This window comes from Caballeronia sp. BCC1704 (genome assembly GCF_902833455.1).
GTDB lineage: Bacteria > Pseudomonadota > Gammaproteobacteria > Burkholderiales > Burkholderiaceae > Caballeronia.
In genome coordinates, this window is sequence record NZ_CADFFT010000005.1 from 172030 (window position 1) to 287372 (window position 115343).

A 115343-nucleotide genomic window follows, 5' to 3' on the forward strand; every position below is an offset into this window, starting at 1 on the left:
AGCGTCGCGCGCCGACGCCCCGCGCGCTGAGGCCAGCAGCCGTGCGCGCTCCTTCGTCGATGCCGCGTTGCGCTGGACGCCGGATGCGGACCCGGCCGACGCCGCCGCGCTCGACGTCGCGAACCTCGATTCGCCGCTCGCGGAAGCCGCTGAAGCCGCCGCGCCATCGGATGCGCTGACGGGCCGCGTGCTCGTCGTGGACGACAACGCCGATCTTCGCGAATACATGCGCCGCCTGCTCGCCGCCGCGGGCCACGACGTGAGCGTCGCCGCCGATGGGCAGGCCGGGCTCGACGCCGCCGTCGCGCTGCGTCCGGACGTCATCGTTTCCGACGTGATGATGCCGCGCCTCGACGGCTTCGGCCTCTTGCGCGCGCTGCGCGACGACGAGACGCTGCGGGAAACGCCGGTCGTGCTGCTGTCGGCGCGGGCGGGCGAAGAAGCGCGCGTCGGCGGGCTCGAAGCGGGCGCGGACGACTATCTGACCAAGCCGTTCTCCGCGCGCGAACTGCTCGCGCGGGTGGCGAGCAACCTGCGGCTGTCGCGGCTGCGCCGCGAGACCGAGCAGCGCCTGCGCGAAGAGTCGCGCGTGCTCGAAGTGCTCAACCGCGTCGGCACCACGGTCGCCGCCGAACTCGACCTCTCGCGCGTCGTGCAGGTCGTGACCGATGCCGCCACGGAACTGACCGGCGCCGCGTTCGGTTCGTTCTTCTACAACGTGCTCGACGACGAAGGCGGCAGCTACACGCTGTACGCGCTGTCCGGCGCGCCGAAGGAGAGCTTCGACAAGTTTCCGATGCCGCGCAACACGGCCGTCTTCGCGCCGACATTCGGCGGCCACGGCATCGTGCGCTCCGACGACATTACCAAAGATCCGCGCTACGGCCACAACTCGCCGCACTTCGGCATGCCGAAGGGCCATCTTCCGGTGCGCAGCTATCTTGCCGCGCCGGTCGTCTCGCGCACGGGCGAAGTGCTCGGCGGCCTTTTCTTCGGTCACCCGGAGCCGGGCGTGTTCACGGATCGCGCCGAGCGCATCGTGAACGGCGTCGCGGCGCAGGCGGCCATCGCCATCGACAATGCGCGGCTCTTTCAGGCGGCGCAAAACGAAATCGCCGAGCGCGCCAAGGCGCAGGCCGCGCTGCGCGATCTGAACGAGACGCTGGAGCGCCGCGTGACCGAAGTCGTCGCGGACCGCGACCGGCTGTGGGAACTGAGCGAAGACCTGTTCGTGATCGCGAGCTTCGACGGCGCGCTGTTGCGCGTCAGCCCGTCATGGTCGTCGGTGCTGGGCATGGATACGGAGCGCCTGCACGCGCGCACGATGCTCGACATCGTGCATACGGACGACCGCGCCGCTGTCGCGCTGGAGCTCGACAAGCTGCGGGCGAGCGGCGCGCCAGTGCGCTACGAGTGCCGGCTCGGGCGCATTGACAGCGGCTGGCGCTGGATCGCATGGACGCTCTCGCTCGATCCGCGCACGCGGCGCATCCACGGCGTCGGACGCGACGTGACCGCGGACCGCGAAACGGCCGACGCGCTGCGGCACGCCGAAGAAGCGTTGCGCATGGCGCAGAAGATGGAAGCCATCGGCAAGCTGACGGGCGGCGTCGCGCACGACTTCAACAACCTGCTGCAAGTGATCGGCGGCAATCTGCAACTGCTCGCGAAAGACGTCGCCGGACAAGACAAGCCCGAGCAGCGCGTGAAAAGCGCGCTCGCCGGCGTGGCGCGCGGCGCGAATCTCGCCTCGCAACTGCTGGCGTTCGGGCGGCGCCAGCCGCTCGCGCCGAAGGTCGTCAATCTCGGCCGCTTCGTGCGCGGTCTCGACGACATGTTCCGCCGCGCGCTCGGCGACGGCATCGAAGTGGAGACGATCGTGTCGGGCGGCTTGTGGAACACGCTCGTCGATCCCTTCCAGGTCGAGAACGCGCTGCTCAATCTCGCGATCAACGCGCGCGACGCGATGAACGGGCACGGCAAGCTGACCATCGAGGCCGGCAATGCATCGCTCGACGAGACGTATGCGATGCGCAACGCCGACGTCGCGCCCGGCCAGTACGTGATGGTCGCCGTCACCGATACGGGCTCGGGCATGTCGGCCGAAGTACGGGAACGCGCGTTCGAGCCGTTCTTCACGACCAAGCGCGAAGGTCAGGGCACCGGCCTCGGCTTGTCGATGGTGTACGGCTTCGTCAAGCAATCGGGCGGGCACGTGAAGGTGTACAGCGAGGAAGGCCACGGCACGACAGTGCGCCTCTACTTGCCGCGCGCGCGGCAGGAAGAAGACCTCGAAACGAACGTGGACGCCGGACCGGCCAAAGGCGGCAACGAAACCATTCTCGTGGTCGAAGACGACGAGGAAGTGCGCGCGACGGTCGTCGATCTGCTCGCGGACCTGGGCTATCGCGTGTTGCGGGCGAAGGACGCGCAGAGCGCGCTCGCCATCGTCGAGAGCGGCGTGCCGATCGACATGCTGTTCACGGACGTGGTGATGCCCGGTCCGCTGCGCAGCACCGAGCTTGCGCGCAAGGCGCACGAGCGCGTGCCGGGCATCGCGGTGCTGTTCACGTCGGGTTACACGGACAACGCGATCGTTCACGCGGGGCGGCTCGACGAAGGCATCGACCTGTTGAGCAAGCCGTATACGCACGAGGCGCTGGCTCGCAAGATTCGGCATGTGCTCGGGCAACGCGCGCCCACTCCTGCCTCCTCTGCCGCGAATGCGACCGATGCCGCAACGCCCGAGTCCAGCGACGCCCTGCGCGTGCTGTTCGTCGAAGACAACGAGATGGTCCGCACGAGCAGCGCCGAGTTGCTGCGCACCATGGGCCTCGATCTCACGGAAGCCGCGAGCGTCGAAGAAGCCCGCGCGCTTTTTGGCGAGCAACGCTTCGACGTGCTGCTGACCGACGTGAATCTGGCGGGCGAATCCGGCGTCGCGCTGGCAAGAGAGGCATTGCGTCAGGCGCCGCGTCTGGGCGTCGTGTTCGTCACCGGCTACGACCTCGAACTGAGCGACGAGGAACGGCAGGCGCTCCCGCATGCGATCCGGCTGCGCAAGCCTTACGATCCGCTCGCGTTGATGGAGGCGCTGCGCGCGGCCGCGGCGCGCTGATTCATTCGGCTTCGCGCATGTCCATCACCACGAAGCCGCTCGCCTCTTCCTTTGCCGCGCGCTTCGCGACAGCGGCCGTCGCGCTGACGTGCGCGCTGCCGCGCGCCGTGCCCGGCGCCACGCGCACCGCGCCCGCCGAAAACCGCACGAAGCCGAAAAACGCGGGCCGCGCGAACCGGTCTTCGCCGTGAATGCCGCCGGCGAGCCGTTCTTCCGGCGAGTAGAAGCGCATCACGAGTTCGTCGAACGCGTGCATGGCGCGCGTGACGCGCTCGCGCCAGTCGTCGCTTTGAAACAGCAGCAAGAAGTCGTCGCCGCCGATATGGCCGAGAAAATCGCGCGTCGGCTCGCAGACCGAGGCGAGCGCGTTCGCGGCCGCCTTCAGCACTTCGTCGCCTTGCCAATAGCCGTAGCGGTCATTGAAGGGCTTGAAGTGGTCGAGATCGAAGTAACAGGCGACAAAGGCCGAGCCGTTCGCAATCAACCTGTCGATATGCGAATTGAGCGGCACGTTGCCCGGCAAGAACGTGAGCGGGTTCGCATAGCGCGCCGCTTCCACGCGCACTTCGGTGACGGCGCGCACCATGCTCGCGCCGGTCGCGAGCCCCGCATAACGCCCGTTCTCCGTGACGATGAAGCCGTCCGACAGATCGTGCGGATCATCGTTCGTGAAAAGCCGGGCGATCTCTTCGAGCGTGGAGCCGCGTTCGACGATCAGCGGCGCGAGATGCGCGAACTGCATGCACGGCCGCTTGCCGAACACTTCGCGGTGATACGGCAGCGCGTACTGATCCATGAAGGCGCGCCGATTGATGAGGCCGACCGGACGGCCGTCGTCAAGAATCGCCACCGCATGCAGCGACGGCCGCTCGTTGAAAAGGCGCGCGACGTCGTCGTTGCGCGACTTGACGGTAAGCGTCGGCGCTTCGACAAGCATGCGTTCGAGCAGCACGGCGTTCATGTCGGCGGTCGCGCCCGTGCGCGTGCGGGCCGGATAGACCGCAATTTGCGCCGAGCGCAACGCGCGCGCGACGGCATCCGGCACGCGCGCGCTCGGCGTCGCGGCGGGCTTGCCGAGCAGGAAACCCTGCGCGCAGGCAATGCCGAGATCGCGCACGATCTCCAGATCGGCTTCGCTTTCGATGCCTTCCGCGATCAGCAGCGCGCCGCTCGCGTTCGCGAACGCGACCATCGCCTTGACGGCTTCGAACTTGAGCGGGTCACGCGCGATGTCGGAGACGAAGAAGCGGTCGATCTTCACGTAGTGCGGGGCGAGCCGCACCCACAGATTCATCGAGGCATTGGCGCTGCCGTAGTCGTCGAGCGCGAACTGTGGACCCGACGCCCGCAGCGCGCGCACGGTCGCGCCGAAGCGCTCGGCGTCCGCAATCACGCTTTGTTCGGTCAGTTCGATGACGAGCCGCTTGGCATCCAGACCGCTGTCGCCGGCCAGATAGCCGGGCGTTTCGCGTTCGCCGAGCGCGGCCTCGATGGCCGCTGCGCTGAAGTTGATGAACAGCAGGCCGCTGCGCGCGAGTCGCGCGAACGCGGCGATGCAGACGCGCGCCGCCGCGTGCTCCAGCATGACGCCGCGCTGCTCGCGCGTCGCCTGCTCGAAGAGCACGGCGGGCGATTCCTGCGCGCTGCCGGCCGGCCCGCGAATGAGACCTTCATAGCCGATGACCTCGCCGTCCGCGAAGCGCACGATCGGCTGGAACACGGCCGTCAGCGCATTGGACGCGATGAGTTCTTCGATGCTGGGACACGATGCTTCATTGGCGCAGAGGCTGGCGGACATGGGCCTTTCGATGAGCGGGCTATCGTCCTTGGTAACGGTTCACGTTTCATCAACTTGAATGAAGCTTTCATGAAGCGATGCACCGCCCGGGTGCGCCCATGTCCTTACTGCGCTGCCTAGCGCGCGCGGCGGGCGCGCACGGCCGTGGCGAGCAGTTCGAGCACGGGCTCGGTTTGCGTCCAGCCGAGGCAAGCATCCGTGATCGAGACGCCGTGCCTGAGCGGCACGCCCGGCTTCAGGTCCTGCCGCCCTTCTTCAAGATGGCTCTCGATCATCACGCCCGTGATGCGCTTCTCGCCCGCCGACAGTTGACGCGCGATGTCCTGCGCCACATCCACCTGACGCAGATGCGACTTGTTCGAGTTCGCATGCGAGCAGTCGATCATCACCTGTTCGCGCTGGCCGAGCGCGGCGAGCGCGGCGCAACTCGCGGCCACGCTCTCGGCATCGTAATTCGGGCCTTTCTTGCCGCCGCGCAGAATCACATGGCAGTCGTCGTTGCCGCGCGTTTCGAAGATCGCGGCCATGCCCATCTTCGTCATGCCCATGAACGCATGGCTGGCCCGCGCCGCGACGATGGCATCCGCCGCGACCTGCACGCCGCCGTCGGTGCCGTTCTTAAAGCCGATCGGACACGACAGACCCGACGCAAGCTGCCGATGGCTCTGGCTTTCCGTCGTGCGCGCGCCGATAGCGCCCCACGCGATCAGGTCCGCGATGTATTGCGGACTCAGCAGGTCGAGGAACTCGGTCGCCGTGGGCAGGCCGAGGCCGCTCACTTCGAGCAGAAGCTCGCGCGCCCGTCGCAGTCCTTCGTTGATGCGAAAGCTGCCGTCCAGACGGGGATCGTTGATATAGCCTTTCCAGCCGACCGTCGTGCGCGGCTTCTCGAAGTACACGCGCATGACGATGCAGAGGTCGTCGGAAAGGCGCTCGGCGACGGTCTTGAGACGCCGCGCGTAGTCCATCGCCTGACCGTGGTCGTGAATCGAGCACGGGCCGACCACGACCACGAGGCGGTCATCGCGGCCGTGCAGGATGTCGGCAATCGCGGCGCGGCTCCCCTCGACGAGCGTCTGCACGGCGGGCGTGACCGGCAGTTCGTCGAGCAGGAGCGCGGGCGAGATCAGCGGACGCACCGCGCCGATGCGCGTGTCGTCGATGCGGGTAGTGTCGTGCGTGGAGTCGGCCACGCCGGCTTCCTGGTCGCGGGCGGGATTGTCGATGCGGCTCAATGTAGGCTCCGTCATGCGTTATCTAAGCGTGATATGCGTGCGCGATGCGGTATTCGCGCGCGATTGCAGTCTTTCGTTGCAAGGTTCGATTATCGCATTGATGACGACGCGCGCGAACGCGAGCCGCGATCGGTGCGTATGATGATGTTTCATCCAGGGAGAACACCATGCGAATCGAAACGTCGTTTCTCTTCGACCTCGACGGCACGCTCGTCGACAGCGTGTATCAGCACGTGCTGGCTTGGAAGGAAGCGCTGGATGCGGAAGGCATCGACCTGTCGGTGTGGCGCATCCATCGCAAGATCGGCATGAGCGGCGGGCTCTTCACCAACCAGTTGCTGCGCGAGACGCACGGCGAAATCAGCGCGGAACGGGTCGACCATCTGCGCCGGCTGCATGCCGAGGCGTATCAGCGCCTGCGCGCGCAGGTCTGCCCGCTGCCGGGCGCGCGCGAACTGCTCGCCGCGCTGACCGAAGCCGGCACGCGCTGGGCCATCGCGACGAGCGGCCGCATGGAAACCGCGGCGGTGAATCTGGAGGCGCTCGGCGTGGATGCGTCGAAGCAGGTCGTCGTCACGCGCGACGACGTGAAGTACGCGAAGCCCGATCCCGATCTGTTCATCGCCGCAGCGGAGCGGCTGAACGTGCCGATCGAGCATACGGTCGTCGTCGGCGACAGCATCTGGGACATGCTCGCCGCGCGCCGCTGCCGCTCGCTCAGCGTCGGGCTGCTGTCGGGCGGTTATGGCAGCGACGAGCTTGAACGCGCCGGCGCGCTGCGCGTCTACGAAGACCCGGCGGACCTGCTCGCCCATCTGGACGAGGTGGCCGCACGGCCGTAGGCATAGACATAGCCGCGTCGTCGAAAAACCGGGGAAGCCGTGCGAGAATCTTGCGGCCACAGGACCGTCTCGCCCATGCCTTCTTCGATTCGCAATTCGCTCGTCTGGGTCTTCGAACCGTTCGAGCGCGACGCCACGTATATCCGCAAACGCATGTTCGGATGCGACGCCGCTTATCTCGACGGCATGCTGTGTCTCGTCGCGGCGGACCGCGAGAAGCCGTGGAACGGCTTGCTGGTGTGCACGTCGCAGGAACGGCACGCCGCGCTCGTCGATGCCATCCCCGCGCTCAAACCGCATCCCGTGCTCGGCAAATGGCTCTACGTGGCGCAGGAACATCCGGACTTCGAGACGGTAGCGCAACACCTGACGGCACTCGTTCTCGCGCGCGATCCGCGCATCGGCGTGGAGCCGAAGCCGCGCAGGTCGCGCAGCAAGCGCAAGCCCTAAGACGTCGAACCGACATGACCACTTCTCTCGCCGCGCGCAGCGGCCACCTTCCGCTCGCGAGCATCGGCTGCATTCTTGCGTCGATGTTCTGCTTCGCCATCGTCGATGCGCTCGCGAAGATCGTCGCGCTACAGTATCCGGCCAACGAAGTGACGTTCTTCCGCATGCTGTTCGGCCTCATGCCCGCGTTCGCGATGTGCTGCACCGGCACGCGGTCTCTCGGCGAACGCATCCGGACGCTGGACCTCAAAGGCCAGACCGTGCGCGCGCTGACGCTGCTCGGCGCGTCGGCATTCTTCTTCGCGGGGCTGCCGTACATGCCGCTCGGCGAAGCCGTCGCGATTGCTTATTCGGAGACGTTGATCGTGGTCGTGCTCGCGCCTTTCCTGCTGCGCGAAAAGATGACGGCGCGCGGCGCCTGCGCCGCGTTCGCGGGCTTCGTCGGCGTGCTGCTCGTGGTGCGTCCCGGCGGCGGCGAAACGCACTGGCTCGGCCCGCTATTGCTGCTGTGCTGTGCTTTGTTCGGCGCGCTGTCGCTCATTCAGATCAAGCGGATTCGCGCCACGGACGATTCACGCACCACGGTCTTTTTCTTCTCGGCTGTCGGCACGGTCGTGACCGGCTGCACGCTCGCGTTCGAGTGGAAGACGCCGACGCTGCACGCGCTCGGCGTCATGGCGCTGATCGGCGTGTTCGCCACCGCGGGACAACTGCTGTGCACGGTCGCGTATCGCCGCGCGGATGCGGGCGCGCTGGCGCCGTTCAACTACACGAGCATCGTGTGGGCCGCGTTGTTCGGCTATGCGGTGTGGGGAGAAGTCATCGCGCCGCTGTCCCTCGCGGGCATCGTGTTGATCGTCGGCAGCGCGATCGTCGTCGCGTGGCAGCGCAAGTTGCCCGACGGCCCCAACGCATGAAGCGCCCTTCAAGACAAGCGCGGCGAAGCACGAACGGCCGGGCACGGGCAAATTCGCAACAGCGTCACATGGACATGGCACGCTGTCTTTTTGCGCAGGTACACTGCCGAGCGCAGTTCCGTAGTTCTCCATGTGACCTGTGACGTGCGATGCCGGCAAACGACCGTTCGCCGCTCCGCCGTCCACCACTTTTATTCTGCGAGCTTCCGATGAAAACTGCCGTTAAAAAAACTCTCGTTCTGTTCGTGCTCGCGGCGTTCGCTGCGCCTACGCTGTCGTTCGCTGCGGCCGAATACCCGGCCAACCAGAAGCGCCCCGCTTACAGCAAGACGCATAAGCATCACAAACATCACAAGAAATCGGCGGAGTAAGCCGGAGTCAAGCAAGCGCTGAGCGAGGCGGCCGCTGATCACGTAGATCAGCGGCCGCTTTCGTTTTTAGCCCGCATCGCCCGAACTGATCACCGACTGCATGCTCGTCAGAAGCCTGCGCAAATAGCGAAGCAGTCCGACCACATCGCCGAACGCGATAAAGCCTTCTTGCGCGCCTTCGTCCATCAAAGGCTTGCCGTCGAGTGTCTTGTCGATGATGAGACCGCCGTACGCCGCATGCGGCATGTACTCGTTCTCGGCGATATGAAAGCGGTTCCCGTTCACCGCCGCATCGCGCAGACGCATGAGGAACTGTACTTCGGCCGTACGCGAATTCGACAGCCGGTGTACGTCGAAGAAATCCGCCACCGCGAGAATCGCGTTCGTGCAGGGCACGTGCAGCGCGAAGGCCATGCGCGCTCGCGCGTCGTCGAATGTCGGCCACGCGGGAAGATCGTCGGACAGCTCGTGCTTCATCGACATGCCGTCTTCGCTGTGCGTGTGCGCTTCCGGCCGCGCATGGCGATGCGCGAGCACCCGCGCGACGGCGCTTAAGTCCGGCGCGCGCTCGCCATGATCTATCCAGTCGGCGAGCAGGCCGGCGTGCGTGTAGAGCGTCATCAATTGCGCGTCGATGAACGCGACACCGAGCCTGCAAGGGTCATGATGTGCCGTATCGGGCATGGTCGTCTCCGGTTTTTGATGCCGGAGACGCAAAATCCGCACCCGCGCCCGGCGCGTCAGAACAGGTTGCGCAGTCCGACCGATACGCCCGTCTGGTTCGACCGGCCTGGCAGTTCGACCACGCCCGCGCCCGTGACCTTGTTGAAGTCCACGGTGCCATACACTTCCGTGCGCTTGGAAAGCGCGTACTCCGCGAGCGCGACGCCCGTGTAGCGATTGCCGCTGCCCGTCGCGCCGCCGCCGATCGCCGCGTTCTTCATGTGGTCATAGTAGAACGCGCCGGTGAGCAAGAGCGCGGGCGTCACTTGCCACGTCACGCCGCCGAATGGGCCGTCGTCGCGGCGCCCGGACCCCTTGAGAATATCAACGCCCGCGACCAGATTGCGCTGCGCGAGCACGCTGTCCACGAAGCCGGTGTCATCGGTCGAATGCAGATAGCCGACGTACACCTTCGCCGGTCCGATGGCATAGACCACGTTGGCGTTCCAGATCTTCTGCTTGTTGCTGGCGTTGTCGCTGTTCTGCTGATAGCCGCCGTCGATGGAAAGCGGCCCGACCGTGTACGACGCCGTGAAGCCGTACATGTTGCCCGCGCCCATATGACCCGGCACCTGACCCGAGAAGCCGCCCGCGCCCGTCGCCGTGGAGTTGGTGCCGAACGAGTACATCGCGCCGAGCGTGAGGCCGCCGAACGTGCCGGTGTACTTCACGGCGTTGTCCGCATAGAGGCCCGCGCCGAGCGCCACCGGCAGCCATGCGTTCTCGAAGTAGTTGCCGACGGTGAGCGGGTCGTAGACATCGCCGAGCATGTCGAAGAGCGGCGTCTTCTGGCGGCCGAGCGTCACCGCGCCGTACTGGTTCGCAAGGCCCACGTAGGCCGCGCGGTTGAATTGGCGCTGGCTGTCCGAGTACTGACCGTTTTGCAGTTCCACGCCGCTTTCCAGCCGGAACACCGCCTTCAGGCCGCCGCCCAGTTCTTCGGTGCCTTTGAGGCCGAAGCGGCTATTGGTGACGGCGCCGTTGGTCATGAACACCTTGCCGTCGTTGTTGGCGTTGGCGTTCGTGAGATAGCGCACGCTGACGTCGGCGACGCCGTAGAGCGTGACCGAGCTTTGCGCGAAAGCGGACTGGCAGGCCAGTGCAATGGCCGATGCGGCGAACGCGCTTGCCGCGCGCGAGGTGATCGTCTTCATGGGTGTCTTCTGCGTCTATTTCTATCGATGTGATGCGCTCGTTTTCGGCGCATAGCCAGCGCGCGCTTCGAAAAAAAGCACGCGGACTTTTATCACACCAGATATCGCAGTGCACGTGGCCTCGCAAGCAAGCCCGGTCTTTGTGGTGTTTTACGCAACACTCGAGGCGCGGACTCAGGCTCGCACGGCTTGCGTCGTGCCCGACGGCGGAGCATCGAGGAAGCCTTCGCTCATCTCCTGCTCGAAGCGCGCGGGACTGCCCTCCCAGACGATGCGCGCATGCTCCAGCACATACACGCGGTCCGCATGCGGCAGCGCGAAGGTCACGTTCTGCTCGCCGAGCAGCACGGTAATGGGCGTGGTCTTTTGCAGCTTGTCGAGCGCCTTAGATAGCTGCTCCAGAATCACGGGCGCAAGACCGAGCGTCGGTTCGTCGAGAATGAGGAGCTTCGGCTGCATCATCAGCGCGCGTGCGATGGCGAGCATCTGCTGCTCGCCGCCGGACAGCGTGCGCGCCGTTTGCGCCTGTCGCGATTCGAGAATCGGAAAGAGCTCGAAGAGCCACGCGAGTTGCTCGTCGCGCGCCGTGTTCGCCAGATGATAGCCGCCGAGATCGAGGTTCTCGCGCACGGTCATGTCGCCGAAAAGCTCGCGCGTTTCCGGACATTGCACGATGCCCGCCCGCGCGATCGCCGCGCCGCTCATGCCTTTGAGCGGCTGTCCGCCGAAGCGGATGGTCCCGCTCGAAGGCACGAGCCCGCAGATCGCGTTGAAGAGCGTGGTCTTGCCCGCGCCGTTCAGGCCGACCACCGACACGAACTCGCCTTCGCGCACATGAAGACTCACGCCGTCGAGCGCGCGCGCCTTGCCGTAAAGCACGCCCACGTCCTCGACTTCGAGAATCGGCGCCTTCGTGCTCGATACGTCCGCCGTGCGTTCGCGCGCTTCGATCTTGCCGCCGAGGTAGACGCGCCGCACGGTCTCGTTGCGCATCACGTCGGCGGCCGAGCCTTCCGCGACGTACTCGCCGAGATACATGGCGAGCACGCGATCCGCGAGCGCCGCGAGACTCTTCACGTTGTGATCGACGAGCAGCACCGCGCGCCCTTCCGCGCGAAAACCGCGAATCAGCTCGGAAAACGCCTGCGATTCCGCTTGCGTGAGACCGGCGAAAGGCTCATCGACGAGCACGACTTTCGGATCGCGCGCAATCGCCTTCGCCATTTCCATGCGGCGCAGATCGGCAAACGGCAGCGTCGCGGGATGACGATGCATCACCGCGCCCAGGCCGACGCGCTCGGCAATCTCTCGCGCGCGCGTGTTGACGTGCGGGTCGGCCGCGAGCTTGAGCAGCGAATCCGGCAAGAGCGCGAGCTTGATGTGCTCCAGCACCGTCTGGCGATGCAGCGGCCGCGAATGCTGAAACACGATGCCGACGCCCGCCCTTGCGATGCGATGCGGCAGCCACCCGGCCATCTCGACGCCGCCGACTTTCACCGATCCCGCATTGGGACGCTCGATGCCCATGATGAGCTTCATCACGGTCGACTTGCCCGAGCCGTTCGGCCCGATCAGGCCGAGTATCTCGCCGGGACGGATGTCGAAGCCGATGTCTTTCACCGCTACCAATCCGCCGAAGCGCTTGGTAAGCCCGCGCACGGAAAGCAAAGGCGTGTCGTTCATTCGCGCTCCCTCACGCGCAGCAGGTTGCCAAGCAGTCCGTCCGGAAAGAACAGAATGACCGCGAGCGCCACGGCCGCGACCACGAACGTGTTGATCTGCCCGAGCGGACGCAGGAACTCACCCGCGACGATCAGGAAGATGGAGCCGAGCACCGCGCCGAGTATCGTGCGCCGGCCGCCCAGGACGGCCGCGATGATGATCTGCACGCCCACGCCGAGATCGACCACCGTGCTCACGGATGCCGTGCCCTGATAGAACACGAGCATCGCGCCCGCGACGCCCGAGAACACCGCGCTGATGCAAAACGCCGCGAGCTTATGCTTCGTCACGTTGAAGCCGAGCGCCTGCGCGCCGACGGTGTCCTGTCCGCTCGCTTGCAAGATCAAGCCGATCGCCGAACGCGACAAGCCGAACAAAAGAATCGCACACACGATGAGGAACGCGAGCGCGATCCAGTAGTTGTGGTTCGCATCGACGGACATTACATCGGGCACCATCATGCCGATCTCGCCGCCCGTGAGACCCGCGAAAATGACGATCGCGTTCTGCAGCAGCAACACGGCCACCAGCGTGACGAGCCCGAAGTAAGGACCGCGCAGGCGCAGCGCAGGCACCGCGAGCAGCAGCCCGCCGATCAGCGCGACGACGCCGCCCGCGATCACGCATACGGGAATCGGCGCGCTGAAGTGCGCGTTGAGCATCGCGGCGGAATACGCGCCGAGGCCGATCAGGAACGTCGGACCGAAGTTGACTTCGCCTGCGAAGCCGAACAGCAGATCCCACGACATCGCGAAGACGCCGAAGTAATACGCGACCGTCAGCACGCCGAGAATGTAGCCGGACAGCCACCACGGCAAAGTCGTCGCGATGACGGCGAGCAGCACCGCGGCCCATAGCACGGGCGAACGGAACAGGCGATTGACGTTGTTCATGTGCGTGGCTCCGGTCAACGCCGCCCGAGGAAGCCTTGCGGCCGCACATAGACGACCAGCACCAGCAGCAGCAACGCGGGCAAGGGCCGCAGCGTCGGCGCAATCAGATAAGCCGTGACCGTCTCCAGATAGCCGACGACATACGCCGCCATGAGCGACCCCGACACGCTGCCGAGCCCGCCCAGCACCACGATGGAAAACGCGCTCGCCGTGAGCTGCCCCGTGTTGTTCGTGCTCACGCCGAGAAACGACGCGAGCAGCACGCCCGCGATGCCCGCCAGCACGCCGTAGATGGTCCACGCGAGCAGATAGATGCGCGACAGTTCGAAGCCGAGCAGCGTGAGGCCGCGTGGGTTCATCGACGCGGCGAGCAGCGCCTTGCCCGCCCGCGTGCGATTGACGAAGAGCCACAGTAGACTGATCACGACCCAGCACACCACGGCGATCATGATCTCGTTGTAGGGCACGCGCACGCCCGCGATGCTCAGCACGCCGCCGATGAGCGGGCGCATGGTGATCGGGTTGTCGGTGAAGAGATACGCCATGCCCTGCTGAATCATGATGCCCCAGAGCAGCGTGCCGGTAAGCACGAAGATTTCCTTTTCTTCGCGCGGTATGGCGGCGGAACGCTGAATGGGCCGCACCACCATCAGATAGGTGATGTACGCGGCGACCATGCCGCATGCGACGCCGAGCAGCGTGCCGAGATAGGTGCCGAGGCCCGCCTCGCCGGCGAACATCCAGCCGAGCAGCGCGGCGACGAGCATCACGCCGCCGTGCGCGAGATTGAGCACGCCGGACACGCCGAAGATGAGCGTGAAGCCTATCGCGCCGAGCGCATAGAGCGAGCTGATGGCGAAACCGTCGATCAGAATCTGCAGTGGCAGCATATCCGGCCTTCGATGTGAACACGCGTATCGATGCGGGCGTTCGTCTCATGCGAAGCGCCCGCGCGCCATGCATCCGGCAATGCCCTACTTCGCCGCCTGCTGCACCTTGACGAAAGCCGGGAACTTGACCTTCGCGTTGGCGATGGACGCCGGCCAGATTGCCACTTGCTTGCCGTCCTGCCATTGCAGGTTGATGCCGGTGATATAGCCCGGACCGTACTTCAGCGCATGCGTGAACTGATCGTTCTTGCCGTAGAACTGCCAGCGCCCGATGGTGCCCACGTAGTCCGTCTTTTCGAGCGCATCGACCATCTTGTCGGGATCGGTGGAACCCTGATTGCGATGGATCGCATCCGCGAGGATGTACACGAGGTCGTAGCTTGTGAAGCCGTCATACGCGGGCGACACGCCGAACTTCTTCTGATACGCATCGACGAACGGCACCGTCTTCGGCGTCACGGCGACGCCCGGCGCGGCCGCCGATGCGGTGATCACGCCTTCGGTCGCGCCATTGGTGTCCTTCCAGAAGCTTGTCGTGGTGGCTTGCGAGCTTTGGCCCGTCATCGGAATGGGCACTTGCTGGTCGTGCCATTGCACGGTGGGCTGCACGCCGACGTGGCTGATGCCGGTCGTGATCGTATCGGGATGCTTCGCCTCGATCTGGTTGAAGATCGGCGTGAAGTCCGACGTATCCGGATTGAAGCGGATGTGGTCCAGCACCTGAAGCCCCGCCTTCGGCAGACACTCCAGATAGCGTTCGTCGAGCGGCTTGGTCCACGCGGCGTCCTCGCTCATCACGACAGTCGTCTTCATCTTGAACTGGCCGACGAGGATATCGTGCGAGAAGTCGCAGATGGACTGCGCGATGAACGCGGAGGTCATCCAGCCGTGGAACGTGTACTTGTAGTGCTCGTAGTCGTCGTGGACGTGCTTCGATATGTCGTTGCTCGCCGCGCCCGGCGTGATGAACGGCATCTTGAGGCGGGCGGACCACGGCTCCATCGCGAGCGCGACTTCGCTGATATAGCTGCCGATGATCGCCACCACCTTGTCCTGATTCGCCGCGCGCTGGAACGCGCGCACGCCATCCGACGCGGAAGAGTGGTCGTCATAGGCGACGATTTCGATCTTGCGGCCATCCACGCCGCCGTGCGCGTTGATCTCGTCGGCGGCCATCTGCGCGGACTTGCTGATGGACGCTCCCGCCACCGACGATTCCTCGCTGATCACGCCAATCTTCAGCGGCTCTCCCGCCGCATGAGCCGTGGCGATCAAGCCCAGGCTCGTCATCATGGCGCCGGTCGCCATGAAACCATGCAGTCGCCACGTCTTGCACCTGGACATGTCTCGTCTCCTTGTCGTCCAGAGCCGGCGCTCGAACGCGCTCTCTCTGGCCATGCAGGAACTGCGCTTTGATCGTTATGGACCGACGCCATCCGCCGACGTTTTCCGCATACGTGCAGCTGTTAAGGATGTGCGCACAACAGTAGCATTCGCTCAATAGGCGCTGAATCAGTAGTTACGATAGACAGGACTAGGGCATGTCATGCTGCAAAGCGGCAAAGCACAGCGCGTCATCGTTAGACGCTATGCTTGTCGATAACGAATACTTCGACGGAGGCAATGTCCGATGCTGACCATCTGGGGCCGAGCGAATTCGGTCAACGTGCAGAAGGTGCTGTGGTGCTGCGACGAGTTGAGTCTCGACTATGAGCGCATCGACGCGGGCATGCAGTTCGGCCGCAATCACGAGCCCGCCTATCTGGCGATGAACCCGACGGGCCGCATACCCACGCTCGTCGATGGCGACTTCGTGCTGTGGGAATCGAATTCGATCATCCGCTATCTGGTCATGCAATATGGCCGCGACGATGCGCTCTATCCCGCCGATCCCAAGGTCAGGGCGAGCGTGGACCGCTGGCTCGACTGGACGCTCTCCACGCTGCAACCCGCTGAACGCCCGGTTTTCTGGGGCTATGTTCGAACGCCCGAAGCCAAGCGCCACGTCAAGCAGCTCGAAGCCGACGCAATGGAAGTGGAAAAGCTCTGGCGCATGCTCGATGCGCATCTGAAAGGCCGCGACTACCTCGAAGGCGGCACCTTCACGCTGGCCGATCTCGTCGTCGCGGCGTATGCGCGGCGCTGGTACGGCATCGCGGAACTCGCGCGGCCGTCGCTGCCCGACCTCGAACGCTGGTATGCGCGGCAGTCGGCGCGCGCGGGCTTTCAGCGCTATGTCGCGCACGAATTGACCTGACTGCGAATTACACCCTTGGACCGTACCGCCATGACTATCGAACTGCATACGTGGAACACGCCGAACGGACGCAAGATCAGCGTCGCGCTCGAAGAAATGCAGCTGCCCTATACGGTCAGAACCGTGAACATCACGAAGGGCGAGCAGCATGCGCCCGACTTTCTGCGCATCAGCCCGAACAATCGCATTCCCGCCATCGTCGATCCCGAAGGTCCCGATGGTTCCGATCCTCAGCCTATCAGCGTGTTCGAATCGGGCGCGATCCTGCTGTATCTCGGCGAGAAGACCGGCAAGTTCCTGCCCGCGAGCCTCCGCGAACGCGTGCCCGTGCTCGAATGGCTGATGTGGCAGATGGGCGGCTTCGGCCCGATGCCGGGACAGGTGCATCACTTTCGCATGGTCGAAGCGGAAAGCGACCGGCGCTATGGGCTCAAACGCTATTCCGACGAAACGCGCCGCTTGTACGGCGTGCTCGACAAGCGGCTCGGCGAAGTGGAGTACGTCGCGGGCGCGCTGTCCGTAGCCGACTTCGCGATACTCGGCTGGGCGTGGCGGCACGAGCGGCATCAAGTCTCGCTCGACGATTACCCCAACGTGAAGCGTTGGTACGAAGCGCTGTTCGCACGTCCGGGCGTGCAGCGCGGCTTCGAAGTGAAGCTCGACGATCTGGCTTGATAACCGCCGTATCCGCACGAGGACGACGATCATGAACGCCGGCAAATTCGACGAAGGCCTTCCCAAGACCGCCGCCAACTATGCGGCGCTGACGCCGCTCACGTTCATCGAACGCGCGGCTTGCGTCTATCCGACGCGGCTCGCCGTCGTGCATGGCGACGTGCGTCGCACATGGGCCGAGACCTACGCGCGCACGCGACGTCTCGCGTCGGCGTTGGCTTCGCGCGGCATCGGCTTGGGCGATACGGTCGCGGCCATGCTGCCGAACACGCCCGAGATGGTCGAAGCGCACTTCGGCGTGCCGATGACGGGCGCCGTGCTCAACACGCTCAACACGCGCCTCGATGCCGCGACGCTCGCCTTCATGCTGACGCACGGCGAAGCGAAGGCGATCATCGTGGATCGCGAGTTTTCGGCGGTCGTGAAGAAGGCGCTCGCAAACGTACCGCAGCCGCTGATCGTGATCGATGTAGATGACCCGCAGTACACCGGCGAAGGCGAACGCATCGGCGAGATCGACTATGAGACGCTGCTCGCGAGCGGCGATCCGGCGTATCAATGGTCGCCGCCATCGGACGAGTGGAACGCCATCTGCCTGAACTACACGTCGGGAACGACGGGCAATCCGAAAGGCGTCGTTTATCACCATCGCGGCGCATACGCGAATGCGGTGAGCAATATCCTCGAATGGGACATGCCGAAGCATGCGGTGTATCTGTGGACCTTGCCGATGTTCCATTGCAACGGATGGTGCTTTCCGTGGACGGTCGCCGCACGCGCGGGCGTCAACGTGTGTCTGCGCAAGATCGACGCGAAGACGATCTTCGATCTGATCCGCAGCGAGCGCGTCACGCATTATTGCGGCGCGCCTATCGTGCAGAACCTGCTCGTCAATGCGCCGGACGACATGAAGGCCGGCATCGCGCACAAGGTTCACGCGATGGTCGCGGGCGCCGCGCCGCCTGCCGCGATGATCGAAGGCATGGAGCGGCTCGGCTTCGAACTGACGCATGTGTATGGCCTCACGGAAGTCTACGGACCCGCGACCGTCTGCGCGCAACAAGCCGAATGGAGCATGCTCGATATCGGCGAACGCGCGCGGCTCAATGCGCGCCAAGGCGTGCGCTATCACTTGCAGGACGCGGTCAGCGTGCGCGATCCGCTGACGATGGAGCCGGTTCCCGCTGACGGCGAAAGCATCGGCGAGATCATGTTTCGCGGCAACATCACGATGAAAGGCTATCTGAAGAACGCGAGCGCGACGGAAGAAGCCTTTCGCGGCGGCTGGTTTCATTCCGGCGATCTTGCGGTCATGTATCCGGACGGTTACGTGCGAATCAAGGATCGCAGCAAGGACATCATCATCTCGGGCGGCGAGAACATATCGAGCATCGAAGTGGAGGACGCGCTTTATCGGCATCCGGCGGTGCTCGCCGTCGCGGTCGTCGCGAAACCGGATGCGCGCTGGGGCGAGACGCCCTGCGCATTCGTCGAACTGAAGGCCGGCGCAGAGGCGAGCGCCGAAGAACTGATCGCGCATTGCAAGACGCTGCTTGCCGGGTTCAAAGTGCCGCGCGCGATCGAGTTCTGCGAGTTGCCGAAGACATCGACCGGCAAGATTCAAAAGTTCGAACTGCGCAAGCGCGCGGGCTCGGTCGCGGCAATCGACGTTTGATGGAGAACACGCCATGAGCGATACGGAAGCACTGGTCCACGTCGAACATGACGCATACGGCGTAGAAGGCGCGGTGTCGGTCACGATGAACCGCCCCGCCGCGTTCAATGCGCTCTCCGAGTCCATGCTGGATGCATTGGACACCGAACTAAATGCGATCGCTCGATCCGATGCACGCGTGGTCGTCATCGCGGGCGCGGGGCGCGCGTTCTGCGCGGGCCACGACCTGAAGGAAATGCGCGCGACGCCGGCGCTTGCCTACTATCGCGAACTCTTCGCACGCTGCTCGCGCATGATGATGACGATTCAGCGCATGCCGCAGCCGGTCATCGCGCGAGTGCATGGCATCGCGACGGCGGCGGGCTGTCAGCTCGTCGCGATGTGCGATCTCGCCATTGCATCCGATGAAGCGCGCTTCGCGGTATCCGGCGTGAATCTGGGCCTGTTCTGCGCGACGCCGAGCGTGCCGCTTTCGCGCAACGTCTCGCGCAAAGCGGCGTTCGAGATGCTCGTCACCGGCGACTTCATCGATGCGCGGACCGCATGCGAGCGTGGCCTCGTGAATCGCGTCGCATCGCCGAATGAACTCGATGAGGCCGTGCGCGCGCTTGCAGCGAGCATCGCACGCAAGCCGCGCGAAGCCGTCGCGGCGGGCAAGCGGCTCTTCTACCGGCAGCTCGAAACGGGCATCGAAGCCGCGTACGCGCTCGCTGCCGAGACGATGGCCTGCAACATGATGGACGAGTCCGCGCTCGAAGGCACGCAAGCGTTCATCGAGAAGCGCCCGCCGCGATGGTGACGTCTCACGCGTGTCCACATGCGGGTTGGGGCAAACGCTTATGGCCGCCCGGTTCATATTGCAAAGCGCATCGCTCTTGTCTAACGTCATGCGCAGCCGTGACGGAATGTCGCGCCTATATGTCGTTCCATCGCATGTTTGCCGGAATGCATAGCGGTGCGTCGTACCGCGCACAGCCCACGACAAAGCAAAGACGAGCGCGCCACGCCAGATGTCTCGCGAGCGGCGCGCCACGGAGACCACGATGAACAGCACCATCAAGCAGGGGGCCGCGCACGGCCCGCATGGCTTCTTTTCCAAGGAAGCGACTATCGCCCGGCCCGGCTTCTCGCGCTGGATGGTGCCGCCCGCGGCGCTCGCCGTGCATCTCTGTATCGGGCAGGCGTATGCGTTCTCCGTCTTCAATGCGCCGTTGACGCGCGTGGTCGGCATCACGCAGTCCGCGCCCGACGACTGGTCGCTCACGACGCTCGGCTGGATCTTCTCGCTCGCCATCGTGTTTCTCGGGTTGTCGGCGGCGTTCGCGGGCAAGTGGCTGGAGAAAGTCGGCCCTCGCCGCACCATGTTCACCGCGGCCTGCTGCTTCGGCGGCGGCTTTCTCGTATCCGCGCTCGGCGTGTACCTGCATCAGATCGTGCTCCTCTATCTCGGCTATGGCGTGATCGGCGGCATCGGGCTGGGGCTCGGCTATGTGTCGCCTGTCTCGACGCTCATTCGCTGGTTCCCGGACCGGCGCGGCATGGCCACGGGCATGGCGATCATGGGCTTCGGCGGCGGCGCGATGATCGCCGCGCCCGGCTCCGTCGCCCTCATGAACTACTTTAAGAGCGCGACGAGCGTCGGCGTGGCCGAGACCTTCGTGGTGCTGGGCGTGCTCTATTTCATCTCGATGACCATCGGCGCGCTCGCGATTCGCATCCCGCCAGCGGACTGGAAGCCGGCCGGCTGGACGCCGCCTGCCACCGCGAACAAGATGATCACGAAGAACCACGTGCACATCGACCAGGCGCTCAAGACGCCGCAGTTCTATCTGCTGTGGCTCGTGCTCTTTCTGAACGTGACGGCGGGCATCGGCGTGCTTGGTCAAGCCTCCGTCATGATCCAGGAGAGCTTCAAGTCGTCGATCACGGCGGGCGCGGCGGCCGGCTTCGTCGGCCTGCTGTCGCTCTTCAACATGGGCGGACGCTTCGTGTGGGCGTCGGCGTCGGACTGGATCGGCCGCAAGAACACCTACTTCGTGTTCTTCGCGCTGGGCGCGGTGCTCTACTTCCTCGTGCCGCAGTTCGCGCAGGCCGGCAGCATCGCGCTATTCGTGCTCGCGTACGGCGTGATTCTCTCGATGTACGGCGGCGGCTTCGCCACGATTCCGGCCTACCTCGCGGACATGTTCGGCACGGCGTTCGTCGGCGGCATTCACGGGCGTCTGCTGACCGCGTGGGCAGCGGCGGGCATCGCGGGTCCGGTGCTCGTGAACTACATCCGCGCCTACGAAGTGGCACGCGGCGTCCCGAAGTCGGATGCTTACACGATGACCCTGCACATCATGGCGGCGCTGCTCGTGATCGGTTTCGTATGCAACCTTCTCATCAAGCGCGTGGACGAGAAACATCACATGGACACGGCGGCCACGGCCGGCTGAATCAACGAGACCCACAAGAAACGCACAAGGAGACCCGCATGAACGATCGATACGAGGGCGGCTCGTCGAACAAGGCGCTGTTGCTGCTTTTCTGGCTCTACGTGCTGATTCCGCTCGCGTGGGGCATCACGAACACGCTTTCTCAGGCCGTCAAACTCTTCAAGTGACGCGGCGGTCACGCGCCGGACGCCGCATTCCGGCGCGCGACTCGCGCCACGCCTCAACGGCCGCGCTGGCTTTGCCGGCTCAGGCTGCGTCGCGCGAGCGCGCTCAGGAAGAGCGTGCCCGCCACGAGTTCGACCAGATACACGCCTGCCATCATCCAGTCAGCTTCAGTCATCGTCGTTCTCCTTCGAAGTGAGGTCGCAGCGGCGCTGCGCAGAGTGTTGTACGTTTGCCGTTCTGGCAGGAATAACGGCAGGCGCGCGCGAAGGTTGAGCGGTGTTTCTTCGACCGGAGAAAATCGATCGCGCGTTCGCGAACCGCGCGTGCGGCGCGGCGCGAGTCGGCGTATCGTGCGAAATGCTTCATCGCCCTCCATCAACTCCGTTTGCTATGACCACCTCTCGCCGACACTTCCTGATTCTGACAACGGGCGCGGGCGCATCGCTCTGGCTCACGCGAGCCAGCGCCGACGCGCCGCACTTAAGCGAAACCGATCCCGCGGCCATTGCCGTCGGCTACAAGGAAGATGCCGCGAAGGTCGACAAGGCGAAGTACCCGAACTTCGCGGCGGATCAGGCGTGCGCGAACTGCTCGCTGTTTCAGGGCAAGTCCACCGATGCGTGGGGCGGCTGCACGCTGTTCAGCGCAAAGCTGGTGGCCGGGCGCGGGTGGTGTGCTTCTTATACGAATATGTGAGGGGCGGGTGGCGAACCGTCACCGCACCGAATACCCCACGAACCGCCACACCCTGTCCGGATCCAGCATAAACGTCACGACTTCGCGCGCCGACTGTCGCGCCTGGCTGAACTGCGTATCGAACGAAACGCTCATGAACCAGCCCGCGGGCATGTTGCCGGTGCCGTCGAAATGCAGGTGCTTCACGCCCATCGGCATGCGCATGCCGGGTGTGCCGAGCGCGGCGCGGTCGCGCGTGACCTTGCTCACGAAGTCCTCGCGGGAGATCACTTTCTTCGCGACGGCCGACCCCGCATCCCACACTTCGCCCGTCTTGTTCTGATCGATCATCTTCACGATGACATCGGCCATTTGCGCGATGTGCTGATCCTGCTTGTCGAGTCCCGCCTGTTGTTCGCGCGTCAGCGAGGGCGCGGGCTGCGCGTGCGAGAGCGCGGCCATCGACATCAGCGCCAACGCGGCAAGCCGCTTGTTCATCCGTGTTTTCATAGTGTGAGGATTACCTATTGATTTGAAGCAATTGTAGGTCGCGCTTTTATGAGACAGTCTGAAATTTAGCGTTTCGTCAGGCGTACTGGATGCTGCGATCACGCGCATCGTTAGAGCCGGACACATCGTTCGAAGGAGACACCGACATGCGACTGGTCGACTGGAACATGCAATGGGGACGCGGCGTGGACGGCCGCGTCGATGTGGCGAGGATCGTTGCGGAAGCGAAAGCGCTATGCGATTTCGACGTGCTCTGCCTGCAGGAAGTCACGCGCGGCTTTCACGAGGGCGAGCAGGCGGGCGGGCTAGCGGGAGGCCCTGGCGCGGATCAGTTCGCGGAACTGGCGAGCCTCATGCCGGGCGCGACGGTCATCGAAGGAATCGGCTCGGATTTGCCGCCCGTAGGCTCGGGCACCGCGCGCAGGCAGTTCGGCAACGCTATCGTGAGCCGCTTGCCGGTGCGGCAAGTGCTGCGTCATTCGCTGCCGTGGCCCGCCGATCCGGCGAAGCCGTCGATGCTGCGCGTGGCGCTCGAAGCGGTCATCGAAACGGATGTCGGGCCGCTGCGCGTCATCAGCACGCATCTGGAGTTCTACTCGGAGACGCAGCGTCTCGCGCAGGTCGCGCGGCTGCGTGAGTTGCATCGCGAGGCATGCGAGCATGCACGCCGCCCGGCGAAAGCCGAGACGCTGGCGAGCCCGTTCGCCGATACCGCGCGGCCCATGTCGGCGATCGTCTGCGGCGATTTCAACAGCGCCTACGAAGGCGCGGCGTATCGCGCGATGCTGGAGCCGATGACCGATGCGCCCTCTTTCGTCGATGCATGGTCTCACGCGCATCCGAACGAGCCGCGCGCCGCGACCGTCGGTCTCTACGATCACGAGCAATGGGCATGCGGTCCGTTCGCGTGCGACTTTATCTACGTGACCGAAGATCTTGCGCCGCGCATCGTGGGCTGCGAGGCGGATCAGCTGAGCCGGTCATCGGACCATCAGCCCATGTGGCTGGAACTGCGTTAGGGTGCGTCAGCCGCGCGCGAGGTACTTCTCGACGAGCTTGACCCAGTACGTCGATCCGAGCGTCAGGACTTCGTCGTTGAAGTCGTAGCTGCTGTTGTGCAGCATGCACGGGCCGATGCCGTGCCCGTGCTCGCGATGCCCGCCCAGTCCGTTACCGATGTATCCATAGCATCCGGGACGCTCCAGCAGCATGTACGAGAAGTCTTCCGCGCCCATCGTCGGATCGACGTTCGTGTTCACGTGGTCCGCGCCCGCGACTTCTTGCATCACCCCGAGCGCGAACTGCGTTTCCGCTTCCGTGTTCACGGTCGGCGGATAGTTGCGCACGAAGTTCACTTCGGCCTTGCATCGGTAGGCCGCCGCCGTTGCCGTCACGATCTCCTTCATGCGCGTCTCGATCAGGTCGAGCACGTCGACGGAGAACGTGCGCACCGTGCCCGCGAGCGTCGCGGTCGTCGGAATGGCATTCACCGCGTGGCCCGCTTCCATCTTCGTGATGCAGAGCACGGCGGCGTCGATGGGCCGCTTGTTGCGCGTGACGATGCTCTGCAAGCCCGTCCCGATCTGCAACGCGGTGAAGACGGGATCGATGCCATCGTGCGGAATCGCGGCATGCGCGCCCACGCCTTCGATGCGGATCTCGAACTCGTTGCTCGATGCCTGCGTCGCGCCCACACGCGCGCCGAAGTTGCCCGCGGCCATGCCGGGCCAGTTGTGCAGCGCAAAGACGGCATCGACGGGGAATTGCTTGAAGAGGCCATCGTCGATCATCGCTTTCGCGCCGCCGCCGCCTTCTTCCGCAGGCTGGAAGATGAAGACCACGGTGCCGTCGAAGTCGCGATGCTTCGCCAGATAGCGCGCCGCGCCGAGCAGCATCGCGGTGTGGCCGTCGTGGCCGCAGGCGTGCATCTTGTTCTCGTGCTTCGACGCATGCGCGAACGTGTTGAGTTCGGGAATCGGTAACGCGTCCATATCCGCGCGCAGACCGATCGCGCGCGGGCTCGTGCCCTTTCTCAACACGCCGACCACGCCCGTCTTGCCGAGCCCGCGCGTCACTTCGATATCCCAGCTTTCGAGCTTGCTCGCGACGAGATCGGCGGTGCGCGCTTCTTCGTAGCAAAGCTCGGGATGCGCGTGGATGTCGCGGCGAATAGCTTTGAGTTCGTCTTGCGCCTCGGCGATCTCGGGAATGATCGGCATGCTGTCCTCTTGCGTCGAATGAAGAATACGGCATTGTCGATGGCCGTAATTCACAGGGAAAGCTGATATTTCTTGTCCGTGACTTAAGCAAAAGTCATGGGTTGCGCGCGGTCTCTGCCACGTGCGAGCGCGCGCGAATGCTGTCCTGCACCACGCGCATGACAGCGTGCCGGTCGTGAATCTTGCGTTCCAGCATGCCGACGACGCGGCGCGGCGTGTTCTTCGCGAGGGGCAGCACGGCGAGCGCGGGATCGCTCGCCCACGAACCATATTCGAGCAACGGCACGACCGACACGCCCGCGCCTTGTCGCACGAGTTCGACGATCACTTCCAGCGAATTCAGTTCGAGAAACTCGTTCACCGCGAGCCGGTTGTGCCGCAGCGCGCGATCGATTAGCGCGCCGGTGCGTTGCGCGCGGTCGAAGCGCAAAACGGCGCGCTCGCGAGCAACTCCGCTGCGCTGGTGCGCTCGCTCGCCGACGAGCCGATGGCGACGAGCGGCTCGGAATAGAGCGGCGTCCAGCTTAGACTCGCGGGCGTCTTGCCCGCCATTTCGACGATCACCGCCGCGTCGATTTCGCCGGCTTCGACTTGCGGCGCGAGCGCGAGCGCCTTGCCGGTGAAAAGCCGCACCTCGAGCCGCGGGTACTGCCCTTTCAACTCCGTGACCACCGATGCGAGCGCGCCCATCGCCGAATCCACCGCGCCTATCGACACCGAGCCGGCGATTTCATCGTCGAGGCCGGTGAGACGCATGCTGTCGTACAGCGCGACGATCCGCTCCGCCTGCGGCAACACCTGCTTGCCGATGCTCGTCAGCCGGTTCGTGCGGCCGACGCGATCGAACAGCGGCCGCTTCAGGTCGTCTTCGAGCGACTGCATCTGCATGCTGACGGCCGCCTGCGTCAGCGCGACTTTCTCGGCGGCGGCGGCGAACGAGCCGTAGCGCGCCACGGCGATGAACGTGCGCAAAAAGCGAATGTTGCTCATGGCGATCTCGCTCCGTATCAGGGAAGCACCTGACGCCGTAATCAGGTTTCCTTGAGTGTCAGTTCAGAAATTCTATATTTTCTTATTTCAGCGAGGCGTACTCTTGAGTGGTCGTTTCAGCAGGTTGAAGCGGATGTCGTCGCACGAAGCCGGGAGCCACCGCGCTCTTTACCTCACACACTCGACCCCAAGCCACGGAGTCCACTCGATGAGCACCGTACTACCTGCTTCCCACGCCGCCGGCGAAAACGCCGCGGTCAATCTTTCCGGGCGACGAGCCATCGTGGTATCGACCATCGGCAACGCGCTCGAATGGTTCGACTTCATGGTGTACGGCTTCTTCGCCGTCATCATCTCGAAGCTGTACTTCCCCGCGACCAGTCCGACCATCTCGCTGCTCGCCACCTGGGCGACCTTCGGCGTGGGCTTTCTCACGCGGCCGCTCGGCGGCGTCGTGCTCGGCGCGGTGGCCGATCGCGTCGGGCGCAAATCGGCGCTCACGCTCACCATTTCGCTGATGGCGGTCGGTATCGCGATCATCGCGTTCGCGCCGACGTATGCAGCCATCGGCGTGGCCGCGCCGCTTCTGATGCTGCTCGGCCGCCTGATCCAGGGCTTCTCCGCTGGCGGCGAAGTGGGCTGCGCGACGGCGTTTCTCGTCGAATATGCGCCCGCGAACAAGCGCGGTTACTTCGGCAGCTTCCAGATGGTCGCGCAGGCCGCCGCGAGCCTCGCGGGTTCCTTCTTCGGCGCAGTGCTCACGCGCACGCTGAGCCCCGAGCATCTGAACAGCTGGGGCTGGCGCGTGCCGTTCGTGATCGGCCTGTTGATCGTGCCGGTAGGTCTCTATTTGCGCTCGAAACTGGACGAATCGCCGGTCTTCGTCGAGAAGGCGCAAAAGAACGAACTCAGCGCGAGCCCTATCCGCGATACCGCGACCAAGCATTGGCTGCCCGTGCTGGCGGGCTTGGGACTGACGGTGTTCGGCACCATCGGCACGTATATCTTTTTGTTATACCTGCCGACGCACGCGACGCGCGTGCTGCACATGGCGCTCACCGACGGACTCATTAGCTCGACCATCGGCGCGCTGGTCTATCTGGTCTGCTGTCCGGTCTTCGGCAGACTGTCGGACCGTCTCGGGCGCAAGAAGGTGATGGCTACCGCGCTCGCGCTGTCGCTCGTGACCGCGTACCCGATTTTCTCGTTTCTGACCGCGCATCCGAGCCTGCCGACGCTTATCTGCTGCCAGGCGTTGCTCATGGTCTATCTGAGCGCGTATCAGGGCTGCTATCCGGCGTTCATCTCCGAACTGCTGCCGTCCAGCGTCCGCTCGACGGGCATCTCGGTGAGCTACAACGTCGCGGTGATGATCTTCGGCGGCTTCGCGCCGGCTATCGTTCAATGGCTCACGATGACGACGGGCGATCCGCTCGCGATCTGCTATTACGTGATCTTCGGCAGTGCGGTCGCGCTCGTGACGATTCTTCCGCTACGCGACCGCTACAGCGACGCGCTGCGCTGACGTGCATTGCCGTGCTGCATTGCGTTGATTAAGCCTCGATTAAGAAACGGGTCGTAGTCTGCATTTGACCGACCCACCCCTCCTTCCGGCCGCGCGACCGGCCGTTTTTTTGCTTATCGCAGATTTAAGGGACCGCTCGGAGGCTTTATCCGGCCACAGTCCGCGTTTCAGCGGTCGCGGGAGCCTGCCGTTTGAATGGCTGCAATACGCCGGAAAACTGACGGATGGAACGGACGCGCAAATCGGCCATTGCCACATCGAAACTGGTTGCGTTCAACGTCAGCAGTTCCACCGGTGGCAGACGTTGACGGCGTCGCGCGCTGAACTGGACTCCTACATCGGCGAACTCAGACTCGCGGCCGAATTCGGCCATTCGAATTGCCACAATTTCAACAGCCGACCCGTAGGTGGGGAGAGTAAGCGGCGGCGCCCCGTGCTCTGTCTCCGTGTATCTGTGGTAGCAATCACGTGTTGCGCCAACTTCATGCGCTTCTCCAATGCGAGGTCGACTGGGAACTCTTTCTCATTGAACGAAGAAACGCCAATCAACACGTATCCGTAACCGCCTATACCGTCGCGACGAGCCGCTTACCGACGAAACGAGCTAAGCCCGCAGATCAAAGATAACAAGTGGGCTAGCCAACACGTTCGACGTTCAACGCACGAGGCCCTTTCTCGGTTTCCTGAACCTGGAACCTCACTCGCGATCCTTCAAGAGCATCGGCCTCGTCCCGGACGTCTTCATAGTAGAAGAAGACGTCCTTCTTCTCGCTCCGTGTGATGAACCCGTATCCTTTGATTGGAAAATAGACCTTCACCGTCCCGTAATATAGTTCTTCAGATTGGTTCATCGTATAGCGCAGCGTCTGACTTGTTCTTGGGTTTGCACATCAACAGCTGGTGTCGCAGCGTTCGCGCCAGCAATGGGTCGGTACGAGATACTATGTTGATTCGCTGCATAGTCTTAAAATAGCTAACGTTGTACGAATATTTGCTCCGGTCTTTCTCGGACGTTCGACCGAGCATTTTTACTATTTTCTTCGTCTTAGTTACTTCTCTCACGTCGTATAGAGGGAGCATTTCGGAAAGCGATTTTCGAAGCCGACCGGACTCCGCGTGTCCAAGATAGCAAAGCATGGCGACGCGGCCCGAGGCGCGAGCAAACGCCTTGTGGTAAGACTCACTGACCCTTTCAACTTTCGCGGCTTCTTTGCATTTGTAGACTTCAACACGAACTAGTCTACGGGAGACCGAGTGGACTCGTGGTGCGCCACGGTTTAGCCACAGTCCTGTCACTTCCATTAGCTCTTCGGGATTCGCCTTCGTAGAAACTCTTGTCTTGTTATGCTTAAGCTTCAGGCCCTTTCCCTTGAGCATCGTTGCCACCATGCCAACGATCTTCTCGACCTTCTTCTCTGGCAGCCTGCGCGTAGACGAAATGGTGATGTCATCCAACAGGCGTGTGTACACCAAACCCGAATCGTTGCAATATTTGACAACAGAAGACTCGACATCATGTAGCACTAGATTCGCAAGATGGGAGCTCGTGCAAGCTCCTTGCGGAACCTTGTTCTCATACGTCGTGAGCGCTGCCAAGAAATCTGATACGTCTGCACCGAACTTAAAGAGGTGCTGATAGATGTTCGATACCCGGAGCTTCGAGATCGACGGGTAGAAATTTTTTACGTCCAGCGCGATTACGACATGGGCCAACTCATGCCGTTTGGCGTTCCGCACATAGTCTTTTCCCGGCACTCCACCATATAGGTACTCTGGGTAAGTCACATGCGAAAAGATTTCACGGTTGATACGTTTTTGAATGGTCTTGAGATGCAGACTTGGAATCACGATTGATCGTTGACTTCCGTCTGCTTTCGGGATCGCGTAAGCCGTGTAGTGCCGATCCAGATTTGCGCACGTATGCTCAAGAGCCGGCAGTGATACTCGAAGCGTCGCAGAGAGTGCGCGCAACGTGCCTATTGGTTTTTTTGTGTAATAAGGCCGCCTTTAAAAAAACGTGAACACCTACTCTACGTGATCAGATGATGCAAGTGATGCAACGGCAGAGATTCAAGCACCAACCAGCACTTGTACAACAAGTGAGCGATGCTGAGCCAGCGACTAGCGCGACCTACAAAACTGGTCTGCTCCCGCGTTCCAGTTTGTGTCTTCCTGACAATACGAACATTGACAATCGTTGTGCTTCGTTTATGAACTTCCATAAATCCCTCTTGGTTCGGTTAGGTTGGGCTCAAGACCCAACAGCTCATCGCCGAAACAAGAAGCGGAAACAAAAACTTATCGCTGACTCAAGTGTTCACGCACATTGCTCATCAACCGTCGCCGACATATCCCACCCATACGGGCCGCAGCCGCAAAGGCCGCGAGCGCGCTGGACGGGCCGTCGTCTCGGTCGTGTTCAGGCGTTCAAAGGAAAAGGCCTAAACGTCTCATAAGAGACTCGGATTTCCCGCTCAAGCAAACAACGATTTAAGAAGACTGATCGCCTAGGCGATACGCCTAGTCGGGAGCGAATTTACACGCCTTCATCTGGGAATTCAACTGATGTTTCGGAGCGTCGACGCATTTTTTTTATGAATCTTGGGTGCAACTTGACGAAGATCGTGTGGTGACTCAAAAGCCTCTCGCGCTTGACCACGCAATCGTCATTGATAACCCTTTGACTCCACAGGAAAAACCGAGATTGTGTAGCTGCAAATTGTTGCTTCAGCCAATCGATCGCTTCGGTTGGACACTGCGGTGCGGACACTGGGGGACCCCGGCTCCGATATCGCGCAACGTCTCGCTCGAGAACCAGCGAGACGACGGCAAGACCTCGTGTCCCGCCAACGTGGCATTGGGAAGTATTGGCAACCAGCGCAACGAGTCCTATGCATGTCGGCCATGTCGAGCCGCCGACGTCCAACGCAACGATCGGCTTGCGTCCTTGCGAGAAAACGATCGACGAACCGAGTGCAATGCCAACTATCTCCACAACTTAGACACTGAACTACCGATGCTTCTCGTAACAAACGATTGTTACGCCTTGGCGGTTCCGCTCGTCAATGTGAGCTTGATGAGCCGGGCAGTGCCTGTCATGTTATGCGATGCCGGAAATGTCAGCAATCCGAGGTGCTGCCGACTTCGAACGCTACAAGCGTCAATACCCGCAAAGGCCGAGCCGCTGCCCCCCGGAGCTCAGTTCGGCTGCGCGGTCCGCTCGGTCACCTGCCCTTGGATGTGCGCCAACGCAACCGCGTGGTGCGGGCAGATACGACCTCTTCGCGCAGATCCAAAGAGAACTTTCTTGAGGCCCATGCAATGCAATTTCTCATGCGTTCACTCCCCGTGATCGTCGTGCTCGTCATCTTCGTGACGCTAGGCGAACTCGTGCTTTCGCTCTTCGCTCGCGGCATCATGCCCCACTGACTAGTCGACAAACCGCAGCACGTTGTGCAGCGGCTCCCGCGCGCTTATCAACTGATTCTCCGGCTGCGACCAGTCCGCATAACCGAGGCTCATGCCGCAGACCACCGTCTCGTTCTCCGGCAGTTTCAGGTGCGTTGCAATGATGCGGTGATAGCGGTTGAAGGCCGCCTGCGGACACGTATCGAGGCCGAAGGCGCGCGCCATCAACATCACGTTCTGCAGGAAAATGCCGTAGTCGAGCCATGACCCGCGCTCCATCGTGCGATCCGTCGTGAAGATGACGCCCACGGGCGCGCCGAAGAATTCGAAGTTGCGCGCCATCTGCGCATGCATGCCTTGCTTGTTTTCGCGCGTCAGGCCGAGCAGCGTATAAAGACCGAAGCCGAGCGCGCGGCGGCGTTCGAGATAAGGCGAGGACCAAGTGCGCGGGTAGTACGGAAATTCCTCTTCGTGCTCGCGGTCGGCATCCGGATCATTGAACACGTCGAGTATCGCCTGCGACAGCGCCGCTTTCACGTCGCCCGTCAGCACGTAGACCTTCCACGGCTGGATGTTGCTGCCCGAAGGCGCGCGGCAGGCATGCGTGAAGATCGCTTCGAGCGTCGTGCGATCGACAGGATCAGGCAAGAACGCGCGGATCGAACGGCGCGTGGCAATGGCATCGGCGACGGAAAGGCTTTCGTTCATCGGGTGGAATCGGGCGGAAATAGGCAGTAGTGAAGGCAGTGAAGCGACACCGCGAACGCTACCACGCATTCCGCCGTAAGCCGTGTTTCACGCACCCGCCGTTCGATTCGTGAAAGATCCGCCGCGTCTGCCTATACTGGCTGAGTGTCATCTCGTATCACATCGAAAGCCGGAACGGTCCTGACGCCTTCACGCGCAGACCCGTTTCGCGCCGCATCTCCGCACTGGCGGGCGCTCGCCGCGCCCCGCATGTGTCGCCGCTTCTTCGTCTTTTTCAGTCTGGACGCTTCTTGCCGCTTTCTCGCAGCAAGTCGCGCCACTGCCCGCAACCATTTGCATGGGACCGGACGCGCCGCCGCGCCGGTCGAAAAGGAGAATGCTCGATGCAACACCCCGTCCCTCAATCGAACGCCACGCGCATCATGCCGCGCACGCCGCCTCGCGTTCATGAAACAGACTCCGCCACGCACGCCGCGCCGGCCGAAGTGCTCACGCCGCCATCGACCAAGTCGAGCGATGCGAACGCCAGCGTCACGCTGACCGTGAACGGCCGCAGCATGGCGCTATCGCTCGATCCGCGCACCACGTTGCTCGACGCATTGCGCGAGCATCTGCACCTCACCGGCACGAAAAAAGGCTGCGATCACGGTCAATGCGGCGCATGCACGGTGCATGTCAACGGCCGCCGCGTGAACTCGTGCCTGTGCCTCGCTGCCGCGCACGACGGCGATGCGGTCACCACCATCGAAGGCATCGGCGAAGTGGAAGCGCTGCATCCGCTACAGGCGGCCTTCGTCGAATGCGACGGCTATCAGTGCGGCTATTGCACCGCCGGCCAGTTGATGTCGGCGGTGGCGCTGCTCGACGAACCCATCGGCCCGAACGACGAAGACGTGCGCGAAGCCATGAGCGGCAATCTGTGCCGTTGCGGCGCCTATCAGAACATCGTCGCGGCGATTCAGTCCGTGCGCGGCAACAAGGGCTGAGGAGCGCGTCATGGAAATGTTCCGGCTTTCCCGCGCGCGCGACCTGCCCGACGCCATCCATGCGGGCGCGGCCGCGCATACCGCGCAACAAGGCGCGGAAGTGCGCTTTCTCGCGGGCGGCACGACGCTTATCGACCTGATGAAGCTCAACGTCGAGCAGCCCGCGCGCATCGTCGATATCAGCCGTTTGCCGCTCGACAAGATCGAAGCGACGGACGACGGCGGCGTGCGCATCGGCGCGACCTCGCGCAATTCGGATCTCGCGCATCATCCGCTGATACGCGAGCGTTATGCGGCGCTCTCGCAGGCGGTGCTGTCGGGCGCATCCGTTCAGCTACGCAACATGGCGACGACCGGCGGCAATCTGTTGCAGCGCACGCGCTGCGTCTATTTCCGCGATACCGCGTCGCCGTGCAACAAGCGCGAGCCGGGCACGGGCTGCTCCGCGATCGGCGGCTTCAACCGCACGCAGGCGATTCTCGGCACCAGCGAAGCGTGCATCGCGAGCAATCCGTCGGACATGAACGTGGCGCTCGCCGCGCTCGAAGCGACGGTTCACGTCGAAGGCGCGCGAGGCCAACGCGCGATCGCATTCGACGACTTTCATCTGCTGCCGGGTTCGACGCCCGATCGCGAGACGGTGCTCGAACCCGGCGATCTCATCACGCACGTGACGCTGCCGCCGCCGGTCGCGGGCACGCGTTCGCTGTATCTGAAGCTGCGCGACCGCGCTTCGTATGAATTCGCGCTGGCGTCCGCCGCCATTGTGATCGGCGTGAGCGACGGACGCATCGCGCATGTTCGCGTGGGCCTGGGCGGCGTCGCGACGAAGCCGTGGCGCGCGCGCGAAGCCGAGAACGAACTGCTGAACGCCGCGCCCGACGAAGCGGCCTTCCGCCGCGCCGCCGATGCCGCGCTCGCCGACGCGAAGCCGCAAAGCGGCAACGCCTTCAAGGTGGAACTGGCGCGGCGCTGCATCGTGCATGCGCTGAAGCTCGCCACGCAAGCGTCCTGAATCCGTCTGAATCCGATCGAGGAACCGACCCATGTCCACTGCGCCAGACATTCAGCCGTCACCGAACGGCGTCATCGGACGGCCGCAGTCGCGCATCGACGGACCGCTCAAGGTCTGCGGCCGCGCGACTTATACATCCGATGTCGATCTGCCCGGCATGCTATACGCCGTGCCGGTTGGCAGCACCATCGCGAGCGGCAGGATCACGTCGCTCGAATTCGCCGCCGCCGAAGCGATGCCGGGCGTGAAGCTCGTCCTGCATCGCGGCAATATCGGGCGTCTGTATCGCATACCCGGCAATTCGTTCGAGAACGGTTATGTCGATGAACAGCGCCCGCCGTTCGAAGACGACGTCATTCGTTATTACGGGCAATATGTCGCGTGCGTCATCGCGGTCACGTTCGAAGCCGCGAGCGCGGCGGCCGCTGCGATCAAGGTCGGCTACGAGGTCGCGCCGCACGACATCAGCACGACGCTCACACCCGACAAGCCGCCCAAGGTCGCGAGCGAACGCGGCGATCCGGACGGCGCGTTCGCCAGCGCGCCGGTGAAGATCGACGAGACGTATGTCACGCCCGTCGAGACGCACAATCCGATCGAACTGCATTCGACCATCGCGCACTGGGACGGCGAAAACTACACCTTCTACGAGACGAGTCAGGCGGTGTCCAACCATCGCGGGACGCTGGTGCAGATGCTCGGCGTGCCGAAAGAGAAGGTGCGCGTGATTTCGCGCTATCTCGGCTCGGGCTTCGGCGGCAAGCTGTGGATGTGGCCGCATTCGCTGCTCGCCGCCGCCGCCGCGACGCGTCTGACCGGCAGGCCCGTGAAGCTCGTCGTGAGCCGCAAGATGATGTTCCAGAACGTGGGGCATCGTCCGGTGACGCAGCAGCGCGTGCGGCTCGCGGCGACGCAGGATGGCAAGCTCGTGTCCTTGCAGCACGACTTCCTGAATCACAGCGCGCTCGCCGACGACTACACCGAAGACTGCGGCGAAGCCACGCCGCACATGTACAGCACGGCGAATCTGCGCGTGACGGGCGGCACGGTCAAGCGCCACGTCGGCTCGCCCACGTCGATGCGCGGCCCGGGCGCGGTGCCCGGCCTCTACGCGCTGGAATCGGCGATGGACGAGCTCGCCATCGCGCTGAAGATGGACCCGGTCGAACTGCGCCTGCGCAACGAACCTTCTGTCGATGAAAGCAGCGGCTTGCCGTTCTCGTCGCGGCATCTCGTCGAATGTCTGAAGACGGGCGCGGAACGTTTCGGCTGGTCGCAGCGCACGCCGGAAGTCGGCTCGATGAAGCGCGACGGACTCACGCTCGGCTGGGGCGTCGGCGCGTGCAGCTGGCCGGGGCTGCGCTTCTCGGCGGAGGCGAGCGTCGATCTCCGCGCGGACGGCACGGCGCGCGTCGTGTGCGGCACGCAGGACATCGGCACCGGTACGTACACCATCCTCGCGCAGCTCGTCGCGGAGCAGACGGGCATCGCGCTCGACAAGATCGAAGTCGGTCTCGGCGATACCGCGTTGCCCGTCGGCCCGATCTCCGGCGGATCGGCGGCGACGGCATCGGTGATTCCGGCCGTGTTGGACGCCACGCGGGCCGCCATCGAGATGGTGCTTTCGCGGGCAACGGCGGCGGAGGGCTCGCCGTTCGCGGGCGCGGAAGCGGACGAACTCGCGTTCGGCCACGCGCGCGTGCATCGCAAGAACGAAGCGTCGGAGAACGGCGTGCCGTTTCCGCGCATTCTGGACGCCGCGCGTATGCACGCGGCATCGGGCAGCGCGAGCGCGCAAGGCGGCTTCGACGATCCGCTCAAGAAGAAGTGGTCCATCCACTCGTTCGGCGCGCATTTCGCGGAAGTGACGTGGGAGCCGGAGACGGCGCGGCTGCGCGTGAGCCGAGTGGTCACCGTGATCGACGGCGGCAAGATTCTGAATCCGCGAGCCGCTCGCAATCAGGTAGAAGGCGCGGTGGTGATGGGCGTCGGCATGGCGCTTTTCGAGCACACGGTCTATGACGAGCGCAGCGGCGCGCCGGTCAACAACAATCTGGCCGATTACGTCGTCGCGACGCATGCGGACACGCCCCGCCTCGATGTGACCTTCCTCGACCATCCCGATACGGTGTTCAACGAACTCGGCGCGCGCGGTATCGCGGAGATCGGGCTGGCGGGCATCGCGGCGGCCATCACCGGAGCGGTCTATCACGCGACCGGCGTGCGAGTCCGGAAACTGCCGGTGATGATCGAGGATCTGCTCGGCGCGTAGTCATCGCCCGGCCCCGTCGCGCATTGCCGGCGACGGGCCGGGCTGATCTCACATCCCTCTTCGGCAATCTACCGCTGCCCGCGCAGGCACATCGCTTGCGCGCGGTCAAGATTCGATCCCGCCCTCGATCCGCGCTACCATAAGCCACCCCGCCCCTATTCTTTTAAGCAGCAATCAGCCGGAGTGCCCATGAACGACATGATTCAACAGCACGGCCTGAAGGTCGCATCGAGCCTCGCCAAGTTCGTCGAAGAAGAAGCGATTCCCGGCACGGGCGTCGATGCCGGAGCCTTCTGGCAAGGGTTCGATGCACTCGTGCACGACCTCGCGCCGAAGAACCGCGCGTTGCTCGCCGAACGCGACCGCATGCAGAGCGAACTCGATAAGTGGCACCGCAGCCATCCCGGGCCGGTGCGCGATCTGCGGGCGTATCGCAAGTTCCTCGAGGACATCGGCTATATCGTTCCCGCGCCCGCCCACGTGCGCGCGACCACGGCGAACGTGGACCGCGAGATCGCCGAGCAGGCCGGCCCGCAGCTCGTCGTGCCGCTGTCGAATCTGCGCTATGCGCTCAACGCCGCGAACGCGCGCTGGGGCAGCCTGTACGACGCGCTCTACGGCACCGACGCCATCGACGAAAGCGACGGCGCCGAGCGCACCGCCGAGTTCAACCCGAAGCGCGGCGCGAAGGTGATCGCCTACGCGCGCGCGTTCCTCGACGACAACGCGCCGCTCGCGCACGGCTCGCACGCCGACGCCACGAAGTACAGCGTCGAGCGCGGCCAGCTCGTCGTGACCTTGCGTGATGGCAAGAGCAGCCTCGCGAATCCCGAACAGTTCGCGGGCTTTCAGGGCGATGCCAGCGCGCCGCACGCCGTGCTGCTCAAGCACAACGACTTGCATATCGAGATTCAGATCGACGCTAACGACTCCATCGGCAAGACGGATGCGGCGCACGTCAAGGACTTGCTGATCGAAGCGGCCGTGAGCACGATCATCGACTGCGAAGATTCGGTTGCGGCCGTGGATGCCGCCGACAAGACGCAGCTTTACCGCAACTGGCTCGGCTTGATGCAGGGCCAGCTGTCCGAGCAGGTCACGAAGAACGGCAAGACCTTCACGCGCAGCCTGAACCCGGACCGCGAATACACCGCGCCGAACGGCTCCACGCTCAAGCTGCATGGCCGCTCGCTGCTGTTCATTCGCAACGTCGGGCATCTGATGACGAACCCCGCCGTGCTCGATCGCGACGGCAACGAAGTGCCCGAAGGCATTCTCGATGCGGTGATGACGACGCTCGGCGCCATGCACGATCTCAAGAACAAGATCAACTCGCGCACCGGCTCCATCTACATCGTGAAGCCGAAGATGCACGGCCCTGCCGAAGTGGCGTTCTCGGACGAGCTCTTCACGCGCGTGGAGGACCTGCTCGGCCTGCCGCGTCACACCATCAAGATGGGCATCATGGACGAGGAACGGCGCACCAGCGTCAACCTCAAGGCGTGTATCGCGGCGGCGAGCGCGCGGGTCGCGTTCATCAACACGGGCTTTCTGGACCGCACCGGCGACGAGATGCATTCGTCGATGGAAGCCGGCCCGATGATGCGCAAGGGCGACATGAAGTCGTCGGCATGGATCAGCGCCTATGAACGCAACAACGTGCTCGTCGGCCTGAACGCAGGCCTGCGCGGGCGCGCGCAGATCGGCAAGGGCATGTGGGCGATGCCGGACCTAATGCACGCGATGCTCGAACAGAAGATCGCGCATCCGAAAGCCGGCGCGAACACAGCGTGGGTGCCGTCGCCGACCGCCGCGACGCTGCACGCGCTGCATTACCATCAGGTCGATGTGCAGCAGGTCCAGCAGGAAATGGAAAGCATCGACTACGAAAGCGTGAAGAACGGGCTTCTCGACGGACTCCTGACGATTCCGGTCGTCGAGAATCCGTCGTGGTCGGAAGACGATATCCGCAACGAGATCGAGAACAACGCGCAGGGCATTCTCGGCTACGTGGTGCGCTGGATCGATCAGGGCGTCGGCTGCTCGAAGGTGCCGGACATTCATGATGTCGGCCTGATGGAAGACCGCGCGACGCTGCGCATTTCGAGCCAGCACATCGCGAACTGGCTGCGGCACGGCATCGTCACGGAGGAGCAGGTGCGCCAGACGCTGGAGCGCATGGCCGCCGTGGTCGACAAGCAGAACGACGCCGATCCGTACTATCGTCCGATGGCGCCCGCGTTCGATAGTTCATACGCGTTCAAGGCCGCATGCGCGCTGGTGTTCGAAGGCCGCACGCAGCCGAACGGCTACACCGAACCGCTTTTGCACAAGTTCCGGCTGGCTGCGAAAGAGACCTCTTGATCGTCGCAACGAACGCGGCAGCGCCATGCTGCCGCGTTTCGCTTTCGCCGGGCTACTGGTCCGACCAGAGCTTGCCTGCCGTCGCCCAGTTCTCGCGCTTCACGTCGGTCAGGATGATGTCCACCGAGCCCGGCTCGCAGCCGAGCGTTTCGCACGTGGTTCGCGTGATCGCTTCGACGAACTTGCGCTTCTCTTCCACCGTGCGGCCTTCGAAAAGCTGGATGTTGAAAGTCGGCATTGCTTCGTTCTCCTTTTAATTGTTCAATTGCGGTAGGACGGGTCGATGCGGTCGAGCTTGCGCAAGAGCGCGGGCCATTCGAGCGCGCCTTCTATGGCGTCGTCGTCATGCAGCTGCGCCGCCGTGCGTGCCACGACGTCCGGCGTCGGCACGATCATCTTGCCGACGCCGGCCAGCGCGCGCAATTGAATGTCGCACGCTTTCACGAGCGTATCCATGAGCACATAGGCTTCCGCGACGGTGCGCCCGAGCGTGAGCGGGCCGTGATTGCGCAATAGCATCGCCCGATGCGCGCCCAAGCTCGCGACGAGCCGCTCGCCTTCGGCCGGCGAGAACGCGAGGCCCTCGTAATCGTGATACGCGAGATGGCCGTGAAAGCGCATCGCGTGTTGCGACGCCGGCAGCAGGCCATGCGGTTGCGCCGATACCGCGATGGCTTCGCGCACATGCAGATGCATCACGCACGCGGCGTCGCCGCGCGCGGCATGCACGGCGGCGTGCAGCGCGAAGCCGGTGGCGTTGACGCTGTGCGCGCTTTCGCCGATCACGTTGCCTTCGAGGTCGATCTTCACGAGGTTCGACGCGGTGACTTCGTCGAACGCCAGCCCGAACGGGTTGAGCAGGAAGCGCCCCGGCTCGCCCGGCACGCTCGCGGAAATGTGCGTATAGACGACGTCGTCCCAGCCGTTCAGCGCGACGAGCCGATACGCGGCGGCCAACTCGACGCGCGTGGCGGCTTCGGCGGCGGAACGGGGCGCGTTTTCGTCGATACGGCGCTCGGGGGTGTGAGTGAATGACATAGGAGTCTCCTGTGGGCCGGGGTTGGCGCGTTAGCGAATCGTCCTGACCTCATCGTTAACACTGGCCCGACGCCGTGCTGTAGTTCGATGCCACGCGACGCGCCGAGTCCGCGTTCCACCGTACTCAAGGCTTGACGCCCGAGCCGACCTTATAGGACACAGTCTTTCCGCGACGCCCGCGCGAGCGCAATCACCGTCCACGACGCGAGCACGAACGGCGCGGTCAGCGCAGCGATGCCCGCGCTATCCGCGATACGCTCGATCACCACCGCCACGGCGATGCCGATGAAGGCATACCGCGCGCCGAGCGGCGCGGCAGCCAGCGCCACCAGCGCCGCGTTGAAGCCGCACGCGCCCGACAGCAATATGGCGTCGTCGGCGCCGCCCAGGCCGTGCAGCGCCGCGCCCAACGCGCTGCCCGCGAGCGCCCAGCCGGCGCGCGCGGGCCGCGCGGCCAGCAGTCCCGCGGCGATCAATCCGCCGGCGAGCGTGCCGGATGCGAACACGATGGGCGCGAGTCCCGCGAAAGCGGCCTCGATCAGTGCGTCGACACTCCTGGCGACGGGCCCCAGCGCCCCGACTTCGCCCCGGTCGGCCAGGAGCGGCATCCAGCACCAAGTGACGATGATCGCCGGGCTCGACAACATCGGCAAGTTGAAGCGCGAAAGGCCGCGAGCGAGCTTGCCCGCGAGCATCGTCGCAGAGACAGCCGCGAGGATCGCGACGGCCGCCGCCTGCGACGCGTCTCGAATGAAGGTGAAGGCCGCCAGCGCCGCGAGCGCGCCGTTGAAACCGTAGAGGTCGTCGCGCAGGGCGGGCGAATCGGCAGATTCGGTGATGATCGTGACGACCTTCCCCGCGAGCGCGCCGATCAACAAGCCGCAGGCAAGGCGCGGGCTCGCGCACAACACGCCTGCGAACACGAACGCGCCGGTCGCGGCGTTCCGCTGGAGGACGATCTGCCCGATGCTGCGGGCAAAGCTGAGGATGCTTTCGCCGAGAAGGGCGTCGGAACGAAGAACGGTGGACATGCGCGGCGGCTGCGTGGACAGAGCCGCCAGCATAGGACAAGCGGCGCGCGCCGTGCGACGGCGGGCCGAATAGCGGGTATGCGGGGAGGTGACCTTGAGCCCGCCGCTTGAAGGAGCGGCGGGAGACTGCGATATCGCTTAGTTGAAAGCCATCGGCATCAGGGTCGAGCCGTCGACCGTGGCGGTCGCGTAATTCAGCTGCGAACTCATCTGGACGAACTCCGTGACGTTTTCGCGGAAGTTAGGGTGCTCTTCCCAGGTGATGTAGCTGGCATCGACGACTGCGGACAGCGTAAGCAACGTAAAAGCGATCTTTTCGAGAATGACGTAACGGTGGCGCATGGTGTTTCTTCCTGAATTTGCAGCGTATTGTAACAGAGCCTAGGGGTTTTCCCTAGTCCTGTGTTGCAATGCCGCAAATCAGCCATGCGCCATTTCCAGGCGCGTTACATCGACGCTTCGAGCATGGCCGCGTAGTCGTCGCTCGTCGCCTCGCGCGGGTTCGTCTTGTGGCTGTGATCCTTCATGGCCCCGGCGATGATGCGCGGGAACAGGTCACGCGTCACGCCCAGTTCCGCCAGGCCGCGCGGCAGGCCGAGCGTCGCGGTCATCGCGCGGATGGCGTCGCCGACCTCGTCGCCTGATGCGAGGCCCATTGCGTGCGCGATGCGGTCGAGCTTGCCCTCCTCCTGCATCGACGGCGCGCTTCGGTTGAATGCGATCACCGCCGGCAAAAAGATGGCGTTCAGCGTGCCGTGGTGCAGCTTCGGATTGATGCCGCCGAGCGAATGACTCAGGCTATGCACGCAGCCGAGGCCCTTCTGAAACGCGAGCGCGCCTTGCATCGACGCGCTCATCATGTTCCAGCGCGCGGCGCGGTCGGAGCCGTCGCGCGTCGCCCGCTCGATGTATCGCCACGCGCGCCACAAACCGTCGAGCGCAATGCCGTCGGCGGGCGCGTTGAACGCCGGCGCCATGAAGGTTTCGAGGCAATGCGCGATGGCGTCCATGCCGGTCGCGGCGGTGAGCATCGGCGGCAGGCCGAGCGTCAGTTCGGGATCGCAGATGGCGACTTTCGGCACCACATGCGGCGAGATCACGCCGACCTTGCGGCCGTCGTCCAGAATCAGGATCGCGCCGCGACCTACTTCGCTGCCGGTGCCCGCCGTCGTCGGAATGGCGATGACCGGGGCGGTCGCCGCCGTGATGCGCGCGAGCCCGCCTTCGATCACGGCAAAGCTCTGCAGCGGTCCTTCATGCGTCGCGCAGACCGCGACGCCCTTCGCCAGATCGATCGACGAGCCGCCGCCCGCCGCGATCACGCCATCGCACCCGTTCGCGCGGTACAGCTCGACCGCCGCGCGCACGGCGGCTTCATTAGGATTCGGCGGCGTCGCGTCGAACACCGGCGCGTCGAACGCGGGACCGAGCGCATCCACGATCTTGTCGAGCAGGCCCGCAGCGCGAATACCCGCGTCCGTCACGATGAGCGGACGTCGAATGCCGATGCGTTCGCACTCTCCGGCAAGGAGGCGCACGGCGCCGAAGTCGAACTGGATCTGCGTGATGTAATTGATGAGCGGCATGGCGAGATGAGGAAAAGTTATAGGCGCATCGGCTGAGCGCATTGAGTATACGGAGCGCTGCGCGTCCGCGATACTGACGGCATGTGATAGGGGTATAACTTTCCGTCAAGTCAAACCGCAACATGACGCCATCGCTCAATTCGATTCTTTCTCGGCTGCACCTGAGGCAACTGCGTCTTCTCATCGCGCTGGAAGAACGCGGTTCATTGCAAGGCGCTGCAAGCCAGCTCGCGCTCACGCAACCGGGCGTGAGCAAGTCGCTGCATGAAATCGAAACCACGTTCGGCACGCCGCTTTTCGTGCGTACGCATCGCGGCCTCGAACCCAATGCGGTCGGCCATTGCGTGATCCGCTATGCACGGCTCATTCAAACGGATCTCGCGCATCTGCGCGAAGAGATCGTCGGCATCATGCGCGGCTTCGGCGGGCGCGTGTCCGTGGGCGTCATCATGGGCGCGGTGCCGCTCGTCACCGACGCCATCACGGCGCTCGGCGCGCGTCAGCCGGAAATGTCGGTCGAGATCGTCGAGGACACGAGCGCGACGCTGCTCGGCCTCATCGACGCGGGACGGCTCGATGTCGCGGTGTGTCGCACGAGCGTAAGCCAGACGCCGTATCTCTACGACAGTGTCGTCGTGCAGCAGGAGACGCTTGCCGTCATCGCCAACACCGCGCATCCACTCGCGAAGCGGCGGCGCGTGGCGCTGAAGGATCTGGCCAAGCACCGCTGGGTCGTGTATCGCGCGAACATGCCGATGCGTCTCTTGCTCGAACGCGAATTCCACGACGCAGGGCTGCGCTTTCCGGCGCATCTGCTCGAAACGACATCTGCCTTCGCGACGCTCGCGCTGCTGCAAAAGAATCCGTCGCTGGTGGCGCTGGTATCGGTCGACGTCGCGCGCTTCTGCACCGCGCATGGCGTCGTGTGCACGCTGCCGCTCGCGTTTTCGTCGAAGAGCGAGCCGTACGAGATGGTCACGCGACGCGATGCGCCGTTATCGCCCGGCGTGCGGTTATTGATGGAAGAGATCACGCAGGCGGGCCGCGACGTGCGCGCTTGAGCGCACGTTCCGCCAACGGACGGAATTACCGGCGCGCCGGGCGTTTCACGCACAACTTACCTAAACGTGGCACGCATGAAACGCTTACCGCACCCCTTTTTTCGTAAGACGAAAAGCTGGCCTTTTAGGCAAACGTTTGCGATTCATTTGTGTTTCAATTAAGGCCTTTCTGCCACCGATACGCCGATTTCTGCGCGCCACCTTCGCGCTTCATCGATGGATAAAAGAGCTATGCGCTTTCAGTACGAGGCTTCCGCATCCAACAAGAGGCACAAGCCCGATCAACAACGCCAGGCGCATTTCCAGCGGTGGTTCGCAACGTTCGCCAGTCTCGCGCATTCGCGCCTGCCGCTGCCGGCGTATCTGCAGAAAGTCACGGACACCTTGCGCGAAGTCGCCGCGGTCGCGTCCGCTGTCATCGAATGGATCGAAGACGATCAACTCGTCTATTGCGCAGCCAGCGGCGCGGCCGCGCAGCATGTCGGCGTACGGCTGCCGAGCGCCGGCAGTCTGTCGGGCCTGTGCATCACGCGTCAGCAGGCGCTCATCAGCCGCAATACCGCAAACGACCATCGCGTGGATCGCGCGGCGTGTCAGGCGGTCGGCGCCGTTTCCATGGTGGTTGCGCCCGTCGTTTATGAAGGCCGCTCGGTCGCGGTGCTCAAGCTCATCTCCGGCGAGCCGGACCAGTTCGACCAGTCCGACATCGCCATCCTGAACGCCTTCTGCGCGTGCATCGCGGAGACCATCGCGCGCGAGGAAGCGGCGCAGGAAAATCGCAAGCTCGTGGCGGCCAACGCCAGCGTGAGCGCGGACTTGAGCGTGGAATCGACGCTGCGCGCGGAGTACGAGAAAAAGCTCGCCGATGCGCTGCGCCGCCGCCGCACCGTGATCGACAACGCGAACGTCGCGTTCGTCTCGATAGACGAAGCCGGCATGGTCGTCGACTGGAACGAGGCCGCGGCAACGCTCTTCGGCTGGCGCGCGCAAGAGGCGCTGAACCGCGAGCTCGCGCAGATGATCGTACCCGAGCGCCTTCGCGACGCGCATCGCGCCGGCCTCACGCGCTATCTCGCGACCGGCGAGGCGCGCGTCATCAATAACCGCATCGAGCTTCCGGCCTTGCGGCGCGACGGCACGGAGTTTTCCGCCGAACTGACGGTGAGCGAAGTGTGGTTCGACGGTCAGCGGCAGTTCGCGTGCTTCATCCACGACATCACGGACCGGCTGCGCGCGACCGAAGCGAACCAGCGCCTGCGCCTTCTGATCGATTCGGTCAGCGACTACGCGATCTGCATGCTCGACCGGCACGGCATCGTGCAATCCTGGAACGACGGCGCTCGCGCCCTCTACGGCTACACGGCGGAAGAGGCGGTCGGGCGGCATTTCGCGCTGTTCTATCCGCCCGACGAACTGGGCCGCGACCGCCCGGACGAAACTCTACGCCGCGCCAGCGACCAGGGCCGCGTGGAGCACGAAGACTGGCGAGTGCGCAAGGACGGCACCGCGTTCTGGGCGCATGCCATTCTGAGCGCGCTGCCGTCCACCAATGGCCGCGAGCAGAATTTCGTCGCGATCACGCGCGACATGACCGCGCGCCGCCGCCTGGAAGAACTCGAAGCGTCGAGCCGGCGCATGAACGAATTCCTCGCGCTGCTCGGTCACGAGTTGCGCAATCCGCTCGCGCCGATACGCAACGCCGTGAGCATCCTGAAGCTGAAGGCGTCCGACGATCCCGACGTCAACCGTAGCCGGCTGATCGTCGACCGGCAACTCGCGCATCTGACGAAGCTCGTCGACGATCTACTCGAAGCGGGCCGCGTCAGTTCGGGCAAGATTCGTCTCTCGACGGAGATCGTGGATATCGCGGATGTCGTGCACTTAAGCGTCGAAGCGAGCCAGCCGTTGTTCGATGCGCGCGGCCAGCACCTCGCGGTCGAGGAAAGCGGCCAGCGCTTGCATGTGAACGGCGATCCCACGCGGCTCGTGCAGGCGCTCAATAATCTGCTCAACAACGCGTCGAAGTTCAGCCCGCCCGGATCGACGGTCACGCTCGAAGTCGGCCCGCGCGGCAACGCGGCGATGCTGCGCGTGACCGATCAGGGACGCGGCATTTCCGCCAATGCGCTCGCCACGGTCTTCGATCTGTTCGTGCAGGAGCATCCGCCGGGCGCGCATCTCGACGAAGGCGGGCTCGGCATCGGCCTGACGCTCGTGCGCGCGATTGCGGAACTGCACGGCGGCCACGTCGAGGCGAAGAGCGGCGGCACCGGCAAGGGCAGCGCGTTCACGCTGTGGCTGCCGCTCGCGCAGGCGCCCGCGGACATCGGAGCGACGCCGGCGGAGCCCGCGGCATCGGCGGATCGGCAACTGGAAGTGCTCGTGGTGGACGACAACCGCGATTCCGCCGACAGCATGACGCTGCTCGTCGACATGCTCGGTCACACCGCGCGCTCGGCCTACGACGGCGAAGAGGCGTTGCAGCAGTTCGGCGCGCGCCGGCCGCAGGTCGTCCTGCTCGACCTGTCGATGCCGGGGCTCACTGGCTTCGATGTGATTCGCGGCATCCGTGAGCAGGCGAGCAGCGACGGCGGCAAGCATGTGATCGTCGCCGCCATGACCGGGCTCGGATCGGACGAAGACATTGCCCGCACGCGCGCCGCCGGCTTCGATGCGCATCTCGTGAAGCCCGTGGATCTCGACGAAGTGGAAGCGGTGCTCGCCCTCGCCGCCAAATGAAACCGGCAGCGCGCCGCTAGCGCGCCTCGCTCTCCGCGCGCTCGACGGTCACGTTGCCGCGCTCCGTGAAGCGGCTCGCGGCGGCCGGGTCGGCCAGCGAATCGGTGATGAGCGTCCACTCGCGTTCGAGCGGCGTCCAATGCTGCTGGCTCGCGCGCCCGAGCTTGTCGGACGTGACGAGCACAAACACGCTTGCCGCCTGCGCGACGATGCACTCCTTCAGAAACGCTTGCTCCGCCGTGGCTTCGCATAGTCCGCGGCCCGCCACCACGCCGTCCGCGCCGAGAAAAGCCAGGTCATACGTCACGCGCGAGAGCGCAAGCTGCGCGATAGGTCCGAGCGTGCTCATGCTCGACGGCCGCACGTCGCCGCCAATCAGCGTCACGCGCACGTCCGCCGACGCGAGCGCGCTCACCGCCAGCAGATTGTTCGTCACGACCTGAATGTCGTTGCGCCCCGCGAGGCAGCGCGCGAGCGCGGCGGTCGTCGTGCCGCCGTCCAGAAAGAGCGTGTCGCCGTCCTGCACATGCCGCGCCGCCGCCCGCGCGATGGCTTCCTTCTGTTCCCGAAAACTCCCCCGCCGGGTATCGAGCGATTCCTCCGGCTCGTGCACGCCGACCGACGCCGCGCCGCCGTATGTGCGCACGATGCGGCGTTCCTCGGCGAGCGCGCGCAGGTCGCGCCGCACCGTCGCCTCGGACATGCCGAAGTGCTCGCACAGCGCGGCCACATCGTTCATGCCGGACAGCACGGCCTTCAACATGGCTTCGCGGCGTTTCTCGACTTTCATGCGGTTCCTGTTCGATTGAGCGTGATGACGCGTGCCGCGTGCGGCGGACCGCAAGTTTAGCGAATCGGGCGGCGCTTTCGGGCTCGGGCAATGCTGACCGACGTCTCTCAAACGCACGCTGCCGCTTTTGATCGCTTCGATCATTAATCATCACAACTTTTGCGCGTTTCGATCAGTGTAAACGCCTAGAAGCGTCGAATTGCGCGCGGTTCGATCAAAGGATACACTTGGAATGATCGATGCAATCATTTCTTGATCGAACCAGACAAGATCCTCCTGGAGACACCCATGGCCCAGATTCCCATCAAACGCGCGGTGGAGCGCGTACCCGGCGGCATGATGATCGTTCCGCTTCTGATCGGTTCGCTCATCGCGACGTTCCTGCCGGGCATGCCGAAGTTCTTCGGCTCGTTCACGAACGCGCTCTTCACCGGCGCGCTGCCGATTCTCGCGGTCTTTTATGTCTGCATGGGCGCGGGCATCGACGTGAAAGCGACGCCCTACCTGCTCAAAAAAGGCGGCGCGCTTTTCGCCACGAAAGTCGGCATGGCGATTCTGACGGGCATCGTGCTCGGGCATTTTCTCGGCGAGCAGCCGATCAGCTCCGGCATGTTCGCGGGCATCTCGACGCTCGCCGTCGTCGCCGCGATGAACGACACGAACGGCGGCCTCTACATGGCGCTGATGGGCCAGTACGGACGCTCGGAAGACGTCGGCGCGTACACGATCATGTCGCTCGAATCGGGTCCGTTCCTGACGATGGTCACGCTCGGCGTCGCGGGCCTCTCGGCGTTTCCGTGGCCGACGCTCGTCGGCAGCATTCTGCCGCTCGCCATCGGCATGTTGCTCGGCAATCTGGACCGCGACATGCGCGACTTTCTCGGCCGCGCGGTGCCGGTGATGATTCCGTTCTTCGCGCTGGCGCTGGGCGCGAGCCTCGACTTGCACAAGGTCTGGCAGGCTGGCTTGCTCGGCATCGGCCTTGGGCTTGCGGTGGTCATCGTGACGGGCATTCCGCTCTACTTCGCGGACCGTCTGACGGGGGGCACGGGCGTGGCAGGCGCGGCGGCAGCCAATACCGCAGGCAATGCGGCGGCGGTTCCCGCGCTGATCGCAGCGGCCAATCCGGTCTACGAATCGGCGGCGAAGTCGGCGACCCTGCTCGTCGCGGCATGCGTGGTCGTGACGGCCATCGTCACGCCGATCGTCACCGCCGCGATTGCGAAGCGCGTGAACGCACGCAGCGAAGCGCGCGTGGCGGTCGGCGCGCGGGACAAGCGGGGAGCCACGCAATGAGCGCGCAGCCTGCCCAAGCAGCAAGCATGCTGATTCTCGCCGATGACCTCTCGGGCGCCGCCGACTGCGCCATCGCGTTCGCGGCGTCCGGGCGCAAGACGGTCGTGACGCTGGAGGTCTCGTCGCCCGGCGACCACGCCACCGTGATCGCCGCCGACACCGACACGCGCCGCCTCGCCCCCGCCGACGCCGGCGCGCGCGTCGCGGATGCGTGGCAGGCGCTGCGCGCGCCTGGCCGGCGTTTGTACAAAAAAATCGATTCGACGCTGCGCGGCAACTGGACCGCGGAAGTCGCGGCGCTCGCGCGTCTCGCCGGGCCGGCGATCGTCGCGCCCGCGTTTCCGGCGACGGGCCGCGACGTGCGCGGCGGCATCGTGTTCGTGCATGGCGTGCCGCTAGAAGAGACGGAAACGTGGCAGCTCGAACACGCCGGCCGCGATGCGCGCCTCGGGCCGATGCTCGAAGCGGCGGGCCTCTCCACCGCGCACGTCGCGCTCGACACGCTGCGCGGCGAGCCGCAGTCACTCGCCGCGATCATAGCGACGGCGGCGGCGAACGGCACGGGCGCGTTGATCGTCGATGCCGAAACCAGCGACGATCTCGCCGCGCTCGCGCGCATCACGGCATCGCTCGATACGCCGTTCTTTTGGGTCGGCTCGGGCGGACTCGCGCGCGAACTGGCGGCGCTGCCCGGTCTGTTCGAAGCCGCTGCATTGACGGAGGCGCGGCATGCGTCGGCGGATGTGGCGCGCGGCCCGGTGCTCGCGCTGGTCGGCAGCCTGTCGGCCGTGTCCGAGCGGCAATGCGCGATGCTGCGCACCGAAGCGGGCCTCGTCGAATTCATCCTGCCGCCGGCGGTGCTGCGCGACGGCGAGCGTCATGCAGACTGGCAAGCGTGGGGCGAGCGCATCGGCGAAACCTTGCGCGGCGGTCAGGATCTGATCGTGCGAATCGGACGCGACGATGCCTTCGACCCCGCTGAAGGCGCGCGCCTTTCGACCGCGCTTGCCGCGCTCGTCGCGCCGCATTTCGACGCGCTCGGCGGGCTCATTGCGACCGGCGGCGAAACCGCCCGCGCGATGCTCGCGGCGGCGAACGTCGGCAGCCTCGAACTCGTGCGCGAAATCGAAGCCGGCGTCGCGCTCGGACGCGCCACGACGGGCGTATCGGACACGGCGGGCGGCGCCGCCATCGTCACGAAGGCAGGCGCGTTCGGCAGCGAGCACGCGCTCTACGGCGCGTATCGTCATCTGCGCGGACTCTCGAACGAACACGCGGAAGCGGCCTCGCCCGTTGGCGCCCGCTAAGAACCACGCGAACTCTCAACATCTATCAATCACCATGACCAACTATCATCCCGTAATCGGCATCACGATGGGCGACGCGAGCGGCGTGGGCCCGGAAATCGTCGTCAAGAGCCTCGCGCACGACACCGTTTATCAGCAGTGCCGTCCGCTCGTGATCGGCGATGCGCGCCGCCTCGAGCGCGCCATCGGGATCACCGGCGTGAAGGCCACCGTGCGGCGCGTCGAGGACGCATCCGAGGCGCGCTATGAACCGGGCGTGATCGACTGCATCGACCTCGGTCTGATTCGCGACGACCTGCCGTTCGGCCAGCTTTCGCCGGTCGCGGGCGACGCCGCTTACCGTTATATCGCCCGCGCGGTCGAACTGGCGCAGGCGAATCAGATCGACGCCATCTGCACCGCGCCGCTCAACAAGGAAGCGCTGCACGCGGGCGGCCACAAGTTCCCGGGACACACGGAGATGCTCGCGCATCTGACCGGCGTGGACGAAGTGTCGATGATGCTCGTCGCGCCGAAGCTGCGCGTGATTCACGTGACGACGCACATCGGCATCATCGACGCGATCCGCAAGATCGAGCCGGGGCTCGTGCAGCGCACCATCGAGCGCGGCGACGCGACGCTGAAGAAAGCCGGCATCGCGAAGCCGCGCATCGGCGTGTGCGGGATCAATCCGCATGCGGGCGAGAACGGTCTTTTCGGCTATGGCGAGGAAGAGGAGAAGATCATCCCGGCGGTGAAGGCGTTGCAGGAACGCGGTCTCGACGTGACCGGCCCGCTGCCCGCCGACACGCTGTTCTATCGCGCGGGACGCGGCGACTTCGATCTCGTCGTCGCGATGTATCACGACCAGGGACACGGCCCCGTGAAGGTGCTCGGGCTGGAAGCGGGCGTGAACGTGACGGTCGGGCTGGATGTGATCCGCACGTCGGTGGATCACGGCACGGCGTTCGATATCGCGGGCAAGGGCATCGCCGATGAAGGCAGCATGCTCGAAGCACTGCGTCAGGGCGCGGAACTGGCGACGCGGCGGGGGTGATTGGTGGTTGGGCGGGTTGATCGCCGCTCGGTATCGCGGGGACGGGCATCGTCGATGGAGGCGGCATGCCGGATTCGCCGTACCGGGGCGCGGAATCGGCGGCACGGCGCGGCTCGGACTGAAGCCGCTACGGCAGGATGTGGCAAGCGGCGGCGCGCGGGCCGCGGCTGAAGGCGCGACGCCTGCGCGCAGGATTCGGCGCACGGCACGGCTCAGTCCCAAGCCGGTGCGGCGAGACGCGCAACCGGCAACCCGCGCGCCTGAGGCTGAAGGCGCTACGCCCGGACGCAGAAGAGGGCACGGCGCGCCCCCGACCGAAGCGACTGCGGCAAGACACGCAACCGACGACCTTGCACGCCCGGGCTGAAGGCGTCGCGCCGGGCGCATAGCGTCGGCACGTTGCGGCTGCCGCGTCCGCAGCGGCCCGGCACCCGCCCATAAAACTGTAGCGGGAAGCCGACGCGAATCGGCGCGACAATGACGCATCTTTCGTCGCCGCGCTCCGATCATGACCGCTTCCTTCGATACCCTCACTTCCCTATGGCGCATCGCCGGTCTGCCCGGCGATGCGCTTTCGTTCGTCGACCTGACCGGGCACGATCCGGTCTTTCCTTCTACCTTCGCCGTCGGCACGGCCGCGCAGTCCACCATCGCCGCAGCGGCGCTCGCCGCCTGCGAGCTCGCGCATGTCCGCGGCGCGCCGCGTCAGCGCGTGGCGGTCGACATGACGCACGCGGCCGTCGAATGCACCGGCTATTTCACGCTCGACGGCAAGGAGCCGGAAACGTGGGGGCCGTTCTCCGGGCTCTACCGCTGCGCCGACGGCTACGTGCGCATCCATGCGAACTTCGCCCACCATCAGGACGGCGCGTTGCGCGTGCTCGGTCTCGATCCGGCCACGGCGACGCGCGCCGACGCCGAGCGCGCGCTCCTCCAGTGGCGCGCGGGCGACTTCGAGGAGGCCTGCGCGCAACGCGGTCTCGTCGTCACCAAGCTGCGCCGCTTCGACGAATGGGATGCGACGCCGCAAGGCCGCGCGCTCGCCGGGCAGCCGCTGATGACGTTCACGCGCATCGGCGATGCGCCCCCGCTCGCGCTGCCACCACTCGCCGCCGATGCGCGTCCGCTCTCCGGCGTGCGCGTCCTCGATTTGACGCGCATTCTGGCCGGCCCGGTCGGCGGTCGCGCGCTCGCCGCGTTCGGCGCGGATGTGATGCTCGTGAATTCGCCGCATCTGCCGAACATTTCCGCCATTGCCGATACGAGCCGGGGCAAGCGCTCGGCCCATGTCGACTTGCGCTCGGAAGACGGGCGCACGGCGCTGTGGCGTCTGATCGGCGACGCGCATGTGTTCTCGCAAGGCTATCGGCCGGGAGGGCTGACATCGCTCGGCTTCGGACCGGACGAGCTGGCGGCGCGCCGGCCGGGCATCGTGCAGGTGTCGTTGTCGGCTTACGGAACGCAAGGCCCGTGGGCCGGGCGGCGCGGCTTCGACTCGCTCGTTCAGACCGCGATGGGCTTTAACGCGGCCGAAGGCGAGGCAGAAGGCGCAGGCAAGCCTCGCGCGCTGCCCATGCAGATGCTCGACATGGCGACCGGCTTTCTGATGGCGTTCGGCGCGGCGGCGGCGCTGTGGAAGCAGCAGCGGGAAGGCGGAAGCTGGCATGTGGAGGTATCGCTGGCGCAGACGGGGAAGTGGCTGCGCGGCCTCGGCCGGATCGAGGGCGGTCTCTTCGCGAAGAAGCCGGATATCGCGGCGTTTCTGGAGCGCGTGCCATCGGGATTCGGCGAACTCGAAGCGGTGCGGCCGAGCGCGCAACTCGCGCGCACGCCTGCGGGCTATGACAGGGCGTCGGTGCCGCCGGGGACGTCGGAGGCGCGTTGGTGAGGGCGAGCTAAGTCGAGGCGGCCGGATGGCTCTTCATCGGCGAAGCGCGCCTCTCGACGCTTGAGTAACGGTGGCCTGGATGCGGCGCGGCCAAGCCCGCACCTCACGCGAACGCCGGCCGGCTACGAGAACGCTTCGGTGCCGCGAAGGCGCGTCGGAGCCTCGCACGGTGAAAGCGCGTAGGTCGAGCGGCCAGATTTGACGGTTCGCTTCCTACGATCAGAGCGGTCTCTCGACGGCGGACTGTTGGCGGTGCGGCCAAGCCCGCTGCGCAGGCGTCCGTCGGCCAGTTGCAGAAGCAGCCAGCGCGATTGGACACGCTCAGAGCGTCTTGTGAAGCCGATAGACGCTCGACCGGCCCATGCCGCCGCGAGCCATCTCCGGCTACGCGAATCGGGCCGCTTGGCCAGTATGAACTGCGCGAAGCGTCTTGAGCGCCACGCGGCGCGCATTAGAGATTGCGAACCGGAACAGCGACAAGCGCCTTCACGCATGCTCCGCATCCAACCGTCATTCGGTCTACAAAGCAATTACTTGCTTGAGTCGCGCCGCTCGCGAGAGAAGCGACCCGACCCGCTCTCACCTCCTCGACTTCTTCGTTCTCTTTTGATTGAACTCAATCGCCGCGCGCACCAGCCGCGTGAGCCGCGCCGCATCGACCGTATCGCCTTCCAAGAAATCGATGGCCCGCCGCGCGTTCCCGTCCAGCCCCGCGTTGAACAGCCCGTCGGGATCGGCAATCGACGCGCCGTGAGCGAACGTCACCTTCACTTTGCCCTTGTGCGCGTTGGCGACCGCGATCATGCCGTCGCGATACCACACCGGGCTTCCCATGTACTTCCATTCCTCGACGATCTCCGGATCGGCATCGAGGATGCTTTCGCGCACGCGGGCAAAAGTCTGCCCGCGCCAGTCCGTCAGTTCGGCGATCAACTGGTCGATGCGTTGCGATGCGTTCATTCGATCTCTCTCACTCTCGATGAAGCGATGACAGTACCGAATCTATCGCGAAAGCACTCCGAACACGCCCACGCCGCTGCGCGTGCCCACGTACACCTTGCCGTTCGCAATCGTCGGCGTGATGAACTTGTTGCCCTGGCCGAACTGGTCGCGCGCGCCGGCCTGTCGGCTGTTGTACAGCTCGCGCGCGAGATTCGACGCGTCGTACGCGTGCAGCGCCGCGATGGTGCCGTTTTCCGCCGCCCACACGATGCCGTTCGCCGCACCGTTCGCCGACACGCTCGGCGTCGCGCCCGGAAAGCCGAAACTCGTGGGCGTCTGGCTGGCGGGCGTGGACGAGAGCCGCGCGTCGCTGATCGTGAATGCCTTGATGCTGTCGCCTATCGCGCCGAAGTACACGGTCCGGTTGTAGTACGCGGGCATGCCGAACACCGGCCCGCGAATCTGCCCGACGAGCTCCTGATAGATGTGATCCGCGTTCGAATCGAACTTGCCCATCGAATCGCGGTTGACCACGTAGATCACCGAGTTCTTGCCCGCGCCGAGCGCGAGATGGCGGATCGCGCCGCTTGCATCCGGAAGATCGGGTAACACGAGCGCGCCGCCGGAACCGAGATCCTCGTCCGCGCTCGACTGCTGCACCGTGTTCGACGGCTGGAAGTAATCGGTGACGGCGAGCGTCGGCGTCGTGGCGAGCTTCAGGAAGCCGTTGCCGAAATCGCCGTGAATCGGCATGCCCTGCCCGTCGAGCGTCGCGTCGAAGGTACCGTTCGCATCGAGAAGATAGATGGACGCGCCATCCGAAGCGAGGCCCGCGCCGCTCATCCAGATCGCGCCCATCTGTCCGTTGGGCGTGACGTTCAGCACGCTCGCCTGTTGCAGCGTGCTCGCGTTGTAGCCGATCACCCAGCCGGTGTACGGCATGATGTCGCAATGCGACGTCCATGCCGTATAGACGACGCCACCCAGCAGCAACAGCGACGCTCGCTCGGCGTATTGCCCCGGATCGAACACGACGCGCCCGTTCTGGCTGCCCACGCCGGTGCCGCGGTACGATGCGGCAATCTCCGTCGGGCCGCCGAAAAGCTCCGCGCCCGTCGCAAGGTCGAGCGCGTGGATGCGCTGGTGATAGCGGCCCCCGCCGTCTTTCGACATGCCGACGACATACATCGCGCCGCGCGCGCGGTCGATGACCGGCGTCGCCGTGATGCCGATGGTCGGCGTGATCTGACCGCAGCCGTGGTCGTCGCTCGGGGTCTCGCCGCTTGCGAGCGTGCTCGCTTTCCAGAGCGTGGCGCCGGTGTCCGCGTCGAACGCAAAGACGCTCGCTTTCTCGGTCGCGACGTACAGCACGTTGTGCGTGCCGCCCGCGATGGGCACGGCGGCGAGGAAAAGCGGCTGCGCATCGACGGGGCCGTCCGCCGCGAACACGGCGAGCTTGCCGAACGTGGCCGCGTTGACGTTTGCGGGCGTCAGCACGGATTCGTAAAGCTGCTGGCCGGTGCGCGCGATGTCGTTGTGATAGGTCGCGACGTCCATCGGGTGCGTGGCCGGCTGCGTCGGGTTGCTGCCGCTTGTTCCCCCCGATGCTGCGGCCGGACTGGACGCGGGCGCTGCCGCCCCGCCGCCGGCCGCGACGGAACTCGTCGTCGATGAAGAACCGCCCCCGCTGCATCCCACGGCGATCGCCGCCGCGACCATCGCCGCGCCGAGCAGGGAGAGCACTGCGCGAACCGAAAAATGCCGACTCATGTGCGTTCTCCTTCTGGGAACGAGCGAAGCACGCGGTTCAGTCGATTATCGCGCTAAGTTCGCACTATGAGTCGTTCAGCGTAGCCAGCCTTGCAGGCGTCGTTTGCTGCGTCGCACCAAACCTGCTAATATACGGGTTACTACCTAGGTAGTTAAACTAGACGCCACCGATTCAAGGAGTTGCCATGGGAATTCTCGCCCCGCTTTTTTCGCTTATCGCCGACGCCGTTCGTGACGCACTGAAGGCCCGCGCCAAGGTCAGCGCGCTGATGGCCGAAGCGTATCGCCGCGCGGTGTAAGTCCGCTTTCGGGCGGCGGTTCAACGCGCCGCCGCCCTCCCGCTCGCTTCACGGCAGCGTGTACGCGATCGCGTAATCCCCCGCCTTGGTTCCCAGCGAACCATGCCCGCCCGCCGTCACCACGATGTACTGCTTGCCGCTCGCGTCGGCGTAGCTCATGGGCGTCGCCTGGCCGCCTGCCGGCAGACGCGCTTCCCATAGCTTGTTGCCGTTGCGCACGTCGTAGGCGCGCACGTATTGATCGAGCGTGCCCGTCAGGAACGTGACGCCGCCCGCCGTCACGATGGTGCCGCCGAGGCTCGGCACGCCGAGCGGCATCGGAATGGGCAGCGGCGCCTTGTCGCGAATCGTGCCGTTCTTGTGCTGCCACGCGATCTTGCCCGTGCGCAGATCGACACCCGCGATATACCCCCACGGCGGCGCCTGACACGGAATGCCGAGCGGCGACAGAAACGCGTTCAGCTCGAACGCGAACGGCGTGCCGCGCGCCTGCTTGATGCCGCTCGTCTCGCTGCCCTTCTTCTCGCCCGCCTGCTCGTCCAGCTTCTCGCGCGGGATGAGCTTCGACGTGAACGCCATGTAATCCGGATTCGCGATCAGAATCTGCCGCACCGGATCGACCGATACGCCGCCCCAGTCGAAGACGCCGAAGTTGCCCGGAAACACCAGCGTGCCCTGCTCGGACGGCGGCGTGAACGGCCCTTCGTAGCGCAGACTCTTGAACTTGATGCGGCACCAGAGCTGATCGAACGGCGTCGTGCCCCACATGTCCGCCTCGCGCACGCGCGGCGGATTGAAGTTGAGCGCGGAGACGGCCTGCGTCGGCGACGTGCGGTCGCCTCGCGCCGCGCCTTGCGGCACCGGCACCTCGTTGATCGGGATGATCGGCTGGCCGGTTTCGCGATTCAGCACGTAAAGGCTGCCCTGCTTCGTCGACGCGATCAGCGCCGGCTGCATGCCTTGCGCGGTTTGCAGATCGACGAGCGTCGGCTGTCCGCCCACGTCCATGTCCCAAAGATCGTGGTGCGTGAACTGATAATTCCAGCGCAGCTTGCCGGTCGCGAGATCGAGCGCGACGACGCCCGCGCCGAAACGTTCGGCCTGCTGCGTGCGCTGACCGCCCCATTGGTCGGGCGTCTGATTGCCCATCGGCAGATAGATCATGCCGCGCTTTTCATCGACGCTGAAGATCGACCACATGTTCGGCGAGTTGCGCACGTAGGTTGCGCCGGGCGCGATCGGCTCGGTGGCGTCCGGGTTGCCCGAATCCCAGTTCCAGACGAGATGGCCGTCGTTGACGTCGTACGCGCGGATCACGCCGGACGGCTCGTTGTTCGATTCGTTGTCCGTCACGTGACCGCCGACGATCACGAGATTGCGCGCGACGGCCGGCGGCGAGGTCGAGTAATAGCCGCCCGGCGTGAACGGCCCGATGTTCATGCGCAAGTCGATGGTCCCGTTCTTCCCGAAGCTCGCGCAGGGCTTGCCCGTGTCGGCGTCGAGCGCGATCAGGCGGGCATCGGCGGTCGGGAGAAAGAGCCGGCGCGGGCATTCGTTCGAAGGCGCGGCGGGTTGAGGCGCCGGTTGCGCGGCGGTTTGATCACCGCTCTGCGCGGGCGCGGAGGCAGCAGCATCGCTGGACGCGGCGGGCATGGAGGCCGCGCCATCGCTCGTGGCGGCCGGCGCGGACGCCTGCGCATCGGATGACGCGTCCGGCGCGGCGGACGCTTCGGACGCGGCCGCAGGCGAAACCGCCGCCGCATGCATCGCCGGATCGTAATACGCGACGCCCCGGCAAGTCATGTGCTCCCAATGCTTGAACCCGACCGCGCTCTGAATCTGCGGATCGAAGTGCCAGCGCTCCTTACCGGTCGCGGCATCGAGCGCAAAGACCTTGCTGTGCGGCGTGCACAGAAAGAGCGTGTCGCCCACTTTGAGCGGCGTGTTCTCGTCGGTCGTTTCGGTCGGATCGTCGGGGCCGGGCATGTCGCCGGTGCGGAACGTCCACGCCGTTTTCAGCTGATGCACGTTCTGCGGCGTAATCTGCGCGAGCGGCACATAGCGCTGTCCGAGCGGCGAGCCGCCATAGTCGATCCAGTCGCCGGGTTGGCGTCCGGTCGCGGCGTTCAGGTCGGGCTGGTTCGGGTCGGCGGCCACGCTGACGTCGATGCTCCCCGCGCGATCGTGCGGATCGGTGAAGTACGTGCCGATGCCGAGCAGCACCGCCAGCACGATGGCAGCCGCGAGCGGCACGCGCGCGGCCCGCGCAGTCGAAGGCGGACCGAACAGCGCGCCGCGATGAACATAAGGAATGAGCAGCCACACCGCGAGCAGGACCCAGATCCACAAGCGCGGCAGAAGCTGCCAGAAGTCGAAACGCGCTTCGAACACCGCCCAGATCGTCGAGCCGAACAGCACGAGCGCGAAGAGCAGCAGCGCGGAGCGGCGTCGGATGAGCAGGAGAAGGCCCGTCAGCACGATGGCCACGCCGGTGATCGCGTAGTACCACGATCCATTGAGCGTCACGAGATACGCGCCGCCCGCGGCGAGCACGAGTCCGATCACGATGAATGCGATAGCCGTGCCGAACGTCAGCGGATGAAGTCTTGAGGTACTCGCCATGCTGCAACCCTCCCTGAAGAATGGCGGAACGCGGCCGTCGTCAGCCGTGGTTCGGACGTTGCCAGACCGGTCTGGGGCAGCAAGTCACGTGCCGTTCGCGGGCGGGGAGAGCGAAGGAAAAAGACTGCAGTGCTTCGTCGCGACGCAGTTTCAGCGCGGACGCGGCCACCGTCCGCCGTGCACCGTCGCGCAATGCGTGCCGGAGACGAGCGCAGCCTTCAGATCGCTGCGTTCCGAGAAGCGCGGGGCGTCGAACCAGAGCAGGAACTCGTCGCGCCACACGCCCCAGGCGTTTTCGTCGAAGTCGAAATCTTCGTCGATGCATCCGTTATCGCGCAGATACGCGCCGACGACCTGCTTGCCGTTCCAGTATGCAACGGCCACATCGGTCAGATCGGCGGTCATGCCGCGCGGCAGATCGCGGAGCAGCATGGCGAGGTGCGCCCTGAACGATGTGAAGTCGGTCGGTCTCATCGTGTGCTCCGCTTCAAAAAGATGCGTTGAAAACACTTACGCGGCGCGCGCGTTTCAGCCGAACGCGCCCTTATTGAGGTCCTTCTCGAACGCCGCCACCCATGCGGTGCCGTGCCCGATGCGATATTCGCGCTCCTTGAGCGTCGAGCGCCGCACGATGTTCACGTGTCCCCGCAGCGGATAAACGTCGTCCACGACATCCGATTCGCCCGCCTCCTGCACGAGGAAATCGGTCGGGTCGAGCCGGTGGCGCGCGAGAATCGCGAGAAAGTCCGCCTTCTCGTCGGGTGCGATGACTGACATGGCGCCCTCCAACATCGAACGCTGCTCATTCAAGGTAGCACACGCGCGGACGAACGGCGAAGCGAATCGCCTCACACGCGGTACGCACATAACTTGCTGCGGAAGGTGGCCGATTCACTTTTCGGAGGCATCGCCGATGAACGTTTCGCCGTATCGCCACGCGGCTTTCTGCGCGGCCCTTCTCGCATGCGCGCACGCGCACGCCGGCCAGCCCGCCTGCGGCGTGCTGCAAGGCGCGTCGGGCAACGCGCTGACGTTGCAGGAAGGCGCGCGCGCCGATCTCGTGCAAGGCGACAAGGCCGTGCACGGCGCGCTGCATATCTATCGGGATGACGCGGTGTATCGCGTGTACTGGCAGCCGGACGGAAGCGCGGAGCAGTACGTGCTCGCGAATGTTGGGGAAAACAGCGTGCGGCTCGTCTCGACGCTGCCGCGCGGCGCGAAAGTGGACGCGGGACCGGGCACGCTGCCGCCGCAGCAGGTACTGTCGTGTCCCGCGTTGTGAAGCGATTGCGTGGCCGACGCCTTACTTCGCCAGCACCTTGCCGATGGCGTCGGCGACGGTCTGCACGTTGCTCTCGTTCAGCCCCGCGACGCACATGCGCCCTGAACGCAGGATATACACGCCGAATTCCTCGCGCAGACGGTCCACTTGCGGCGCTTCGAGACCCGTGTACGTGAACATGCCGCGCTGCTTGACGTAACGCGACAACGCCTCGCCGTGCACGTGCTCGCGCAGGCCGTCGTGAATCGCGCGGCGCATGCGCGCGATGCGTTCGCACATCGCCGCGAGTTCTTCTTTCCACGACTGCGCGAGTTCGGGCGTCGTCAGCACCTTGGTCACGATCTTCGCGCCGTGCGTCGGCGGATTGCTGTAGTTGGCGCGCACCGCGCTCGTCAGTTGACCGAGCACGCGATCGGCTTCGGCGGCATCGTCGCAGATCACATGCAGGCCGCCGCAACGCTCGCCATAGAGCGAAAAGTTCTTCGAAAACGAATTCGCGACGAACGCCGGCACGCCACGGCGCGCAAGCTCGCGCACGGCGAACGCGTCGTCTTCCAGCCCCGAGCCGAAACCCTGATACGCCATGTCGACGAACGGCAGCAGGTCGCGCTTATGCAGCACGTCGATGATCTTGACCCACTGCGCTTCGTCGAGGTCCACGCCGGTCGGATTGTGGCAGCACGCATGCAGCAGCACGACGCTCTTTGCCGGCAACGCGTCGATGGCTTCGAGCATCGCGTCGAAGCGCAGGCCGCCGGTGGCTTCGTCGTAGTACGGATACGTATTCACTTCGAAGCCCGCGCGCTCGAAGATGAAGCGATGGTTCTCCCACGTCGGATCGCTCACCCATACCTTCGACGCCGGAAAGTATCGCTTGATGAAGTCCGCGCCCACCTTCAGCGCGCCCGAGCCGCCGAGCGTCTGCACGCTCGCGATGCGGCCTTCGGCGCGCGCCGTGCTGCCCGTGCCGAATACGAGCGCCTGCACGGCATCGCGATAATGCGCGAAACCGGCCATCGGCAGATACGGCTTCGGGCCGAGCTCTTGGAGAATCGAGAGTTCGGCTTCGCGCACCGCCTGCATGACGGGCAAGCGGCCGGCGTCGTCGAAATAGATGCCGATGCTCAGATTGACCTTGTTCGTGCGCGGGTCCTTCTGAAAGTTTTCGTTCAGCGAGAGGATCGGGTCGCCGGGGTAGGCATCGATATGTTCGAACATGGTCTGGGTATCAGGACTGAATTCAGGACGAAGGAGGAGCGGGACGGCGCGCGGCGCCCTTGGTTTTGAGATAGTAGCCGATTCCGAGAACCGCCAGCCAGATAGGAATGAGATAGACGGATAGCCGCAGGCCCGGCGTCTCGTACATCACCCACACGATGCCCGCGACGAACGCAAGACACAGATAGTTCGTGGACGGATAACCGAGACTCTTGAAGGTCGTGGCCGCGCCCTGCTCGCGCTTGTGGCGGCGGAACTTCAAATGAATGATGCTGATCATCGCCCAGTTGATGATGAGCGCCGATACCGCGAGCCCCATCAGCAGTTCGAACGCGCGGCCGGGAATGAAGTAATTGATCAGCACGCACGCCGCCGTCACGACGGCCGACACGAAGAGCGCCGCGAGCGGAATGCCGCGCGCGCTCACCTGGCACAACGCACGCGGCGCGTTGCCTTGCTGCGCGAGGCCGTACAGCATGCGGCTATTGGCATAGACGCCGCTGTTGTACACGGAAAGCGCGGCCGTCAGCACGATCACGTTCAGCACGTTCGCGACCAACGTGCTGTTCATCTCGCGGAAAATCAGCACGAACGGGCTGCCGCCGGTGGCGACCTTGTCCCACGGATACAGCGAAAGCAGCACGCCGAGCGCGCCGATATAGAAAATGAGGATGCGGTAGATGACCTGATTCGTCGCGCGGGGAATGCTGCGCGACGGGTCCTCGGCTTCGGCCGCCGTGATGCCGACCAGTTCCAGCCCGCCGAACGAGAACATGATGACGGCCATCGACATCACGAGACCGCTCGCGCCGTACGGGAAGAAGCCGCCGAGCCGCCAGAGGTTCGCGACGCTCGCCTGCGGCCCCGCGTGACCCGACACGAGCAGATAGCCGCCGAACAGAATCATGCCGACGATCGCCGCGACTTTCACGATGGCAAACCAGAATTCGAGCTCGCCGTACGACTTCACGCTCGTCAGATTGATTGCGTTAACGATCGCGAAGCACGCGAGCGCCGATACCCACGGCGGCAGCGCCGGCCACCAGTACTGCATATAGATGCCGACCGCGGACAGCTCGGCCATGCTCACGAGGATATACACGGCCCAGTAGTTCCAGCCGGACACGAAGCCGGCCGCGTGACCCCAGTATTTGTCGGCGAAATGGCTGAACGAGCCGGCCACGGGCTCGTCGACGACCATTTCCCCCAACTGCCGCATGATGAAAAACGCCATCATCCCGGCGATCGCGTAGCCGAGCAGCACGGACGGGCCGGCGAGCTTGATGGTCTGCGCGACGCCTAAGAAAAGCCCCGTGCCGATGGCGCCGCCGAGCGCAATGAGTTGAATGTGGCGGCTCTTGAGTCCGCGCCTGAGTGTTTCGTGCTGCGCTGCTGCCGGGTTGTTGCCTGAAGCCATTGTCGATCTCTGCCTGAACTGCCAAGGACGCGCGCCGCTCTGCCTGCCTTGCCGGGAAACGCGAAAAGTGTTGTTTTTTCGTGCGACGGGCGACTGTACAGGGCGAACACTCGCCGAACCGTGCTTCACGGCGCGCGGAAAAACACGCGATTTTACCGCCCCGACGCCCCGGGAAGCCTTGTCGGATGGACTCCGCACCCTCGTGGGGCGCGAGGGCGAGTCGTCAAGAGATCAAACTGAACCGGGAATCAGGTCTTTTTCGGAGGATTGATTCGGACGCTCCCCGCGCAGAATGGATTCATCCACTTACGGGGAAGCCAACATGTTCCAGACGACGCAAACGAATGGCACGCCGCATCAGACGGCGATTCTCGGCGCAATCGAATCGCACGCCGGCATGGCGGCTTTCGAAGCCGACCTGCTCGCCGAACTCCGGACGGCATCGGACAACGTGCTGCGCCTCGCCGCGCAGGTGCGCACGCAGGTCAACGCGGATGCCGCCGCCGACGCCGCAGAAACGCTGGCCGGGCAGCACGCAATCGCGCAAAGGCTGATCGGCCGGCTGCTCGCCATGCCCGTCGCCCAAGCCTGAGCACCACGCCTCACAAGAACACGCATCGAATCGAGGAATACGACAATGAACTACCTGACCATCATCGCCATCGTCTGGACCGTTTGCGCGCTGTTCGCCGTGTTGTTCATCCGCGGCGCGACGCTGCGCGAGCGCAAGCCGGTGCCCGTGCAAAGCCGCGCGCGCCGCGCCGCCGCCGCCAGCGTGAAAGACGCGAGCCGCGCGTAACGGCTCAACACGCGGCGCGGCGTCACTTGATCGCCGATACCGCCGCGCGCAGGCCGAGCAGATAGCTTTCCACGCCGAAGCCGCAGATTTGCCCTTTGACGACTTCGGAGAACACGGACACGTGCCGGAACGCTTCCCGCGCGTGAACGTTCGACATATGCACCTCGATGATGGGCACGGTCAGAATGGCGAGCGCATCGCGGATCGCGTAGCTGTAATGCGTCCACGCGCCCGCGTTGATGACGACTGCATCGACGTTATCGGTGAACGCCTGATGGATGCGCGAGCACATCTCGCCTTCGATGTTCGTCTGGTAGCACTCGACTTCGACGCCCAGTTCCTTGCCGAGCGCGGCCAGTTGCTCGTCGATTTGCGCGAGCGTCGCGGTGCCGTACTGCTTGGGGTCGCGCTTGCCGAACATGTTGAGGTTGACGCCGTGCAGCGTCAGGATCTTTGCCATGGTGTGTCCTCGATGGATAAGCAGCGTGCGTTAAGGGATGCGCAGATTCTGAAGGCCGGCTCGCGCGATGACAATAGCGCCTGCTGACCGCTCGCCTCTTTCAGTTTTCGACCGACCTGCCGTAAACCCGCATATGACGGTGCACGCCGGATAAGCCCGCGCTTCACCGATGCCATCCCCGTATTTTTCCGCTTCGCCGGTATCTCGCATGTCAGGTTCCTCGTCCTTGCTCGATTCCCTTCTGGCGACACCGGCAACGGACGACGGGCGCATCACGCCCTGCATTCGCTCCTCGCTCCTCTTCACCCTGCTCGACGACATTCGCCCGCTGCTGCTCGCAGGCGGCTCGACCGCGTTCGTCGCGCTGGTCGCGCTCGTGCGCGTGCGCGCGCCGTGGACCGTCGCGTGGTTCATTGCGGACGCGCTGGTTCTCGCCGCGCGCGTGATTGTCGTGTGCCGCTATCGGGCGGCGCGGCGACAGCGCTCGCCCGAACCGGCGCCGTGGGCGCGGCGCTATGCGCCGTTCGGGCTCATCGCGTGCGGCCTGACCGGCTTGGGCGCGATGGCCTGCGTCATGTCCGGCGACGCCATGCTCGCCTCGCTCGCAATCATGGTGACGGCCGGCATGCTCGGCGGCATTGCGTCGCGCAACGCGGGCGTGCCGCATCTCGCGATCTCGCAGGTTTGCGCGGGCAGCGTGCCGATCGGCGTGGGCGCGCTTCTTGGCCCCGCCGGTTACTGGATGCTCGTGCCGCCGCTCGTCGTCTATATCGGCGCGATGAGCGTCGTCGTGCGCCGCCACTATCGCAATCTCGTTGCGCTGATGACGGCTGAGGAAGAGCACGCGGAACTGGCCGCGCGCTTCGACGCCGCGCTCGCGCACATGCCGCACGGCCTCTGCACGATCGACGCGGCGGGCGCGGTCGTCATCGCGAATCGCAAGGTGGCGCAGCTCTTCGGCGCGACCGCCGACATGCTGCGCATCGGCGTGGCGCTGCCCGAGTTCATCGGCTATCTGGCGCTCGCCGAGCATGGCGAATCGCAGCGCGCGAAGTTGACCGCGCGCTGCGGCGAGTGGCTGAAGGACGGCCACGCCCCGCTCGAACTCACGCTGCCCGACGGCCGCCAGCTGGAACTGACCAGCGATCCGGTGCCGGACGGCAGCGCCGTGATCATCGTCGAGGACGTGACGGCGCGCCGCCGCGCGGAAGCGAAGATTTTGCACTGGGCGCATCACGACTCGCTGACCGGCCTGCCGAATCGGCGTTATCTGAGCGACCACGCCGAGCGCCTGATCGCGGGCAGCGCGCACCGCGAGAAAGTCATGGTGATGTACGTCGATCTGGACGGCTTCAAGCACGTCAACGATTCGCACGGGCACGATGCGGGCGACGAACTGCTGCGGCGCGTCGCGGATCGTCTGCGCAACGCGATGCGGCATGGCGAACTCGCGGCGCGTCTGGGCGGCGACGAGTTCGCCGTGGTCGCGACCTACTTCGCGGATGCCGCAAGCATCGCGTTCGCGCGGCGCATCGTGCGCGATCTCTCGCTGCCTTATGAACTCGACGCGGGCGTGGTCGTGACGCTGGGCGTGAGCATCGGCATTGCGCTTGTGAAGCCGGGCGAATCGTTCGAGCGCGCGCTCAAGCGGGCCGACATCGCGCTCTACGAAGCGAAGACCGAAGGCCGCGGCGGCTACCGCTTCTCGAAAGACGACGCGCTCGCGGCGCGCGAGGAACTGGACGCGCTCGCCGCGCCCACGCATCGGATGTGACGACGGGCGCTATCCGCGATGCAGATCGAGCGCGGCATGCAGCATGTCGCGCAGTTCGATCAGGTCGCTGCGAATGAGCGCGGTGAAGGTATCGACGTCTTCCACCCAGCTTTCCGATTCACGCAGCAGCGCGCGCAGTTCCTGGCACTGGTCGTACAGCATGGAAGGCCCGAGCACCGTCAGCCCACCCGCCAGCTTATGCGCCCAGCGGCGCAGCCTGCGCGCGTCCTTTTCCTTGCAGATGTCGTCGAGCGCGACAATGTCTTCGTCGATCTGCCCGGCGAGGTCCGGCATATACGCGGCGGGAATCGGCGGAAAGCGCGGCGGGAGATCGTCGTCCTCCGGCGCTTCGTTCCCGGCCTGCGCTGCGGTCTCGGGCGCGGCGCCTGCCGCATCGACGCCGGCGGTTTGCAGCACGCCCGCCAGCACCGCGAGCGGGACCGGCTTGGTCAGATAATCGGTGAAACCGCGCGCGCGTCCGCGCTCCACGTCCTGCGCGCTCGCGCTCGCGCTGATCGCATAGATACGCATCGCCGGATCGAGCGCGCGCGCCGCGACGAGCAGTTCGGCGCCTGACATCTTGGGCATGTCCATGTCGGTCAGCACGATATCCACGCGATGCTTGCGTAAAAGATCGAGCGCCTCTTCGCCGTCCTTCGCCTCCAGCACGGATGCCCCGAGCGTCAGCAACTGATCGCGCAACAGCCCGCGATTGAGCCGGTTGTCTTCGGCGATCACCACCGTCGGCCCCGCCTTGCGCGCGGCCGGCAGCGCGAGCGCGTCGTCGGCGTGCGGCGAGGCACGCTGGCGTCCCTTGATGGTCGCGATCGCGTCCTTGAAGCCTTGAGACTGAAGACGCTCACTTCGAGCACGCCGTCGCCCCAATGCACGGGCACGAGCGGACCGTCCTGCGTCATGCGGATCACGCGCGTGCCGTCCTTCCACGCCGCCTTGATGTCCTCCTCGGTGAACTCGTCGGTGGCGATCAGATACTCGCAGCCTTCCGCGAGCGCAGGGTCGGCGTGATTCATGTACGTGACGGCACTGCGCTCCGGGTCGTAGAGATTCTCGAACCATTCCCGATACTCGCTCGCGCGGCACAGAATGGCGGGCTTGCCGTCGAGCAAGGCGGCGTCGCCGGTGTCGGACGAATGGTCGGCGGCGAGCGGCAGCCACACCTGAATGCGCGTGCCGACGCCTTCGGTGCTGTCGAGGGAAATGCGGCCCTTCATGAGTTCGCAAAGCCGCACACAGATCGACAAGCCGAGCCCCGTTCCGCGCGCCTGCGTGAGACGGTGCGCGTCGCCCTGCATGAACGGCTGAAAGAGCTTTTCGCGCTGCGACGCAGGAATGCCGATGCCCGAATCGGCGACGCTGAGTTCGAGCGCGTCGTTCACCCATCGCGCGCGCACGACGATCTTCCCTGAATACGTGAACTTCAGCGCGTTGCCGAGCAGGTTGTTGAGAATCTGCGACACGCGAATCGGATCGAACAACAGCTTCGCGGGACACGACCGCTCGATCACGACGAACAGGCGCAAGCCCTGACGGTTCGCGAGCGGCGCATGCGCGACCATCACGCGCACGACGAGCGCGCGTATGGAGCCCCATTCCTCCGAAAGCCGCATTTCGCCGATATCCATCTTCGAGAAATCGAGGACATCGTTGACGACTTGCAAAAGCGCGCTCGCCGATGCCTGCATGGCGTGAACGCGCGCTTCCTGCTCGGCGGCGAGCGGCCCGAGCGCGACGAGTTCCAGATTGCCGACGAGCGAGGACAGCGGCGTGCGAATCTCGTGGCTCATCGAGGCGAAGAAGCTGAGCTTGGCTTTCGCGGCGGCGTCGCTGCTTTCCTTCGCCTCGCGCAGCAGCCGTTCGACTTCGCGGTGCTCGGTAATGTCGGCGATCGCGCAGAAGAACACGTTGGTCTTGTTGACCACCGCCGCCGCATACGACACCTTCAGATGCAGCGTGCCGGCGTCCGGTTTGTCGAGCGTGTAGTGAAGCTGCCGGATGGCTGCGTCGTGTCCGTCCTCCGCCGGCGCCGTGCCGTGGGCGTGGAACGCATCGCGCAGGCCCGCGGGCAGGCTCGCGGACGTCTCGCTGAGATCGAACAGCGAGCGCGCGATCTGGTTCGCGGCGATCACGTGCAGGTCTTCCTGCAACGCGATGCAAAGGCCCACGGGCGTCGCCTGCACGAGCAGATGGTTAAGTATCTCTCCCTCCACCGCACGGCACGCCTGCTCGTACGAGCGCGTGAGGAAGCGATAATTCCAGTAGCGGTACATCGCAAGCAACATGGCGATGAGCGCGCCGGTGACGAATACCAGAATCGCCATTTGCACGCGCTTCGCGGCGAGCTCCGTCGCGACGGGAAGCGCGACGACCACATGCCCCATGCCGAGCGCCAGGGAGTCGAGACGCGCGCCCCAGCCGTGAGCGGGCAGCCAGTGAAACGCGCCCGGCGGCGCTTTCGCGAGCTGGTTTTCCATGAACCGGAGATCGGGCGTGTCGTCGCCCGCCAGCACCTGATGATCGTTGTCGAAGATCGCGATCTGCGATTCGAGCGATTCCGGCACCGCGCGGCGCAGCGCGCGGTCGAGATTGAGGCGCGTGAACACGAGCCCGTACGGGTCGCCGTCTCCCGCCACCACCATGAACATGACGACGGTCGGCGCGCCGAAACCTATGGAGCGCGGCGCGACATACCACATGACGCGCCGGTCGCGCGCGGCTTCGAGCGGGACGATGTTGTGCGTGTTCATGTAGAGCTTCGCCGCTTCAGCAAGCGCGGCGAGTCGCTGAGGCGGAGGAACCTTATTGTCGGTCTCCGTGAAGAATCCGAAGCCGGCCGAGGCGGAACCGTCGAATCTCGTGTACTGCAAGAGCGGCGGCGTGCTCTCTTCGGGGATCATCTGACGCGCTGCCTGGCAAGCCTCGGCAAGCGCCGTGTCATTCACGCCGGGCGGATACGGCTCGCATTTCGGCTTGTTGGGACTGTCCGGCACGCCCGCCTTGGGCGCCGACGCGCCGACTTCGAGCAAGAGACTGCCCGCCGTGAGCATGTTGTAACGGCTGAATATGCTGACGTTCACGCCGCGCATGGCCGCCTGCGCGAACTCTTCTTCCGTCTTCAACGTCGCCGTCAACATGAAGAAGCCGGTGGCCGTCGCACCGCACAGCGCGGCGAAAATCAGCAGCCCGACGGCGATAGCGAAAATGCGCCGTTCGCGCTTGAGGTTGCTTTCGAGCATCCGCAGCATTTGCAGAGGAGAATCCTGCGATGCGGCGAAGAAACGCTCCATCAGGCCAACCCTGTCTTCGCGGCGTATTTAACGAGGTCTACGTGGTTCTCCACATGCAGCTTGCGCATGGCGGAGCGTTTCTGTGTCGCGACCGTCGGCACGGAACGGTTCAGCGTGCGCGCGATCTCGGTCACCGAAAGCCCCTGCGCGAAGAGGCGCACCACTTCCAGCTCGCGCGGAGAAAGCGGCTGTTCGCGCGCAAGGTCCTTCGTCGTGGAGCCTTCGCGCGCGAGGCGAAGCTGAATCTTCGGCGAGAAGAGGGTTTCCTTCGTCGAAAGCGCGCGCACGCTGATCTGCGCGAGCTCGCTCGCCGGCTCCTCCTTGCTGACGATCGCGGCGACGCCCAGCTTGCAGAGCTCGTGAAACATGCCGCCGCTCGTCATCATCGTGAGGACGACGAGCGGCACTTCGGGATAAGAGCGGCGCAGCTTGCTCACGAGACGCAAGCCGTCGAGTTCCACTTCTTCGTCGCCCTGCATGACGAGATCGGTGATGACCAGATCGGCCGGCTCCTTTTCGAGCGCGCGCACGAGATCCGCTCCCGAGTTCACCGTGGCCGTGATCGTGAAACCCGCAAGCTTGGAAAACTGATCGGAGACGGCCATCAACACGATGGGATGGTCGTCGGCCAGCACCACGCGGATCGATCTCGTGTGTCCATTCATAGGCACACCGTCGCCGGCGCTATGCGCGTTTGCATCGAAACACGAAACAGACGCGCTGCTTGGCGCAATTGAAGCAACAGACGAACAGACCAGTTCATCGCCACGTCTCCCGACCGGGCGGGCATGCCCTGTGGCCATTTTAGGATAGGTGGAATCGCATTGAAAGACGGGGGACAGCGCTTGCATCGACGCAAGGCCGGCCGGGTCCGAAGCGACGCTATTCATTCCGGTCTTCACAGTAGGCTCCAGGAGTCAGGCAGCCGAGGCGCACGCGCCGGCCGCCGCTGCGGCACAGGCGGCAACGCGGCTTGCTGCTGTCGCATCGTTCGCCGTCCGCTTGAGGGGGTGCTTCCCGTTGCGGCGCGGGCTGAGCCAGGTGACGCAACGGAATCGACGTGACCTGCGACGTCCCGTGCTTTTTGTATTGCCGGCTCTCCGCGAGGAGCATGCCCGTGATCACGATCATGGACGCGATGAAGACGACCGCCACCGTTCTTATTAGTACGGACTCCGATCTACCCGTTCCCAACGCAGCGAGAATGACGAACGACAGCGTGAAGAACGCCGGCATCAGGAACGTCGATGCGATTCCCACTGCTTCACAACACTTGCGAAAGGCCTGGCTGATCGAATCCGAAACCAACATAAGAGCACCTGACTAGGAATGCGGCTGGCCACGAGCGAGACGACCGCCTCGCCCAGCGCGATGCATCTGCGTGCGGCGAGACTTTCGCCGAACCCTGCACATGCGGCTTGCGTCGACCCGCTGTGGCATCGACTCATGACTTTAGTCAAACGTTATCGCGCGATATATCGAACAATGTCGATAACGTCTGTCAGCGTGACTGACGCACCGTGTCGCTCGTCGGGCAGTTGTCTCCAGCAAAAAAAAACCGCCCGGGTAAGGCGGCGAACTGGGTCGAAGAAAAAATCGGTGGTCCGGGGCGAATGGGCGCGCGTGGCGACTACCGCTCTCCTCGCTGGCCATGCCGGCCGCGCGCGCCATGAAGGGCGGCGCGCAACCTTTCCCGGACATCGCAGGTCGCTTACATTCTCACTCCCGCGCGAGGTCACACGATATAGACGGATTTCGATTCATTCGATGCAAGCGCTCGATCAGCGGCTCGTCATACGGCCGATGCCTTCATCGCCAGCTGATACCGCAAGTGCCCGCCGATGCGCGCGACGACTTCCGACCAGTCGCCACCGAAGCGGCGGCGGAACAGGCGCATGGTCGGGTACCACGGACTGTTTTCGCGCGTGTAGTGCCAGCGCCAGTCACCGTAGAACGGCAACATCAGCCAGACCGGCTTGCCCATCGCGCCCGCGACGTGCGCGACGGACGTATCCACGGTCAGGACGAGATCCAGCGCCGCGATCGCGCTGGCCGTCTCGGCCATTGTGTTGAGACGCGCGCCCACATCGTGAAAGTTCGCGCGCTCGGTGGCATACCGGGCTGCTTCGTCGGCGCCCGCGCCCTTTTGCAGGCTGAAGAATTCGATGCCTTCCATCGCGAAGAGATCGTTCAGCACCGCGAGCGACGGCAGCGAACGATGTCCGTCGTTTTCGTGCGTCGGATTGCCCTTGAACACGACGCCGACTTTGAGCTTGCCGGGCGCGACTTCCGGCAGCTTCGACACAACGGACGCCGGCGCGCGCAGATAAGGCACCGTGCGCGGCAGCGCCTCGAGTTCGAGCGGCAGATGCGCCGGGATGGTATGTGGGTAAATCCAGTAATCGATGCCCGACAGGTTCGCCGCGTCTCGCACATCGACGACATCTTCGGCATCGAGCGAGGCTTCATACAGTTCGACGAGCGGCGCCTGACACACGACCACTACGCGTTTCGCGCCGCATTTGTCGCGGAAAATCTTCGCGAAACGCAGAAAGAAGATTTCGTCGCCGAGGCCGAACTCGCTCCAGATAGCGATCGACTTGCCGTGCAGCGATTCGCCTTTCCATTCCGGCACGTTGTGCGGCGGCTGCGTGGTGGTGCGGCGTTGCCATCCGAACGGCGCCATCACCTTTTCGCGCAGCGCGAAGCCTTCCCGCAGCTTGCCACGCGCGATCAGATGCAACGCCTCGTAAAGACGCGGCAGATGTTCGCCCGGCAGCCGCTCGACGCACTGCTTCCAGATGGCGTCGGCATGCTCGGGCGCGTCCCAGCGCAAGAACTGCATCATCGCGCGATGATAGACGTCGAAGCGATACGGATACTGACGCACCCCCGCCTGCGCCGCGGCGATGGCGGCCTCGGCGCTGCGCGCGTGCTCCATCGCATGTTTCATTTCATGCGCGGTCGGCACCGCGCGTTTGCGCAGCACAATTTCGATGACGCACTCGGCGTAACTGTCGGCGGTCTGGTCGGCGTCGGCTCGCGCGGCGTCGAAGTTGTCGCGCACCAGCGCGATGCGCTCGCAGTCCGCGGCATGCGACATGGCCTGCACCAACTCGACGACGTTCACCGAGCGCGGCAGCCTGTTCTCTGTCTTGTAGATGGTGAAGCTCGTCTTGTGCCCGCCGTTGAAGCGGCTCGGCCAGACGCCCTTTCCGTAGAGATCCTCGTCCGGCACGGTCACGATGACATGGCCGCCCGGCTTCACGAGGTCGAGCCATCGCGCGAGCGCCTTGTGCGGATTGTTCTGCCGCGCGAGCACATGACTCGCATGAACGAAGTCGAATGCTGCGTCGCCCGCGCCATCCATCGTCGAAAGATCGCCCTTGTCCGCGGGCCACGACGTGATTTTGCCCATGCGCGGGAACACGTGCGCATGCGCCGAAAGCGGGTCGTCCGTCACGCCGATATCGAGTCCGTCGCCGACGAGGTAATGCTGCACGAATGCCGGTTCGCGGGAACGGCGCAGGCTTGCTTTGCTGGTTTCTTTCATGATCGCCTCACTTCGCCGCGACAGCCACGGCCGCCGCGCTTGCCGCATCAGCGCGGCTCAGGTCCTTCAAAAGCGCCTGAATGCGCTCGCCCAAAATCTCCGGCCGGCCCCTGAAAATGAGCTTCTCGATGGCCTTCTTGCCCGCGAGCGAGCGCGCCAGATCCAGCCGTTCGCTGTCGTTCTGGATGAGACGCAGCGCCGCCGCCTTGTACTCGTCGTTGCTCTTCGCGACCATCCATTCAGGGAAGCCGAGACGGCGGAACATGCCCTCGTCGATGTGCTCGTGCACTTCGCGCCCCGTCTTGCACACGCCGACGAGCCCGGCCCACACCGTATCCACGATGCCGTTCGTGTTGCCGAACGGGAACGGATTCAGGAACATGTCGCAACCGGCGATCACCTTCATGTAGTTCGCGTAGTCCTGATGCTTGTGGACCACGGCCTTGTCGCCCATCAGGCGGCGCACGAGGTTGCGCACCTGCGGGAACACGAGGCCGGTCGCCTGTCCGACGAGAAAGTGGAATTCCACGGGCACCGACGCTTCGCTGGCGATTTCTGCGCACGTCTGCAGGAAGCCCGGATTGAGCTTGATGGTCGTGCCCGCGACCGCGATCTTCACGGGATCGGCCTTCAGGCGCTTGCGCTTTTTCAGGTCGAGTTCGAGCATGGCCGCGGGCGGACGATACGGCATGCCGTCCGATGGCAGCTTGAGCAGCTTCTCGCTGAAGCAGGCTTCCTCGCCGACGTAGTCTTCTTCGACGACCACATAATCCATCGCATGGCCGTGCGTGGTGGCGGGATGGCCGAGCGCCATCATCTGCAGCGGCGCGACACGCAGGCACGCGAGCACCATGGTGACCGGGAACATGCCGACGCTCGGCATGTACATGGCCTGCGCCTCGCGCGCTTCACTGACATCGCGCACCTGGCGCACGTGGTCCCATAGCGTCGCGCCGTCGAGCGGGATGAATTCGTCGAATACCTCGCGGCCTGCTTCATCGACGCGGCCTTCGTAACCCATGCCGATCAGATGAAACTTGTCGCGCATCGCCACCAACGTCTGCGAATGCGTGCGGTAGATGGAGTGATTCTTCGAGAACCATTCGAGCACCACGAGCAGCACGGGCTTCTCGCCCTTCTTCGCCGGCCGCGCGCGACGCGCCACATCGTGCAGGCCGAGGCTCGCGAGCTTGCGGCGAATCAGCGTGTTGATCGGCTTCTTAATGTCGTGCTTGGCCGGCAGGTCCGCATAGCTGCAATGCATATACATGTCGTGCAGCACGCCGAAGGGCAGCGCGTCGATGCTCTCGATCTGCTCGAGCTTGTCCGGCAGCCAGCGCAGCAGCATTTCGCGCTTCTGATGCGCGGCGGGCGTGCCGAGAAAGCGCGAAGACATGATGGTCGTCGCGAGGCTCGCGGTCGCGACCTTGTCGTGATTCCAGAGCACGTCCCAGTCGAGGCGCACTTCGGACTCGGGCGTATAGAACAACTGGAACTTGCGCATGTCGCCGATGCGTAGTTGCACCGAGTGACGCGCTTCTTCATCGAGTCCGAGCGAACGCAGAATGTGATCGGCGTTGCGGAAAGGGCTTGCTGCGAAGAGACCGGCGATCCAGCGCTGAAAGAGCTGCGTCTGGCGAATGCCGGTTTCGGAGAAACGGAAATCCGGATCGCTCATCAGCGCGGTGATAGCCGATGTGATGCGCGTGAGCAGGTGATCGTCCATGATGTTGCTCGCTTCGCCAGACTGCGCCCAGCTGTCGACATCCATCAAAAGCCCGTAGTTGGCGTCGATGCGCGCGAGCAGCTTCAAGAGCTCGCGGCCGGCGGCTTCCTTCTCACGACGATAGCAAAGGTACTCGAATTTATTGATGCTGAATTGCATGATGCTGTGTCCCGGTTCTTGCAGCGACTGAGGTTTGCCCGTCGGCGCGAAGCCTGAGCGGGCCGCGAGCTTAGTGGCTCCAGGTGACGGAGAGCCAGTACTGCGTCGGCTTCTTGCCGGGCTCCACCCACGAGCTTTCGGAGAAGCGATAAGGTCTTGAAACGGAGGCCGACACCGTTGCGCCGATCGGCGTCAGCCAGTCGACGCTCACGCCATAACCGGCGAGCACGCGGTTGTTGGTCACGCCGCTCACGCCGGGGTACGTGTTCTCCCAGTGGTCCCACGGCGAATGGTTCACGCGTCCGTAAGCGAAATCGTTGAAGAGGCCGACTTGAAGCTGATGGCCCGTCGCGACCGGAAAGCGTTGATAGAGCCCCACGCTCGCCACGACGCCTTCATCGGCCGAGCCTTCGTCGGCGCGATAGGCGCGCACGGCGTCGGGACCGGATAGGCCGAGCTTCTCGCTCGCATCCAGATTGCGGCTTGCGAGCTGACCGGTGATGCGTCCCGAGGCGAAGAGGTTGCCGCTCTTCGATAGCGCATACGTGCCGAACGCGTTGCCGCTCAACTTCGCGTAGTTGCCCGCGCGCCGCGTGATCGGCTCCGACGGGTCGTCGTTGCGTTGATGTCCGAGCGTGAGCGCGATCTGTCCGGCCGCGAGATTCGTGCGCAGCGCGCGGGCGCGTTCGCCGTTGTCCGCGGTCAGCGAGAGTTGCAGCGAGTCGAGCTTGCTGTGCGTGGTCGCGTCATAGTCCGTGAGGTCCGTCGACGTCTGGCTGTGCAAGAGCGATGCTCCGCCCCACACGTTCGCGTCGAGTCCACGGGTGAACGGGTACTGCACGCCCGCCTGCGCGGTCGTCGCCACGCCCTTCACCGGCGTTCCCGCGTTGATGAAGTACTGCTGGCGCGAGACGCCGCCGGTCATGCGCAAGCCGTCGTCGAAGATCGGCGCGCTGCCGGTGAGCGAGCCCGTCCACATCTTCTTGTCCGTGCTCGTGATGGTGAACGCATACGCGTCGCCCGCATGGAACAGATTGTTCGCCGAGGCCGTCACGCCCATGCGATACGTCCCCGTCGACTCGACGCCCTTGTTGTCGAGAATCAGATCGGCGCGTACGGGCTTGCCTTGTTCGGCGATGCTGAACGTGACGTCGACGTCTCCGGTCGCCGCGCCCGGCGAGAAACGCGGCGCGCCATCGAGCGCGACGCCGGGCAGGTCCTGCAACAACTGCGTGGCGCGTTCGAGCCGCGACGTGCGCAAGAGGCATACGCCGTTCACGCCTTCGCTGCCACAGAGCGCATGCGTGATGAGCCGCTGCAGCCGCGCATCGGCCACGCGCGACTTGTTGTTCACCACGATTTTGCGAATGCGCCCCGGAAACACCGTGAATTGCGCCTCGCCGCCCGTCTGCGCCGCGCGCCAGTCGGCATCCGTCATCAGCACCTGACCGAGGGGGAAGCCGCCCTGACGCAGCGCCGTCGTGAGCACGTCCGACCAGCGATTCACTTCGTTCAGCGAGTGCGGGACATCGCCCAGCTTCTTGATGTCCGCGTCGAGCATTTGCTTGACGACGAGCGCATCGGCGCCTTCAGCGGGGACCACCTTCACGCTTGTGTGCCATTCGATCGGAGCTGCATCGCTTGCGGCGGGCATTGCCTTCTGCACGACCGCTTCCGCATCCGTGACTTCGGATGCCATCACGCGTTCCGTTCCCGCCACGCCGACCAGCACCACCGATCCAACACACACCATGCGGCGGACGGTTGCCGCGATCTCGTTCATCTTCAACATTGCTCGTATCCTTGATTGAACCAAACGCCTGAACGTCGCGCCTGGTTCATCGACCTTTGTCCGCGTAGCGTTCTCAGATCAAAGGTTAAGGATTCGCATGCTCAATCCGAATAGAACAAGTTCTAAAGTGCCTGCAGGCAAGCAAGAAACGCGGTATTTCAATGCGCGCCGTACGGGGCGCGCGAGCACGGACCGCCCATGCGAAAAGCCCGGCGCACGGCCGGGCTCTTCGAACATGAAACGTGCGAGCGTGTCGGAGGCTTATGCGATTGCTTCGGCAGGCTCCGCTTTCTTCGACTTGCTCTTCGCGCTCTTCGCGGCCGGCAGTTGCTCTTGCCAGAGCGCCTGCATGCGTTCGCCGAGAATCTCCGGGCGGCCCTTGAAGATCAGCTTCTCGATGGCTTGCGGTCCTGCCAGCTTCGCGGCGAGTTCGTTGCGCTCGTCGGCGTTTTCGATCAGGCGCAGCGCCGCGGCACGGTATTCGTCATTGGTCTTCGCGACCATCCATTCCGGGAAGCCGAGACGGCGGAACATGCCTTCGTCGATATGCTCGTGGACTTCGCGGCCGGTCTTGCAGACACCGACGAGCCCCACCCACACCGTATCCACGATGCCGTTCGTGTTGCCGAACGGGAACGGATTCAGGAACAGATCGCAACCGGCGATCACCTTCATGTAGCTGTGATAGTTCTGGTGCTTGTGAACGGTCGCCTTGTCGCCCATCAGACGGCGCACGAGATTGCGCACCTGCGGGAAGATGAGACCGTTCGCCTGTCCCATCAGGAAGTGAAAATGCACCGGCACCTTGGATTCACGCGCGATCTGCGCACAGGTGTTCAGGAAGCCCGGGTTCTGCTTGATGGTCGTGCCGGCCACCGCGATCTTCACCACGCCGTCCGACGGCTGCTTCGGCGGCAGTTCGAGTTCGAGCAAGGCAGCGGGCGCGCGGTAAGGCATGCCGTCCGAAGGCAGCTTCAAGAGCTTCTCGCTAAAGCACGCTTCGTCGCCGACATAGTCCTCTTCCACGACGACATAGTCCATCGCATGGCCGTGCGTGGTCGCCGGATGGCCGAGCGCCATCAACTGCAACGGTGCGACGCGCAGGCACGCCAGCACCATCGTGATCGGGAACATGCCGACGCTCGGCATGTACATCATCTGAGCATTGCGCTCTTCGCTCGTCTGCCGGACGTGACGCGCGACTTCCCACAGATTCGCGCCTTGCAGCGGAATGAACTCGTGGAACACGGCCTTCCCGGCATCGTCGACACGGCCGTCATAGCCCATGCCGATGATGTGGAACTTGTCGCGCATCGCGACCATCGTTTGCGAATGCGTGCGATAGATGGAGTGATTCTTCGAGAACCATTCGAGCACGACGAGCAACACCGGCTTTTCGCCTTCCTTGACCGGCGCGGCGCGGCGCTCGACGTCATGAATGCCGAGGCTCGCGAGCTTGCGGCGCACCAGCGTGTTGATCGGCTTCTTGATGTCGTGCTTGCCCGCATAGTCCGCATAGCTGCAATGCATGTACATGTCGTGGAACACGCCCATTGGCAGCACATCGAGGCTTTCGACTTCCGCAAGACGCTCGGGCAGCCAGCGCAGCAGCATTTCGCGCTTCGCGTGAGCCGAGGGCGTGGCGAGGAAGCGTGAAGACATGATGGTGGTGGCCATGCTCGCGGTCATAACCTTGTCGTGCTTCCAGAGCAAGTCCCAGTCGAGGCGGACTTCCGACTCGGGCAGATAGAACAACTGGAACTTGCGAAACTCGGCGTTGCGAAGTTCGAGCGAGTTGCGCGATTCCTCGTTCGCGCTGAACGAGCGAAGAATGTGGTCCGCGTTGCGGAACGAGCTGGCCGCGAAGAGCGCGGCGAGCCAACGCTGAAACAGCATCAGCTTGCCGATGCCGTGATCGGAGATGGTGAATTTCGGGTCCGAGGCCAGCGCCGTGATCGCGGAGGCGAGACGCGTGAGCAGGTGATCGTCCATGATGTCGTGCGCTTCGGCGGACTGCGCCCATGTGTCGACATCCATGAGAACACCGTAGTTCTGGTCGATCTTGTTGAGCAGTTCCAGCAGCATGCGGCTCGCCTTCTCGTATTCGCGGCGATAGCAGTGGTGTTCGAACTTTGCGATGCTGAATTTCATGTTTCGGTTCCTGGTCGGTTGATCCGCACGCCGCTGGCCGCTGTTCCGCTTTTTGCTCCGGAATCGCTTTGGCGCTGACAGGAAGAAGGTTAAGGTTTCAGCGGGACCTGACGAATAGAAGAAGTTCTAATTTTGACCGCGACGATTAACCGTGCGCGCATGAAAAAGCCCGGCTCGAAAGCCGGGCTCAGGTACTACGTGACACTCACGACGAGCGTGCTACCTGCCCGTCGTGGGCATCGTCAGGGACGAACGGCTGCTTTGTCCGCGCTCGGGTTGGCGAGAACCGCCATGCCCTGCTTGAGCCAGCCATGCGACTTCACGACGTACGGCTTGCCGTCCTTCACGCCGCTCTCCGTGTAGAAGTACTCACGCGTCTGCATGTTCACCGACAGATCCGCCTTCGTCTGCTTCTTCTCGTCCTCGAACGTGTAGTGCTTCACGCCGTCGGCGCCATCGCGGTACTGCATGTGACGCGAGAGCGCGCCCGCGCGAGTCATGAGATCGACATCGGCCGTATCCGTGGTCAGGTCGATCGACACTTGCTGCACGGTCGCGTCTGCCCAGAAAGCCGCATCGCCCAGTTCCAGCGTCAGCGGTTGCGCTTCGTCCAGATACATGTGCATCGCGTTCTCGTAGATCAGATACGACAGACCGCCCGCCAGGCCGATACCGCCGACCACAGCCGCCACCGTGCCGGCCGACGAGCTGCCGCCCGAACTGCCGTGGGCATCGGTGTTGCCACCGTTGTCCGTGCCGTTGCCGTTGCCGCCGTTATTGGCACCGTTGTCACCGCCGTTGGTGCCGCCGTTGTCAGTGCCGTTGTGGTCCTTGTTGCCACCACCCGTATGGATGATGTCGCCGTTGTCGATCACGTTGACCGTGCCGTTGCCGTCGGTGTTGAACGTGCCGTTGGTGTCGATCACGCCCTGACCGTTGGTCGAATTGCCCGAGATGTTGGTCGTGCCGTTGTCCGTGGTGTTGATCGTGCCGCTGTTCTCGACGAGCGCGTTGGCCGTCGCGTTGGTCAGCGTGAGTTGAATGCCTTGGCCGTTCGGCAGCGCAACCGTCGCGCTATCGCCCGCGGCGAGCACCACTTGCCCGCCTTGCGCCGTGTTGATCGAACCGGTGTTACGGACTTGATCGCCCACGAGCGTCACGTAACCTTGCGCCTGAATCGAGCCGTCGTTCTGAACGCTCGCATTCGTGCCCGTCGAGCTCAGTTGCAGCGGGCCGCCCGCCATGAACGCGTCGGGATTGATCGCCTTCGTCGTCGCCAAGAGCGAGCCGACGTTGACCACCGAGCCCTTGCCGAACAGCACGCCGTTGGCGTTCTGAATCAGCACTTGACCGTTGGCCAAGAGGGAACCTTGAATGTTCGATGCCCCGCCGCTCGTCACACGGTTGAGCGCCTGCGACTGCGCGTTCGGCTGATTGAACTGCACCGTGTTGCCGGCGCCGACGTTAAACGAGTTCCAGTCGATCACGGCGCGTTGCGTGCCCTGATTGATGGTCATCGTGTTGCTGTTCTGCGAGATGCTCGCCTGACCTGCCGTGACCTGGCCGCCGGTCGGCAACGCTTGCGCGAAGCTCACGCCGGGCTGCGTCGCGAGAACGGCGGCGGCGAATGCCGTCATCGCCGAGACGACGCGAAACGCGCTTTCGACCGAGACAGCGCCCGAAGCCGTGCCTTCGCCCGGCGCCTTGCCCTGGCTGACCACGTCTTCCGCTACTGCTACCAACATGCCGAGTCGTTTGCTGAAGACGCGACGAAACCGATTCTTGTTCATGAGAGAAACAGAGAGATGAGAGAGATGAGACGTTCCGCGTTGATGGTCAACAGCGGTCCAATGCGCTCAGCGCGATACACATGGAAATTGCGGGAAGGGCTGAGCGCCTTGGCAATCTGAATTCGGCGCAGCCTTCGCGGCCTGCTGGCCGGTCGCGGCGTGGGACTGACTCGCGTCACGCTTCGTTGATCGAAGTCAACTCGCTGACTGCGCAGGCCCGACCAACCTCACCGAATCCACAAAACGAATGGTAGGAACCGGGGCCTTCGGGCCATATAGAAGAACTTCGAATCTCGGACGAAGCGTGAAGAGCGGGCCGCGAACGGCCCGTCGTATAAGGCGCGACCCGTGCGACGCGCGCGCGAAGAAAGCGATTTTGGGATTGCTCCTAGCCGCAAGACGGGCGTCAACGGCTACGGGCGCGCCTTCGCATGACCGGCGGCAGCGCTAGATGGCGCGGACGGCGCGCGCTGCGCCAGAGCGGTCCAGCGACAAGCCGCGGTCCGCTGCGAAGCGATGCAGATCCGCTTGGCGCGAAAAGCCAAGTTGCTTGCACGCCTTGACGCGCCGGGCGCTGATCGTGCTCTTGCCGAGACTGAAGAGCCGCGCCGTCTCGACGACGCCCATGCCGCACAGCATGAGGCCCGTCACTTCCATTTGCCACTTCGTGAGCGTCGCGAAGCGCCGAAAGTCCGGCTCAGCGTTGAACTGCGCGAGCGCGCGCTCGGCCACCGGCGAGCGATAGTGCTTGCCCATCGCCAGTTCGCGCACCGCGTTGAGCACCACGGACATCTCTTCGCGCTTGTTCACGATGCCGGCGACATCGCGCTGAACCAGCGTCCCGACGAGGAACGGATCGTCGAACTCGCTGTAGACGAGAACCGGCAAGTGCGGATATCTCGCCGACATGGAAGACAGAAAGCGCCAGCCGTCGAGCGTGCCGCCGGTCGGCATGGAATAGTCCGTGACGACGACATCGCAATGCGCGCGTTCGAGCAGCGCCATCAATTCCGTAGGATGACTAACTGCTCCGGCGACTTCGATACCGGCGCGTTCCAATGCGTTACGCAGTCCACAGACAACGAGTGGGTGATCGTCGACGATTGCGACGCTGATGCGCTTCTTCAGCATTATTTTTATCCTCAATGAAACGGGGCGGTCTCAATGCCCCGTTGTTACAGCCACCAACCACGGTTGTCATGCGGGCCGAAGCTCGCTTCCCGCCGTGGAACGATCCAGCCACAAGCCATGCCCGACCGCGAAGCGGTACATCTCCGACTCTCCCGAGAAACCGAGCCGCCTGCACGCTTCGCTGCGCTGCGCGCTGATGGTGTTGACGCGCCGGTCCAACAGACGCGCCGTCTCGCAAACGGTGAGGCCGCACAGCATGAGGCCCGTCACTTCCATCTGACGGCGCGTGAGCGCCATGAAGCGCTTGTAATGCGGCAGTGCGCAGAAGCGTTCCAGCGACGCGCTGGCGATGGGCGACAGATAACGTTCGCCTCGCGCGAGACTGCGCACTGCGGCCAGCACTTCTTGCATCTCGTCACGCTTGCTCACGATGCCGGCGACGCCGCGCTGCACCAGACTGCCGACGAGAAACGGGTCGTCGAATTCCGTATAGACGAGCACGCGCGTGTCCGGAAACTGGCTCGATACGGAAGCGAGAAAACGCCAACCGTCGAGCGCCTGATCGCCCGGCATCGAGTAGTCCGCGACGACGACATCGCAGGGCGCGTCGTGCAGTAGTTTCAACAGGTGCGCCGGACTGGTGACCGCGCCCATCACATCGAAGTCCGCGCCCTCCAGCGTCTTTTGAAGTCCGTACAGCACGAGCGGATGATCGTCGACGACGGCGATTTTTGTCTTTCCCATCCCAAATCTCCTGACAGGCCGAGTGAGGCCTCTCCATCAACTGGCTCGCGCAGGTTTCAACCGTTAGCCCGATTGCTCGGCGAGCGTCGCAGCCACGCGAAGCGCGCGCTGCGAGGTCGTCACGGCGATACGGCGGAAGCGTCTTGTATCGACGTTATCTATACATCCATGTTGTCGTGACTTGCATCGAACGATAAAGGCGCGGGAATTCTGGTCATATAGAACGATGTTGAAAACCCTGTCCCCTTATTGGCGGCGACAAGAGGCGGCCTTCCCGCGGGCTTGCAGGCATTGAGTCGCGTGATATGGCGGAGGTTGCGCGAAGCGCGCGCACGCGAATGATCGACAGACGCGAAGCCCGCCGTCCATAGAGAGAGTTCTAAACCGTCGACGCGTCATGCCCGATGCTTATTCATCGTTATGGCGGGCATGGCGCTGAAGCGCTTCAGGCAGGCAGCGACGGTTCCGGTTCGACGCCGCTTTGCATGCGCCAGCCTTCGAGCCAATCGACGAGTTTCGCGGGCGGCAGCGGCCGGCTCAGGTGAAAGCCTTGTGCAAGATCGCAACCGAGCGCGCGCAGGCGCTGCATGGTGACTTCGTCTTCGACGCCTTCCGCGACAACCTTCAAGCCCATGTTATGCCCGAGGTCGATGGTCGATCGCACGATGGTCTCGTCGTCCTTGTGATGCGTCATGTTCATCACGAACGACTTGTCGATCTTGAGCTCGTCCACCGGCATGCGCTTCAGATAGGTGAGCGACGAATACCCCGTGCCGAAGTCGTCGATGGACAAACACACGCCGAGCGCATGCAGCCGGTCGAGCGTCTCGATGGCGTGGTTCGGGTCGTCCATGATCGCGCTCTCGGTGATCTCGATGCGAATCCACTGCGGCGCGACGCCGTGCCGGTCGAGCAGGCTCTGGAACGTCTCCGGCAGCGTCGACTGAATCAACTCGCGCGCCGACACGTTCACGGACACAGCGAGCTCGATGCCTTGCGCCTGCCACGCCGCGCATTGCGCAATAGCCTTGTCCGCGACCCAGCGCGACACGGTCTTGATATAGCCGGTCTGCTCGGCGAACGGGATGAACTGATCCGGCGCGATGAACCCGCGCGTCGGATGGTCCCAGCGCACGAGCGCCTCGACATATTGCACGCGATGCGTCGCCAGATCGATCTTCGGCTGATAGTAGAGCGTGAGTTGATCCTGCTCGACGGCCTGCCGCAGTTCGCTCATGAGCGATAGGCGTTCCGCGCTGTTCTCGTCGTGGCGCTCGTCGTAGAGCGCATGGCCGAGGTTCGCGCGCTTGGCCACGTACATCGCGATATCGGCGCGGCGCAAGAGCACGTTCATGTCGCTGCCGTTGTCCGGATACGCGACGATGCCGATGCTCGCGCCCACATCGACGAGTTGCCCTTCGATCATGATCGGCTCTTCGAGCGCGCGAAGCATGCGCGCGGCGATCGCGCGCGCCGCTGGCAGATCGTCGGCGGGCAGCAGCACGGCGAACTCGTCGCCGCCCAGACGCGCGACCGTATCTTCGGGACGCTGCAATGTGGCGCGCAGGCGCTGCGCGACTTCGCACAGCAGCATGTCGCCGATAGGATGCCCGAGCGTGTCGTTCACCAGCTTGAAGCGGTCGAGGTCCATCATCATCACGGACAACGCGCGGCCTTCCGTGCGCGCCGCCACGATCGCTTCTTGCAGCCGGTCGTTGAAGAGCGCGCGATTCGGCAAGCCGGTGAGCCGGTCCATGTAGGCGAGTTCGGTGATACGCCGCTCGCGCTCGACAATGCCTTCCTGCATCTGATTGAACGCGCTCGCCAGTTCGCCGATTTCGTCCTGATGGCGCACGGCGATCGGCGCGCTGTAATCGCCGTGCCCAACGCGCCGCGAGAACTGAGCGAGCGCCGCGAGCGGACGCGTGACCGAGCGCGCGGTGAGCATGCTGCCCGCAATCGAAACGATCACGCCGAGTATCGTGATGAGCACGAGCGCGGACTGAAGCCGGTGAAACGGCGCAAGCGCCTGACTGAGCGAACGTTCCAGCAACACCGCGACGGTCTGCCCTTCCGAATGCAGATGAAGCACGCGCGTCGCGTAGCCATCCTCGGCGAGTTGCGCCTGATTCTTGAGGCCTGCCCGCGCCGCTTCGGGCAGCGAACTCGCGAGCACGCCCCAGGCGCCGCGCTGGTCCACGGTCAGGAACGACACATCGAGCGATGTCAAAGAACTCATCTCGCGGGCAAGAGCGTCGTCGATCGCGAAGCCCATCACCACCCACGCGATGACAATCGGCGCCTTCACCGGCACCGCGACGAGCTGATACGCCTTGCCGCCGATCATGCCGAAGGACGACGCATCGCCCTTTTGCGCCACCGTCTTGATGAGATGCGGGAACGGGAACGCCGCGCCCTGATGCGCCGCGCCGCCGCTGTCGGCAACGAGCGTGCCGTCGAGATCGACGAGCATCACGATATCCGCGTGAATGCGGTCGCCGTGATTCTGCAACGCGGAAGCGACGGTCTTGCTGTCGTGCGTCGCGACCGCCTCGCGAAAGCCGAAGTCGGACGCCGCGACGCTCGCCGCCTGCGTCAACTGCTGGCTGTTGCCGCGCAGCACTTGCCCGAAGACGCGCTCGGCCACCGACAATTGCTCCTCGGCGTTCTGGTGCGCGTTATTCAGAATCACCGAATTGATGACGACGTACGCCGCCGCCTGCGCGACGAGCATCAGCAACACGAACACCAGCGCGATGCGCGCCCGCAGGCTGTGCAGGCGCATGCTATTCGGCGGCCTTCAGTTGCAGCGAGAACTTCGCCGTCGCGTCCGAAGCCGCGCTCAACTTCTGCGTGGGCTGCGCGTTCGCATCGGCCTGGTGGAAATGCCACGCGGTCAGCTTGTACGTATCGGCGGGCAGGTTGTCGATGGTGGCCGCGCCTTTCGCGTCGGTTTTCGCGAAATACGGCGTATCGACGATCAGCAGATACGCGACCATCGCATCGTGGATATTGCAGCCCATCACGACGAGGCCGGGTTTGTCGAACACGACCGGCGTGCCCGGAATGCCGTGGTACAGGTTCAACTCGAAGCGCTTGGCCGGCGAGAACGAATAGACATCGTGCTCGATGTTGTCCTTGTTCGGAAACGTGACCGATGCGCCCGTCTGCACCACGGACACGAGCGGCACGAAGCGGCGCTTGACCTGATCGATGACCGCGCTGGCCGGCTTCGTCGCGGGCAGCTTGCCGCTCGCGGGCACCGCATACACAATGGCGTCCGGCACGGGCGCGCCCGCCTGATCGACGACTTGCAGGTGAACGCTCGCCGCGTGCGCGCAGGCCGCAATGAGCGCTATCGCCGACAGCAGGGAAGAGATAACGAGGCGGGGTGTCATTCGCGGTCCTGTACGTCGCGGTACATGGGCGCCAGCTTCGCGAGCAGCTTGTTCTGCGCGCGAAACGGCACGCCGTTCTTGTCCATCGCGGCCTGCAAGTCTTCGACGAGCGCGTTGAACGCGGCACGGTCGATGTTCTGGCCTTCGTGCGTGCGCCGCATCGGGCGGCCGGTGTATTCGCACGGGCCGCTCAGCAGCACGCAGAACTGCTCGACGAGCTTGGTCTTGATGCGCTTGATGGGCGCGTTCTCGAAGTAAGGCGCGGTGCGCGGATCGGCGAGCACGTTGTCGTACAGATCGTCGACGATTCGCGTGAGTCCTGCCTGTTCCCCGAACTGGCGATACAGCGTGTCGTCGGCGGCGTGAGCGGTGCCGCTCAGAGCCGCGAACGCGCAGACGGCGAGCGCCACGCCGCGAAGGATCATCGTCGTTTTCATCAAAACCCCGCCTGCAACGAAACGTACGGCCCGCGCTGATTCTTGATCGTCGCGATATCGCCGAGCGCGACATACGCCGCCGTCAGCGAAATGTGCTTGTTCGGCGCCCACGCGATGAACGCGTCGTACGCGTCCTGCTCGCGCGCGAACGAGAGATTGTTCGGCTTCATGCGATATTCGCCGCCAATGGCGACGTTCTTCGTCAGCAGATACGCCACCGACGATTCGAATTCCGGGTGATACGCGTTCGACTTGTCGCCGCCGAAGCCCAGCAAGCCGAACTGATTGGCCTTGGTGAAGCGCAAGGTGCCGTTGAGCAGCAGGCTTTGCGCGAGCAGCAGCTTGGTCGCCGACAGATAGAAGTCCGTTCCCGAATTGCTCGCCGCGCCGATCGCCTTCAGCACGCCGCCCTCTTCGTTGTGCTTGAACTGCACGCCGGCCGCGATCTGCGGCAGCCACGTGTCCTGATCGAGCACGGCGTCGCCGAGCAGGCGCACTTTCACGCCGAAGATGTTCTGATTGAACGTGTAGTTCTCGCCGAGGCCGAGCTTTGCGCCGGCTTCGCGCGTGTCGAACCGCTGGCGCGCGAGCGACAGTTCCACGCGGTTCGCCACGCCGACCGTCAGGCCCCACGTGCCGAGCGCGTAGTCCTGCGTGTGGAGATAGGTGCCGTGAACGTTCGCGCCGAGCTGGCGCGCGGTGCCGTAGCCGCCGATGACGGCCCAAGGCGCGAGGCCGCCGCCGGCCGCGCCTTCGACTTGCGATACGCCGCCCGTCAGCAGCAGCTTGCCGCCGGTGAGGGGCACGGCTGGGGCGTCAGATGCGTCGTCGGCGCGCGCTAACGTCGGAATGGACCCGAGGCCGGCGCATGCGCACGCGATGGCGCAGACGAGGCTCGCAGTCTTGTGGATGAATCGCATTGCGTGGATGAGCTCGTGAGACGGGTTCGTCAGAAACCCGTCGGCCGCGCGGGGAATGCCGCGTGCAAAGCGCGGCGAGCCTCGGCGTCTGGGCGGCGCTCACCGGTGCGGGGGCGCCTTTCATCCACGTGTAAACGGCGGTGCAGAGCGAAACTTGATAGACGCGGCGCGACGCTAGGGCTTCGGGATCCGGATACGGCTGATCATCAGCGAGCCGGAGAGCGCGTAGACGAGCACGAGCGGATGCAGCGTGAAGCCCGCGATGCGCCATTCGCCGAACCACATATTCGGCCCGAGCGCGCCGAACCACGCCGCCACCGCAAGCATCAGCACGATGGCGAACGATGTCGGGATAGGCGTGCCCTCGAAGTGCGTGACCTTGCCAGTGCCGCCCGACATTTCCTCAGTCGTCACGTTGTAGCGCGCGAGCCGCGACACGCCGCAGGCGACGAAGTACGCCAGCACCACGCGGTCGTACAGGCCGCGCATGCCGAACCCATAGCCGATGATGGCGGGCGCGACGCCGAACGAAATCACGTCCGCGAGCGAATCCAGTTCCTTGCCAAGCAGCGACGCCTTTTGACGCCAGCGCGCGATGCGGCCGTCGAGCACGTCGAACACCAGCGCCGCGAACACCAGCGCGCACGCGAGATAGATGTGCAGGACCTCCGCGTCGTCGATATAGCTCATCGTCGAGAAAAGCGCGCCCGTGCCGCAGATCGCGTTGCCCAGCGTGAACCAGTCGGCCAGGTGGAAATCCCGGATCATCGAAAAGCGTTTCATGCCTTTTTGTCTTTGCTGTATGTCGGTCATTTGCGTCGCGGAAAGCCTCGGAGTCGGGTCAAGTCTATCATCGCGCCCTCTTTCGGACGGGCCTGCGCGAACCTAAACGTGGACGTACAGGTCCGCGCTATAATCCGCGGCACGTCTCCCATCACGGGCGCTCGCCGTCATGTCTTCCAGCAAACCCGCGCTGCTCACCATTCGCGACGCCGCCGAGCGTCTGAACGTCACGCCTCGCACGCTCAAGTACTACGAGGAACGCGGGCTCGTCGCGCCGAGCCGCAGCGTTGGCCGTTACCGGCTCTACAGCGAACAGGACCTCGAACGGTTCGCGCGCATCTTGCGGCTGCGTTCGCTCGGCTTCTCGTTGCAAGGCATCGTCGAATTGCTGAAGCGGCCGGTCGAGCCCATCGGCGACGGACGCAAAGGCTATTCCAGCGAATCGCTGCGCGAGATCGAAGCGGCGCTCGCGCAGCAGGTGGAGGCGCTCGACGCGCGCATCGCCGGGGTCCGGCGCGAGTTGAAAGAGGCGCAGGCCGTGCGCGCCGAACTGAGCGACGACCTCGACTACATCCGGCGGCGCATCGCCGGCGAAAAGCAGGAAACGCTCTTTCAGGAACGGCTGGCCGCGCGGGAGCGGCGCAAAGCCGGGGGCAGCGAGGGCAGCGAGGACGCCGCCGAATGACCGCCGTGCCGCTTGCGCGAAGCTCGTTCGCGTCGCGCCTTCTCGACGACGCCTTTCCGTGGGCCATCGCGCTCGCCACCGGCCTCGACTACTTCGACAACGCGGTCTTTTCCTTATTCACGAGCTATATCGCGGGCGGCATCAACGCATCGGCGGACGAGCTCGTGTGGGCATCGAGCGCATATGCCGTCGCCTCGGTGCTCGGCATTCTCCAGCAGCAATGGTGGATCGAGCGGCTCGGCTACCGGCGTTACGTCGGCGGATGCCTGCTGCTGTTCGCGGCGGGCGCAGTGGCGGCAGTCGCGTCGGAATCGTCGCTGGAACTGGCGTTCGCGCGTGGGTTTCAGGGCTACTTCATCGGCCCGATGATGAGCGCGTGCCGCATCCTCATCCAGACGCAGATCACGCCGCAACGGCGAGCGACTGCAGTGCGCTACTTCCTCGTCATGATCCTGCTCGGCAGCGGACTCGCGCCGCTGATCGGCGGATATTTCGTCGCGTGGCTCGGCTGGCGCGCGCTCTTCGCATGCGGCGCGGCGGGCGGCGTGGCGATGGGCGCGTTCGCGTTGCTCGCGGTTCCGCATACGGGCCACGTCGAGCGCGAGCGGCGCGGCGAGGCGCACTTCTGGCCGTACATCATCTTCGCGTTCGCGCAGGGCGCGTTGCAGATCGTGATGCAGCAAGTGCGCTTCGAACTGTTCAGCACGTCGCCCGAACTGATCGTGCTGACGGCGGCCGGGCTGCTGTCGCTCGGCTGGTTCGTGTGGCATCAGTGGCATCATCCGCAGCCGCTGCTTCGGCTGCATGCGCTGCGCGAGAAGACCTTTCGCGCGGGCATCACGCTCTACATCGCGTTCTATTACGTCAGCAACGCGATGAGTTATCTCGTCTCGCGCTTTCTCGAAGGCGGGCTGCGCTATCCGGTGGAGAACGCGGGGCGGCTCGTCGGGCTTTCGTCGCTGTTTTCGGTCGTGATGGCGTTGGTCTATTTCCGCTTTTCGGCGCGCATGAAGCACAAGAAATGGATGATCGTGCCGGGCTTTCTGCTGGCCGCGTTCGTCGGCTTATGGATGTCGAGCATGCCGCCCGATGTCAGCATGCAGTGGCTCATCGCGCCGCTCGTGCTGCGCGGCCTGTTGCTGCTTTTCATCGCGCTGCCGGTGGCGAACGTGACGTTTCGCCTCTTTGCCATCGAGGAATTCAATCACGGCTACCGCTTCAAGAACATCGTCAAGCAACTGACGTATTCGTTCTCGACCGCGACGATGATCATTCTCGAGCAGCATCGCATGGCCGTGCACGAGTCGCGGCTCGCGGAATCCGTGAGCGCGTTCAATCCGCTATTTCAGAACACGTACGAAAAATTGACCGGCGGCTTCGAGGCGCTCGGCTACAGCGCGGCGCAGGCGAAGAGCCTGGCGCTCGCGGAAGTGGGACGCATCGTCACGCAACAGGCGAGCTTTCTGAGTTCGCTCGATGGCTTCTACTTTCTGATCGGCGTGGCGCTCTGCGCGAGCGTGGTCGCGGTGTCGCAAAAGCAGATCGATTGATCGCTTGCATCGGCTAATCGGCGGCCTCGCCGCCTTGATACACGCGCGCGCCGGCGACGGCTTCGCGCGGCATCATCCGCGTATTGATGCCCATGACCGGGCGATTCACGTCCACGGCGCGCCAGTGCGTGAGGCATCCGCACGAAGCGCAACGATGAAATTCCAGCCTGCGCGGGCCCCACATGTAGACATCAGTTGGGCCGCAATCGGGCGCGAAGCGCACAGCCGGCAACGGGTAGTACGCCCATCGCGCGCCGTAGCGGCGGCAAAGCGAACACTGGCAGTCGTTGATTTCGGCCGGCGCGGCATCGAGCGTGAAGCGAATGGCGCCGCAATGGCAGGAAGCGTCGATCATGGCAATCGCGCTGCGGTTCGGAGTTGCGCTTCGATTGCGGCTTTATCGATCACGGACCACACCTGCGCGACCTTGCGCTCGCGGAATTCGTAGAACACGTTCTCCGCGAAAGACACGCGCCTGCCGTCGATGCGCAGGCCCATGAAGTCCTGCTTCGGCGTGCAGTCGAACCAGAGGCGGCTCGCGACGAAAGGCGGATCGGCGGCGAGAAGGCGGATATCGAAGCGAAGATTCGGAATCTGCGCAAAGTCGCGTTCGAGCATCGCGCGATAGCCGGCGAGCCCGATGGACTGGCCGTTGTGGATGACGTCATCGTGAACGAACGCGCCGAGCATCGGCCAGTTCTGCTCGTTCAGACACGCGATGTAGTCGCGGTAGATCTCTGCCAGGCCGCTGCGTTCCGTTTGCATGGCAAGCCTCATCGCGGTGACTTAATGCGCGCACCGCTCCGTCAGCGGGAAGCGGTGCGCGGACACGCGGCGCGTTCAGCCTTCTATCTTCGACATGACGGCCGTCGTCGGATCGTACCGATAGCCCTTCTGCGCGAGCTGCTGCGCGATCTTTTCGCCGATCACCTTCTGCTGCGCCTCGCGGAACACGAGTTCGTGATCCGGCTTCAGGCGCTCCAGTTCCGTCGAGAGCCGGCGCAACAGCGCGACCTCGCCGGTGCTGCGCGCGTCGATAAAGAGGATCTTCTCGTTCGCCACATCGAGCCGCTGCTTGAGGTCGCGCGCATACGTGACCCATTGCTCCGCGTTGCTGCGAAGCTCGTCATAGGCCTTCGAGTGCGTCTGCGCCTGCGCCGAGATGCGGCGCTGCAATGCCGCGATTTCCTCTTCCTTGGCCGCGCCCGCCGTCTGCAACGCGATCTTGTGGTCGCGCAGTTCGTCGCGCATGGCGGCCTCGCTCTTCTCGCGCTCGGCAAGCTGCTGCGTGAGCGTCGCGGCCTGCTGCTGCGCTTCGTCGGCGCGGGCGACAGCGGCGGCGGCTTCCTGCGTCACGCGCGCCAGTTCGCTTTGCGCGACGTGCTTTTCCTGAGTGATTTCGTCGATGCGGGCGCGTGCTTCGTCCAGTTCGCGCGTGGCCTGTTGCAACGCTTCCTGAGCCGTCGATGCCTGCGCGCTCTGCGCCGCGCTCGTCTCGCGCTCTCTCGACAACTCGGACTCCAGCGCCGCGATGCGTGCGTGGCTGTCGTTGATCTGGGCGCGTGCCTCGTCGATTTCGCGCGTGGCCTGCTGCAATGCTTCCTGCGCCGTCGATGCCGCTGCGTTGTGCGACGCGCTCGCTTCGCGCTCTGCCATCAGTTCGGACTCCAGCGCCGCGATGCGGTTCTGGCTCTCGTCGATCCTGGCGCGCGCTTCGTCCAGTTCGCGCGTGGCGTGCTGCAACGCTTCGTGCGCGACCGATGCCGCCGCGCTCGCCTCGCGCTGCGCCGCGAGTTCCGACTCCAGCGCCGCCATGCGCGTCTGGTTCTCGTCGATCTTCGCGCGTGCTTCGTCGAGCTCACGCGTCGCGCGCTGCAATGCTTCGTCGCGGGCCGCGGCTTCCGCTGCGCGCGCCGCGCCGGCTTCGCGTTCGCTGGCGAGCGCGTGACGCGCGGCGTCGAGTTCCGCTTCGAGCGCGGCGATGCGCGCGGCGCTTTCGTTGGCCTGCGCGGTCGCGGTCTCGGCGCGCGCCGACGCCGTGCTCGCTTCCTGGGACAGACGCTCCACTTCCTGCGAGCTCGCCGCGTGATGCTGCCGCGCTTCGTCGCGCTCTTGAGCGATACGCGCGAGCTCCTCGTTCTTGCCCGCGAGATCGGCGCTCGCGGCTTCGCGCGCCTTGCGCTCCTCGTCGAGCGACAGTCGCGCCGCGCTCAGTTCGGCGTCCTGCGCGGAGACGCGCTGCGCGAGTTCGCCGGCGCGCGCTTCGGCGGCCTCGGCGCGCTCGTTCGCGGCATTCTGTTGATTCTGCAGACGCGCGACCGCTTCTTCCGATGCGCGCAGCGCGTGCATCAGCTCTTCCAGCTGCCGGCGGCTGTTCGCCGCGTCGCCCTCGGTCTGCTGGTAGACGGCAAGCGCCTCGTCGCGCTCCGCAAGCGCCGTCTGGAGCCGTTGCCCGAGCATGTCGGCGCGATGCGCGCCCGCGCTGTGCGCCTCGTCCCACGACGCCTTTCTCAGCCGATGCGCCGCGCTCATCAGCGCGTCGGCCAGTTCCTGCGGCATCTCGGCCGAAGGCTGCGCGGCCGGCGGCGCGGGCTGCCGGGCGTCGCGCCAGCGTTCGAGCGCGGCGGCAATGGATACGATCGAACCGCGACGCAGTTCCGACCAGACCGTCACGGGCGATACCGGACGACCGGCGTCGGTCAGGCGTTGAACGGTCGAGAAAATCTCTTCATCGGTGATGTTGTCTGCTTCTGTGAACATAGGCGCCTCGAATTACAGGCATCGGGCAACGAGTTGCCAGACGAAAGATAGGATTATCCAACAACTTGGCGCTCGCGCCCCGCTTTCGTCGGATGAAGCAACGCTTCAATCCGGTTCCTGCGTGAGAAGGCGCGACCGAGCGGCCTGAATCGACTGATGCAGCTTCGCTTCGAGCGTTTCGCGCGGCGGCAGCACCGTCAGATATTCCGCGACGTGGATGCCGCTCTTGTTCAGTTCCAGCAGCTCGATCTGCTCCTGCTTTTTGCCCGCGCACAGAATGATGCCGAGCGGCGGCAGCTCGTCCGGCTCCTGTTCGTGCTTCGCGAGCCAGCGCAGATAGAGTTCCATCTGGCTCTTGTATTCCGCCTTGAACGCGCCGAGCTTCAGTTCGATGGCGACCAGGCGCTTGAGCTTGCGGTTATAGAACAGCAGGTCGATGTAGAAATCGTCGTCGTCGATCTGGAGGCGCTTCTGACGCGCGACGAACGTGAAGCCCGCGCCGAGTTCCAGAAGGAACTGCTCCATCTCGCGAAGAATCGCGTCTTCGAGGTCTTTTTCGAGGTAGTGGTCGTTCAGCCCGAGAAAATCGAGCACGTACGGATCTTTGAGAAGCGCTGCCGGTTCCACGCGCCCTTCGTCGCGCATCACGGCAATGTCATGCGCAATGGCTGCTTCCGGCTGGCGCGAAATGGCGCTGCGCTCGAACAGCATCGAATTGATGCGTTCCTGCATTTGCCGCGACGACCACCGCTCGACGCGCGCAAGCTCGATGTAGAAATCGCGCTTGAGCGGATCGTCGATATAGATCAGGGTCTTGAGATGCGTCCAGCTCAATTGTCTCCGCACTGCGGAGACACTGTGCTCGTCCGGGAAAATCTCCGCGAGGCGCATGCAGTGCCGCAGTTGCTTCTCGCTCCAGCCGCGTCCGTAGCGGGCGCCGAGTTCGCGCGCGAGCGTCGCGACCACTTGCCGGCCATATTCGGCACGCGCGCCGCGCAGCACTTCGGTACGCACGCGGTTGCCGATCTGCCAGTAGAGCAGCGTGAGTTCGGCGTTGACGGCGGCCGCCGCGCGCTCGCGGGCGGCATCGATCAGCCGGCGGACTTCGTCGAAAAGCGAAGATGGAATGAGGTCGCTCATAGGGTGAGGGTCGAAATCGGCGGTCTGGCGCAGCGCCGCGCTCGCCGATTGTCTCCGCGGCGCGGAGACAATCCGGCTGCAATGCGGCTGCAATGCGGCCGCGCCACTGGCGATCGTAGCGCAAGCCGCGCCACGCGGCTTTCGCCCCTCAGAACCCCGCCGACGCCCCCGGCGCCGAGCCGATGTCGCGCCACGACGAGCGCGTCGTGCCGCCGCCGGCCGCGCGGTTCAAAATGGCGCGCGTGCCCGGCGTGACCGGCATGGCCGCGAGCTGCGAAAGCTCGACCCAGCGCACTTCGTCAATGCCCGCGCGATAGTTCGCATGCGGACGCACGTCGGCCGGAATCGCCACGCGATAGACGTGATGCACGTGGTGCGCCGAGACGTGCTGCCACAGAAACGCCGCGGCGCTTGCCTCCGCGCCGGTCTCCTCGTACAGCTCCCTGATGGCCGCGCTCATCGCCAGCTCACCGTGCCCGACTTCGCCGCCCGGCAGAAACCACGGACCACCCCGCTCCTTCACCAGCAGCACTGCATGTTGGCGAACCAGCAACACCGTCGCCCGAACCCTCATGTCCCCATCTCCAGATGAATGCCGCGTCGCCCCGTTCGCGCGGCTGCCTCGCCAGCGTTGCGGCCGCTGACGGTCGTTTCGTTGTAACGCATAACCGCCGCATGGCGCAATCGGTTATGCCGCTTTCTTCGGCAGATGTTTAACGGATTTGAGCGGCCATCGACCGAGACAGAGCGCTCACGCGACGCTCACCGCGTCCAGATAGGGCGTGACATTCGCCATCGCGCGGCCGACGTACTCGTCCTTTTCGCCCACCGGGGCGACGTAGTGGAGGGCGCTCCGCGCAGCATCGACGCCCGCGAGCCGCGCAATCACCCACGCCGCCAGATACTGGGATGCAAGGCAGCCGCCCGCCGTCGCGACGTTGCCGCGCGCGAAGAACGGCTGTTCGAGGACCGCGACGCCGGCTTCCTGCACCCACGGCTTCGTCGTGACATCGGTGCAGGCCGGGACGCCTTGCAGCAAGCCGAGTTTTGCGAGCACGAGCGTGCCCGAGCACTGCGCGCCGACGAGCTGCCGCGCGGGATCGAGCGCGAGCCGCGCCATCAGGCTCGCGTCGGCGACGACTTCGCGCGTCAGCATGCCGCTGCCCATGATGACCGCATCGGCCGTGGCCGCGTCTTCAAGCGACGCCTGCGCCTTCAGTACGACGCCGTTCATCGAGCGCACTTCGGCCGTCGGGCTCGCGATCGACACCGTCCAGTCGGGCTTCTTGACACGATTGAGGATGCCGAGCGCGATCAGCGAGTCGAGTTCGTTGAAGCCTTCGAAGGTGAGAATGGCGATGTGCATGGCGGCTAACGGATCGGCGTTGGGGATTTGGCATGCTAAAGCCACGCGCGGACGCGGGCAACCGGGGCATCTCTGAAGGCAGCTCTATTAGTACTTCGAGACTCTACGCATTCACTCATTCTTCTGACGAAGCTTTCGCATCATCGTTCTTTTAAGCGTTGCCAACAAAATCAGCCCGTCGCGAAATAGTCGGCCCGATTAATAAGCAAGTCATAAACAAAAGTACTTCGCGTCCCATTCATTAGATGGAAACCGACGTCCGTATAAACACCGACGCAAAGACGCTTGCATTAGCAACCCGAATTAACTAGGTCCGAGTGTTCTTTTATATTTCTCAGCCAATTTAATTCGCCATCCGATATACCCGCAGGCCGGAGTGTGGGGTTCCGCGCATACCCGTCAAATGCAGACTGATACGGTTGCGTCACGCGCAATTTCGCTCACGCGCACAAAGCACAATCATTTGCTTTCCTTAGAAACTCACTCGGAGCCTCCCGCTTCATAAGTCCGCCGTCTCCGTTTGAACCGACCATAAGCGCCCGGAACTGCTTAATATGATTGCCAGAGCTAAAACGTCCGACGAAGCCGCTACCGAAACCGACGACGAGATTCCTTTTGCCTCTTTAATCGACACGGTGATCAATCACCGCGTGCTGATTACGCTGGTCGTGCTTTTCTCGTTGTTGCTCGGCGCGGCTTACGCGTATCTGAGCCCGCCGATCTATCAGTCCGCGATTCTGATCAAGGTCGAAGACAACAAGGACGTCTCCAATTCGCGCCCCGGCGATCCACTGAGCAACATGCTGCCGACGCTCGACGATCGCTCCTCGGCGGAAGGCGAAATGCAGGTGCTCGGCTCGAAGCTCGTGGTCTCGCGGGCGGTCGACGCGCTCAAGCTCTATATCAGCGCCGAGCCGCGGCGCTTGCCGATCTTCGGCAACCGCTTCTCGCATCACAACGGCGAGTTGTCGGAGCCGGGCCTTCTCGGCTTCGGCGATTACGCATGGGGCGACGAATCCATCACCGTCCCCGACTTCGACGTGCCGCGCCAGCTCGAAGGCAGCAAGTTCACGCTGACAGCGCGCAAGGACGGACAGTACGAGCTGAGCAATCCCGTGCTCGGCACGCCGGTCATCGGCACCGTCGGCGAAGTCTTGCTCGTGCAGACGCCGAAAGGACCGGTGCGCCTGCTCGTGACGGCGCTGCGAGGCAATCCGGGCGTCGGCTTCGAGGTCGTGCACTACTCGCGTCAACTGACCATCGACGCGATCCAGAATCAGATGAAGATTAGCGAGCAGGGCAATAAATCGAGCGTACTGAAGGCGACGCTCGAAAGCGCCGACGCCGTGCAGGTCGCCGCGACCATCAACGAGATCGGCCGGCAGTACGTGCGGCTCAACGGCGACCGCAAGGCCGTCATCGCGGAGAATTCGCTGACCTACCTGCAACGCCAGTTGCCCGTGCTCAAGCGTCAGATGGAAGACGCGGAGAATGCGTACAACACGTATCGCGACCGGAATTCGCTGCTCGATACCGATGAAGCGAACCGTCTGCTGCTCAAGCAGACCGCCGACGCGAACGCGCAGCTGCTGACGTTGCGCCATTCGCGCGACGAGCTCTCCACGACGTTTTCGAGCGCGCACCCGCGCATCGTCGCGATCGACAAGCAAATCGCCGCGACCGAGCAGTTTCTCTCGAAGCTGAACGACCGCACGCGTTCCATGCCGATGGAAGAGCAAGGCGCGCTGCGCCTTCTGCGCAACGTCCGGGTGAGCACCGACCTCTACACGGCGCTGCGCAACAACATCGAAGAGATGATGCTCATCAAGGCGGGCAAGGCCGCGTCGGTTCAATTGATCGACACGGCGGACGTGCCCGAACTGCCGGTCAAGCCGATCAAGTGGCTCGCGTTCGCCGTCGCGCTCGCGCTCGGCCTCTTCGCCGCCGTGGGGCTCGCGATGCTGCTCGACCGCATCTTCCGCGGCGTCACGGATTCGCAGGAGATCGAGGTCGAAACGGGTCTGAGCGTGTTCGCGACGATTCCGCAGAGCGCGCGTCAGCCGGCGCTTTCCAGCGTCGTGAACGGCACGTCGCCGCGTCAGGCGGTGCTCGCCGCACAGTTCCCGAAGGACCCGACCGTCGAAGCGCTGCGCATTCTGCGCTCGGCGCTCCAGTTCTCGCTGGTCGGCGCGCGCAACAACGTCGTCATGATCGCGGGGCCGCTGCCGGGCGTCGGCAAGTCGTTTCTATCCGCGAATCTCGCCACGGTGCTCGCATCGGGCGGCACGCGCGTGCTGCTGATCGACGCCGACTTGCGCAAAGGCTATCTGCATCGGCAGTTCGGCATTCAACCAGGACCGGGACTCGCGAACATTCTGAGCGGCACGCATACCTTCGAAGGCTCGGTGCAACGCAACGTGCTGCCCAATCTCGATGTGCTGCAAGGCGGACCGTATCCGGCGAGCCCGGCCGAACTGCTGCTGAGCGCGAAGTATCGCGAGGTGATCGCAGAAGCGTCGCGAAGCTACGACATCGTGCTGGTGGACGCCGCAGCGGTGCTCGCCGTATCGGACGCAGGCGCGATCGCTCCGGCGGCCGGCACCATCTTCCTCGTCTCGCTGTATGGACGCACGCGCGTCGGCGAGATCAAGGAGGCGATGAAGCGGCTGAACCAGACGGGCGCGCGCGTGACCGGCGTGCTGCTCAACGGCGTCTCGCTGCATACGGCGAACAAGGCGCTCGCGGGCCGCTACGGCAGCAGCGCCTATGTGGCGCACAACTACGAGTCCGCATCCGAATAAGCTCGCGCTCGGCCCCCGCCGCGGGGCCGCCGCAGACGAACCGCCAGGCACCATCCGACCCCAAGCGTTGCTTAGAGACTGGAGAAACCGTCATGCGTTCGCTTACTGACCAGAAGATCGCCGTGATCGGGCTCGGCTATGTCGGCCTGCCCCTCGCCGTCGAGTTCAGCAAGCATCATGAAGTCGTGGGCTTCGACGTGAACCGGCATCGCATCGACTCGCTGCGCGAAGGCCACGACGCGACGCTCGAAGTCCCCGACGACGAACTGCGCGCCGCGCAATCGCTCGTCTTCGCCGACGATCCCGCCGCGCTCAAGGACTGCACCGTTTTCATCGCCACCGTGCCGACGCCGATCGACCGGCACAAGCGCCCCGATCTCGGCATGCTGCTGCGCGCGAGCGAAACCATCGGCTCGGCGCTGAAACCCGGCGATGTCGTGATCTACGAATCGACCGTGTATCCAGGCGTCACAGAGGAGGAATGCGTGCCCGTGCTCGAACGCGTGTCGGGCCTGCGCTTCAACGTGGACTTCTTCGCGGGCTACAGTCCCGAGCGCATCAACCCGGGCGACAAGCTGCATCGGCTGCCCGACATCAAGAAGGTCACTTCGGGCTCGACGCCGGAAGTCGCGGACGCGGTGGATGAGTTGTATCGGCAGATCATCACCGCCGGCACGCACAAGGCGAGCAGCATTCGCGTGGCGGAAGCGGCGAAGGCCATCGAGAACACGCAACGCGACGTGAACATCGCGCTCGTGAACGAGCTGTCGATCATCTTCAACAAGATGGGCATCGACACCGAAGCCGTGCTGCTCGCGGCCGGCACCAAGTGGAACTTCCTCAACTTCAGGCCGGGGCTCGTCGGCGGGCACTGCATCGGAGTCGATCCGTATTATCTGACGCACATGGCGCAATCCATCGGCTACAACCCCGAGATCATTCTCGCGGGGCGGCGCCTGAACGACAGCATGGGCACCTACGCGGTCTCGCAACTCGTGAAGGCGATGACAAAGGCCCGCATCTATATTCCCGGGGCGCGCGTGCTGGTGATGGGTCTCGCCTTCAAGGAGAACTGCCCGGACATGCGCAACTCGCGCGTGGTGGATATCGTCACGGAGTTGCAGCAATACGGCACGAATGTCGATGTCTACGATCCGTGGATCTCGCGCGAAGATGCGTTCCACGAGTACGGCATTCAGCCCATCGAGGAACCTCCGAAAGGTGCGTACGACGCGATCATCGTGGCGGTATCGCATCGACAGTTCGCGGAGATGGGCGCTGACGCGCTGCATGCGCTCGGCAAAGACCAGCATGTGGTGTACGACCTGAAATACGTACTTCCGGCCGACGCCAGCGACCTGCGTCTGTGAAGCCTTCACAGAGAACGACCATGCCCGAGCTCGACCCCGACCGATACGAATCCGTATGCGACGCGTTGCGCGAGAAGCCGCAGACGTGGCTTGTCACAGGAGTAGCCGGCTTCATCGGCTCGAACCTGCTCGAAGCCTTGCTGGCGCTCGATCAACGCGTGGTCGGCCTCGACAACTTCGCGACCGGACACCGCCGCAACCTGGACGAAGTGCATAGCGCCGTCGACGAGCGGCAGTGGCAGCGGTTTCGCTTCATCGAAGGCGATATCCGCAATATCGCCGATTGCAAGGCGGCGCTCGAAGGCGTGGACCACGTGCTGCACGAAGCGGCGCTCGGTTCCGTGCCGCGTTCGGTGCGCGACCCAATCGCGACGCACGACGTCAACCTGAGCGGCTTTCTCAACATGCTGTGCGCGGCGCGCGAAGCGGGCGTCGAGAGCTTCACCTACGCCGCGTCGAGCTCGACCTATGGCGACCATCCGGGCTTGCCGAAGGTCGAGGATCGCATCGGCCAGCCGCTCTCGCCGTATGCCGTGACCAAGTACGCGAACGAACTGTACGCGTCGGTGTTCGCTCGGACCTACGACTTTCACGCGACAGGGCTGCGCTATTTCAACGTCTTCGGCAAGCGTCAGGACCCGGACGGCGCGTATGCGGCGGTGATTCCGAAGTGGACCGCCGCGCTCATCGAAGACGAAGTCATCACCATCAACGGCGACGGCGAAACGAGCCGGGACTTCTGCTATGTCGATAACGTCGTCCAAGTGAATATCCTCGCCGCGATGGCCGCGCGCGAGGCGAAGGGGCAGGTGTACAACGTGGCGGTCGGGGACCGCACGACACTCAAGCAGTTATACGAAGAACTCAAGCGGGCGCTCGCCCGACATGGCATCACGAGCCGCCGGGACCCGCAGTACGGCCCGTTTCGCGCGGGCGACGTGCGCCATTCGCAAGCCGACGTTTCCAAGGCCGAGCGTCTGCTCGGTTACGGACGCAAGGTCGCCTTCGCGGATGGCATCGAGAGGGCCATGCCGTGGTATGTCCGCTTCCTTTCAGAACAAGCTGACCGCGAGCCAATCAGCGCACAGGCGCTTTCGGCCGCAGGTGGCGGACCATGAGGCCCTTGCGTTGATCTCACAATTTGCGGCACTGAGAGAACGGCTTTTACAGCTTCACCCGGATCACCTGCGCGCCGCGCGCGGGATGGCACGCGTCGCCGTCTTCGTCCTGCTCGGGCGATGCGCGGGCGCGGCCAAGGAAATGGTCATCGCGTATCGCTATGGCATCAGTCATGTCGTGGATGCGTATCAGATCACGCTGACGCTCGTTTCGTGGCTGCCGGCCGCATGCGCGGCGGTGTTCGCAATCGTGCTCGTTCCGGCATTCGTGGATCTGCGCCGCCAGTCGGCGAAAGAAGAGGCGCAGTTTCTGGGTGAACTCGTGGCATGGGGAATCGTCGTCGGCTTGCTGTTCACCGCGATTCTTTATCTCGTGTGGCCGTACGCGCTTCACTTCATGGCAGGCGGCCTGGCGCCGCAGACGCGCGAGATGGCGCATCAGATGATGCTGGTGATGGCGCCCATCGGGGTACTCATCATGATCGAGACGGCGTACGGCACGCATTTGCAGTCGAAGGAGCGCCATATCGGCACGCTGCTCGACGGCTTGCCAGCGGTAATGACGCTGCTGCTCGTGCTGTTCATGACGGAAAAGAGCGCGATGGTGCCGCTCATGTGGGGCACGCTGCTCGGCTATGCGCTATTCGTGGTGGTGGTTTGGCCGCTCGGCGGCAAGGTGGAAGGCCGTTACGCGCGCCTTTCGCTCACGTTCCGTTCGCGCCGCTGGCCGCCCATTTATCGCGCGGTGCGCGTTTTCATGCTGGGCCAGCTCGTCGTGTGCTGCTCGCCTGCGCTGGATCAATACTTCGTCGCGCATCTGGGCGATGGCGCCGTCGCCACGCTCGGTTATGCGAACCGCGTCTTCGGCCTGTTGATCAGCATGGGTGCGCTTGCCATCGCGCAGGGCACGCTGCCCGTGTTGTCCGACATTCTCGGCAAGGACGATGTGACGCGCGCGCGGCAGACGGCGTTCCAATGGTCCGTGCTGATGCTGGGCGCAGGCACGCTATGCGCCGTGATCGCGTATCCGCTCGCGCCGTGGATGGTGCAGGTGCTCTTTCAGCGCGGCGCGTTCACCGCGAGCAACACGCTGCTCGTCGCCGAGCTGATGCGTTATTCGCTCGTGCAGTTGCCCTTCTACTTCGCGGCGCTGGTGATGATGAACCTGCTGTCCGTCGAAGGGCGCTACAAGGACATGGCGGTCGTCACGGCGCTCGCGTTCGTCGTGAAAGTGCTGGCCAACGTCGTGCTCACGCGCTGGATCGGCATGCCTGGCGTGCTGCTCGCAACCGGCATGATGCACGCGTCGGTGTTCTGCCTGTCGATGATCGTCGCGAGGCGCGTGCCGCCCGCGCGTCCCACGGGAGATCTGGTCGCATGAACATCACGCTGCTCGTGAGCTCGATGGGAAGCGGCGGCGCCGAACGCGTCGCGGCCACGCTCGTCAATGCGTGGAGCGAGCGCGGAGACAACGTCACGCTGGTCGCGACGTATCGTCGAAGCACGCCCTGCTTCTATGCGCTCTCGGACAAGGTGCGCTTCGTGCGGCTGGCCGACCGCGTGAAAGAGCCGCGCGGCGGCGCGCTTGGCTATCTCGAGCGCCAGCGGGCGCTGCGCGCGGTTATCGCCGAAAGCCGGCCGGATGTCGTCGTGTGCTTTCTATATAACGTCAACGTCGCGGGCATTCTCGCGTCGCTTAAGCAACGCGTGCCGCTCATCGTGTGCGAGCACAACGATCCGTCCGTCGACGGCCGCTCGCGGTTCTGGCGGCTCGCCACTCGCCTTGCCTATCCGCACGCGGATGCCGTAACGGTTCTGACCGAGAACGTCGTGGAGCCGTTTCGTGCGATGGTGCCGGGCGTGCGCCACATCGCGGTCATGCCGAACCCGCTGCCGCCCGAACTGTTCCGCGAGTTCGAACGGACGGCAATTGCCGCTGAGAACGGACGGATGCGGCTTGCTTCGTTCGGGCGGCTTCATCCGCAGAAGAATTACGGCCTACTGATCGATGCGTTCGCGTCGATTGCGTCGCGCTTTCCGCTGTGGGACCTGACCATATGGGGCGAAGGTGCCGAGCGCGCATCGCTACAGGCGAAGATCGACGGCTACGGACTCGGCGAGCGCATCTCGATGCCGGGCGTCACGAGCGATCCGTGGGCAGAGATGCGGCGCGCGCAGGCATTCGCCATGTCGTCGCGCTTCGAAGGATTCGGGCTCGCGCTCGCCGAAAGCATGGCGCTCGGCGTGCCCGCCGTGGCAGTCGATTGCAAGAGCGGCCCGCGCGACATCACGCGCAACGGCGAAGACGCGCTGCTCGTGCCGCCGAACGACCGCGACGCGCTCGCCGGGGCGCTGGCTCGCCTTCTCGGCGACGCAAGACTGCGCGCCGAACTCGGATGCAAAGGCGCGCAGTCGATGCGCGAGCGTTACTCGGTCGACGCGATTTTGAGGCTTTGGGACGCGCTGTTCGAGCGCGTCGGTGTGCGGGCAGCCGGCATCCACGCGCCGCAGAGCGCGAACGTCCGCAATCGTCGGGGCACAACTACGCTGCATGGGACGAGGCCATGAACAAAGTCATCCTGTTTGCGAATACCGACTGGTATCTGTACAACTTCCGCCTGTCGCTGGCCTACCGGTTACGCGATATGGGTCACGAAGTAGTACTGATCTCGCCGCCGGGCGAATACGGGCCGAAGCTGTGCGAGCTCGGCTTTCGCTGGCGCGCCGTGCCGATGATTCGCCGCAGTCTGAATCCGTTGCGCGAACTGGCGCTGGTCTTGTGGCTCGCCCGCCTCTTTCGCGAAGAGGACGCGGCGCTCGTGCACGGTTTCACGATCAAGAGCGCGGTGTACGGATCGCTCGGCGCGAAGCTGGCCGGCGTGCCCGCGCGGGTGAACTCGGTGGCGGGGCTCGGCTACGTGTTCACGAGCCGCGATTTGAAGGCGCGCCTGCTGCGTCCGCTCGTTCGGCGCGTGCTGCGCGTGGCGCTCGATGGCGACGACTGCGCGCTCATTCTGCAAAATCCCGACGATGTGACGATGTTCAAGACCGCGCGCCTCGTCGATGAGAAAGCGATTCATCTCATCAAAGGCTCGGGGGTCAACTGTTCGCGCTTCAAGGCGCCGCCCGACGACGCGCCGCTCTCCTCTGAGCCGCTGCGCGTGCTGCTCGCCGCGCGCATGCTGTGGGACAAGGGCATCGCGGAATTCGTCGAAGCGGCGCGCGCGCTCAAGCGCGAGCATCGCACCATCCGCTTCGTGCTCGCGGGCATGCCGGACGCGGGCAATCCGGCGTCCATCGAGCGGTCGACCATCGAAAGCTGGGTGGCCGAAGGCCTCGTGGAATGGCGCGGTCACGTGAGCGACATGCCCGCTCTGCTCGCGCAAACCGACGTAATGGTGCTGCCGAGCTATCGCGAAGGTCTGCCGAAATCGCTGATCGAGGCGGCGGCGTGCGCGCTGCCGCTCATCACGACGGACGCGCCCGGCTGCCGCGAAGTCGTCAGTCGCAACGGCGAGGACGGACTCGTGGTGCCGGTGCGCGACGCGACCGCGCTCGCCAATGCCATCCGCCTGCTCGACGACGATCGCGCGCTCGCGCGCCGGCTGGGTCTTGCCGCCCGCGACAAAGCCTTGCGTGAGTTCGACGAAGCCATCGTGCTCGACAAGACCATCGGCGTGTATCGCACGCTCGCGCCCGCGCCGGAACGCGCGCCTTCGTCGCTGCACATCGCGCCGTGAAAATCGTACATATCATCACGGCGCTCCCGGCCGACGGCGCGGAGATGCTGCTTTACCGGCTGATACGCGCATCGCGCGGGACGGGCGTTAAGCATACGGTGATCTCGCTTTCGTCCGAAGACACGCTGGCCGCGCGCATTCGCGAAGCGGGCGCCGACGTGCGCATTCTCGGCATGCGTCGCGGCGTGCCCGGTCCGCGCAAGTTCGCGACGCTGATCCGCTGGCTCGGCGAGCTGGATCCGGATGTCGTGCAGACGTGGCTTTATCACGGCGATCTGATGGGTGGGCTCGCCGTGCATGCCGCGAGCGCCTGGCGACGGATGCGCGGTTCGCGCGCGCCGCGCCCCGCGCTGGTCTGGGGCATCCACCACACCGACTTGCGCTCGACCGGCAGCAACCGCATGACGCGCTGGGTCACGCGTGCGTGCGCGCTGCTGTCGGCGCGCGTGCCGGATTCGATCATCTGCTGTGGCGAAGCGGCCAGACGTTCGCACGCGCACGGCGGCTATTGCCCGACCAAGATGATGGTCATTCCGAACGGCTTCGAAGCCGATGTCTTCAGACCGATGCCGCAGGCGCGCGAGAGCTTGCGCCGCGCGCTCGGCTTCGACGCGGATGCGCCGGTGATCGGTATCGTCGGGCGATATCACGCGGTCAAGGACTATCCGAACTTCATTGCCGCGATGCGCCGCGTGCTTCAGGCGCTGCCGCATTGCCGCTTCGTGATGGCCGGGCGCGGTCTCGACGAGAACAACGGCGAACTCGTCGCTTGTCTGCGCGAGGCCGGTATCGGCGACGCGTGCCGGCTGCTCGGCGCGCTGCCGGACCCGCAAACGACACTCGCGGCGCTCGACGTCTTCTGCCTCTCCTCGCGCAGCGAAGGCTTGCCGACGGTGGTCGGCGAAGCGATGGCCTGTGGCGTACCCTGCGTGGCGACCGATGTGGGCGATACGAAATGGCTCATCGGCGAAACCGGGTTCGTGGTTCCGCCGCAAGACGCGGACGCACTTGCAACAGCGCTCATCGCGATGCTGACGCTGAGTGAGGAGACACGCGCGGCGCTGGGAAAGGCGGCTCGCGAGCGGATAGAGCGCCAGTTTTCCATCGACACGACCTGGCGCCGCTATGAGGAAACGTACCGCAGAACCCGCACGACGCCGCGCGGCCCGCGTGCCGAAAGGCTCAATGCCTGAAACGACGCTTTGGTTACATTACGCGCGTGCGCTGTTGCCCACGACACGACAGACTGACGATTGAAGCTTTGGGTGGCGTTGACCGCGATGACCGGCCGACTTTGAAAAAACTGCAAGCGCTAGTCGGAGTGGCGCGAGCGCGACGACTGAGCCGCTTCGTTCGGCTTCAGCGGCCCGGACTTGTGAAATCGCGAACGCATGCCGCCGAACAATCCGGACGACGCCTCCGCGTTCTCCGATTTCCGACGGTTGCGCCGCGACGGCAGCAGCACCTCGGCCAGCGCCAGCAAGGCCAGAGCGACGACAGCGAAAAACGCGATCGTGCCGACAGTAGTGGCGAAATTCATGCACTCTCCAGATGATTCGGTGCCCGGGTAAACCGCAATCGGGCCACCCTTTTAGAGCACCATCCATGCCTTAAGTTTTCGGCAAATTTCCCTGGAAGTTTAGTGCGTTGGCGCTGAGTGGAAATCAGAGACAGCCGACAAACAGAAGAGCCGCGACGAAATGGCGGCTCTCCTGTCCATGGCAACGGACGCCTGCCGCTTAGCGCGTGTACGTCATATTCGTCACTTCGACCGACGGACCGGCGTTATCCCAGTCCGTCTTGCTGAAGCCGAGCGCCGAATGCGTGTACACCGGGTTGTCGCTGCTGATGTGGCCGGTGACCGAACGACCGTTCAGCTGCAAGCCGCCGACCGCGTACGCGACGTGATTCGAGGCGTTGTCGTGGTGGTTCGTGATGTCGATCGACACGACCTTCGCGACCGGTCCGGGGAACGCGCCGAGGTACACGAGGATGCCGTAGTGGCAACTGTTCGTCGTCGGGCTGATGATCTTGATGTTCTGCAGCACCGCGTTGTTGTTGTTCGGCTCGATGTCGAGGCCGGCCGAAGGCATCGTGCCGCCGATGGTCGACCACGTCGGCGAGTCGAACGTGATGTTGCTGCCGCTCGTGATCGTCGCGCCCTGACGGCGGCAGCCCGTGGCCACGTGCTTGGTGATCATGACCGCGTTGCTCGCCTTCGTGACCGTGCGATACGAGTTGCCGATGTAGATGCCATCGCCCCAGCAGTTGATGGTGGTCGGCGAGGTGATCGTGACGTTCGTGCCGCCGGCAATCGAAATGCCCATGCCCTGGCCGCCGTCGTTCGGATCGTTCGTGGCTGAATTCAGCTCCTTGCTGCCGTCGAGCGTCGCGTTTTCGATCTGGACGTTGTCGACGTCGAACACGCGCAGCATCTGGTAGCTCGCCGTGTTGTGCGCGAGCAGCTTGATCGACGCGCCGCTTGCGAAGCGCAGGTGCGAGTTCGAGCGCAGATCGAGGCCGGCCGCGTCGATGCGCACCTTGCCCGAGATCAGCAGAATCTTGCCCACCGAGCCGTCGATGGCCTTTTGCAGCGCGACGCGGTCGTTCGTCACGCCGTCGGCCTTCACGCCGAAGGAGCTCGCGTTGACGACGGTGCCCGAGGTTGAGGTGCTCGCGGTCGCTTGCGTCGACGATGCCACGCTGGTGCTCGATGCCGCCGACGCGCCCGAAGCGGTCGACGCGCGGTGCCAGCGCTTGTCGGTGGCGGCGAGGTCGTCGGCGCTGCCGCCGCCGCACGCGGCCAGTGCCGCCGTGCCGGCGCCCATGACAAGCGCGGTCACGAATTTGCGGCGCGTCAAAATGCGGTTTTCGGTTTGGGAAGCGGTGTGCTCGAGGAAGGAATTAACGGTTTTTTTGGAAAAAGACATTGTGCTTGACGTTATTGATAGGCGACTAGGAAAAGAACGTTCGTCGAAGACCGATAAATCGGGCGACATTTGCCGAGCGGTTTAACCGGGGCTCCAATTGCCCAAAGCAAGCCACTCCCAATATGCCGGTCAAACTTACTTCATAACGCTCGCGTTACAAGGTATCTACTACCGACACCGGGGACGTATGATACATAACCTTGTATGACCATTAAGAATGTTTCGTAACGAGCTGTAACGAATTGGCGGGGACAGGTCAAAATGTCGAGGACGTACGTACGCCGCAATCGCACGCCTGGCGGGGGATTCGGGAAAACGCGGGGGATTAGTTCTGAGGATTAAAATTAATTTCGCGCGAGCGGCGAAATTAATCCGTCGTCGCAAAAGGACGACGGTTTTCATGTCTGAGGAAAAGTGAAATTCTTTCTGGCAATATTCCTCTGAATTAATGCGCCGGCTGCGTGTTTTATTGCTTGATTTTCCAGCCGACGGATTTACTCAGATTATTTAGCGGCTTCGCTCGTGCGGGTTTCTACTGATTCGCTGCGGGTTTTTCCGGGTGGCACTTCCGTATTCGGCCGGCGCATTCCGGCGCGAATGGCAGCGAGTTTGGCCATGCCGTCTTGCATCGCGAACGCAACGCGTCCCCACGAAGACTGGGCGATCTGAATACTGACCGCAACCGAGAGGTTCCCTTTGCTCCAGTACGGCTTGAATGCCTCGGACCCGACGCCGAGGTCGAAGTCCAGGCGGTGCTCGATCGCCCAGCGCACCCACGCTTCGGTGGTGATCGCGCCGGGCGCGAGCTTGCTGTGCTGGCGGTCGAAGCCGCCCATCGCGCCGAGAATGCTTTGCGTTCCCATGCCGATCATGTTGGCCGCGATAGGCGCGCCGTCGAGCATGAGCACCATCATCCGCGCGCTCGGCTCGGAGTCGGGTCCCGACGGGTAGTTGAGGATGTTCACCAGATAGTTGCGAAAGAGCGGCGAATAGAGCCATGCGCCCTTCTTGTCGACGCGCTCCGCCCAGTTGCGCTTGCAGGCCAGCATCCAGTCGACCATGCGCGCGTTTTCGTCGGCGTCTTGTGGGCCGAGAATGCGGATCTCGACCTTGCCCTGCCGTTCCAGGCGCCTGAGCAACGCGCCGGGCTTTTTCCCGGACAACGTGCCGAGCGGCGCTGAGAAGCTCTCCCAGTCCTTTTCCCGCGAGAGCCGCGCAATCGCGTAGGGATGCTCGTTCGCGACCATCATGCCGTCGTGGGCGCTCGCCAGCCGATACAGATCGCCCTCCTTGTCCAGATAAGGAAGCAGGATGATGTCCGCCGGGCACTTCTCCTGTGCCGCCTGCCATACTGCTTTCGTCAGTCCGGCCGACGCGTAGTCGGGGTCGGCGAGTAGGGTCGTATAGTCAGCGGATTCCGGACTCAACGGACGCAGAATGGTCCAGAGCCGATTACGCGAGCGTACGAGCGGCCATACCGCGATCAGACGACCTTCGCTACGAACCGCGATGAGCCGCAGCGTGCGCCCGAGCGGTTTTGCGACGCACTCCCAACTCAGCCACGCAACCGGGAACGATTCGTGATGGCGCCCGTTCGCGCGCCTCCAGAGCGCCTGCCATTCGGGTTCGAGTGCCTTGAATACTTCGGGTGATTTGATGATCTCGATATGCGGTGCTGGTGCAATCATGAATGTGCCTAAGCCCTTGCTTGGTTTAGGATCGCCCGTGGAACAGGGATCGACGGGTTGGACAAAAGTACGCGAGTCTGGACCCTTGGGTGTCCTGCGCCTGAAATCTTGCATCGGCGAGCAAGGGGCGCAACGTGCGATGCCGTACAGTGGTTCACGCGAATGCTCAATACCCTGCGGTAAAACACCGTAATACGTCGCCTGACGACGTAACTTGACATCGCCGAAAAATATGCATTGCCTCTTTGATCCGATCTCGGCACACGCTTTCCATCCCGCCACGCGAGGCATCGGAAAGTTGTCGACTAACGCGCACAGCGCCTGATCCTGATACTGCCGAAAGGCCCGAATTTAGCCCCATGGCTATCATGAACCGAGTTGCGAGGGACAATGGATAACGAATGCTTTTCTGTCAGCGCTTTACCCGATACGACGAATACCGAAGCCGTCAAAGCCAAACCCAAGTCGAAACCCAACAAACCCAAGGCCAAAGCGAAAGAGATCGTCACCAGCGCGAATGACAACGCGCGCCCGCAAGGCGCGTTCGAACGGTCGATCTTCCATCAACCGTGGTGGCTCGATATCACGAGCGACGGCAGGTGGGGCATCGCCGAGGTGAAACAGGGCGATGAAGTCATCGGCGAAATGCCGTACACGCTCGAACGCAAAGGCATTTGGCGCATCTCGGCCTTGCCGCCGATGACCCGCACGCTCGGTCCCATCATCAAGCCGCAGAAGTCGGGCGCCGCCGACCGCGAATGGTGTTATCGACTGGACATTACCCGGCAACTGATCGCCAAGCTCCCGCCGGTCGCGCATTTCCATCAGTTGATGGACACGCGCATGTCGGAAGCCGAAGCCTTCGCGTTCATGATTCACGGCTACGACGTGTCGATCGGCTACACGATGGAAATGCCCGCCGAACGCACGGAAGAAGAGGCATGGTCCGGCCTGCGCCGCAATACCCGAAACTGGGTGCGGCGCGCGAGCGAGCAGCTCACCATTCGCGAGATCGACAGCCCCGACGCCTTCACGCGCTTCTACGACGAGAATCTCGCCGTTCGCAAGCGCAACAACGTCTACGGCTCGCAGATCATGCGGCGACTGCTCACCGAAGTGCTTCAGCGCAAGTCGGGCACGTTGCTCGGCGCGTTCGATCAGAGCGGCAACCTCGTGGCCGAGACCGCGCTCGTCTGGGACGATCGTGCGCTGTATTACTTGCTTTCTTCGCGTCTCGCCGAAGCGCACGGCGGCGCCATCAGCCTGCTCATTTGGGAAGCGGCGCGCGTGGCGCGCGAGCGCAAGCTCCTCTTCGATCTTGACGGCATTTCCACCGCCAGCATTCTCGACTTCCTGTCGGGCTTCGGCGGCCGTCTCGTCACGCGCTATGAAATCGAAAAAGTGCGCGCGGACTTCGGCGCGCTGCGTACCGTCCTGCGCGGCGAAAAGACCGCGACCAAGACAGGCGCCAAGCGTCTGCGCAAAATGCCGGTGGAAAAGACGTGATGTGAAGCGCTCGGGCGTTCGGCATCGGCTCGCACATTGCGCCGATGACGAATCGCCCGCCGTCTAGCTTCCGATGAAATACGCGTAGACGCCCTCGAAGTAACTCTTGATGATCTCGGCGGATAGCACGAGCAATACGCCGACGATCCACCAGATCGAAAATGCGTTGCGGAAGCGAATCTGCGCCACGATGAACGGCAAGAGCAGCTGCACGCAATACCACACGCGCCCTTTGCCGAAGGGAAACAGCGCGAACGCGAGCAACAGATAAAAGACCAGCACGATATGCATGGTGGCCAGCTCGGTCCAGACTGTGGGCTGCGCCTTCGGCCGGTTCTTCCATTCCGAATACAGCATGACGATGGATGCGGTCATATAGACGACGAGCAGAATCACGAGCTTCATAGTGAAGTCGTTCTGATAGTTCGCGTATTCGTCGATGCGCCGGCCGCCGAAGTTGCGAAACAAGAAGCCCGCCGACGATACGAGCACGAGCGCCGTGACGCCCGCGCACGCGAACGAAAGCCGCCGGCGGTCGCCGCACGCGCGGATCGCCATGAGAAGCAGCGCCGGCACGGCGAACGTCGTGTGCACGAAGCTCGCGAGGACCCAACCCGTGAGCGGCCGCTGATACCGCAGCGAGATCAGCATGGCGATCGAAAAGCCCATGCCCTGGCGAATCTGGAATGTGCCGACCGTAGCGAGCGCCATCGGCACGACCGCCCACAGGCAGAGTCCGACGAGCGGCCTGCGCACTTCCAGCAGCGCAATGAAGATCAGCGTGTTCAGCAGCACCACGGTGACGCGCACGCCGGTGTCGGGCGACAAGCCGAGCGCATTCAGCCCGACCACCCATGCGCGCCAGCCGAATTCCTCCGTGACCGTGCTGATGATGAATGCAAGCGTCGATGTCCGTTGATGATAGGAACTGACGAACCAGTCCCACGTCGTACGGCGAAAGTATTCGAGGTAATTGTCCTGGTCGAGCAGCGTGGACACCTCGCGCGGACTTGTCGCCATCAAATACAGAATGACGAGTGCAATGGCGATATAAGCCCAGCCGCTCGGCGTCGCGAAGAAGTTCTGCGCGCGATGCCCTGTCCGAGACGCCTGCGCGTCGCTCAAACGCATTGCCCGTGCTTTCATCTAAGGATTCCCAAGGAATATCGGCCTAACGCGAGCGTGCGGCGGCGTACGCATCGAGTCTGTACGTTGTCACACAACGCGCGAATGGCACTATCGGACGAGCCGCAAGTCCGTCACGACGACAGCGGGACCGCGCTTGTCGTAGTCGACATTCTCGACCGACGCTAGCCGGGAATTCACCCACGTGGGCGCGCGACTTTCCACGCGGCCCTTCACGATCCAGCCTTTCGTATCGAGTCCTGAAACACTGAATGCGTTATCGGCTGAATTTTCGTCGCGATGACCGGTGATCCGAATATCGACATTCTTCGCGCGCGGTCCCGGCAATTGCGCGAGAAACACGAGAATGCCGATCTTGCAGCGGCGCGTGACTGGATCGACGACGCGAATGTTTTCGAGCACGTCGCGATTCGAATTCGGCTCGATATCGAGGCCCGCAGAAGGCGCGGTGCCGCCGATGTCTTCCCACACGCCGCGCTCGATGGTGATATTGCGGCCACTGATGATCGACACGCCTTGTCGGCGGCAGCCGACCGCCCGATGATCGACGAGACGAATGTTATCCGGCGCGGTGGCGCTCGGCCGGTAACTGTTCGCGATGTACACGCCGTCGCCCCAGCAGCCGATGGTCGTCGCCGCGCGAATCGTCACATTGGCGCTGCCCGCCACCGAAATGCCCATGCCGTAGCCCTCTTCGTGGCGCTTGGCAGGCGCGGCGTTCAGTTCCTTGCTGCCGTCGAGCATGGCGCCTTCCAGCACCACATCGTTCACGTCCCAGATGCGGACGATCTGATAGAACGGCGTGTCGTGCCGCAGCAGCTTGATGGATGCGCCGGGCCGAAAGCGCACGCGCGATCCGCTTCTGAGTTCGATGCCGGCCGCGTCGATGCGGCAGCGTCCGCCGATCACGAGCGTCTTGCCGACGGATGCGTCGATGGCCTTCTGAAGCGCGACGCGATCGTTCGTCGCGCCGTCGCCCTTCACGCCGAACGTGCCGGCATCGACCGTATCGTCTGCCCACGCGGGCCGCGGCGCGACGCTCTTCATCAGAACGCCCGAAGTAATCAGCTGTATCGCAAGTCTTCTCTGCATACCGTTCAGGCGCGCGTGCGCTGCAACTTGAATAAGTCCAACGAACTGTGAGTTCTCACACTTATATGACCGCGCGGCCCCGTTAGGCTACGCGGCAACGACCGCGATCTCCGCTCTTCAATCCACATGACGAATTTAGCAAAGAAGCCTATCGACCTTATCAGAAGCGATCTTTACCGCTATGCCGGATCGCTCGGTGCCGGCGTGTTCATTCGTAAGTTCGTTTCATCGGAAGGATTCAATTATTCCGTCTGGTTTCGCCTCGCATCCGGGTATTCCCGCGGAATGTCCGGTGTACTCCTCAGAATCATATTGCGTCGCAAACAACGTCAATTCGGCATCATCATTCCGGCCGGAACGCGCATTGGTCCGGGACTGTACATTGGCCATTTCGGCACCATCGTCGTGAATGAAACAGCGGTGATCGGCGCTAACTGCAATCTATCGCAAGGCGTGACCATCGGCTCGAATCACGGACAGGCCGCGACCATTGGGGATAACGTTTATATCGGGCCGAACGTATGCATTGTCGAAAACGTATTGATTGGCAATTCAGTGACCATCGGCGCGGGCAGCGTCGTGACCTCGAATGTACCTTCCAATGTGACGGTTGCGGGAGTGCCGGCTCGCGTGGTCAGCGACGACCTCGCGCGCAAGCGCGAAGGCCGCTATATCGTGCGCCGATGGGTCGCCAAAGACATCGCATGATCGTTCGGTTGTCATGACAACGACATGAGATATGTCGGCAAGGACGCTAAAGCACAAACTAAGGCTTTTGCGGCCCGCCAATTTTGGAGCAATACGCGGTCTAGCTAACATTTCGTCAACGAAAAACCTAGTTACCAAATCGGCTGTCCGCGCGATGATATTCGGACTCCAAAGAGCCTTGCATGCGCGGGAATTCCCTGATTAATCATAAAAAAGGCTTCTTAACAAAACGGGACTTCGGAGCCCTTATTTATCGGTGTTCCTTTTTCGGCCGAACCGGGTCTGTTGCATTTGCTTAAACGTTTGACCTCAGCGCACCGATTCGCGGCGGTCTCACGCAGGTGCAACATGTTCTGAACAGATCGACGTCCGCACTGTTGACAAAATGAGTAAACGACAATGCTGAACCTTGCCCTCGGCTGCTTCACATCGTTTTGTCTGACTCTTCTGATCGTGAAATACACGAGCCATGCGGGATCGAGATGGCTCGACAACGATCTCACGGGAGTGCAGAAGAATCATGCGTTTCCGGTTCCGCGTGTCGGCGGCATCGCAATCATCGGAGGAACGGGTATTACCTTTGTCATGGGCGGCATTTTCGGCGCGAATCCGCGCGGCGAGTCTTTGTTGCTGCTCGCATGCGCGGCGGTGCCGTTCGCGGCCGGCTGCGTGGAAGATCTGACCAAGCGCGTGAGCCCGCGCGCGAGGTTGCTCGCGGCGATGGCCGGCGCGATCGGCGGCGTCTATGCGTTGAACGCGGTGATCGGGCGCGTGGACCTGCCTATCGTCGATCGCGGTCTCGCACTCATGCCGCTTGCCATCGCGCTGACCGTGCTCACCGTGTCGGGACTCACGAACGCGATCAACTTGATCGACGGCATGAACGGCCTCGCTTCGGTATCGTCCATCCTCATCTTCGGCTCGATAGGCTTTGTCGCGCATCAAGTGGGCGACTGGCTCATCATGAGCGTTGCACTGACGATGATCGGCACGATCCTCGGTTTCGCCGTCTGGAACTATCCGGGCGCCGCGATTTTTCTCGGCGATGGCGGCGCGTATTTCATCGGCTTCGTCATGGCGGAACTGCTCGTACTCCTGATCGCGCGCCACCCGGCGGTTTCGGCGTGGTACGCGGCCGTGGTCGCGATCTATCCGCTCTTCGAAACCGTCTTCTCGATCTATCGGCGCAAGCTGGTGCGCGGGCGGCCGGTCAGCGAGCCGGACGGCGTGCATCTGCATACGCTCGTGTATCGGCGCATTGCGCTGCGTGGCGCCGATTACCGCGATGTACGGCAGCGCGGACGCCGCAATGCGCGCACGTCGCCTTATCTGTGGGTGCTGTGCTCCGTGGGCGTCGTGCCGGCGTCGTTGTTCTGGAACGAGCCGGTCGTGCTATTCGCCACCGACCTCGTCTTCGTGAGCATCTACGTGTGGTTTTACGCGTGCATCGTCCACTTCAGGACGCCGCGCTTCCTGGTCGGCCCTTCGTCGATCACGCCGGCCACGTCGCAGGAGACGCGGCGCTAGAAGGAACCGAAGCGGCGGCTCAGGTCGCCGCCTCGGAGGTGCTGTACTCGGGCTCGTCCGTCCGATGATGGGCGGCGAGCGCGCACAGTTCTTCCATGTTCATCGACACGAAGCCGTACTTGTCGCGCAGATGCGCGTAGTGGTCCGCGATGCGTTGCAGGAACGCGATGTTCTGCGCCGTGTCGCGCCCGAAGTTGTGCGGATGCCACCACAGATGATAGAGCCGCTTGTTGATGGCCGCGTAGGTCATCGCGTCGGTGATTCGCTTCAGACGAAGACCGTCTAGCCACGCTGTTTTGCGCTTGTAGGGCCTCAAGAAACTGCTGGCCGGGAAATTGAACGGCATCGCGCGATAGCACTCGTCGAGCGCATACGTGTTGTGGCCGGAGACGTCGATGTAGGCGTCCAGCAGGCGCGTCGCTCGCATGAGCCGGCTCTGTCCCGCCTTGTCGGACGCTGCATAGGCGTGCCCCTGTTGCGTGCCGCGATAGCACAGCACTCCGAAGCGGGTAAGCGAAGCGAGGTACGCGTCGTTGCACTGGTTGCGCGGAAACACGATGCTTCGCACGTACACGCCCGTCCGCCGCGCCACTTCCACGGCGCGCGCGAGATCGGCTTCGAATTCGCACACGCCCTGCCCTTCTTCCAGGCAATAGTAGTGCGAGTAGGTATGCGTGCCGATGGCCTGTCCCGGCTGGTGCGCAATGCGCTCGATCAATTCCGGCGCGAAGTGATAAAGCGGATCGAGTTCGCGCGCCGCTTCGATGTACTCATAGGGCGATATGCCGGGCCGCGTATAGCGGGGCCGCGCGTCCGGCAGATTCGCCTTGAGTTCCGCGATATCGCGATGAAACAGGAAACCGACCGTCGCCCAGGTCGCGTGAATGCCGCTTGCGCCGAACACGCGCAGCATCTCGGGAATGGCGCGCCGCACGCCGCGCAGGTTTTCTCCGTAACTCTCGATCGTGCGTGTTTCGCGCACGCCCCATAACAACTCGAAGTCGAGAGAAACGGTGAAGACGCCGTGATCGGATGGCATGAATCGGTCTCCCGACGAATATGCGCGGCTATGGTGGATCAACGGCCGGAACGGGCCATCGCGTTTCGGTCGCGCAATGGGGTCGCGGCGGGCGCGTCGGGTACATCGCTTCGAGCATCCGCCGCCGCAGTTGCACCCGCGCGCTCGTAAGCCAGCACAAACGCAATGTTCACGCACAGAATCATGAGAAGACCCACGATCAACATGCTCAGATTGCGCAACTCATCGTGGAATCCGAACGTGATGAAAAGCGGCACGTTCACGACGAGCGCGATCCATACGTGACGCCGGAATACGAGCGGCAGCTTGCTCCAGCCGGAGCGCAGCAGAACAACGGCAATGACAATGTTGATGACGTTGAAACCCTTCGACATCACGACGCCATAGTTGTATTCGAAGCGCAGATAGCTCAACGGATGAATCAGAAAGTCGAGATTATGGAACAGATGGAACTGCGCGACATCGCCGCTATTTCCCGCATATTTCAGCTTGATTGCCAGATTGACCGCCGCCGCGATGGCGAGCAACACCGCCTGCACGATCACCGCGCGACGCAAGGAAAGGCGCGCGTGAAGAAACGGAAACAACGTGAGCGTGAAGAAGAGAAACGATTCCTTGTTCAATGTCGCGATGGCCGTGAGCGGAATCAGCCATAACGCTCGGCCGGTCGCCGCGAGCCATACCGCGAGCATCATGAAAAGCAGTTCGGGGAAGTCGTAGAAATAGGCGCCGTCGGTCAATATCAGCGGGAATATCGCGACGAGCGCCATCGGCGCGAGCGTGCTGGCGACTCTGTCCGCCTGCAAGGTCATGCAGACTGCGCGCATCGCGAACATCGCCATAAAGAGCGCGGTGAACGACATGCCGAAGATCAGGTAATAGCGCAGCGCGTATTGCGGATTACGCGCATCGACGGCGCTCGGGTAAAACCATGTGAT

The 115343-nt window shown here is 64.2% G+C and carries 97 protein-coding genes and 1 pseudogene (2 of these 98 only partly in view); 40 read left to right on the top strand and 58 right to left on the bottom strand.

Translation table 11 applies throughout. The features are described 5' to 3' along the window. Window positions 1–3118, top strand: the 3' portion of a protein-coding gene (locus tag HWX53_RS23855) for a response regulator (RefSeq protein WP_175945551.1). The gene continues 1748 nt to the left of window position 1, outside the view; 3118 of the gene's 4866 nt are visible here — the last part of the coding sequence; its start codon lies off the left edge, out of view; the stop codon is at window positions 3116–3118. Window position 3119: 1 nt separating this feature from the next. On the opposite strand, the gene HWX53_RS23860 is transcribed toward HWX53_RS23855, so the two are convergent. Then, window positions 3120–4916 (bottom strand): phosphodiesterase, encoded by a 1797-nt coding sequence (locus HWX53_RS23860; RefSeq protein ID WP_175945553.1) that lies wholly within the window; start codon window positions 4914–4916, stop codon window positions 3120–3122. 116 nt (window positions 4917–5032) lie between these two features. After that, window positions 5033–6151: a 3-deoxy-7-phosphoheptulonate synthase gene (locus HWX53_RS23865; RefSeq protein WP_244140238.1), complete on the bottom strand. Its 1119-nt coding sequence runs from the start codon at window positions 6149–6151 to the stop codon at window positions 5033–5035. 167 nt (window positions 6152–6318) lie between these two features. Between HWX53_RS23865 and HWX53_RS23870 the strand changes: the two genes are divergently transcribed. The 4 genes from HWX53_RS23870 (at window position 6319) to HWX53_RS23885 (ending at window position 8731) form a co-directional block, all read left to right on the top strand. Then, entirely contained in the window at window positions 6319–6993 is a 675-nt protein-coding gene (locus HWX53_RS23870) for an HAD family hydrolase (protein WP_175945555.1), read from the top strand. Window positions 6994–7068: 75 nt separating this feature from the next. Next, on the top strand, window positions 7069–7443 hold the full coding sequence (locus tag HWX53_RS23875; protein WP_175945557.1) for a hypothetical protein: 375 nt from the start codon (window positions 7069–7071) through the stop codon (window positions 7441–7443). A 14-nt stretch (window positions 7444–7457) separates the two neighbouring features. After that, the gene (locus HWX53_RS23880) at window positions 7458–8360 is read left to right on the top strand and encodes a DMT family transporter (protein WP_175945559.1); all 903 of its coding nucleotides are present in this window, start codon (window positions 7458–7460) and stop codon (window positions 8358–8360) included. A 209-nt stretch (window positions 8361–8569) separates the two neighbouring features. Next, on the top strand, window positions 8570–8731 hold the full coding sequence (locus HWX53_RS23885; RefSeq protein ID WP_175945321.1) for a hypothetical protein: 162 nt from the start codon (window positions 8570–8572) through the stop codon (window positions 8729–8731). Between the two features lie 66 nt (window positions 8732–8797). Here HWX53_RS23885 and HWX53_RS23890 read toward each other — a convergent pair whose 3' ends face one another. The 6 genes from HWX53_RS23890 to HWX53_RS23915 form a co-directional block, all read right to left on the bottom strand. Continuing rightward, window positions 8798–9415 (bottom strand): hypothetical protein, encoded by a 618-nt coding sequence (locus tag HWX53_RS23890; RefSeq protein ID WP_175945561.1) that lies wholly within the window; start codon window positions 9413–9415, stop codon window positions 8798–8800. Between the two features lie 56 nt (window positions 9416–9471). After that, window positions 9472–10608 carry a porin gene (locus tag HWX53_RS23895; RefSeq protein WP_175945563.1) on the bottom strand — a complete coding sequence of 379 codons (1137 nt, stop codon included), beginning with the start codon at window positions 10606–10608 and terminating at the stop codon, window positions 9472–9474. 174 nt (window positions 10609–10782) lie between these two features. Then, window positions 10783–12291: an ATP-binding cassette domain-containing protein gene (locus HWX53_RS23900; RefSeq protein ID WP_175945565.1), complete on the bottom strand. Its 1509-nt coding sequence runs from the start codon at window positions 12289–12291 to the stop codon at window positions 10783–10785. Beyond that, on the bottom strand, window positions 12288–13223 hold the full coding sequence (locus tag HWX53_RS23905) for a branched-chain amino acid ABC transporter permease (RefSeq protein WP_241270127.1): 936 nt from the start codon (window positions 13221–13223) through the stop codon (window positions 12288–12290). Before HWX53_RS23905 ends, HWX53_RS23900 begins: the two co-directional genes overlap by 4 nt. A 14-nt stretch (window positions 13224–13237) precedes the next feature. Beyond that, window positions 13238–14113, bottom strand: coding sequence for a branched-chain amino acid ABC transporter permease (locus tag HWX53_RS23910; RefSeq protein WP_175945567.1), 876 nt, complete (start codon window positions 14111–14113; stop codon window positions 13238–13240). A gap of 84 nt (window positions 14114–14197) precedes the next feature. Continuing rightward, window positions 14198–15457: an ABC transporter substrate-binding protein gene (locus HWX53_RS23915; RefSeq protein ID WP_175945569.1), complete on the bottom strand. Its 1260-nt coding sequence runs from the start codon at window positions 15455–15457 to the stop codon at window positions 14198–14200. A gap of 286 nt (window positions 15458–15743) precedes the next feature. Between HWX53_RS23915 and HWX53_RS23920 the strand changes: the two genes are divergently transcribed. The 7 genes from HWX53_RS23920 (at window position 15744) to HWX53_RS23950 (ending at window position 22019) form a co-directional block, all read left to right on the top strand. Continuing rightward, window positions 15744–16370, top strand: coding sequence for a glutathione S-transferase N-terminal domain-containing protein (locus tag HWX53_RS23920; RefSeq protein ID WP_175945571.1), 627 nt, complete (start codon window positions 15744–15746; stop codon window positions 16368–16370). Between the two features lie 30 nt (window positions 16371–16400). After that, a complete protein-coding gene (locus tag HWX53_RS23925) occupies window positions 16401–17045 on the top strand; it encodes a glutathione S-transferase family protein (RefSeq protein WP_175945573.1) in 645 nt (214 codons plus the stop codon). Window positions 17046–17076: 31 nt separating this feature from the next. After that, on the top strand, window positions 17077–18720 hold the full coding sequence (locus HWX53_RS23930) for an acyl-CoA synthetase (protein WP_175945574.1): 1644 nt from the start codon (window positions 17077–17079) through the stop codon (window positions 18718–18720). A 13-nt stretch (window positions 18721–18733) separates the two neighbouring features. After that, window positions 18734–19519, top strand: coding sequence for an enoyl-CoA hydratase (locus HWX53_RS23935; RefSeq protein WP_175945576.1), 786 nt, complete (start codon window positions 18734–18736; stop codon window positions 19517–19519). Window positions 19520–19763: 244 nt separating this feature from the next. Beyond that, a complete protein-coding gene (locus HWX53_RS23940) occupies window positions 19764–21158 on the top strand; it encodes an OFA family MFS transporter (RefSeq protein WP_175945578.1) in 1395 nt (464 codons plus the stop codon). A 38-nt stretch (window positions 21159–21196) separates the two neighbouring features. After that, complete coding sequence (locus HWX53_RS23945; protein ID WP_175945581.1) at window positions 21197–21325, top strand: oxalate:formate antiporter; 129 nt, start codon at window positions 21197–21199, stop codon at window positions 21323–21325. Between the two features lie 388 nt (window positions 21326–21713). After that, a complete protein-coding gene (locus HWX53_RS23950; protein ID WP_175945583.1) occupies window positions 21714–22019 on the top strand; it encodes a high-potential iron-sulfur protein in 306 nt (101 codons plus the stop codon). 18 nt (window positions 22020–22037) lie between these two features. Here HWX53_RS23950 and HWX53_RS23955 read toward each other — a convergent pair whose 3' ends face one another. Continuing rightward, window positions 22038–22496 (bottom strand): DUF4019 domain-containing protein, encoded by a 459-nt coding sequence (locus tag HWX53_RS23955; RefSeq protein WP_244140239.1) that lies wholly within the window; start codon window positions 22494–22496, stop codon window positions 22038–22040. A gap of 158 nt (window positions 22497–22654) precedes the next feature. Here HWX53_RS23955 and HWX53_RS23960 point away from each other — a divergent pair, with 158 nt between their 5' ends. Continuing rightward, entirely contained in the window at window positions 22655–23527 is an 873-nt protein-coding gene (locus HWX53_RS23960) for an endonuclease/exonuclease/phosphatase family protein (RefSeq protein WP_175945587.1), read from the top strand. Window positions 23528–23533: 6 nt separating this feature from the next. Here the strand turns inward: HWX53_RS23960 and HWX53_RS23965 are convergent, their stop codons facing one another. From HWX53_RS23965 to HWX53_RS27810, 3 genes and pseudogenes are all read right to left on the bottom strand, one after another. Beyond that, window positions 23534–24727 carry a M20 aminoacylase family protein gene (locus tag HWX53_RS23965; RefSeq protein WP_175945589.1) on the bottom strand — a complete coding sequence of 398 codons (1194 nt, stop codon included), beginning with the start codon at window positions 24725–24727 and terminating at the stop codon, window positions 23534–23536. A gap of 94 nt (window positions 24728–24821) precedes the next feature. Next, window positions 24822–25250: a LysR substrate-binding domain-containing protein gene (locus tag HWX53_RS27805; RefSeq protein WP_244140273.1), complete on the bottom strand. Its 429-nt coding sequence runs from the start codon at window positions 25248–25250 to the stop codon at window positions 24822–24824. Then, window positions 25250–25717, bottom strand: a pseudogene (locus HWX53_RS27810) (LysR family transcriptional regulator); the annotation flags it as partial. The pseudogene HWX53_RS27810 and the gene HWX53_RS27805, both read right to left, overlap by 1 nt. 208 nt (window positions 25718–25925) lie before the next feature. On the opposite strand from HWX53_RS27810, the gene HWX53_RS23975 reads away from it, so the two are divergent. Next, on the top strand, window positions 25926–27242 hold the full coding sequence (locus HWX53_RS23975) for an MFS transporter (protein WP_175945591.1): 1317 nt from the start codon (window positions 25926–25928) through the stop codon (window positions 27240–27242). 145 nt (window positions 27243–27387) lie between these two features. Here HWX53_RS23975 and HWX53_RS23980 read toward each other — a convergent pair whose 3' ends face one another. The 3 genes from HWX53_RS23980 to HWX53_RS23995 all read right to left on the bottom strand — a co-directional run bounded on the left by HWX53_RS23980 (window position 27388) and on the right by HWX53_RS23995 (window position 31358). After that, a complete protein-coding gene (locus HWX53_RS23980; protein ID WP_175945593.1) occupies window positions 27388–27615 on the bottom strand; it encodes a hypothetical protein in 228 nt (75 codons plus the stop codon). 464 nt (window positions 27616–28079) lie between these two features. After that, window positions 28080–29213 carry a reverse transcriptase family protein gene (locus HWX53_RS23990; RefSeq protein WP_279612506.1) on the bottom strand — a complete coding sequence of 378 codons (1134 nt, stop codon included), beginning with the start codon at window positions 29211–29213 and terminating at the stop codon, window positions 28080–28082. A gap of 1458 nt (window positions 29214–30671) precedes the next feature. Continuing rightward, a complete protein-coding gene (locus HWX53_RS23995) occupies window positions 30672–31358 on the bottom strand; it encodes a nitroreductase (RefSeq protein ID WP_175945599.1) in 687 nt (228 codons plus the stop codon). 383 nt (window positions 31359–31741) lie between these two features. On the opposite strand from HWX53_RS23995, the gene HWX53_RS24000 reads away from it, so the two are divergent. From HWX53_RS24000 to HWX53_RS24015, 4 genes are all read left to right on the top strand, one after another. Then, complete coding sequence (locus tag HWX53_RS24000) at window positions 31742–32344, top strand: (2Fe-2S)-binding protein (RefSeq protein WP_244140240.1); 603 nt, start codon at window positions 31742–31744, stop codon at window positions 32342–32344. Between the two features lie 10 nt (window positions 32345–32354). Beyond that, window positions 32355–33359 (top strand): xanthine dehydrogenase family protein subunit M, encoded by a 1005-nt coding sequence (locus HWX53_RS24005; protein WP_175945602.1) that lies wholly within the window; start codon window positions 32355–32357, stop codon window positions 33357–33359. Window positions 33360–33390: 31 nt separating this feature from the next. After that, window positions 33391–35631 (top strand): xanthine dehydrogenase family protein molybdopterin-binding subunit, encoded by a 2241-nt coding sequence (locus tag HWX53_RS24010; RefSeq protein ID WP_175945604.1) that lies wholly within the window; start codon window positions 33391–33393, stop codon window positions 35629–35631. A gap of 189 nt (window positions 35632–35820) precedes the next feature. Then, on the top strand, window positions 35821–37995 hold the full coding sequence (locus tag HWX53_RS24015) for a malate synthase G (RefSeq protein ID WP_175945606.1): 2175 nt from the start codon (window positions 35821–35823) through the stop codon (window positions 37993–37995). A gap of 52 nt (window positions 37996–38047) precedes the next feature. Here the strand turns inward: HWX53_RS24015 and HWX53_RS24020 are convergent, their stop codons facing one another. From HWX53_RS24020 to HWX53_RS24040, 5 genes are all read right to left on the bottom strand, one after another. Further along, on the bottom strand, window positions 38048–38233 hold the full coding sequence (locus tag HWX53_RS24020; RefSeq protein ID WP_175945609.1) for a 4-oxalocrotonate tautomerase: 186 nt from the start codon (window positions 38231–38233) through the stop codon (window positions 38048–38050). Window positions 38234–38256: 23 nt separating this feature from the next. After that, a complete protein-coding gene (locus tag HWX53_RS24025; protein WP_175945611.1) occupies window positions 38257–39033 on the bottom strand; it encodes a class II aldolase/adducin family protein in 777 nt (258 codons plus the stop codon). Between the two features lie 149 nt (window positions 39034–39182). After that, window positions 39183–40064, bottom strand: coding sequence for an urea transporter (locus HWX53_RS24030; RefSeq protein WP_175945613.1), 882 nt, complete (start codon window positions 40062–40064; stop codon window positions 39183–39185). A gap of 138 nt (window positions 40065–40202) precedes the next feature. Then, window positions 40203–40406, bottom strand: coding sequence for a hypothetical protein (locus HWX53_RS24035; RefSeq protein WP_175945615.1), 204 nt, complete (start codon window positions 40404–40406; stop codon window positions 40203–40205). Window positions 40407–40510: 104 nt separating this feature from the next. Beyond that, window positions 40511–41650 (bottom strand): iron-containing alcohol dehydrogenase, encoded by a 1140-nt coding sequence (locus HWX53_RS24040; protein ID WP_175945617.1) that lies wholly within the window; start codon window positions 41648–41650, stop codon window positions 40511–40513. Window positions 41651–41772: 122 nt separating this feature from the next. Between HWX53_RS24040 and HWX53_RS24045 the strand changes: the two genes are divergently transcribed. Next, window positions 41773–42711 carry a LysR family transcriptional regulator gene (locus HWX53_RS24045; protein WP_175945619.1) on the top strand — a complete coding sequence of 313 codons (939 nt, stop codon included), beginning with the start codon at window positions 41773–41775 and terminating at the stop codon, window positions 42709–42711. Between the two features lie 216 nt (window positions 42712–42927). After that, entirely contained in the window at window positions 42928–45450 is a 2523-nt protein-coding gene (locus tag HWX53_RS24050) for a PAS domain S-box protein (protein WP_244140241.1), read from the top strand. A 16-nt stretch (window positions 45451–45466) separates the two neighbouring features. Here the strand turns inward: HWX53_RS24050 and HWX53_RS24055 are convergent, their stop codons facing one another. Beyond that, window positions 45467–46240: a DeoR/GlpR family DNA-binding transcription regulator gene (locus tag HWX53_RS24055; protein WP_175945621.1), complete on the bottom strand. Its 774-nt coding sequence runs from the start codon at window positions 46238–46240 to the stop codon at window positions 45467–45469. Between the two features lie 288 nt (window positions 46241–46528). Here HWX53_RS24055 and HWX53_RS24060 point away from each other — a divergent pair, with 288 nt between their 5' ends. The 4 genes from HWX53_RS24060 (at window position 46529) to HWX53_RS24075 (ending at window position 51767) form a co-directional block, all read left to right on the top strand. Continuing rightward, a complete protein-coding gene (locus tag HWX53_RS24060; RefSeq protein ID WP_175945623.1) occupies window positions 46529–47536 on the top strand; it encodes a 2-keto-3-deoxygluconate permease in 1008 nt (335 codons plus the stop codon). Then, the gene (locus tag HWX53_RS24065; protein WP_175945625.1) at window positions 47533–48843 is read left to right on the top strand and encodes a four-carbon acid sugar kinase family protein; all 1311 of its coding nucleotides are present in this window, start codon (window positions 47533–47535) and stop codon (window positions 48841–48843) included. The genes HWX53_RS24060 and HWX53_RS24065 overlap by 4 nt, the downstream gene beginning before the upstream one ends. Before the next feature lie 34 nt (window positions 48844–48877). Continuing rightward, the gene (gene pdxA, locus HWX53_RS24070) at window positions 48878–49879 is read left to right on the top strand and encodes a 4-hydroxythreonine-4-phosphate dehydrogenase PdxA (RefSeq protein WP_175945627.1); all 1002 of its coding nucleotides are present in this window, start codon (window positions 48878–48880) and stop codon (window positions 49877–49879) included. Between the two features lie 508 nt (window positions 49880–50387). Beyond that, entirely contained in the window at window positions 50388–51767 is a 1380-nt protein-coding gene (locus HWX53_RS24075) for a CoA transferase (RefSeq protein WP_175945628.1), read from the top strand. A 579-nt stretch (window positions 51768–52346) separates the two neighbouring features. Here HWX53_RS24075 and HWX53_RS24080 read toward each other — a convergent pair. The 5 genes from HWX53_RS24080 to HWX53_RS24100 all read right to left on the bottom strand — a co-directional run bounded on the left by HWX53_RS24080 (window position 52347) and on the right by HWX53_RS24100 (window position 58177). Further along, window positions 52347–52727: a DUF1801 domain-containing protein gene (locus HWX53_RS24080; protein ID WP_175945630.1), complete on the bottom strand. Its 381-nt coding sequence runs from the start codon at window positions 52725–52727 to the stop codon at window positions 52347–52349. Window positions 52728–52769: 42 nt separating this feature from the next. Further along, a complete protein-coding gene (locus HWX53_RS24085) occupies window positions 52770–54479 on the bottom strand; it encodes a PQQ-binding-like beta-propeller repeat protein (protein ID WP_175945632.1) in 1710 nt (569 codons plus the stop codon). 347 nt (window positions 54480–54826) lie between these two features. Continuing rightward, on the bottom strand, window positions 54827–57400 hold the full coding sequence (locus HWX53_RS24090) for a glucose/quinate/shikimate family membrane-bound PQQ-dependent dehydrogenase (RefSeq protein WP_175945634.1): 2574 nt from the start codon (window positions 57398–57400) through the stop codon (window positions 54827–54829). Window positions 57401–57550: 150 nt separating this feature from the next. Then, on the bottom strand, window positions 57551–57874 hold the full coding sequence (locus HWX53_RS24095; protein ID WP_175945636.1) for a hypothetical protein: 324 nt from the start codon (window positions 57872–57874) through the stop codon (window positions 57551–57553). A gap of 54 nt (window positions 57875–57928) precedes the next feature. Then, window positions 57929–58177, bottom strand: a complete 249-nt coding sequence (locus HWX53_RS24100) for a hypothetical protein (RefSeq protein ID WP_175945638.1) — start codon at window positions 58175–58177, stop codon at window positions 57929–57931. A gap of 136 nt (window positions 58178–58313) precedes the next feature. Here HWX53_RS24100 and HWX53_RS24105 point away from each other — a divergent pair, with 136 nt between their 5' ends. Next, window positions 58314–58682: a hypothetical protein gene (locus tag HWX53_RS24105; protein WP_175945640.1), complete on the top strand. Its 369-nt coding sequence runs from the start codon at window positions 58314–58316 to the stop codon at window positions 58680–58682. A gap of 21 nt (window positions 58683–58703) precedes the next feature. Here HWX53_RS24105 and HWX53_RS24110 read toward each other — a convergent pair whose 3' ends face one another. Both HWX53_RS24110 and HWX53_RS24115 read right to left on the bottom strand, forming a co-directional pair. After that, on the bottom strand, window positions 58704–59900 hold the full coding sequence (locus tag HWX53_RS24110) for an amino acid aminotransferase (RefSeq protein ID WP_175945642.1): 1197 nt from the start codon (window positions 59898–59900) through the stop codon (window positions 58704–58706). 22 nt (window positions 59901–59922) lie between these two features. Beyond that, window positions 59923–61317 carry an amino acid permease gene (locus tag HWX53_RS24115; protein ID WP_175945644.1) on the bottom strand — a complete coding sequence of 465 codons (1395 nt, stop codon included), beginning with the start codon at window positions 61315–61317 and terminating at the stop codon, window positions 59923–59925. Between the two features lie 292 nt (window positions 61318–61609). Between HWX53_RS24115 and HWX53_RS24120 the strand changes: the two genes are divergently transcribed. Together HWX53_RS24120 and HWX53_RS24125 are read left to right on the top strand one after the other, a co-directional pair. Next, window positions 61610–61909, top strand: coding sequence for a hypothetical protein (locus HWX53_RS24120; protein ID WP_244140242.1), 300 nt, complete (start codon window positions 61610–61612; stop codon window positions 61907–61909). 45 nt (window positions 61910–61954) lie between these two features. Further along, complete coding sequence (locus HWX53_RS24125) at window positions 61955–62116, top strand: hypothetical protein (RefSeq protein WP_175945646.1); 162 nt, start codon at window positions 61955–61957, stop codon at window positions 62114–62116. A 22-nt stretch (window positions 62117–62138) separates the two neighbouring features. Here the strand turns inward: HWX53_RS24125 and aroQ are convergent, their stop codons facing one another. Then, a complete protein-coding gene (aroQ, locus tag HWX53_RS24130; protein ID WP_175945648.1) occupies window positions 62139–62576 on the bottom strand; it encodes a type II 3-dehydroquinate dehydratase in 438 nt (145 codons plus the stop codon). Between the two features lie 208 nt (window positions 62577–62784). Between aroQ and HWX53_RS24135 the strand changes: the two genes are divergently transcribed. Beyond that, entirely contained in the window at window positions 62785–64350 is a 1566-nt protein-coding gene (locus tag HWX53_RS24135; protein ID WP_175945655.1) for a sensor domain-containing diguanylate cyclase, read from the top strand. 9 nt (window positions 64351–64359) lie between these two features. On the opposite strand, the gene HWX53_RS24140 is transcribed toward HWX53_RS24135, so the two are convergent. The 16 genes from HWX53_RS24140 to pssA form a co-directional block, all read right to left on the bottom strand. After that, window positions 64360–65091 (bottom strand): response regulator, encoded by a 732-nt coding sequence (locus HWX53_RS24140; protein ID WP_175945656.1) that lies wholly within the window; start codon window positions 65089–65091, stop codon window positions 64360–64362. Next, window positions 65085–67655 carry a HAMP domain-containing sensor histidine kinase gene (locus tag HWX53_RS24145; protein ID WP_175945657.1) on the bottom strand — a complete coding sequence of 857 codons (2571 nt, stop codon included), beginning with the start codon at window positions 67653–67655 and terminating at the stop codon, window positions 65085–65087. The genes HWX53_RS24140 and HWX53_RS24145 overlap by 7 nt, the downstream gene beginning before the upstream one ends. Further along, complete coding sequence (locus tag HWX53_RS24150; protein WP_244140243.1) at window positions 67655–68320, bottom strand: response regulator transcription factor; 666 nt, start codon at window positions 68318–68320, stop codon at window positions 67655–67657. The genes HWX53_RS24145 and HWX53_RS24150 overlap by 1 nt, the downstream gene beginning before the upstream one ends. Window positions 68321–68537: 217 nt before the next feature. Continuing rightward, complete coding sequence (locus HWX53_RS24155) at window positions 68538–68966, bottom strand: hypothetical protein (RefSeq protein WP_175945658.1); 429 nt, start codon at window positions 68964–68966, stop codon at window positions 68538–68540. Between the two features lie 481 nt (window positions 68967–69447). Then, window positions 69448–71208, bottom strand: a complete 1761-nt coding sequence (locus HWX53_RS24160; protein WP_175945659.1) for a methyltransferase domain-containing protein — start codon at window positions 71206–71208, stop codon at window positions 69448–69450. 7 nt (window positions 71209–71215) lie between these two features. Further along, the gene (locus tag HWX53_RS24165) at window positions 71216–73093 is read right to left on the bottom strand and encodes a peptide transporter (protein ID WP_175945660.1); all 1878 of its coding nucleotides are present in this window, start codon (window positions 73091–73093) and stop codon (window positions 71216–71218) included. 70 nt (window positions 73094–73163) lie between these two features. Continuing rightward, a complete protein-coding gene (locus HWX53_RS24170) occupies window positions 73164–74885 on the bottom strand; it encodes a ShlB/FhaC/HecB family hemolysin secretion/activation protein (protein WP_244140244.1) in 1722 nt (573 codons plus the stop codon). A 261-nt stretch (window positions 74886–75146) separates the two neighbouring features. Continuing rightward, a complete protein-coding gene (locus HWX53_RS24175) occupies window positions 75147–77036 on the bottom strand; it encodes a peptide transporter (RefSeq protein ID WP_175945662.1) in 1890 nt (629 codons plus the stop codon). Between the two features lie 242 nt (window positions 77037–77278). Further along, entirely contained in the window at window positions 77279–78826 is a 1548-nt protein-coding gene (locus tag HWX53_RS24180; protein WP_279612507.1) for a filamentous hemagglutinin N-terminal domain-containing protein, read from the bottom strand. Between the two features lie 447 nt (window positions 78827–79273). Beyond that, window positions 79274–79957, bottom strand: a complete 684-nt coding sequence (locus HWX53_RS24185) for a response regulator transcription factor (RefSeq protein ID WP_175945667.1) — start codon at window positions 79955–79957, stop codon at window positions 79274–79276. Between the two features lie 66 nt (window positions 79958–80023). Continuing rightward, the gene (locus HWX53_RS24190) at window positions 80024–80701 is read right to left on the bottom strand and encodes a response regulator transcription factor (RefSeq protein ID WP_175945669.1); all 678 of its coding nucleotides are present in this window, start codon (window positions 80699–80701) and stop codon (window positions 80024–80026) included. 445 nt (window positions 80702–81146) lie between these two features. Further along, entirely contained in the window at window positions 81147–83486 is a 2340-nt protein-coding gene (locus HWX53_RS24195) for an EAL domain-containing protein (RefSeq protein ID WP_175945671.1), read from the bottom strand. A gap of 1 nt (window position 83487) precedes the next feature. After that, the gene (locus tag HWX53_RS24200; protein ID WP_175945673.1) at window positions 83488–84099 is read right to left on the bottom strand and encodes a methylamine utilization protein; all 612 of its coding nucleotides are present in this window, start codon (window positions 84097–84099) and stop codon (window positions 83488–83490) included. After that, window positions 84096–84536, bottom strand: coding sequence for a group 1 truncated hemoglobin (locus HWX53_RS24205; protein ID WP_175945675.1), 441 nt, complete (start codon window positions 84534–84536; stop codon window positions 84096–84098). The genes HWX53_RS24200 and HWX53_RS24205 overlap by 4 nt, the downstream gene beginning before the upstream one ends. Continuing rightward, window positions 84536–85456, bottom strand: a complete 921-nt coding sequence (locus tag HWX53_RS24210; protein WP_241270119.1) for a DUF3034 family protein — start codon at window positions 85454–85456, stop codon at window positions 84536–84538. Before HWX53_RS24210 ends, HWX53_RS24205 begins: the two co-directional genes overlap by 1 nt. Before the next feature lie 174 nt (window positions 85457–85630). After that, the gene (gene pssA / locus HWX53_RS24215; RefSeq protein ID WP_175945677.1) at window positions 85631–86239 is read right to left on the bottom strand and encodes a CDP-diacylglycerol--serine O-phosphatidyltransferase; all 609 of its coding nucleotides are present in this window, start codon (window positions 86237–86239) and stop codon (window positions 85631–85633) included. A gap of 169 nt (window positions 86240–86408) precedes the next feature. On the opposite strand from pssA, the gene HWX53_RS24220 reads away from it, so the two are divergent. Together HWX53_RS24220 and HWX53_RS24225 are read left to right on the top strand one after the other, a co-directional pair. Further along, window positions 86409–86924 (top strand): MerR family transcriptional regulator, encoded by a 516-nt coding sequence (locus HWX53_RS24220; protein ID WP_175945679.1) that lies wholly within the window; start codon window positions 86409–86411, stop codon window positions 86922–86924. After that, window positions 86921–88474 carry an MFS transporter gene (locus HWX53_RS24225; protein ID WP_175945681.1) on the top strand — a complete coding sequence of 518 codons (1554 nt, stop codon included), beginning with the start codon at window positions 86921–86923 and terminating at the stop codon, window positions 88472–88474. The genes HWX53_RS24220 and HWX53_RS24225 overlap by 4 nt, the downstream gene beginning before the upstream one ends. A 13-nt stretch (window positions 88475–88487) precedes the next feature. On the opposite strand, the gene HWX53_RS24230 is transcribed toward HWX53_RS24225, so the two are convergent. The 6 genes from HWX53_RS24230 to HWX53_RS24255 all read right to left on the bottom strand — a co-directional run bounded on the left by HWX53_RS24230 (window position 88488) and on the right by HWX53_RS24255 (window position 93740). Beyond that, window positions 88488–88829, bottom strand: a complete 342-nt coding sequence (locus HWX53_RS24230; protein WP_175945683.1) for a GFA family protein — start codon at window positions 88827–88829, stop codon at window positions 88488–88490. Next, the gene (locus HWX53_RS24235) at window positions 88826–89239 is read right to left on the bottom strand and encodes an ester cyclase (RefSeq protein WP_175945685.1); all 414 of its coding nucleotides are present in this window, start codon (window positions 89237–89239) and stop codon (window positions 88826–88828) included. Before HWX53_RS24235 ends, HWX53_RS24230 begins: the two co-directional genes overlap by 4 nt. Window positions 89240–89314: 75 nt before the next feature. After that, a complete protein-coding gene (locus tag HWX53_RS24240) occupies window positions 89315–91234 on the bottom strand; it encodes a DNA-binding protein (RefSeq protein WP_175945687.1) in 1920 nt (639 codons plus the stop codon). Window positions 91235–91339: 105 nt separating this feature from the next. After that, window positions 91340–92374, bottom strand: coding sequence for a PDDEXK nuclease domain-containing protein (locus HWX53_RS24245; RefSeq protein ID WP_175945688.1), 1035 nt, complete (start codon window positions 92372–92374; stop codon window positions 91340–91342). 148 nt (window positions 92375–92522) lie between these two features. Next, window positions 92523–92948, bottom strand: coding sequence for an NUDIX domain-containing protein (locus tag HWX53_RS24250; protein WP_175945689.1), 426 nt, complete (start codon window positions 92946–92948; stop codon window positions 92523–92525). Window positions 92949–93125: 177 nt separating this feature from the next. Further along, window positions 93126–93740, bottom strand: a complete 615-nt coding sequence (locus tag HWX53_RS24255; protein WP_175945690.1) for a DJ-1/PfpI family protein — start codon at window positions 93738–93740, stop codon at window positions 93126–93128. Between the two features lie 554 nt (window positions 93741–94294). Between HWX53_RS24255 and HWX53_RS24260 the strand changes: the two genes are divergently transcribed. The 7 genes from HWX53_RS24260 (at window position 94295) to HWX53_RS24290 (ending at window position 103962) form a co-directional block, all read left to right on the top strand. Further along, complete coding sequence (locus tag HWX53_RS24260) at window positions 94295–96541, top strand: polysaccharide biosynthesis tyrosine autokinase (RefSeq protein WP_175945691.1); 2247 nt, start codon at window positions 94295–94297, stop codon at window positions 96539–96541. A 92-nt stretch (window positions 96542–96633) separates the two neighbouring features. Continuing rightward, window positions 96634–97911 carry a Vi polysaccharide biosynthesis UDP-N-acetylglucosamine C-6 dehydrogenase TviB gene (tviB, locus tag HWX53_RS24265; protein ID WP_175945692.1) on the top strand — a complete coding sequence of 426 codons (1278 nt, stop codon included), beginning with the start codon at window positions 96634–96636 and terminating at the stop codon, window positions 97909–97911. A 20-nt stretch (window positions 97912–97931) separates the two neighbouring features. Beyond that, complete coding sequence (locus HWX53_RS24270; protein ID WP_175945693.1) at window positions 97932–99029, top strand: SDR family oxidoreductase; 1098 nt, start codon at window positions 97932–97934, stop codon at window positions 99027–99029. A gap of 85 nt (window positions 99030–99114) precedes the next feature. Then, window positions 99115–100410 carry a lipid II flippase MurJ gene (locus HWX53_RS24275; protein WP_244140245.1) on the top strand — a complete coding sequence of 432 codons (1296 nt, stop codon included), beginning with the start codon at window positions 99115–99117 and terminating at the stop codon, window positions 100408–100410. Next, entirely contained in the window at window positions 100407–101597 is a 1191-nt protein-coding gene (locus HWX53_RS24280; RefSeq protein WP_175945695.1) for a glycosyltransferase family 4 protein, read from the top strand. The genes HWX53_RS24275 and HWX53_RS24280 overlap by 4 nt, the downstream gene beginning before the upstream one ends. After that, window positions 101594–102769 (top strand): glycosyltransferase family 4 protein, encoded by a 1176-nt coding sequence (locus HWX53_RS24285; RefSeq protein WP_175945696.1) that lies wholly within the window; start codon window positions 101594–101596, stop codon window positions 102767–102769. The genes HWX53_RS24280 and HWX53_RS24285 overlap by 4 nt, the downstream gene beginning before the upstream one ends. After that, window positions 102766–103962, top strand: coding sequence for a glycosyltransferase (locus tag HWX53_RS24290; protein ID WP_175945698.1), 1197 nt, complete (start codon window positions 102766–102768; stop codon window positions 103960–103962). The genes HWX53_RS24285 and HWX53_RS24290 overlap by 4 nt, the downstream gene beginning before the upstream one ends. A gap of 119 nt (window positions 103963–104081) precedes the next feature. Here the strand turns inward: HWX53_RS24290 and HWX53_RS24295 are convergent, their stop codons facing one another. The 3 genes from HWX53_RS24295 to HWX53_RS24305 all read right to left on the bottom strand — a co-directional run bounded on the left by HWX53_RS24295 (window position 104082) and on the right by HWX53_RS24305 (window position 107669). Further along, window positions 104082–104309, bottom strand: coding sequence for a hypothetical protein (locus tag HWX53_RS24295; protein ID WP_175945699.1), 228 nt, complete (start codon window positions 104307–104309; stop codon window positions 104082–104084). A 199-nt stretch (window positions 104310–104508) separates the two neighbouring features. Beyond that, entirely contained in the window at window positions 104509–105612 is a 1104-nt protein-coding gene (locus HWX53_RS24300; RefSeq protein ID WP_244140246.1) for a hypothetical protein, read from the bottom strand. Between the two features lie 590 nt (window positions 105613–106202). Next, window positions 106203–107669, bottom strand: a complete 1467-nt coding sequence (locus tag HWX53_RS24305) for a GNAT family N-acetyltransferase (protein ID WP_175945700.1) — start codon at window positions 107667–107669, stop codon at window positions 106203–106205. Window positions 107670–107777: 108 nt separating this feature from the next. Between HWX53_RS24305 and HWX53_RS24310 the strand changes: the two genes are divergently transcribed. After that, entirely contained in the window at window positions 107778–108893 is a 1116-nt protein-coding gene (locus HWX53_RS24310) for a GNAT family N-acetyltransferase (protein WP_175945701.1), read from the top strand. Between the two features lie 63 nt (window positions 108894–108956). Here HWX53_RS24310 and HWX53_RS24315 read toward each other — a convergent pair whose 3' ends face one another. Next, window positions 108957–110039 carry an EpsG family protein gene (locus HWX53_RS24315; protein ID WP_244140247.1) on the bottom strand — a complete coding sequence of 361 codons (1083 nt, stop codon included), beginning with the start codon at window positions 110037–110039 and terminating at the stop codon, window positions 108957–108959. A 90-nt stretch (window positions 110040–110129) separates the two neighbouring features. Continuing rightward, a complete protein-coding gene (locus HWX53_RS24320) occupies window positions 110130–111086 on the bottom strand; it encodes a right-handed parallel beta-helix repeat-containing protein (protein ID WP_175945702.1) in 957 nt (318 codons plus the stop codon). 171 nt (window positions 111087–111257) lie between these two features. On the opposite strand from HWX53_RS24320, the gene HWX53_RS24325 reads away from it, so the two are divergent. Both HWX53_RS24325 and HWX53_RS24330 read left to right on the top strand, forming a co-directional pair. Beyond that, window positions 111258–111839 (top strand): serine acetyltransferase, encoded by a 582-nt coding sequence (locus tag HWX53_RS24325; protein WP_175945703.1) that lies wholly within the window; start codon window positions 111258–111260, stop codon window positions 111837–111839. A gap of 399 nt (window positions 111840–112238) precedes the next feature. Then, entirely contained in the window at window positions 112239–113366 is a 1128-nt protein-coding gene (locus HWX53_RS24330; protein WP_175945704.1) for a glycosyltransferase, read from the top strand. 19 nt (window positions 113367–113385) lie between these two features. On the opposite strand, the gene HWX53_RS24335 is transcribed toward HWX53_RS24330, so the two are convergent. Then, window positions 113386–114405, bottom strand: coding sequence for a polysaccharide deacetylase family protein (locus HWX53_RS24335; RefSeq protein ID WP_175945706.1), 1020 nt, complete (start codon window positions 114403–114405; stop codon window positions 113386–113388). A gap of 38 nt (window positions 114406–114443) precedes the next feature. Next, window positions 114444–115343 carry the 3' portion of a hypothetical protein gene (locus HWX53_RS24340; protein WP_175945708.1) on the bottom strand. It continues 288 nt past the right edge of the window, so 900 of the gene's 1188 nt are visible here — the last part of the coding sequence; the start codon falls outside the window, past its right edge — the gene reads right to left on this strand; it ends in the stop codon at window positions 114444–114446.

Bases quoted from the DNA above. Each gene is read 5' to 3' on its own strand.
- HWX53_RS24210 (WP_241270119.1), bottom strand. From the start codon at position 85,456: ATGCGATTCATCCACAAGACTGCGAGCCTCGTCTGCGCCATCGCGTGC.
- HWX53_RS24220 (WP_175945679.1), top strand. From the start codon at position 86,409: ATGTCTTCCAGCAAACCCGCGCTGCTCACCATTCGCGACGCCGCCGAG.
- HWX53_RS23870 (WP_175945555.1), top strand. From the start codon at position 6,319: ATGCGAATCGAAACGTCGTTTCTCTTCGACCTCGACGGCACGCTCGTC.
- HWX53_RS24090 (WP_175945634.1), bottom strand. From the start codon at position 57,400: ATGGCGAGTACCTCAAGACTTCATCCGCTGACGTTCGGCACGGCTATC.
- HWX53_RS24205 (WP_175945675.1), bottom strand. From the start codon at position 84,536: ATGAAAACGACGATGATCCTTCGCGGCGTGGCGCTCGCCGTCTGCGCG.
- HWX53_RS24190 (WP_175945669.1), bottom strand. From the start codon at position 80,701: ATGGGAAAGACAAAAATCGCCGTCGTCGACGATCATCCGCTCGTGCTG.
- HWX53_RS24175 (WP_175945662.1), bottom strand. From the start codon at position 77,036: ATGAAATTCAGCATCGCAAAGTTCGAACACCACTGCTATCGCCGCGAA.
- HWX53_RS24260 (WP_175945691.1), top strand. From the start codon at position 94,295: ATGATTGCCAGAGCTAAAACGTCCGACGAAGCCGCTACCGAAACCGAC.
- HWX53_RS24255 (WP_175945690.1), bottom strand. From the start codon at position 93,740: ATGCACATCGCCATTCTCACCTTCGAAGGCTTCAACGAACTCGACTCG.
- HWX53_RS24050 (WP_244140241.1), top strand. From the start codon at position 42,928: ATGGATAAAAGAGCTATGCGCTTTCAGTACGAGGCTTCCGCATCCAAC.
- HWX53_RS24115 (WP_175945644.1), bottom strand. From the start codon at position 61,317: ATGGCTTCAGGCAACAACCCGGCAGCAGCGCAGCACGAAACACTCAGG.
- HWX53_RS24145 (WP_175945657.1), bottom strand. From the start codon at position 67,655: ATGGAGCGTTTCTTCGCCGCATCGCAGGATTCTCCTCTGCAAATGCTG.
- HWX53_RS24170 (WP_244140244.1), bottom strand. From the start codon at position 74,885: ATGTTGAAGATGAACGAGATCGCGGCAACCGTCCGCCGCATGGTGTGT.
- HWX53_RS23880 (WP_175945559.1), top strand. From the start codon at position 7,458: ATGACCACTTCTCTCGCCGCGCGCAGCGGCCACCTTCCGCTCGCGAGC.
- HWX53_RS24085 (WP_175945632.1), bottom strand. From the start codon at position 54,479: ATGAGTCGGCATTTTTCGGTTCGCGCAGTGCTCTCCCTGCTCGGCGCG.
- HWX53_RS23920 (WP_175945571.1), top strand. From the start codon at position 15,744: ATGCTGACCATCTGGGGCCGAGCGAATTCGGTCAACGTGCAGAAGGTG.
- HWX53_RS23905 (WP_241270127.1), bottom strand. From the start codon at position 13,223: ATGAACAACGTCAATCGCCTGTTCCGTTCGCCCGTGCTATGGGCCGCG.
- HWX53_RS24240 (WP_175945687.1), bottom strand. From the start codon at position 91,234: ATGTTCACAGAAGCAGACAACATCACCGATGAAGAGATTTTCTCGACC.
- HWX53_RS24120 (WP_244140242.1), top strand. From the start codon at position 61,610: ATGGATTCATCCACTTACGGGGAAGCCAACATGTTCCAGACGACGCAA.
- HWX53_RS23910 (WP_175945567.1), bottom strand. From the start codon at position 14,113: ATGCTGCCACTGCAGATTCTGATCGACGGTTTCGCCATCAGCTCGCTC.
- HWX53_RS24275 (WP_244140245.1), top strand. From the start codon at position 99,115: ATGGCACGCGTCGCCGTCTTCGTCCTGCTCGGGCGATGCGCGGGCGCG.
- HWX53_RS24185 (WP_175945667.1), bottom strand. From the start codon at position 79,957: ATGCTGAAGAAGCGCATCAGCGTCGCAATCGTCGACGATCACCCACTC.
- HWX53_RS24025 (WP_175945611.1), bottom strand. From the start codon at position 39,033: ATGTCATTCACTCACACCCCCGAGCGCCGTATCGACGAAAACGCGCCC.
- HWX53_RS24225 (WP_175945681.1), top strand. From the start codon at position 86,921: ATGACCGCCGTGCCGCTTGCGCGAAGCTCGTTCGCGTCGCGCCTTCTC.
- HWX53_RS24200 (WP_175945673.1), bottom strand. From the start codon at position 84,099: ATGACACCCCGCCTCGTTATCTCTTCCCTGCTGTCGGCGATAGCGCTC.
- HWX53_RS24015 (WP_175945606.1), top strand. From the start codon at position 35,821: ATGAACGACATGATTCAACAGCACGGCCTGAAGGTCGCATCGAGCCTC.
- HWX53_RS24235 (WP_175945685.1), bottom strand. From the start codon at position 89,239: ATGCAAACGGAACGCAGCGGCCTGGCAGAGATCTACCGCGACTACATC.
- HWX53_RS24105 (WP_175945640.1), top strand. From the start codon at position 58,314: ATGAACGTTTCGCCGTATCGCCACGCGGCTTTCTGCGCGGCCCTTCTC.
- HWX53_RS24000 (WP_244140240.1), top strand. From the start codon at position 31,742: ATGCAACACCCCGTCCCTCAATCGAACGCCACGCGCATCATGCCGCGC.
- HWX53_RS24310 (WP_175945701.1), top strand. From the start codon at position 107,778: ATGGATAACGAATGCTTTTCTGTCAGCGCTTTACCCGATACGACGAAT.
- HWX53_RS24155 (WP_175945658.1), bottom strand. From the start codon at position 68,966: ATGTTGGTTTCGGATTCGATCAGCCAGGCCTTTCGCAAGTGTTGTGAA.
- HWX53_RS23950 (WP_175945583.1), top strand. From the start codon at position 21,714: ATGACCACCTCTCGCCGACACTTCCTGATTCTGACAACGGGCGCGGGC.
- HWX53_RS23900 (WP_175945565.1), bottom strand. From the start codon at position 12,291: ATGAACGACACGCCTTTGCTTTCCGTGCGCGGGCTTACCAAGCGCTTC.
- HWX53_RS24280 (WP_175945695.1), top strand. From the start codon at position 100,407: ATGAACATCACGCTGCTCGTGAGCTCGATGGGAAGCGGCGGCGCCGAA.
- pssA (WP_175945677.1), bottom strand. From the start codon at position 86,239: ATGAAACGCTTTTCGATGATCCGGGATTTCCACCTGGCCGACTGGTTC.
- HWX53_RS23965 (WP_175945589.1), bottom strand. From the start codon at position 24,727: ATGCCGATCATTCCCGAGATCGCCGAGGCGCAAGACGAACTCAAAGCT.
- HWX53_RS24040 (WP_175945617.1), bottom strand. From the start codon at position 41,650: ATGCCGCTCATCAATTACATCACGCAGATCCAGTTCGACTTCGGCGCC.
- HWX53_RS23945 (WP_175945581.1), top strand. From the start codon at position 21,197: ATGAACGATCGATACGAGGGCGGCTCGTCGAACAAGGCGCTGTTGCTG.
- HWX53_RS23955 (WP_244140239.1), bottom strand. From the start codon at position 22,496: ATGAACAAGCGGCTTGCCGCGTTGGCGCTGATGTCGATGGCCGCGCTC.
- HWX53_RS23860 (WP_175945553.1), bottom strand. From the start codon at position 4,916: ATGTCCGCCAGCCTCTGCGCCAATGAAGCATCGTGTCCCAGCATCGAA.
- HWX53_RS23995 (WP_175945599.1), bottom strand. From the start codon at position 31,358: ATGAACGAAAGCCTTTCCGTCGCCGATGCCATTGCCACGCGCCGTTCG.
- HWX53_RS23930 (WP_175945574.1), top strand. From the start codon at position 17,077: ATGAACGCCGGCAAATTCGACGAAGGCCTTCCCAAGACCGCCGCCAAC.
- HWX53_RS24055 (WP_175945621.1), bottom strand. From the start codon at position 46,240: ATGAAAGTCGAGAAACGCCGCGAAGCCATGTTGAAGGCCGTGCTGTCC.
- HWX53_RS24060 (WP_175945623.1), top strand. From the start codon at position 46,529: ATGGCCCAGATTCCCATCAAACGCGCGGTGGAGCGCGTACCCGGCGGC.
- HWX53_RS24110 (WP_175945642.1), bottom strand. From the start codon at position 59,900: ATGTTCGAACATATCGATGCCTACCCCGGCGACCCGATCCTCTCGCTG.
- HWX53_RS24125 (WP_175945646.1), top strand. From the start codon at position 61,955: ATGAACTACCTGACCATCATCGCCATCGTCTGGACCGTTTGCGCGCTG.
- HWX53_RS24030 (WP_175945613.1), bottom strand. From the start codon at position 40,064: ATGTCCACCGTTCTTCGTTCCGACGCCCTTCTCGGCGAAAGCATCCTC.
- HWX53_RS24245 (WP_175945688.1), bottom strand. From the start codon at position 92,374: ATGAGCGACCTCATTCCATCTTCGCTTTTCGACGAAGTCCGCCGGCTG.
- HWX53_RS24165 (WP_175945660.1), bottom strand. From the start codon at position 73,093: ATGCAATTCAGCATCAATAAATTCGAGTACCTTTGCTATCGTCGTGAG.
- HWX53_RS24095 (WP_175945636.1), bottom strand. From the start codon at position 57,874: ATGAGACCGACCGACTTCACATCGTTCAGGGCGCACCTCGCCATGCTG.
- pdxA (WP_175945627.1), top strand. From the start codon at position 48,878: ATGACCAACTATCATCCCGTAATCGGCATCACGATGGGCGACGCGAGC.
- HWX53_RS24230 (WP_175945683.1), bottom strand. From the start codon at position 88,829: ATGATCGACGCTTCCTGCCATTGCGGCGCCATTCGCTTCACGCTCGAT.
- HWX53_RS24315 (WP_244140247.1), bottom strand. From the start codon at position 110,039: ATGAAAGCACGGGCAATGCGTTTGAGCGACGCGCAGGCGTCTCGGACA.
- HWX53_RS24330 (WP_175945704.1), top strand. From the start codon at position 112,239: ATGCTGAACCTTGCCCTCGGCTGCTTCACATCGTTTTGTCTGACTCTT.
- HWX53_RS24075 (WP_175945628.1), top strand. From the start codon at position 50,388: ATGACCGCTTCCTTCGATACCCTCACTTCCCTATGGCGCATCGCCGGT.
- HWX53_RS24065 (WP_175945625.1), top strand. From the start codon at position 47,533: ATGAGCGCGCAGCCTGCCCAAGCAGCAAGCATGCTGATTCTCGCCGAT.
- HWX53_RS24150 (WP_244140243.1), bottom strand. From the start codon at position 68,320: ATGAATGGACACACGAGATCGATCCGCGTGGTGCTGGCCGACGACCAT.
- HWX53_RS23980 (WP_175945593.1), bottom strand. From the start codon at position 27,615: ATGGCCGAATTCGGCCGCGAGTCTGAGTTCGCCGATGTAGGAGTCCAG.
- HWX53_RS24160 (WP_175945659.1), bottom strand. From the start codon at position 71,208: ATGAAAGAAACCAGCAAAGCAAGCCTGCGCCGTTCCCGCGAACCGGCA.
- aroQ (WP_175945648.1), bottom strand. From the start codon at position 62,576: ATGGCAAAGATCCTGACGCTGCACGGCGTCAACCTCAACATGTTCGGC.
- HWX53_RS23875 (WP_175945557.1), top strand. From the start codon at position 7,069: ATGCCTTCTTCGATTCGCAATTCGCTCGTCTGGGTCTTCGAACCGTTC.
- HWX53_RS24270 (WP_175945693.1), top strand. From the start codon at position 97,932: ATGCCCGAGCTCGACCCCGACCGATACGAATCCGTATGCGACGCGTTG.
- HWX53_RS24010 (WP_175945604.1), top strand. From the start codon at position 33,391: ATGTCCACTGCGCCAGACATTCAGCCGTCACCGAACGGCGTCATCGGA.
- HWX53_RS24035 (WP_175945615.1), bottom strand. From the start codon at position 40,406: ATGCGCCACCGTTACGTCATTCTCGAAAAGATCGCTTTTACGTTGCTT.
- HWX53_RS24020 (WP_175945609.1), bottom strand. From the start codon at position 38,233: ATGCCGACTTTCAACATCCAGCTTTTCGAAGGCCGCACGGTGGAAGAG.
- HWX53_RS24100 (WP_175945638.1), bottom strand. From the start codon at position 58,177: ATGTCAGTCATCGCACCCGACGAGAAGGCGGACTTTCTCGCGATTCTC.
- HWX53_RS24325 (WP_175945703.1), top strand. From the start codon at position 111,258: ATGACGAATTTAGCAAAGAAGCCTATCGACCTTATCAGAAGCGATCTT.
- HWX53_RS24285 (WP_175945696.1), top strand. From the start codon at position 101,594: ATGAACAAAGTCATCCTGTTTGCGAATACCGACTGGTATCTGTACAAC.
- HWX53_RS23890 (WP_175945561.1), bottom strand. From the start codon at position 9,415: ATGCCCGATACGGCACATCATGACCCTTGCAGGCTCGGTGTCGCGTTC.
- HWX53_RS24005 (WP_175945602.1), top strand. From the start codon at position 32,355: ATGGAAATGTTCCGGCTTTCCCGCGCGCGCGACCTGCCCGACGCCATC.
- HWX53_RS23885 (WP_175945321.1), top strand. From the start codon at position 8,570: ATGAAAACTGCCGTTAAAAAAACTCTCGTTCTGTTCGTGCTCGCGGCG.
- HWX53_RS23895 (WP_175945563.1), bottom strand. From the start codon at position 10,608: ATGAAGACGATCACCTCGCGCGCGGCAAGCGCGTTCGCCGCATCGGCC.
- HWX53_RS24195 (WP_175945671.1), bottom strand. From the start codon at position 83,486: ATGCGCCTGCACAGCCTGCGGGCGCGCATCGCGCTGGTGTTCGTGTTG.
- HWX53_RS24180 (WP_279612507.1), bottom strand. From the start codon at position 78,826: ATGAACAAGAATCGGTTTCGTCGCGTCTTCAGCAAACGACTCGGCATG.
- HWX53_RS24135 (WP_175945655.1), top strand. From the start codon at position 62,785: ATGTCAGGTTCCTCGTCCTTGCTCGATTCCCTTCTGGCGACACCGGCA.
- HWX53_RS23925 (WP_175945573.1), top strand. From the start codon at position 16,401: ATGACTATCGAACTGCATACGTGGAACACGCCGAACGGACGCAAGATC.
- HWX53_RS24080 (WP_175945630.1), bottom strand. From the start codon at position 52,727: ATGAACGCATCGCAACGCATCGACCAGTTGATCGCCGAACTGACGGAC.
- HWX53_RS23935 (WP_175945576.1), top strand. From the start codon at position 18,734: ATGAGCGATACGGAAGCACTGGTCCACGTCGAACATGACGCATACGGC.
- HWX53_RS24320 (WP_175945702.1), bottom strand. From the start codon at position 111,086: ATGAAGAGCGTCGCGCCGCGGCCCGCGTGGGCAGACGATACGGTCGAT.
- HWX53_RS24250 (WP_175945689.1), bottom strand. From the start codon at position 92,948: ATGAGGGTTCGGGCGACGGTGTTGCTGGTTCGCCAACATGCAGTGCTG.
- HWX53_RS23940 (WP_175945578.1), top strand. From the start codon at position 19,764: ATGAACAGCACCATCAAGCAGGGGGCCGCGCACGGCCCGCATGGCTTC.
- HWX53_RS23975 (WP_175945591.1), top strand. From the start codon at position 25,926: ATGAGCACCGTACTACCTGCTTCCCACGCCGCCGGCGAAAACGCCGCG.
- HWX53_RS23960 (WP_175945587.1), top strand. From the start codon at position 22,655: ATGCGACTGGTCGACTGGAACATGCAATGGGGACGCGGCGTGGACGGC.
- HWX53_RS24045 (WP_175945619.1), top strand. From the start codon at position 41,773: ATGACGCCATCGCTCAATTCGATTCTTTCTCGGCTGCACCTGAGGCAA.
- HWX53_RS24335 (WP_175945706.1), bottom strand. From the start codon at position 114,405: ATGCCATCCGATCACGGCGTCTTCACCGTTTCTCTCGACTTCGAGTTG.
- tviB (WP_175945692.1), top strand. From the start codon at position 96,634: ATGCGTTCGCTTACTGACCAGAAGATCGCCGTGATCGGGCTCGGCTAT.
- HWX53_RS23915 (WP_175945569.1), bottom strand. From the start codon at position 15,457: ATGTCCAGGTGCAAGACGTGGCGACTGCATGGTTTCATGGCGACCGGC.
- HWX53_RS24295 (WP_175945699.1), bottom strand. From the start codon at position 104,309: ATGAATTTCGCCACTACTGTCGGCACGATCGCGTTTTTCGCTGTCGTC.